The sequence below is a fragment of the Sphingomonas benefaciens genome, assembly GCF_052907485.1.
Genome location: NZ_JBREIC010000005.1, coordinates 220,871 through 331,307, shown reverse-complemented (window position 1 = coordinate 331,307; position 110,437 = coordinate 220,871). Strand labels below are relative to the sequence as shown.

Genomic DNA, 110,437 nt, shown 5'->3' with positions numbered 1-110,437 from the left:
GGCGGCAGCCGGCCGTCTCGACCAGGGCGCCCAGGGCCGCGAGTCGCGTGCGCTCGCCGGCCTGCCGCTCCGGCTCGACCTCGCCGATCCGCTGGCGGGCGCGGGCGAAATCCTCCGCCCCCCAGAATAGATGGGCGACCGCCGGATCGCCGTCGCGCCCCGCCCGGCCGGTCTCCTGATAATAAGCCTCGATCGACTTGGGCAGGCCGGCATGCGCGACGAAGCGGACGTCGGGCTTGTCGATGCCCATGCCGAAGGCGACCGTGGCACAGATCACCATGTCTTCCGACGCGACGAAATCGGCCTGGTTCCTGGCGCGGACGTGCGGTTCTAGACCGGCGTGATAGGCCCGCGTCGGGCGGCCGGTGCGGGCCAGCGCCTCCGCCAGCTTCTCGGTCGCGGCGCGGGTCTGGGCGTAGACGATGCCGGGGCCGGGCGTCGCCGTGATCAGATCGGCGATCTGCTTGTTGGTGTTCGCCTTGGGGGTGATATTGTAGCGGATGTTGGGCCGGTCGAAGCCGCTGACGATCAGCCCGTCGCGCGGGATGCCGAGCTGCTGCAGGATGTCGGCGCGGGTATGCGCGTCGGCGGTCGCGGTCAGCGCCAGCCGCGGCACGTCGGGGAAGGCATCCATCAGCGGTTCGAGCAGGCGGTAATCGGGGCGGAAGTCGTGGCCCCATTCGCTGACGCAATGCGCCTCGTCGATCGCGAAGAGGCTGAGCTTCGCCTGGCCCAGCAGCTCGCGGAAATGACCGGACGATGCGCGTTCCGGCGCCACATAGAGCAGGTCGAGCTCGCCGGCGCGGAAGCGGGCGATGGTGTCGGCGCGATTGTCGTCGGCGCTGGTCAGCGTCCCGGCGCGGATGCCGACCGCCTGCGCGCTGCGCAACTGGTCGTGCATCAGCGCGATCAACGGGCTGACCACGACGCAGGTGCCCTCCAGCATCACCGCCGGCAATTGATAGCAGAGCGACTTGCCCGCGCCGGTCGGCATCACGCCCAGCGTCCGCTCGCCGGCCAGCACGCGGCTGACCACGGCGTCCTGCACCCCTCGGAAAGCGGGGAAACCGAAGACGCGTTGCAGGGTGGGGAGGGGATCCATCGCGCGCGATATAGAGACGGGGTCGAGCAGGCGGAAGCGCCCCGTCCGGCGTGTCGGATCGAAGCGCGAGACGAAAAAGGCGGCCCGGTGCCAGCACACCGGACCGCCAGGTGACGCCTAGGGAGCTATCCAGGCGTGTCTCGGATACGGATCAGAGCGCGTTGCCGGTCGCGCCGTTACCGGCGGCGGGAGCGCCGTCGACCGGCGTCAGGGCATTGTCGGCCGGCGCGTCGAGATTGCCGGCGCCGATCGCGTCATAGCTGTTGTCCGCCACGCCCTCGTCGTTGAGGGTCAGCGTCTCGTCGGCAGCGGCGCTGTTGTTGGCGACGTCCTGCTTGTGACAGGCCGACAGGCCAAGTGCGGCAGCGGCGACGAGCGGCAGGGCGATACGGAATTTCATTTAGGCTTCTCCATGGTGAAAAGGTGCCCCGCGCACGGTCGCGCCGAGCAGGGTGAAAAAGGCGCGGCTGGCGGGCGAGCGCGCGACATCCCATTCCGGGTGCCATTGCACGCCGAGCACCGCGCCGCCGCAGGGTGACGCGGATACCGCCTCGACCAGCCCGTCGTCGGCGCCCGTCGCCTCGACCGACAGGCCGCCGCCGAGCCGGTCGATCCCCTGCTGGTGCACCGAATTGACGCGCAGCCGGGTCGCCCCCGTCGCATCGGCAAGACAGCCCGCCGTGGCCAGATCGACGTCATGGCCGTGGCCGAACAATGCGGCGTAATCGCCGTCCCACGATCCGGCATGATGCCGCGCCGTCGGCGCCAGCGAGCCGCCGAACAGCACGTTGATCTCCTGCAGGCCGCGGCAGATGCCGAACACGGGTTTGCCGGCCTCGATCATCCGGTCCGCGAGGGTCAGTGCCACCGCGTCGCGGCCGGGGTCGCTGCGCGCATCGTCGGCCAGCGCCGGTCCGCCATAATGCGACGGCGCGACATGCGAGCGCGATCCGGTCAGCAGCAGCCCGTCGAGGATCGCGGCGAGCGCATCGGCATCGACCGCCTCGGGCAGCGCCGGCACCAGCAGCACGTTGGCGTCCGCCAGATCGGCGAGCGGCCGGACGAAGCGACTCGCCACCGTCTGCACCGGGCGGCCGGCATCTTCGTTGCAGCACAGGATGCCGATCAAGGGCTTGGCGCGTCGGCCCATCACGCCCCCGCCAGTTCGTCGCGCAGCGCATGGGCGGCGCCCGCGGGCAGGACATGGGCCTCCGGCTGGGTCACCACCGCGCCGGCGGGGACGTCGGACAAGAGCCAGACGTTGCCGCCGATCGTCGCGCCGGTGCCGATCGTGACCCGACCGAGGATCGTCGCACCGGCATAGATGACGACATCGTCGCCGACGATCGGATGGCGGGCGAAGCGGGTGCGCGGCCCGTCGCTCGCCAGGCCGAGCGGAGTGCGCGCGCCCAGCGTGACATGCTGGTAGAGCCGCACCCGGTCGCCGATGATCGCGGTCTCGCCGATCACCACACCGGTGCCATGGTCGATGAAGAAGCGTTCGCCGATCGTCGCGCCGGGGTGGATGTCGATGCCGGTGCGCGCATTGGCGAGCTCGGAGATCAGCCGCGCGACAATTGGCGCGCCGAGATCATGCAGCGGATGCGCCAGCCGGTGGTGCAGGCTGGCGATCGCACCGGGATAGCAGAGCAGGATTTCGTCGGTGCTGCGCGCCGCAGGGTCGCCGACGAAGGCGGCGGCGATGTCGCTGTCGACCAGACGGCGGATATCGCCGAGCTGCGCTGCGAACAGGCGCACGATCGTCGCAGGCTGGTCCGGATCGAAGCGCGCCTGCGACTCCGCCTGCCAATAGGCGAGTTCGTGCGCGATCTCCCGCTCCAGTTCGGCGAAGGCGGCGGTGATCCGTGCCGCGACGAAGCGATCCTCCTCCGCCGGGCTGCCGCGCAGCTGGCCAAGACGGCGCGGATAGAGTGCTTCCGACAGCAAGGTGACGACGCGCTCGATGGCGCCGAGCGAGGGGAAGGCGGCCTGGCCGCGGGCCTCCGGCTGGGTCGCCCGCCATGCCTGGCGTTGTGCCGCCAACGCGGCCACCGCGTCGCTGATTGACGCGCCGGCCAGCGAAGCACGGGAAGGCAAAGGAAGCGGGTTCGCCATGCCGCGGGAGGTTATCCCATCGGAATAGTGGGAATAGGAAGAAAAGCTTTATCGAGGTGAAGTCCGACTCGATGGCGGGACGGTCAGGCGGCGGTCGGCGGCGCGTCGTGCGGGGTGGCGGGGTCCTCGCCGATCACCACCGCCAGACTGCCCAGGATGATCAGCACGCCGCCGCCGGCGAGTGCGGCGGTGAGCCGGTCGCCGAACAGCGCGACGCCCAGGATCGCGCCCATCAACGGCTCGATGTTGATGAACACGCCGGCGCTGGCGCTGCCGACCCGCGACGATCCGAACTGCCAGGCGGCGGTGGCGAAGGTGGTGGCGAGCAGGCCTTGGCCGACGATGCCTGCCCAGGCGGCGGCGCTCAGGTCGAACCGGGGCACGCCGTGCATGACCAGCGACACCGGCAGCACGGTCAGCGCGGCGACGACGACGGTGACCGACGGCATCGCCATCGGATGGCGCGTGCTCGGCGCCGCCTTCAACGCGTAGAACCAGCCGAGGAACAGGATCAGCGAGCCGAGCGACAGCAATACGCCGAGCAGCGAGCCCGCCCCGCCGGGATCGCCGGCGATCAGCGCCGCGCCCGCGGTGGCGGCGGCCACGCCCGCCCAGCTCAGGCCGCTGGTCCGCTCGCCGAGCAGACGCGCGGACACGGCGATCAGCGCCGGCATCGCGCCGACTAGCAGCGCGGCGAGCGTGACGCTGACCCGGGCCAGCCCCTCGAACTGGACCAGGAAGGCAAGGCCGTAGAGCGACCCGGCGAGCAGCACCGCGGGCGAGGCGAACAGCGCGCGCGCCTCACGCCCGAGCACGAAGGGCAGGGCCGCGACCGCGGCGACGGCGAAGCGGAGCAATACCATATGCGCCGGCGTCGTCTCGCGCAGCGCCAATTTGCCGAGCGGAAAGCCGAGGCTCCAGCACAGGCCGGCGAGGATCAGCGCGGCGAAGGCGGTGCGGCGGCTCATGCGGTCGATCCGAGGAAGGCGCGCATCGCCGCTTCCGCCGGGCGGTGATCGAGGTCGTGCCGCGCCAGCCAGGCATCGTCATAATAGGTGCAGGCGTAACGGTCGCCGCCGTCGCACAGCAAGGTGACGATGCTGCCCTCTTCGCCGCGGTCGCGCATCGCATCGGCAAGCTGCGCACAGGCGATCAGGTTGGTGCCGGTCGATCCGCCGACGCTGCGGCCGAGCGCGGCGCTCAATGCGCGCATCGCGCCGACGCTGTCGGCATCGGCGACCGCGATCATCCGGTCGATGACGTGGCGGACGAAGCTCGGCTCGACGCGCGGTCGGCCGATCCCCTCGATGCAGCTGCCCTCGCCATCGGCGAGTGTCGTCACCGCCGGATCGGCGAAATGGCGGTGGAAGACCGATCCCGCCGGGTCGGCGACGCACAGCCGGGTCGCATGCCGCTGGTAGCGGAGGAAGCGGCCGATCGTCGCCGAGGTGCCGCCGGTGCCCGCGCCGCAGACGATCCACGACGGGACGGAATGTTCCTCCTCGCGCATCTGCGCGAAGATGCTTTCGGCGATATTGTTGTTGCCGCGCCAGTCGGTGGCGCGCTCGGCATAGGTGAACTGGTCCATGTAATGGCCGCCGGTGTCGGCGGCGAGCCGATGCGCGGCGGCATAGACGTCGCGGGGATCGTCGACCGCGTGGATCTCGCCGCCCTGGAAGCGGATCGCCGCCAGCTTGGGCGGCGCAGTCGCCGCCGGCACCACGGCGATGAAGCGCAGGCCGAGCATCCGCGCGAAATAGGCTTCCGACACGGCGGTCGATCCCGACGACGATTCGATCACCACCGTGTCCGGCCCGATCCAGGCGTTGCACAGGGCGTAGAGGAACAGCGACCGGGCTAGCCGATGTTTCAGGCTGCCGGTCGGGTGGCTGCTCTCGTCCTTCAGATAGAGCGTGATGCCCAGATGCCGGGGCAGCTCGACGCGGATCAGATGGGTATCCGCCGAGCGGTTGTAGTCAGCCTCGATCCGCCGCACCGCCTCGTTGAGCCAGCCGCGATCCGCCCGCTGCATCGATGTCGTCATGTCCTGCCCTTCCCGCCGCGCCCTGTAGCGAGTCCCGGCGGCCATCGACAGCATGCGCGCCGATTTTTGCTGCCCGGCGGCGCGGCAGGCGAACGATAAGCGACCCGATCTTTACCGGCATCCAGCATTTCTTGTGTCGTTTCCCGGTCGCCCCACCCTAGATGATCGTGATGACAGACGCAGTTCGCAGCCGCCTGCCCTCGTTCGGGATCCAGGTGTTCGCCGGCATGGCCATCGGCCTCGCGCTCGGCTTCGTCGCGCGTCAGACCGGCGCGCCCGGGCTGGCCGAGGGGCTGCGCATCGTCGGCGACCTCTTCGTCCAGCTGCTCAAGGCCCTCGTGGTGCCTTTGGTCTTCACCGCCATCGTCGCATCGATCGCCGCGCTGCGCGATCTCAACAATGCCGCGCGGCTGGTGGCGGGGACGTTCCTGTGGTTCGGGATCAGCGCGCTGATCGCGGTCAGCATCGGCCTGACGCTCGGCACCGTGCTGCAGCCCGGCGCGCACGCCGGGGTCAGCGCGGCGGCGGCGGTGCGGCCGGACACGGCGGGGTCGTGGCTCGACTTCCTGCGCGGGCTGGTGCCGGTCAACATCTTCGCGCTGGAGGCATCGACGACGGTCGCCGAGGGCGGCGCCACGACCAGATTGTCGTTCAACGTCCTGCAGCTGATCGTCGCCGCGGTCGCGATCGGCGTCGCCGCGGTGCGCGTCGGCGAGCCGGGGGCGCCGTTCCTCGCCTTCAACGCTTCGGCCCTGGCGATCTTCCGGCGCATCCTGCGCTGGGTGGTGCGGCTGACGCCGATCGGCACCGGCGCGCTGCTCGGCAGCGCGGTGGTGCGCTATGGCTGGCAGTCGCTGTCGGCGCTCGGCACCTTCGCGGTCGCCGTCTACATCGGTCTCGCGCTCGTCCTGTTCGTCGTCTACCCGCTGCTGATGCTGGCCAACGGCATCAGCCCGCGGCGCTTCTTCGCCGCCGCCTGGCCGGCGATCCAATTGGGCTTCGTCTCGCGCTCCTCCATCGCGACCCTGCCGGTCACCGAAGAGGTGGTCGAGCAGCGGCTGGGCGTGCCGCGCAGCTACGCCGCCTTCGCCGTCCCCTTCGCCGCGACGACCAAGATGGACGGCTGCGCCGCCATCTACCCGGCGATCGCGGCACTGTTCGTCGCGCAATATTACGGCATTCCGCTGCACGGCGTGGACTATCTGCTGATCGTGCTGGTGTCGGTGCTCGGCTCGGCGGCGACCGCGGGGCTGACCGGCGCGCTGGTCATGCTGACGCTGACCCTGTCGACACTCGGCCTGCCGCTGGAGGGCGCGGGGCTGTTGCTGGCGATCGACCCGATCCTCGACATGGGGCGGACCGCGGTCAACGTCGCCGGGCAGGCGCTGATCCCGACGATCGTCGCCAAGCGGCAGGGCCTGCTCGGCGAGGAGCGCCACGGCGAGGTGGCGCTGGCCTGAAGTCCGGCCCCGCTAGGCCGCAGGCGATCAGGCGGTCGCCAGCGGCGCGAAGCGGGCGACCTGCCGGCCGATCAGGCTCAGCTGCTCGACCACCGCCGGGTCGCTCGCGCCGCCCTCTTCGTCGAATTTGGTGACCTGCGTGTTGATCGCCGCGGCGAAGGGCGTCGGCCAGCCGCGCAAGGCATGGACGATCGAGCGCAGCGCCGCGATCGTCGATCCCGTCGCCTGCCAGCCGTAGGCGGTGGCGATCAGCCCGACCGGCATGTCGGCGAGATACGGCCGCGCGTCCCGCGAGGTTTCCTCGAGCAGGTCGAGCGCATTCTTGACCACGCCGCTGATCGACCCGTGGTAGCCGGGACTGGCGATGATCACCGCGGAGGCGCGCCGCACCGCATCGACGAACGCCATCTCGTCCGGCGTGCGCGCCGTCGCGCGCGGATCGTAGAGCGGCAGGCGGACGAGATCGGCGCCGCCGAACAGCTGCGTTGCGAAGCCCTCGCGCGCGGCCGCGTCGAGCGCGATGCGGAGCGCGCGCTCGGTGGACGAGACGCTGCCGACCGTGCCGCCGATGCCGACGACGAGCGGGGAAGTAGAGGCCATGGGCCGAGCAGATAGCGTGGCCGCCGCCGCGGCGCCAGCGTCCCGCTCTGGCCTTCGCGCCGCCGTCACGGTAAATGCGCCACGGTTAACGGCGCGAACCCTTGCCTTCAGCCGCTTTAGGATAGTAATACACCTCATGGCTGACCGCTGGGACGAGCCGATGCGTCAAGACCCCGTCGACCCTCCGCGCCGCAGCGCGATCGGCCAGCGTTACGCGCTGGACGACCTGCCGCCGTCATCCCCGCCGCCGCCGCCGCCGCGCGATACCGACGGCTGGGATCGGCATTTCGGCGAACCCTTCGTCGATCCCATCGAGCCGCCGGTCCGCCGCAACCGCGGCATCGGCCGCTGGGTGGTGCGCGGGCTTGCGGCGTTCATCGTCCTGTTCGTCGTCGCGGTGGGCTGGCTGGCGCTGACCGCGCCTTTGTCCAAGTCGCTGCAGCCGCCGACGCCGCCGTCGATCACCCTGACCGCGGACGACGACACGCCGATCGCGCGGCGCGGCGCGATCATCGGCGCGCCGGTTGATGCGGCCAAGCTGCCCAAGCACGTCACCCAGGCGTTCCTGGCGATCGAGGATCGCCGCTTCTACAGCCATTGGGGCATCGATCCGCGCGGCATCCTGCGCGCCTTCGTCCACAATGTCGGTTCGGGCGGGGTGCGCGAGGGCGGCAGCACGATCACTCAGCAGCTGGCGAAGAACGCCTTTCTCGATTCCGATCGCACCGCGACGCGCAAGATCCGCGAGGTCATGATCTCCTTCTGGCTGGAGGCATGGCTGACCAAGGACCAGATCCTGTCGCGCTATCTGTCGAACGTCTATTTCGGCGACAACGTCTACGGCCTGACCGCGGCGTCGAAACATTATTTCGGCCGCAAGCCGGAGGACATGAACATCGGCCAGGCGGCGATGCTCGCCGGCCTGGTCAAGGCGCCGTCGCGGCTGGCGCCGACGAGCAACCTGGCTGGGGCGAGGAAGCGCGAGATGGTGGTGGTCGCGGCCATGGCCGACGCCGGCTTCCTGACCAAGGCCGAGGCCGCGGCGGTGCAGCCGCAGCGCGTGCTGTCCAGCCGCCCGGAGCAATTGCCCAGCGGCACCTATTTTGCCGATTGGGTGCTGCCCGAGGCTCGCGATCGCGCTGGCGCGGTGAAGAGCGAGGCGACGGTCAAGACGACGCTCGACCTGCGGCTGCAGAAGACCGCAGAGCGCGTCATCCGCCAGGCGGGTCTGCGCCAGGCGCAGGCGGCGATCGTCGCCATGCGCCCCGACGGCCGCGTCGTCGCGATGGTCGGTGGCAAGGATTACGGCAAGAGCCCGTTCAACCGTGCCACCCAGGCGCGGCGCCAGCCCGGATCGACGTTCAAGCTGTTCGTCTACCTCGCCGCGATGCGCGCCGGCATGACGCCCGATTCGATGGCCGACGATTCGCCGGTCGAGATCGCCGGCTGGAAGCCGAAGAACGACGATGGCCGCTATCTCGGTCAGATCCCGCTACGTCGGGCCTTCGCCCGCTCGTCCAACGTCGTCGCCGCACGGCTGACGCAGGAAGTCGGCGTGCGCAACGTCATCAAGGCGGCGCGCGACCTCGGCATCTCCACCCCGATCGCCAACGAGGCGACGATCGGCCTCGGCACCTCCGAAGTGTCGCTGCTCGAACTCACCGCCGCTTATGCCGCCATCTCGCAGGGCCGCTATCCAGTCGAGCCACGCGGGCTGGAGGAGCCGGCGAACAAGGGCTGGTACCAGTCGCTGACCGGCGGCGCGAAGAAGCTCGACGACGACACCCGCGCCAAGATGCTCGACCTGCTGTCCTCGTCGCTGCGCGGCACCGGGCGCGAGGCGGCGCTGACCGTTCCGGCCTATGGCAAGACCGGCACCAGCCAGAGCAACCGCGACGCCTGGTTCATCGGCTTCGCCGGCGATCTGGTGGTCGGCGTCTGGGTCGGCAACGACGACAGCTCGCCCAACCCCGGTTTGCACGGCGGCGGCATTCCGGCGCAGATCTGGCGCAACTTCATGGTCGCCGCGCTCGGCATCGCCCCGGTCGAGAAGCCGGTGATCGTCGAGGAGAATGCGATGGATCCGGAAGTGCTCGACAATAGCGAGGATCCGGTCGGCGATCTGATCGGCGGCGCGCTCGACCGGACACTGCCCGAGGTCCAGGGCGCGCTGCGCGGCGCGGGCATCGACCTCAATACCGATCGCGACGGCAGCATCTCGATCACCCCGCGCCGCGACCGCGACGGCCCGCCGCCACCGCGCGATCCGCGTCGCGGCGAGGACGGTCCGCCGGAGGATGACGGGGGCTAAGCTATCCTCCCCGCCAGCGGGGAGGATAAAGGGGGAGAGATATGAACAGGGACCTGAAGCTCACCACCGCCCTGGCCGCCGCCTTGCTGGCGGGCGGCTGCGACCGCCAGCCCAAGGACAATGGCTGGACCACGGCGCAGGACACCGCAATCTGCACCGATGCGCAGGGCAACCGCGTCGCCGACGCCCGTTGCCGCCGGACGGCGTATGCGCATGGTGGCGCGGGCAACGCCTTCGCCTGGTACTTCCTCGGCCGCAATGCGCGCCTGCCCTATCTCGGCGAGCGGGCCAGCGGCGGTTCGTTCGCACGCAGCCCGTCGGCGCGCTACGCCTTCGCACCCGCGAGCAGCGCTGTGACGCGCAGCGCCGCGATCAGCCGCGGCGGCTTCGGCAGCGCCGGCCGCTTCTTCGGCGGCGGCCGGTCGTGATCCGCCTCGCCCAGCCGCCGCGTGCCGACTGGCAGCGGATCGTCGAGGGGCAGGGGCTGATCTGGCACACCGCCGATGGTCGCCCCTATTGGGACGAGAGCGTCCATTACCGCTTCACGGCGGCGCAGATCGACACGATCGAGGCGGCGACCGCCGAACTCTACCGCCTGTTCCTCGCCGCCGGCGACGCGATCCTCGCCGATCCCGCATTGCTTGCCCGGTTCGACATTCCGGCCGCCTTCCACCAGCCGATCCGCGACGCCTGGGCCGCCGAGCCGCCGGCGCTCAATATCGGCCGCTTCGACCTCGGCTATGACGGCGCGGGGCCGCCCAAATTGTTCGAGTTCAACTGCGACACGCCGACCTCGCTGCTCGAGGCGGCGGTGGTCCAGTGGGACTGGAAACAGGCGGTCTTCCCCGCGCTCGGCCAATATAACGGCCTGCATGAGGCTTTGGTCGCCAAATGGCGCGACCTGGCGGACTATCTGCCGCCGCGCGTCCACTTCGCCCATGCCGACGAGGATAGCGGCGAGGACGCGCTGACCGTCGCCTATCTGCGCGACACGGCGGCGGCGGCAGGGATCGAGACGGTGCCGCTGCTCGTCGACGACATCGGCTGGGACCATGACGCGCATCGTTTTGTCGATGCCGACGACGCGCCGATCGCGGCGCTGTACAAGCTCTATCCCTGGGAATGGCTGACGCGCGAGGCCTTCGCGCCGCAACTCGCCGACAGCCTGGCCACCGGCAGCACGCTGTGGATCGAGCCGGTGTGGAAGATGATCTGGTCGAACAAGGCGATCCTGCCGATTCTCTGGCAGCTCAATCCCGGCCATCCCAATCTGCTGCCGGCGAGCTTCGACATTCCCGACGGCGATGCCGTCGCCAAGCCGCTGCTCGCGCGCGAGGGCGCCAATGTCTCGATCCGCCGCGGCGGTCGCGTCGTCGCCGAGGCAGCGGGCGCTTATGCCGACCAGAGCTATGTCTATCAGGCGCTCTACCCGCTGCCCGAACCGGCGCCGGGCTGTTTCCCGGTGATCGGCAGCTGGATCGTCGATGGCGCGCCCGCCGGCCTCGGCATCCGCGAGGATGGCCTGATCACCGGCAACACCGCACGATTCGTGCCGCATGTGATCGAGGGCTGAGCCGCCCGGCGGTCGTCCGGCCGACAGGCTGGATGACCGCCGATGCCGGTCTTGTTGGCTGGCTCAGGTCATTGCCACAGCCGGTCGCGCGATCACACGGCCTGCCGGCATGCCCGCGCCTGCGACGGGATGCAGCACGACCCGGATCGCCGGGGCGGCGAGCGAGCGGGCGCGGAAGCGGTCGAGCGGCAGATAGGTTACTGGCATGTCGCGCCTCCGGCGTCGTGGAACGGGTTGAGCCCGTGCTGGGCGAGGAATTGGTAAAGGCCGGTCATCAGCGCCTGCGCCGCAGGCACCGAGGCGGCGACGCGGCCGACCACGACACGCTCCAGCTGCGGCTCGGCCTTGCTGTGGTCGCAATGCACCGTCTCCAGCGTGATCGTGACGATGCCGTTGATCACCGACAGGCCGGAGACGCCGTTGGCGACGATCTCCGGGGAAAACGGATTGTCGATCAGCGGCACGGCCGGCTGGGGCACGGGCTGCGGGGTCGGATGTGGGAACAACTTCACGGCTGCACCGCCCGTCCGTTGCCGGTCACCGCGACCGGCTGCGTCGGTCGCCCGTCGTCATGCCGGGTCGGCGTTGCGCGATAGGGCAGTCCGCCCATGATCCAACCGAACATCTTGATCTCCATCACCATTTTCACGCACCGGCGCTGCGCGACCGGCGATGAGTGTTGTGGAAAAGACACATCGCAAGAAAATTGCGAAAGATGTCCGGGCGGTGACGCGCATTTTCTCGGTTGGATGCGACGCGTCGCCGCCGCATGGACGCGGGCATGCGCTTCTTTTCCGACAATGCCGCCGCCGTTCATCCGCTGGTGATGACCGCCATCGCCCAGGCCAACACGCTCGACACCGCCTATGACGGCGATGCCCGGTCGCAGGCGCTCGACGCGCGCGTCTCCGATCTGTTCGGCACCGAGGTCGCGGCGCTGTGGGTGCCGACCGGCACCGCCGCCAATTGCCTGGCGCTGGCTGCCCTCTGCCCGCCGCACGGCGGCGTCGTCTGCCACCGCGACGCGCATATCCAGAATGACGAGGGCGGCGCGCCGGAATTCTACACCCATGGCGCCAAGCTGTTCCTCGCCGACGGCGACGGCGCCAAGCTGACGCCGGAGACGATCGCGGCGGTGATCGACGCGATCCCCGACGACGTCCACCGGGTGCAGCCGCATGCCATCTCGATCACCAACGCCACCGAATATGGCCGGGTCTACACGCCGGCCGAGGTCGCCGCGATCGGCGATCTCGCTAAGGCGCGCGGGCTGGGCCTGCACATGGATGGCGCGCGCTTCGCCAATGCGGTGGCGACGCTCGGCTGCTCGCCGGCCGAGGTGACCTGGCGCGCCGGCGTCGACGCCCTGTCGTTCGGCTTCGTCAAGAACGGGGCGATGAGCGCGGAACTGCTCGTCTTCTTCCGCCCCGATCTGGCCGCCGTCACGAAATACCGCCGCAAGCGCGCCGGCCTGCTCTTCTCCAAGGGCCGCTATCTCGCCGCGCAGGTGCTGGCGATGCTGGAGGACGATCTGTGGCTGGCCAATGGCCGCGCCGCCAATGCGCGCGCCGCGGCGCTGGCGGGCGCGGCGGGGTCGCGGCTGGTCCATCCAGTCGAGGCGAACGAAGTGTTCCTGCGCGCCACGCCCGACGAGGCGGCGGCACTGCGCGCGCAGGGCTTCGACTTCTACGATTGGGCGGCGGGTGAGATCCGCTTGGTCACCGCCTGGGACAGCGACGAGAGCCAGGTCGCGGCGCTCGCCGCCGCGATCGGCGCGCTGTGAGGTTCGGGTCATGAGCGGGGCCGCGCCGCCGCAATCGACCCGCGCGGCGATCCTGATCCCGTTCGCGATCGTCACTTTGATCTGGGGTTCGACCTGGCTGGTGATCCGCGACCAATTGGGCGTGGTGCCGCCGAACTGGTCGGTGACCTACCGCTTCATCGTCGCCGGCACCGCCATGGCGATCGTCGCCGCGGTGAAGCGGGAAAGCTTCCGGCTCGACGCCCGTGGCTGGCTGTTCGTGCTGGGCGTCGGCATCTGCCAGTTCTGCCTCAACTTCAACTTCGTCTACCGGGCGGAACGGCACATCACCTCCGGTCTGGTCGCCGTCGCCTTCGCGCTGCTGCTCGTGCCCAATGCGGTGTTCGCGCGTCTTTTCCTCGGCCAGCGGATGGGACGGCAGCTGGTCGTCGGCTCATTGATCGCGATGGCCGGGATCGCCCTGCTCTTCCTGCACGAGGCGCGCAGCGGCGCCGGCAGTCTCGCCGATACGCTCGCCGGCCTCGGCCTGACCGGTTGCGCGATCCTCGCGGCGTCGAGCGCCAACGTGCTGCAGGCGACGCCAACCGCGCGGCGCTATCCGATGCTCAGCACGCTGGCGCTGGCGATGCTGGCCGGCGCGGCGATCGACGGCACGCTCGCCTTTGCGCTCACCGGGCCGCCGGTGGTAGAATGGCGGATCAGCTATTGGGCGGGCATCGCCTATCTCGGCCTGTTCGGCTCGACCCTGTCCTTCCCGCTCTACTATCGCGTGCTGCGCGTCATCGGCCCGGCCAAGGCGGCCTATTCCAGCGTCATCGTTCCGGTGATCGCGATGCTGCTGTCGACGCTGTTCGAAGGCTATCGCTGGTCGCCGCTCGCCGCGGCCGGCGCGGTGCTGACCGGCATCGGGCTGGTCGTGGCGCTGAGGGCGCGCAGGCCGAACCGGTAATCGGGGTAGCGCGGCGCCCAGCCGAGCAGGCGCTTCGCCTTGCCGTTGGCGACCCGGCGGTTCTCCGCATAGAAGCCGCGCGCCATCGGCGACAGGCTGGCGAGATCGACCAGCGGCGGCGCAGGCAGGCCGAGCAAGGCCGCGGCATAGTCGACAACGTCGTCCTGCGCGCACGGATAATCGTCGGCGAGATTGTACGCCCCCGCCGGCGCGGTACGGGCGGCGAGCACGCCGGCGACGATGTCGTCGACATGGACCCGGCTGAACACCTGATCGGGCAAGCCGACGCGATGCGCGCGCCCCTCCCGGACCCGCTCGAGCGGCGATCGGCCGGGGCCGTAGATGCCGGGCAGCCGGAACACGCGCGCCCCTCGGGCCAGCCACGCCGCATCCGCCGCGGCGCGCGCCGATCGCCGCCCGCCGCCGGTCGGGGCGCTCTCGTCGACCCACGCGCCTCGCGTGTCGCCATAGACGCCGGTCGACGACAGATAGCCGAGCCATGTATGCCCGTGCTCCTGCGCACGCAGGAGCCCAGGGTTATCAGCCGTACCGCTGGTGGCTCTGGGTTCCTGCCTGCGCAGGAACACCTGGTGGTCGCCGTAGCGCACCAGCACCGGGTCCGTCTCGCCCTCCGGCGGCACGGACGACAGCACATGGCTCGCCTTTGCCAGCGCCGCGCGCACCGCCGCTTCATTGTCGAAGCGCAGCGTCCCGTCACGCCCGTCGCGGGTCGTGCCGACCACCGTCCCCGGCCACGCAGCCGCGATGCGGCTGGCGGTATAACCGAGGCCGAAGATCAGCAGCATCGCGTCACTTGGTCATCACGCCCTTGTAGGTGGTGCCGAAATAGTCGCCCTTGTTCCACATCGGCCGCACCGGCCCGTCGGCGATCTGACGCGCGATCGCATAATTGGTCGCGACGAAGCGGACGCCCTGGTCCCACAGGATCGGCTGGGTCAAGTCGTCGCCCGGCCGGTGGTATCGGTGCGACAGGAAATCCTCGAACTTGGCGCGCCCCTCGCCCTTCATCCCCGGCCACAGGAAGACGCTGGGAATGCCCTGCTTGACGAAGTTGAAGTGATCGGAGCGGACGAAGAAGCCCTGTTCTGGCATCGGGTCGGGCGACAGATCGACGCCCTGCGCATTGACCGCGGTCTTGACGATCGGCCCCAGCGTCGAACGGTCGGCGCCAAAGACGATCATGTCCTCGAACTTGTAGAGCAGCACCGGCATGTCGAGGTTGACGTCGGCGACGATCGTCTTGAGCGGCACGGTCGGGTGGTTGGCGAAATAGTCGGATCCGACCAGGCCCTTTTCCTCGCCGGTCACTGCCAGGAACATGACGGTGCGCTTCGGCGGCTGGCCGCTCGCGGTAAACTTTTTCGCTTCCTCGATCAGGCTGGCGATGCCGATCGCATTGTCGAGCGCGCCGTTGTTGATCCGGTCCGCGTTCGCCGGCTGGCCGGGCCGTTCCGGGCTGACGCCGATATGGTCGAGGTGCGCCGACAGGATCACCACCTCCTTGCCCAGCACCGGGTCGGTGCCGGGGATGACGCCGATCACGTTGCTGCTCTTGCCCGGGGTGAAGGCGGTCTTGGTGGTGACGGTCAGCGTGCCGGCCAGCGCGACCGGCTTGTAGGCAGGATTGTCGCCCTGCGCCTGGGCGGCGATCGTCGTCCACGGCGTCCGCGCGCCGGCGAACAGCTTGGCCGCCGCCGCCTGGCTCAGCGTGCCGAGATAGGGGGTGGAGGCGGCCGGGCTGGTGCCGGTGCCGTCGGGCTTGGCCCAGGTCATGCGCGGCGCGTCATAATATTGCGCCAGCGCGGAAAACGGCCGCGCCCGCGGGCCGGCGCGCGGCGTGTCGATCGTCACCACGCCGACCGCGCCATGCTGCGCGGCGATCCACGCCTTGGTCGCTGGGCTGCTGAAATAGGCGCGCTCTTCGCCGCCGAAGGAATCGGGCGCGCCGGCGAAGATCGCGACGATCTTGCCGCGCACGTCGACCCCCGCATAATCGTCGATCTTGTACTGCGGCGCAACGATGCCGCGGCCGACGAAGACCACGGGTGCGGAGACGCTGGTCTCCGCCGCGGCGGGGTTGGCGCTGGGCACGAAATCCTCCCCGAAGACGAGCGTCTGCGGCTGCGCGCCCTTACCGGTCCAGACCATGTCGCCCTTCGACGCGGCCTTGTACGTCGTCAGCGGCACGGTCTGCAGATAGCCGCCGGCGTCGCCTGCCGGGCGCAGGCCCGCGGCATAGAATTGCGCGGCGACATATTGCGCCGCGATGTCGAATTCCGGACTGCCGGCCTCGCGGCCCCGCATCGCGTCGGAGGCGAGGAACAGGACATGCGCCTTCATCGCCGCCTGATCGGGGGGCAGCGGTGCGTTGATCGCGGCGACGTCGAGCGGCGTGTAGGACGAGGCCGGCAGCGTTGCGGCAGGCGGGGCGGCAGGCGCCGTCCCCGTCTGGGCGAGCGCGGAGGTCGAGAGCGCGAGCAGCGCCAGCGCGCCAATCTTCGAGATCATGTCGGCAGGTCCCCTGTACCCCTGGCGGGCTTATGTGTGGCAGCGGGGTAGCACAGCGCGGGCCGGGTGCAAGGTCACCATTCCCCTCCCGCTTGCGGGAGGGGAATGACGGCCACCCTTCCTTCGATGCAGGAGCAAGGAACATGGAACTCCTGGGCGCGCCGGGTATAGGTAGCGGATGCTCGACGTCCAGAACGCCCCCGCCCAGCCCGCCGTCATCCAGCGCGGCGATTATCGCCCGCCCGCCTGGCTGGTGCCGGACACGCACCTCGACTTCGATCTCGATCCCGCCGCCACCCGCGTCACCGCCTGCCTGTCGGTGACCCGCAACGGTGCGCACGACCAGCCGCTGCGCCTCGACGGCGCCGGGCAGCAACCCGAGTCGGTCATCGTCGATGGACGCCAGGTCAACGACTGGCGGATCGAAGGCGAACAGCTGGTCATCCCGCTCGCCGGCGAGCGTCACGTCGTCGAGACGGTCGTCACCATCGCGCCGGAGCGCAACACCCAGCTGATGGGTCTTTACGCGAGTGGCGGCAACCTCTGCACACAATGCGAGGCGGAGGGATTCCGCCGCATCACCTATTTCCCCGACCGGCCCGACGTGCTCAGCCGCTACACCGTGCGGATGACCGCCGACGCCACGCGCTTCCCGGTGCTGCTCGCCAATGGCGATCCGGTCGCGCAGGGCGAGGCGGGGGATGGCCGCCACTGGGCGGAATGGAACGATCCCTTCCCCAAGCCCTCCTATCTATTCGCGCTCGTCGCCGGCGACCTGGCGGTCAACCGCGGCAGCTTCACGACCATGTCGGGTCGCGAGGTGCAGCTCGGCATCTGGGTGCGCGAGGCGGACATCGCCAAGACCGACCATGCGCTCCACGCGCTGAAACTTTCGATGGCGTGGGACGAGCGTGTCTACGGCCGCGAATACGACCTCGACGTGTTCAACATCGTCGCGGTCGACGATTTCAACTTCGGCGCGATGGAGAACAAGGGGCTGAACATCTTCAACAGCCGCTACATCCTCGCCGATCCCGACACCGCGACCGACTATGATTACGACGCGATCGCGGCGGTCGTGGCGCATGAATATTTCCACAATTGGTCGGGCAACCGGATCACCTGCCGCGACTGGTTCCAGCTGTCGCTGAAGGAAGGCTTCACCGTCTATCGCGACCAGGGCTTCTCGGCGGACCAGGGCTCCGCCGCGGTCAAGCGGATCGAGGACGTGCGCGGCCTGCGCGCGGCGCAGTTTCCGGAGGATGCCGGCCCGCTCGCCCACCCGGTCCGGCCGGAAAGCTACCTCGAGATCAGCAACTTCTACACCGCGACCATCTACAACAAGGGCGCCGAGCTGATCCGGATGATGGCGACGATCCTCGGCCCGGCGAAGTTCCGTGCCGCGACCGACCTCTATTTCCGCCAGTTCGACGGCACCGCCGCGACCTGCGAGGATTTCGTCGCCTGCATGGAGCAGGCGGGCGGCGTCGACCTGACCCAGTTCCGCCTCTGGTACAGCCAGGCCGGGACGCCGCGCGTCTCCGCCAGCCTGGCGCATACGGCGGGCGAGGGGCGCGCGACGCTGCGCCTCGCCCAGCACGTGCCGGCGACGCCCGGCCAGCCGAGCAAGGCACCGATGGTGCTACCGCTCAAGGTCAAACTGTTCGGCGGCGAAAGCGGCCGGCCGCTCGGCGACGAGCGGCTGGTGATGCTGACCGATGCCGCCGACACCATCGTCTTCGACGGCATCGGCGAACGGCCGGTGCTGTCGATCAACCGCGGCTTCTCCGCGCCGGTGATCGTCGAAAGCGACCGCAGCGCCGCCGAACTCGCCTTCCTGTCGGCGCATGACGACGATCCCTTCGCCCGCTACGAGGCGATGCAGCAATTGATGCTCGACACGCTCGTCGCCGGCGCCATCGATGGCGCGCGCGCGGATCACGAGGCCGTGATCACCGCGGTCGCCAACACGCTGGACAATGGCGATCTCGATCCCGCCTTCGTCGCGGAGGCGGTGCTGCTGCCGTCGGAAAGCTTCATCGGCGATCAATTGGCGGTGGTCGATCCCGACGCGATCTTCCGCGCGCGCGAGGCGCTGCGTCGCGATCTCGGCCGTCGTCTCGCCGATCAGTGGCGGCGCGCCTATGCCGAGGCGCCGCAGGGCCCCTATGTCTATTCGCCCGGCGCCAAGGGCGGCCGCCGGCTGCGCAACGTCGCGCTCGGCTATATCGCCGCCAGCGGCGCGGCCGACGCCGCCGGCCTCGCCTTCCGCCAGTTCGAGGCGGCGGACAATATGACCGACCGCCAGGGCGCGCTGACCACGCTGGCGAACGGCCATTCCGACGAGCGCGAGGCGGCGCTCGACATCTTCTACAATCGCTATGCCGGCAATGCGCTGGTCATCGACAAATGGTTCCAGACCCAGGCGCTATCGTCGCGTGACGACACGGCCGCGCTGGTTGCGCAGCTGGCACGGCATCCCGACTTCACGCTCGCCAACCCCAATCGCGCCCGCGCGCTGGTCGGCGCGTTCGGGGTCAACCAGCGCGCGTTCAACGCCGCCGACGGATCGGGCTATCGCTTCCTCGCCGACCAACTGATCGCGCTCGACAAGCTCAACCCGCAGACCGCGGCAAAGCTGCTGCCGCCGCTCGGCCGCTGGCGCCGCTTCGACGCGGGCCGGTCGGAAAAGATGCGCCAGGAACTGGAACGGATCGTCGCCACGCCGGGCCTGTCGAAGGATCTGTTCGAACAGGCCTCGAAGAGCCTGGGCTGATCGCCGTCCGCAAACTCTCCCTTGGTCGGGAGGGCTTGCGGACCGTTCCGCCTAGCGCGCGGCGCGTTGCTGGAACGGCTGCTTCGCCCCGTCCACCGCGAACAGCCGCAGCGGCGAATCCTTGGGCAGCGGCAGCGGCGTCAGCCAGTCCGGTACCCAGCCATGCGCCATCCGGTCGTAGAAGCCGCCCGGATTGCGTGCCCGATAGTTGGTCGATTCCGCCATGTTCGGGCAGAGCAGCAGCAGCGTCGCGCCGTGTCGGCGGATGATCGCATGCGCCTGCTGCTCCGATCCGCCGAACGCATGCTGCACGTCGAGGATCGCATCGCCGTTGCGATGATAGGGGCCGGCGATCGCATCGTGATGCGTCAGCGTGATCAGCCGCGGACCCAGGTCGACGAAGGTGAACACGGTCTGCGCCGGATAAAGGTTGAGCGGCCGCAGCACGGTGTAGCGGATGCAATTGCCGGTCGAGCGGTTGACCCGCTTGGTATAGGCATTGGGCACGTCGACCGGCAGATATTTGATGATCAGCCCGGCGAACAGGCCGGAGACGATCAAGAAGCCCGCCGCCGTGCCGCCGATCCGCACCAGCGGGTTGCGATGGCCGAGCAGCCAGGGCAGCACGACGAAGCCGAGCGCGGTCGCGCCGGGCACCGCGAGCAGCTGCGCCGCAGGCCCGGCGCGCACCTGCCACAGCAGCATCAGCGTCGCGAAGGTGACGAACAGCGCCACCGCCGCCCAGCCGATCAGCGCCGGGCTGCGCCGCGCGCGCCAGGTGCCGAGGATGACGCCGACGACGCCGACCACCGGCAGGGCCGCGATCGGAAAGCCCAGGCGGAACGGGTGCTTGTAGATCGGCTTGGCCTCGCGGACATTGTCCAGCCAGTTCTTCTGCAGCTCGGGCGACACGCCCTCCGGCCGGCCCAGGCATTGCGGGAAGAAATGCACGAAGCCTGCGACGATCACGCCGCCCGCGACCACCGCCATCGTCAGCCGCGCCGCCCGGCTCGCCGGCGACACCCGCGCCATCACGAACAGGAGCGCGCCCGCCGCGACCATCACCGACAGCCAGACCGGCGTCAGCGCGTCGCAGCGCATCGCGGCATTGGCATAGGAGGCGAAGGCGGCATAGCCGATCGCGCTGCCGCCGCCGAGGCTCAGCGCATAGGCGGTGAGCCGGTCCGCCTCGGCCGCGTCCCACACCCAGCGCAGCGCCAGGATGGCGCCGGCCATCGCGCAATAGGGCAGCATCTCCAGGCCGATCGCCAGGCTGACCGCGCTCGCCAGCCCGACCATGATGCCGCCGCGCAGCGGACGCGGATCGCACAGGCCGGCGACGGTCAGGCTCAGCATCGCGAGCTGCCAGCCGTGATGGTCGATCCGCTCGGGCAGGAACATCAGCATCGTCGCCGACGTGCCGAGCAGGAAGATGATCGCCAGCGGCCAGGCGAGCGGATGGACCAGCCGCCGCACCGTCGCCGCGACGCCGAGCATCGCGATCGACAGCGGCAGCAGCGGCGCGATGCCGCAGGCCAGCCGCTCCGCCCAGGCGTTGCTGGTGAACAGGCGGAAGAACAGGATCAGCCCGGCGATCGGCAGGTCGACGATGCGGCTCCAATGGATGTCGAAGCCCTGCGGCGGGTTGAGCCGATAGTTGCGCAGGTCGTACCAGCCCTGGCCGTTCAGCCAGGCGCGCACCTGCATCAGCCGCATGTTGTCGTCGGTGTCGCCCAGCGACAGCCAGCGCACCATGTTCCAGTCGTGGCCGACATACCAGGCGGACACCGCGAGCCACGCCACCAGGGTGAGCGCGGTCCAGTAGCGGTCCAGCTCGGCTTGAAGCCGGCCGCGCGGAGGAGTGGTCAAGCGAGACGCCCTTCGAATAACAATTGCCGTTCCCGGTCCCCGTCCTTTAGGGCGGAGACGATGACGAGGGAAGCTCCCGCCCTGCTCCACATCCTCCAGGCCGACGACATGCGCGGGCAATTGCTGCGCTTCGGCATCGCCGGGGGCGTGTCGACGCTGATCTATTCGGCGGTCTATCTGCCGCTCACCCTGTTCGTGCTGGCGCGGCAGCATGCCGTCTATGCCGTGCCGCCGGCCTTTCTGGTGGCGGTGGCCTGCGGCTATGTCCTGCACAGCCGCTGGAGCTTCAAGGGGCTGAACGACGCCCGCCGCGGCTGGCAGCAGCAGATGCAGTTCATCGCCGTCCAAGGATCGGGCATGGCGCTGAACGCGCTGGTCACCTGGATCGGCACGGCCAAATTCGGCCTGCCCGGCTGGGTGATCCTCATTCCCGCAGTGGCGCTGGCCACCATCTTCACCTTCATCCTCAATCGCTGGCTGGTGTTCGCTTAAATCATGGATCGCATCGTCTACGACCGCATGGCCGCGCATGATTCCACCCATTGGTGGTACCGCGCCCGCCGCGACATCCTCAGCGATTATCTGACCCGCTACGCCGCGCTGCCGGAGGGCGCGCGCATCCTCGAGATCGGTTGCGGCACCGGGCACAATCTACCGATGCTCGCGCAATTCGGCGCGGTCGACGCGATCGAGATCGATCCCGCCGCGCGCGCCATCGCCAGCGAGCGGCTGGGCAAGCCGGTCGGCGATGCGCCGCTGCCCGCGCTGCCGGGCGTCGCGCGGGCGTCTTACGATCTGGTCGCGGTGCTCGACGTCGTCGAGCATATCGAGGATGACGTCGCCGCGCTTGCCGCGATGAAGTCGCTGCTCAAGCCCGGCGGCAAGATCCTGATCGCGGTGCCCGCCCACCAATGGATGTGGAGCGCGCATGACGTGGTGAACCACCACCACCGCCGCTATTCCAAGGCCGGGCTGGCCAAGGCGATCGGCGCCGCGGGCCTGACGCCGCGCAAGCTGACCTATTTCAACTCGCTGCTCTTCCCGCTCGCCGCCGCGGCGCGCATCGCCGGGCGGCTGACCGGGCGCGACGACAGCGACGATTCACCGCCGGCCAAGCCGCTCAACACGCTGTTCGAGACGATCTTCCGCCTCGAACGCCATGCGGTCGGCCGGGTGCCGCTGACCCCCGGCGTGTCGATCGTCACGCTGGCCGAGCCGGCCTAGGCGCCGGCGTCGAATTCCGGCGAGGGTTCGGCGGCGTTGAAGCCCAGGGTCGAATGGCCCTTCACCGGTCCGGCGATGTCGGCGACCAGATAGAGCGGGCGCTTCTTGCTCTCGATGTACAGCCGGCCGAGATATTCGCCGATCATGCCGAGCACGAACATCTGCACCGCCGACAGGACGGTGACGACCAGCATCGTCGACGTCCAGCCCTGTACCGGCGAGCCCTCGAAAAAGCCCCACAGGATGTAGATCAGCAGCAAGAGCGACGCGCCGGCGAGGATCACCGAGGCGTGGCTGGCGAAGCGTAGCGGCGCGGTCGAGAAGCCGGTGACCGCGTCGAAGGCGAGCCGCACCATCTTGCCGAGCGGATAGTTGGTCTCGCCGGCATGGCGCTCGGCGCGATCGTAGGGGAAGGGCACCTGGCGGAAGCCGACCCAGGCGACCATGCCGCGGATGAAGCGCGCCTGTTCGGGCAGCGACAGCAGCGCGTCGAGCGCGCGCCGGCTCATCAGCCGGAAATCGCCGGTATCGAGCGGGATCGGCGTGTCGGTGACGCGGTCGAGCACGCGGTAGAAGGCGGCGGCGGTCGCCTTCTTGAAGATCGTCTCGCCCTCGCGCTTGCGGCGCACCGCATAGACGACGTCGGCCTGCTGATCGGCCATCGTCCGCCGCATGTCGGCGAGCAGCTCCGGCGGGTCTTGCAGATCGGCGTCGATGATCAGGATCTGCGCACCGCTGCACAGGTCGAGTCCCGCGGTCAGCGCCAGCTGGTGGCCGTGGTTGCGCGACAGGTTGATCGCGACGAGGTGCGGATCGGCCGCCGACAGGCGCTGCATCACCGGCCAGCTGTCGTCGCGGCTACCGTCGTTGATCAGCACGATCTCGTAATCCTCGCCCACGGCGTCGCGCGCCGCCGCCGAGACGCGCGCGTGGAGCAGCTCCAGGCAGGCGGCTTCGTTGTAGCAGGGGATGACGACGGACAGGGCGGGGCGGTGCATGATGGCGCGCCTTGTAGCGGCTTGCACCGGCGGCGTCATCCGCCTGTCACGCCTGACCGGTCACGTCCCGGTGGATGCGAACGTATGTCGTCTCGCATCCGGGAACGCCATGATCGAAGTCTGGCCATCCGCGGGAGGCCGACCGGGACCCAATGCCTGCTACAGCGGCGCCGGCGTCTGCAGGGCGGGGCGGTGCGTCGCACCGACGCGCCGGCCTCGCGTCTCGTTCATCCTGGTGAAAGCTTTCGTGGCAGAGGCGGGACTGTCACGAATTTGTAAGATGAAGACGCGCCCGTGCCGACTCAATACCCAGCCGCCGATCGCCCGCTTCCGCCCGTCGCAGTATCGGGACCAGATACCGCGGCCGCAGCCGGCGTTCCGGGCCTGCTGCTCTGGCTGGCGGTGGTGGTCAGCGGCCTGGTCGTGGCGCTGCTGATTCGGGCCAGCGAGCTGACGATCGACCCGATGAGCGGCGGCAACCTTCCCTATTGGCTCTGCGGCGGGTGCGCGCTCGCGCTGCGGCTCGGCGCTGGGCGGACGGGCTGGCGCCATGGCGATGCGCTCGCCGCCGGCGCGGAATATTATGCGCTGTTCACGGCGATCGCCCTGATCGGCGCCGTCGCCAGCTATCCGATCGCGGCGCTGACGCAAGGGTTCCACGATGCGGCGCTGCAACGGATCGACGAGGCCTTGGGCTTCGACTGGCTCGCCTGGTATGGCACGGTCGCGGCGCATCCGCCGCTGCAGGTGCTGGGCCTTGCCGCCTATCGCAGCATCTATCTGACGCCGGCGATCCTGCTCGGCCACGCCGCCTGGTCGGGCGATCGCGGTGCGGCGCATCGCTTCCTCGCCGCCTTCTGGCTGACCGCGGTGGCGACGCTGGCGCTCTACGCGCTGATGCCGGCGGTGGGACCCTTCTCCTACCTCTGGCACGGGTCGATCCCGTACATGCCCGAAAGCGAGCAATGGCAGCAGGGGCTGATCCCGGCGCTGCGCGATCACAGCGTGCGGGTGATCGACCTCGCCCATCTGCGCGGCCTCGTCTCCGCGCCCAGCTTCCACACCGCGGCGGCGGTGATCTACATCCGCGCCGCCTGGCCGATCCGCAGCCTGCGCTGGCCGCTGCTCGCGCTCAACGCGGCGATGCTGCTGTCGACCCCCGTCGAGGGAACGCATTATCTGGCGGACATGCTGATCGGCGCGGCGGTGGCGGCGGCGATGCTGTGGGTGGTCGAGCGGGTGGCAGTCGCCGCCCGCGGCTAAAATTCCTGAAGCGGCGTCAGCTGACCCAGCCTGGTGCGACGCGACCGGCCACGGCCGCTACACCCGCTCCACCGCATTGACGGCGTCCGCGGCGCGCAGCGCCGCGATCAGGCGCATCAGCTGGTGGACGTCATGGACCTCGACGTCGATGACGTTGGTGTGGAACATCGTGTCGCGCGTATCCAATCGCAGCGCGATGATGTTCGCCTTGTGCGCGCCGATGATCGTCGAGACGATGCCGAGCGCGCCGGGCTCGTTCCTCACCTGCACGCTGATCCGCGCGACCGCGCCATCGGACTGGTCGCCCCAGTCGACGTCGACCCAGTCGGTCTCGTCCGCGCCGCGCTCGGCCAGTTCGGCGAGCACCGGGCAGTCGATCGCATGCACCTCGATCCCCGCGTCGGGGCGACGCAGGCCGACGATGCGGTCGCCCGGCACCGGGTGACAGCATTCCGCCAGGTCGAAGGCGACACCCGGCGTCAGCCCCTTGATCGAGATGGCGGTCGACTGCGGCGCCAGCCGCGCCGCATCGGTGCCGGCGGAACCCGGCATCAGCGCCTCCATCACCTGCACGTCGGACAGGTGGCGGCGCGCGATCGCCATCATCAGCGCCGGCTCGTCGGGCAGCTTGAGCCGCGCCACCGCATGGTCGAGCGCGTCGGGCGACAGCGCGGCGGGCAGGCGACGGACGATATCCTCGTACAAGGTGCGGCCCAATGCGATCTGCTCGGCCCGCTCGGTATGGCGCAGATGCCGGCGGATCGCCGCCAGCGCCTTGCCGGTGATCGCGAAGTTGAGCCAGCCGGGCTGCGGCACCTGCCCCTTGGAGCGCAGCACCTGCACCTGGTCGCCGTTCTCGATGACGGTCGACAGCGGCACGACGCGGCCGTTGATCTTGGCGCCGACTGCCTGGTCGCCGAGATCGGTGTGCACCGCATAGGCGAAATCGATCGGCGTCGCGCCCTTGGGCAACTGGATCAGCTCGCCCTTCGGCGTGAAGGCGAAGATGCGATCCTGGTACATCGCCATGCGGGTATGTTCGAGCAGCTCTTCGGGGCTGCCGGCGGTGTCGAGGATCTCGACCAGATCGGCGATCCAGCTGTGCTGGCTGTCGGCGCGGACCTTCTTTTCCTTGTACGCCCAGTGCGCGGCGAGGCCGAATTCGGCTTCCGCATGCATGTCCGGCGTGCGGATCTGGATCTCGATGCGGGCATTGTCGGCATGGATCACGCTGGTGTGCAGCGAGCGATAGCCGTTGCGCTTGGGCGTCGAGATATAGTCCTTGAACCGCCCCGGCACCATCGGCCAGCGGCGGTGGATGATCCCCAGCGCGCGATAGCAGTCCTCGACCGTCGGCACGATCGCGCGGAACGCCATGATGTCGCTCAGTTGCTCGAAGCTGATGTGGCGCTCGCTCATCTTGCGCCAGATCGAATAGGGGTGTTTCTCGCGCCCCGTCACCTCCGCCTCGACGCCGGCGCGGGCGAGCAGCAGCTTGAGGCCCGAACCGATCTTGGCGATCCGGTCGCCACCGCCGGCCTTCAGCTGCTCCAGCCGCTTGGTGATCGATTGATACGCCTCCGGCTCGAGCTGTTCGAAGGCGAGCGTCTGCATCTCCTTCATGAACTCGTACATGCCGACCCGCTCGGCGAGCGGCGCGTAGATGTCCATCGTCTCGCGGGCGATGCGCCGCCGCTTCTCCGGCTTGGGGATGTGGTGGAGCGTGCGCATGTTGTGCAGCCGGTCGGCGAGCTTGACCAGCAACACGCGGATGTCGTCCGACATCGCCAGCAGGAACTTGCGCAGGTTCTCTGCGGCGCGCTCATTCTCGGTCTGCGCCTCGATCTTGCTGAGCTTGGTGACGCCGTCGACCAGCCGCGCGACATTAGGACCGAAGACGCGCTCGATCTCTTCCGAAGTGGCGACCGTGTCCTCGACCGTGTCGTGCAGGATCGCGGTGGCGATCGTCTCGTCGTCGAGCCGAAGGTCGGTCAGGATGCCCGCCACCTCGATCGGATGGCTGAAATAGGGATCGCCGCTGGCGCGCTTCTGGCTGCCATGGGCGTGCATCGAGAAGACGTAGGCGCGGTTGAGCAGCGCCTCGTTGGCATCGGGGTCGTAATCGAGCACCCGGTCGACCAGTTCATATTGCCGCAGCACAGCATGTACATGGGGCGGGCCGCCACGGCTTGGCAATGGTTTGTTGCCGATCAGCGTGATCGTTTTTGCCGCTCGCGCGCGTTTGCGGTACGGCAGGGCCATGGACCACCTGCGCGAGACGCTGAAGGAATGCAGCCTGCCCGCGGCGCTGGAGGCGATGGGCGAGCGCTGGGCGTTCCTGATCCTGCGCGCCGCGTTCAACGGCCTGCACCATTTCGAGGAATTCCAGTCGGAACTGGGCATCGCGCGCAACATCCTCGCCAATCGGCTGGCACGGCTGGTCGACCATGGCATCCTGCAGCGCGCGGCGATGCCGGCGGACCGTCGCAAGATCCGCTATTCGCTGACCGAAAAGGGCTATGCCCTGCTGCCGACGATGGTCGCGCTGCGCCAATGGGGCGAACGCTGGGAGACGTGCCAGCCGGCCTTCCCGGTGCTGGTCGACGCGCGCGACCGCCGGCCGGTGGCGCCGGTGACGGTGCACGCCCACGACGGCCGCGCGCTCGGCCGCGGCGAGATGATCTGGGCGCGGCCGGAAGAGGTGGTGGACGGGGGCTGAAGGCGCTTTCCCGCGCGGGTGGCGGAGAGGTACGGTCGCCCATCCTTCGAAGCGGCCCCGTGAGCCTGACGCGTGGACCCGGCGTAAGCGGAGCCGGAGCTGCGAAGGTCCGGCGTTGGATTGCCCCGACGCCGCCCGTCACGGACCTTGGCTCGTCGGGCGACATCGGGCAGCGTCACGGGATGTCCCAGCGCCTTGCGATGACCGCCCTCCTCGTCCGTGACTATGACGAGGCCATATCGTTCTTCGTCGACAGCCTCGGCTTCGTGCTTCGCGAGGACACTGCGCTGGCCGCGGGGAAACGGTGGGTCGTCGTCGCCCCGCCGGCTGCCGCCCACGCGCTGCTGCTCGCGCGGGCCGTCGGGGACCGGCAACGGGCGGCGGTCGGCGACCAGAGCGGGGGGCGCGTCTTCCTATTCCTCGAAACGGACGATTTCGCCCGCGATCACCGCGCCTTCACCGACCGGGGCGTCCGGTTCGTCGAACCGCCCCGGCACGAACCCTATGGCATCGTCGCGGTGTTCGAGGATCTCTACGGCAACCGCTGGGACCTGATCGAGCCGGCTCGCGCGCCGGAGGGCGCCGCCCGCCCGGCGTGAGCGGGCGCGACGGCGAGGGCGTCGATCGCCGCCCAACCGTCGAAGCCATAGCGGCGCAGCCGCAGCCAGCGCTGCCCGTCCATGCCGCCGAGCGCGATCCGCGCCACCGGCAAGCCACGCGTGATCGGCACGGCGCGGCCTGGTCCCAGCGCGGCGGCGCCGGGATGCGATCGCGTCGCGAACAGCGGCGACACAAACAGCAACGTCGCGCCGGCGCGCACCGCGGCGATCGCCTGACGCCGGTCATGCGCGGGATGGGTGGCGGCGCGCCGGCCACCATGCGCGGCCGCCCCCGGCAAGCCGCCGGCCGCGCTCAGCCGCAGCCGGCGCGCCTTGGCCAGCCGCCGGACGCGCAGGAATAGCGCATGGCGCGCCCCGCGCGCCAGCTCGCGCTGGCGGAAGACGATGCCGGCGCCCGGCGGCAGCGCACGGATCGCCGCGATCACGTCGCCCACCCGCGCATCGGTCATCAGCCAGGCGGCGCGTCGGGGATCGAGATTACGGTTCAGATCGCGCACGCCGACGCTATAGCGGCGCGCATGACCGACACCAATGCACGCGCCACGATCCTGGCGGAGATCGCCGCCGCCGCCGCGATCGCGCGCCGCGACCCGCGCGACGTCACGCTGATCGCCGTCTCCAAGACGCACGACGCCGCCGCGATCGAACCCCTGCTCGCCGCCGGCCAGCGCGTCTTCGGCGAGAATCGCGTGCAGGAGGCCGCCGCCAAATGGCCGCCGGTGCGCGAACGCCATCCCGATGTCGTGCTGCACGGCATCGGCCAGCTCCAGTCCAACAAGGCGGATGAAGCGGTCGCGCTGTTCGACGCGATCCACGCCGTCGACCGGCCGTCGCTGGTCGACGCGCTCGCCCGCGCGATGGACAGGCAGGGACGCCGGCCCGACTGTTTCGTCCAGGTCAATATCGGCGACGAGCCGCAGAAGGGCGGCTGCGCGCTGCCCGAACTGCCCGATTTGCTCTCCCGCGCGCGGGCCGCCGACCTGCCGGTGGTCGGACTGATGTGCGTACCGCCCGCCGACGTCGAGGCGGCGCCCTATTTCGCCCTGCTCGCCAAGCTGGCGCGCGACCACCGCCTCGCCGGGCTCAGCATGGGCATGTCCGCCGATTTCGCCACCGCGGTGACATTGGGCGCCACCCATGTCCGCATCGGCAGCGCGCTGTTCGGCGAACGCCCCCGCATGGTGCCGGCGGCATGAGGTTCGACGGCCTCCTCTTCGACTTCGACGGCGTGCTGATCGAAAGCGAATATGCCGGCAACCGGCACCTCGCCGAACTGCTCACCGCCGCCGGCCATCCGACCACGCCGGAGGATTCGATGGCGCATTTCATGGGGCTGGCCGGTGACGATTTCCGCGACGCGATCCGCCGCTGGATCGGCGGCCCGCTGCCGGCCGACTTCGAGGCGGCGCGCGCGGCGGAAGACGCCCGCGCGATGGCGGAGGGCGTCGATGCGGTCGCGGGGGCGGTCGCCTTCGTCCGCGCGCTGCCGCGCGACCTGCCGAAAGCGGTGGTGTCGTCCAGCTACACGCGCTGGATCCGGCGGCATCTCGATCATATCGGCCTCGCCGACGTCTTCGGCGACCATGTCTACAGTGGCCGCGAACACGTCGCCCGCGGCAAGCCCGCGCCCGACCTCTATTGGTACGGCGCCCGCGCGATCGGCGTGCCGATCGAACGCTGCGCGATCCTGGAGGATTCGCCGGTCGGCGCGACTGGCGCGGTGGCGAGCGGCGGCTTCGTCATCGGCCTTGTCGCCGGCACGCATTGCGGGCCTGGCCATGCCGACCGCCTGCGCGCGATCGGGGTCGACGCGATCGCGCGCGATTTCACCGAGGTGGCGGATTGCGTCGGCCTCTGAATTCCGGCTGTCCTACACGTTCCGCCGCCGCTAGCCTTGCCGAGAGACCGCCCGCTCTTTCTCATTGTCGCGTCATCGATGCCCGCGGGGGTAGGACCGTTTCCCCGTCCAGGCGTCAATTCTGTCAAGACTCGCGGAAAACGACAGCGTCTTCTATAGCTTAGGCCCCGCCACCGCCGCCCGCGTCTTCTTCGGCAGGTCCTTGAACAGCGCGACCAGCGCCGGATTGCGCGCGTCGCGCAGCGCGTAATCGCGCGCCGACAGCCCGGCCAGATTGTCGGTCTGATCGGGATCGGCGCCCTTGGCGATCAACAGCCGCGCCATCGACAGGTCGCGGTTGTTGACCGCCAGGATCAACGGCGTCTGCCCCTGCGCATTGGCGAGGTTGATGTTCGCCTTGTAGGTCAGCAGCAGCGTGACCAGATCCTCGCGCTGCGCCATCGCCGCCAGGATCAGCGGCGTGTTGCCGCGGCTGTCGCGGATATTCGGGTCCGCCTTGTGCTGCAGCAGATATTGGAAGAACAGCGCGCCGGGATGGCTGACCAGGATATGCAGCGCGCCCTTGCCGCTGGTGGTCGAGCGGGTGTTGATGATCGTGCTGCCCGGCTGTTCGATCATGTCGGTGACCGTCTTGCCCTCTTCCTTCTCGATCGCGGACAGGAATTTGTAGCTGTCCGACTGTTGCTGCGCGGCGAGCGGCGCGGCGGTGAGCAGCAGGGCGACGGCGAGAAGCGGACGGGCGGTCATCATGGGTCCTCGGGCGTGGAAGCGGACTTGCCCGTCCGCCGGTAACAGATCATGGCTGGCACGGTCATGAACATTCTGCGTGTCCTGCCGATTGCAGCCTCGCTGCTCCTCGCCGCCTGCCAGGGAAGCGCGACCCCGGCCGAGGCGCCGCTCGCCGGCGCGAAGATCGGCGGCCCGTTCACGCTGACCGATCAGGACGGCCGCACCGTCACCGATCGCGACTTCGCCGGCAAATACCGCATCGTCTATTTCGGCTACACCTTCTGTCCCGACGTCTGCCCCACCGACATGGCCACCGTCGGCCAGGCGATGACGCTGCTCGACAAGAGCGATCCCGATCTGGCCAGGCGGATCGTGCCGATCTTCATCACCGTCGACCCCGCCCGCGACACGCCGCCGGTGCTCAAGCGCTTCGTCGGCGCCTTCTACCCGCGTATGGTCGGCCTGACCGGCAGCCCGGCGGCGACCACCGCCGTCGCCAAGGCCTTCGCCATCTATGCCGGCAAGGGCGCCGAGCAGCCGGGCGGCGGCTATCTGGTCAACCACAGCCGCCAGACCTATCTGATGGACCCACAGGGCAAGCCGCTCGCGCTGCTGCCGACCGAACAGGGCGCGCAGGCGACCGCCGACGAGATCAGACGCTGGGCATCATGAGCAAATTTTGGGAGCTGCCGATCGAGCGGCTCGACCGCGGACAATGGGAAGCTTTGTGCGACGGCTGCGGCAAATGCTGTCTGCACAAGCTCGAGGACGACGAGACGGGCGAGGTCTATCCGACCAACGTCGCCTGCCGGCTGCTCGACCGGCGCAGCGGCTTCTGCTCCGACTACAAGCATCGCCGCGCCTATGTGCCCGAATGCGTGCGGCTGACCGCCGGCAACGTGCGCGACATCGACTGGCTGCCCGCCACCTGCGCCTACCGGCTGCGCGCGGAAGGGCGGCCGCTGCCCGACTGGCATTATCTGATCTCCGGCGACCGCGAGACGGTGCATGCCGCCCGCCAGTCGGTACGAGGCTGGACGGTCAGCGAGGACGACGTCGGCGACATCGAGAATCACGTCGTCGACCGCGACTTGTGAGTGGGGCAGCGGCGGGCGCGGCGGATGACCTCGCCATCGACATCGTCCGCCATCCGACCGCGCGGCGCATCCGGCTGGTCATCGACCCGGCGAGCGGCGCGGTGCGGCTGGTGCTGCCGCGCCGCGCGGCGCTGAAGCCGGCGCTCGCCTGGGCGCAGGGCAAGGCGGACTGGATCAGGGGGCAGCGCGCGGCGCTGCCGCAGGCGGTGCCCTTCGCACCGGGCACAATGCTACCTGTCGCCGACACGCCGCTGACCATCGCCTGGACGCCGGGCAGCCGCCGCCGCGTCGAGCGTGACGGGGCGACTCTGTCGCTGTCAGGCCCGGCGGAGACGGTGCCGCGCCGGGTCGAGGCGTGGCTGCGCGCGCAGGCGCTCGCCGTCCTGTCCGCCGATACCGCGGTCTACGCGGCCCGGGCCGGCGTGACGGTCAGCAAGGTCGCAATCGGCGATCCGCGCGGCCGCTGGGGCAGCTGCGCGCAGGACGGCGCGATCCGCTACAGCTGGCGGCTGATCCTCGCCCCCGGCTGGGTCCGCCGCGCGACCGCTGCGCACGAGGTCGCCCACCGCGTCCACATGGACCATTCGCCCGCCTTCCACGCGGTAGTCGCCCGACTCTATGCCGGCGATCCCGACGGGCAGCATCCCGATGCGGCGCGCGCCTGGCTACGCGCGCACGGCGCCGCGCTTCACTGGTACGGACGCTCGTCAGGCAGCTGACGCTGCGGCGGCAGCGGCTGGCGACCGGTGGCGAGCGGCTGCCGCCCCGGCGCCGCCGGATCGCGGCCGTCGCCGCGCCGATCCTCGCGCGGCGCGTCGCGCCCGGTGACCCGGTCGATCAGGTCGTCGAGCTGCTGCTGCGGCTGGGTGCGCGCCGGCGGCGTCTGCGGCGGCTCGCTGCCGTCGCCGTCCTGCTCGTCGCCGACCTGCGCCTGCGGCTGGGCGGGCAGCGGATTGCCGTTCTCGTCGACCATCGCCGCGCCATTGTCGGGCTGGCCGAAATAGCTCTCCTCGTCCGGCTCCAGCTGCCATTCGGGCAGGGTCACCTGCGTGTCGAACTGCTCGATCGGCCGGTTCGCCACCGCCACCTTCATGAAATCGGCGAAGGCGCGCGCCGGCGCGGTGCCGCCGTGCAGGCCGGGGATCGGCTTGGCGTCGTCGCGGCCCATCCACACGCCGGTGGTCAGTCCCGACGAGAAGCCGAGGAACCAGCCGTCCTTCGTCGAGGTGGTGGTGCCCGTCTTGCCTGCCACCGGCCGGCCTATCTGCGCCTGGCGGCCGGTGCCGGTGTTGACCGCGGTCTGCAGCAGGTCGGTCATCTCCGCCGCGACATAGGGCGCGACCAGCACGTGGCTGCGATCGACCTCGTGCGTGTAGATCGTCTGGCCGTTGGCGGTGACGCGGGTGATGCCATAGGGCGCGACCGCGACGCCCTTGGCGGCGACGCTGGCGAAGGCACGGGTCATGTCGATCAGCCGCACGTCGGAGGTACCGAGCACCATCGACGGATGCGTGTTGACCGGCGTGGTGATGCCGAACCGCCGCGCCATGTCGGCGACGGTGGTGAAGCCGACCTCCTGGCCCAGCTTGGCCGCCACCGTGTTGAGCGAATAGGCAAACGCGGTGCGCAGCGTCACCTGGCCGGAGAAGTGGCGGGAATCGTTGCGCGGGCTCCAGCCGTCGATCGTCACCGGCTCGTCGACGATCGTGTCCTCGGGCTTGTGCCCGGCCTCCAGCGCGGCGAGGTAGACGAACAGCTTGAATGCCGAACCCGGCTGGCGCTGCGCCTGGGTCGCGCGGTTGTAGATCGACGAGACATAGTCCTTGCCACCGACCATCGCCTTGACCGCGCCGTCGCGATCCAGGCTGACCAGCGCGCCCTGCGCGCCGTTGGGGGCGTTGCTGCGGATCGCGGCATCGGCGGCGCGTTGCATGCCGAGGTCGAGCGTCGTCCACACTTCCAGCGGCGCCTGCGTCTCGTCGATCAGCGTGTCGAGCTGCGGCAGCGCCCAGTCGGTGAAATAGCGGACCGAATTCTGCTGCGGCTCCGGCGCCAGCTTCAGCCCCTGCGGATCGGCATTGTCCGCCTGGGTGCGGCTGATCGCGCCGCTGCGCACCATTGCATCGAGAACCACGCCGGCGCGGCCGACCGCGGCCTGCGCGTCGGCGGTCGGCGAATAGTTGGACGGCGCCTTGACCAGGCCGGCGATCACCGCCGCCTCCGACAGGCTCAGGCTGTCGGCACCATGGCCGAAGAACTTGCGGCTCGCCGCGTCGATGCCATAGGCGCCGCCGCCGTAATAGACCTTGTTGAGGTACAGTTCGAGGATCTGGTCCTTGGAGAACTTCCGCTCCAGCGCCAGCGCCAGGATCCATTCGCGGAATTTCCGGCCGAATTTCTTCTGGTTGTTCAGGAAGACGTTGCGCGCCAGCTGCTGGGTGATGGTCGATCCGCCCTGGATCCAGCGGCCGCGCTCGTAGCGGACCATCACCGATCGCGCGACGCCGATCGGGTCGACGCCGGGATGCTGGTAGAAGCGCCGGTCCTCGACCGCGACGGTCGCGTCGCGCATCACCGTCGGGATGCGATCGTAGGGCAGCCATTCGCCATAGCTCGGCCCAAGCGACACGATCACCGTGCCATCGGCGGCATGGACGCGGATCATCTGGCCGTTGGGCGAGGATTTCAGCTGGTCGAAACTCGGCAGCTGCGAGCGCGCGACATAGACGGCGACGACCAGCGCGCCGATCGCGAGCACGGCAAGGCCGACCAGGATCTGGATGGAAACGATCAGCCGGCGGCGCCAGGGCGATCGGGGGGCGGGGCGGGAGGTACGCGCACGGGCCATGAGCGCTTGGCGCGATACGCGCTAACGCTGCCCCCGGCAAGCGCTCGCCTGCTTTACCGCCGCGCGCGGAATTCCAGCGCGATCGAGTTGATGCAATAGCGCAGGCCGGTTGGCGGCGGGCCGTCGGGAAAGACATGGCCGAGGTGGCTGTCGCAGGGCGCAGCGCGTCTCGGTCCGGGTCATGCCGTGGCTCGTGTCGCTATGGTCGGTGATCCGGTCGCGCGCGATCGGCTGGGTAAAGCTCGGCCAGCCCGAACCCGAATCGTATTTGTCGGCGCTGTCGAACACGTCGAGGTGACAGGCCGCGCAATGGTACAGGCCGTCCGCCTTGTTGTCGGTCAGCGTGCCTGCGAAGGCACGTTCCGTCCCCGCCTCGCGCAGCACGTGATATTGTGCCGGCGACAGGCGCTTGCGCCATTCGGACTCGGAAAGATTGAGCTGATCCATCGCGTTACCTTCCTGGGCGGCGTGGGCGTCGTCAAGGTCGTCAGCCGACCCTGGTCACCGCCGCCATGACCTGGATCAGTCGCGGCGGCAGCAGCGCGACGAGCGGCGACGACCAGCGGCTTTCCGCGACCCGCCGCGCCGCGCCGGCGACCGCCATCGGCCGCGCCACGCGGCGGGCGAAGCGCGGCTGCCAGCGGCTGGCGCATTCGCCCGCCAGATGCGCACGGGCGGCGTCGATGCCGCTGGCGAGCGCGATGCCCATGCCCTCCCCGGCCAGCGACGGGATCACCGCCGCCTGGTCGCCGAGCCGGTACAGGCCGGGGGTGCCGTCGCGCTGTCGCCAGCCATAGGGGACGTTGGCGATCGCATCGATCGTTGCCGTCGCGTCGAGCCCGGCGAGTCGCGCTCCCAGTGCTGGGTGCTCGCGCGCCAACGTCTCGAGCAGCGCCAGCGGCGTGCCCGCCGCGTGCAGCCGCGACCGATGCACCGCCAGGCAGATGTTGGCACTGCCATCCTCCTGCGCGACGATGCCGGCATAGCCGCGGTCGAACAGGTGCAGCTCGATCTGCCCGGCCAGCGCCGCGGCGACGTCGCGCGGCGGGTGCAGCCGCAGGCGCAGGCCGAGCGTCGGATCGTCGCCGCGCGCGGCGGCGGGGCGGGCGTGGCCGCGCAAATCGTGCTTGCCGGTGGCGAGGAACAGCGTGTCGGCGGCGATCGTCGCGCCGTCCGCCAGCGTCGCGATGCCCGCGTCGAGACTGCGCACCGCCACGCCGCTGAGGCAGGTGACGCCGACCCGTGCGGCCGCGGCCCGCAGCTCCGTGTCGAGCCGGCGGCGCGACAGGCCCATCGCCGGCGCGGGCAGGCGCGCCCGATGCACCCGGCGGCCGGCGAACAGCGCCACGCCGTCGACGCGGTGGCCGCCCAGGCTGGCGGGATCGACGCCCAGTTCGGCGATGCGCGCCACCGTCCGCCAGCTGACGAAGCCGCCGCACAGCGCGTCGCCGGCCGGCTGGCGCTCGACCAGCAACGGCGCGACGCCGCCGCGTGCCAGCGTGATCGCGGCAGCGCAACCGGCCGGCCCGCCGCCGATGATCAGCGCCGCCGTTCGACGCATAACCGGAACGGAAAGGCACGGAAGACGCGGGCGTCGCGCACGCCGGCCGCGGCGAGCAGCGGCGGCCATTCGGAAGGGCGATAGGCGCGCGCGATCGACAGCCGGCCGTCGTGGCGGACGATCGGATGCCAGCCGGCGACGCGGGCGAGCAGCGGATAGCCGGCATAAGCGAAGCCGTGGCGATGCAGGTCGTTGACGAACCAGCCGCGTGCCGCTTCCGCTTCCATGAAGCGCAAGAAGGCAACGAGTTGCGCGTGCGTCATGTGATGCGCGACCAGGCTGCTGATCACCACGTCCCAGCCCTGTCCGGCAAGATCGGCATAGTCGCCGGTGACGTAGTGGATCGCATCGGCGGGATCGGTGTGCGCGCGGGCCGCCGCCTCGCTGCGCGGGTTGAGGTCGACGCCGGCCAGCATCATCGCGACGCCCCGCCGCCGGGCCCAGCGGGCGATCGCGCGCAGCATGTCGCCGTCGCCGAAGCCGACGTCGAGCAAGCGGAGCGTCGCGCCGTCCGCTACCGCCGCGATCCGGTCGAGGAAGGCGAGCGTCGGCCGCCGCGCCAGCGTCACGGTATTGACCCGCGCCAGGTCGGCGACGACCGCGGCATAGACGTCGGCGGGCAGGTCGTCCGCGTCCATCAACTCCTCGGCCGTGCTGCGCACCGCCAGCGTCACGCCACCCGCTCCAGCGCCAGCCCCTCCGCCGCCAGCCCCGGTCCGAAGGCGAGCGCCACGCCGGCGTGGGGACCCGGCGGCGCGGCGAGCATCCGCGCCAGCACGAACATCAGCGTCGCCGACGACATATTGCCCTTGTCGTGCAGCACCGCCCGCGACGCGGCGAGCGCCGCCGGCGGCAGGCCCAGCGCCTGTTCGACCGCGTCGAGGATCGATCGGCCGCCGGCGTGCACCGCCCAGAACAGATCGTCCGGCACGGCATCGCCGACGATGCTGGCGATCAGCTCCGGATCGGCAAGCGCGCCAGCGATCCGCGCCGGCACCGCGCCGTCGAGATGCATGACGAAGCCCTGGTCGGTGACCGTCCAGCGGATCAGCGCGGCGCTGTCCGGCACCGTCGCGGCGAACGGCTGGCCGAGCGCAATGCCGCCCGGCTCTCCCGTCACCAGCGCGGCCGCGGCACCGTCGCCGAACTGCAGCATGGCGAGCAGGGCGCCGACATCGTCGGTGTCCTGCAGGTGCAGCGTCGACAGCTCCACCGTCACCACCAGCACGCGCGCCTTGGGCTCCGACCGGACGATATGCCGCGCGGTGCGCAGTGCGACCACCGCGGCATAGCAGCCCATGAAGCCGATCAGCGTCCGTTCGACCTGGCGCGACAGCCCCAGCGCGTGGGCGATGATCTGGTCGACGCCCGGCGCGACGAAGCCGGTGCAGCTCGCCACCACCAGATGGGTGATGCCATTTGTGTCGGCCTGCCCGGCGAGATCGGCGATCGCGGCGAGCGCCAGTCGCGGCGCTTCCTCGGCATAGATGGCCATCCGCGACGCGGTGCCCGACATGGCGCCGGCGTAGAAGCCGCCCGCCGCGGTCGGATCGGGGAGCACCGACCAGCGGTGCGCAATGCCCGATCGCGCCGCCATCCGGTCGAACAAGGCGCGCGGCCGCGTGTTCAGTCGCGCGTCCGCCCAATCGAGAAAGGCCTGATGAACGTCATGCGGGGGTACGGCGACACCCACGGCGTGGAGATAGGCGGTCACGCAGCTCCTTCCTGGCCCGCAGGCGATTGATGGGGATGAAACGCGCCGGCGGGAACCTCGGGCCCGTCATTCTCGTTCGCCAAGCCAGTATGAAATAAAAGTTAGTTTATCTGTCCGAATTTGTCCAAATGTCGGAATGAACTTGTTTTTTTCCGGTTCCGAATGATACCGGAACCATGGCTGGCAGACGCTGACGGGAGAGCGTACAAGGTGGCGGAAGAAACGGTTGCGGGGCTGGTCAAGGACCTGACCACCCAATTGTCCGCAATAGCGGTGGACTTCGGTTCGCGGGCGGATCGCCTGATGAGCCAGACCACGCTCACCGCCCAGCATGGCCAGCGTCCACCGGGCGACATCGCCCGCCAGTTGCTCTCGCAGCGAGCCGCGCGGTTCGAGCATCTTCCCGCCGATCTGTTCCACGAACCCGCCTGGGACATGCTGCTGGCGCTCTTCGTCGCGCATGAGGAGCGACGGACGATGAACGTCAAGACGCTGGTCAGCACCGCCGCCGCCCCGGTCACCACCTCGCAGCGCTGGATCGACCATCTCCACAAGCTCAAGCTGATCGATCGCGTCATCGATCCGATCGACCGCCGCCGGATGGAAATCTCGCTCAGCGATTCGGGCCATAGCGCCGTATTGGCCTATCTGCGCCGGCTCGGCGCGGCGTAATCCTGCGATAACAGATCGAAACGGCGGATAATTTTATTACGTCCGCAAAAGGGGAAGGGCGGGTGTATCATACCCGTTTTGCGATCTGTCTGGCACGGTTCCTCTCCCTGACGTCCCCACCAGTGTGCATCTGCGGCTGACCAGATCCACCCGCTTTGATCCCGATTGAAAACATCGGATTGCATTCTGGTTCAGTAAATCTTGTTTAAGCACGAACCCTGATTTTCTCCCCCGTGCATAACACACGGGGTTGGGGTCGGTGACGATCGCAAGTATAGGGGACAATGTCGGGCGGGCGTTTGGCAGCGGTGCGGCAGCAATGCTTGCGCTCGCCATGGTGTCGTCGACGATGATCGTGGCGGAAGCCGGTGCGGACACGCGTGCCGGGACGCAGATCAGCAACGTCGCCACTGTCGAGGTGACCGGCAAGGAAGGGCGCTGGACGATCGCGTCCAACCCGGTCGTGTTACGCGTCGGCGAACGGCTCGACGTCGCGCTCGTCCGCGCCGACGACACGGCGGTCGCCATCGGTGCCGGCGGCGCCACCGTCCCCGTGCTGCTGACCAACCGCGGCAACGGCGACGAGGCGTTCGACCTTTCCGCCGCACTGTCCGATACCACCGCCACCGTGCGCGGCGTCGCCATCGACACCGATGGTGATGGACGCCTCGGTCCGGCCGATACGTTGCTCGTTCAGGGGCATACGCCGCTGCTCGCGCCCGGCGCGACGCTGCGCCTGCTGGTGCTGATCGACGCCGCCGCCGATCCGGTCACGGCGGTCGCGCTGACGGTGAACGCCCGCGCCGCCACCGGCAGCGGGCCGCAGGGTACGACGATCACCGGCGCCGGCGACGGCGGCGGCGATGCAATGACCGGCGCGACCGGCGCCGCCGCCAGCCTGGTCGTGCCGATCGGCGACGCGCAGGGCCTGCCGACGCTGATCAAGTCGCAGGCGGTGCGCGCCGCCGACGGATCGACCCGCGCGGTCGCCGGCGCCGTCATCACCTACACGCTGGAAGCGCGCTTCACCCGGCCGGTGCGGGGCGCGCGCCTGCTCGATCCAATCCCCGCCGGCACGCTCTACCGCGCGGGCAGCCTGACCCTCGACGACACGCCGGTCAGCGATGCCAGCGGCCTCGACGCCGGCGGCCGCATCGCCGTCGCGCTCGGCGACATCGCCGGCCCGGCGCTCCGCACCCTCCGTTTCCAGGTGACCATCCAATGAGGAGATTGTCCGTGTCCTTCCCACGTATCGCCGCTGCCTTCGCGCTGACCGGCGCGGTCGCCGCCGCGGCGCCGGCGCTGGCCGCCGGGCCGCTGACCATCGCCACGCGGATGATGGTCGAGAAGCGCATCGCCGCCGCCGACGGCACCACCCGCATCCAGATGGTGCCGGCGGTCAAGGCGGTGCCCGGTGCGCGCATCACCGTCGTCCTCGCCTATCGCAACACCGGCGCGCAGCCGATCGGCAACGTCGTGCTGGCCAATCCGGTGCCGCGCAACATCGCCTATCGCAATCCCGCGCCGGGCTCCGCCGCGCCCGAGCTGTCGGTCGACGGCAGCACCTACGGGCCGCTTTCCGCCCTCACCGTGGCCGGCCCGCAGGGTCCGCGGCCCGCCACGCTCGACGATGTCACCCACGTCCGGTGGCGCCTCTCCAGCCCCATTGCGGCCGGGCAGGGAGGTGAACTCGCGTTCCAGGCCGTCCTCAAGTGACATTGCAACAGGGGGTTATCATCATGAATCGCTATCGCCTGACGCGATACTGGCTGGCCGGGACGGCCGCCGTCGCGTCGATCGGCACCGCCCAGGCGCAGACCGGCACCACCGCGGGCACGCAGATCACCAACACCGCCAGCGCCACCTATACGGTCAACGGCACCGCCGGCACCGCGACGTCGAACACCGCGACCTTCGTCGTCGACCGCAAGGTCAATCTGACCGTGATCACCGCGCAGAGTGCCAATACCCAGGTCAATCTGGGCCAGACCGGCGCGGTGACGACATTTCAGGTCACCAACAACACCAATGCGACGCAGGATTTCCTGCTATCGGCCAACCAATTGATCCCAACCGGGATTTTGACCGGGACCGACAATTTCGATCTGTCCAACCTGAAGATCTACGTCGATTCCAACGGCAATGGCACCTACGATCCCGGCGTCGACACCGCGACGTACATCGACGAACTGGCGCCCGATGCGCGCGCGACGGTGTTCATCGTCGGCGACATCCCGACCTCGCCGCTCGCTTCGATGGCGATGGTCGGCCTCGATGCCACCGTCGCTGCCGGTGGTACGGCCGGCACCGCCGGTGCGGCGCTGATCCCGACGCCGCTCAACACGGTCAACCAGGACAGCGAGATCGACATCGTCTTCGCCGATGACGACAATGACGGCACTCTGGGCTACGATACCGCCCGCAACGGCCAGGGCTGGGCCTATGCCGCCTATGAAGTCGGTGTGCATTCGGTCGCACTGACCGTCACCAAGACCGCCAGCGTCATCTCCGATGGCGTCAGCACGCTCAATCCCAAGGCGCTGCCCGGCGCGATCGTGCAATATTGCCTGACCGTCAGCAACGCCACCGCGGGAACCCCGGCGAGCGGCGTCAACCTGACCGACGTCATCCCCGCCAACACCACCTACGTCCCCGGCTCGATCAACGTCGGCAACGTCGGCGCCGCCGGCGCCTGCCTGATCAACGGCTATCCGCAGAATGACGACGGGTCGCAGGCGGCGGGCCCGTACATGGGCTCGTTCAACACCAGCACCAAGACGGTGACGGCGACCATCCCGACGCTGGCCGGCGGCGCGTCGCTGGCGGCGAGCTTCCGCGTCAAGATCAACTAACCGCCCACCTCGCACAGAAAGGAACCGGACCCGGCGCGGCCGTCCCCGCGCCGGGCACCACCCGACCTATGCCTATCGTCCGGCTGCTCCTCCGTCTCGCGGTCCTCCTGTGTCTCGGCCTCGGCACCCTGCCGGCGGCCGCGCAGACGCATGTCGAGAACACCGCGACACTGACGTTCGAGACGGGCGGCGCGACGCAGGCGATCCGGTCCAATACGGTGGCGCTCGACACACAGCGCACCAAGCGACCCACCAGCATCAGTTTCCGCCTGCTGCCCAACGGCTTCACCCCGACCGGTGCGCGCTGTGACGGCAGCACCTTCGTGCCGGCGCCGATCGATCCGGCGACGCTGGCGAGCAGCCCGCGGCTCGCCGCGATCGACATCTACCGGCCGATGATCATCGTCATCGACGCCGATGGCGAGAACCACGATTCGACCAAGCGCGAAACCGTGTCGCTCGACGTATCGATCGGCGGCAACGCGGCCAAGCTGCCGCTGCTCGAGACGGACGCCGACACCGGCGTCTTCGCCGGCGCGGTGCCGGCGATCGACGCGATGGCGGACGCTGGCCTCGCCGCCTGCGCGCCGCCGATCAAGCCGGGCGATCACGTCCGCCTTGCCTTTCCGGAAACGGACAGCAGCTATCCGTCGGTCTACGACCTGCTGATCGATCCTGCCGGCTACGTCTTTGATTCGCGCAGCGGCGCGGTGGTCGACGGTGCCACGGTGACGCTGCTCGACGCCAATGGCCGGCCGGCGACCGTCTATGGCGACGACGGCGTCAGCGCCTATCCCTCGACCGTCGTCACCGGCCGCGCGGTCACCGATGCCAGCGGCCGCATCTATCAGGCGATTTCCGGTCGCTATCGCTTCCCCTTTGCCGCCGCGGGCTATTACACGCTGCGCGTCGATCCGCCCGGCGATTACAAGGCACCGTCGGTGGTCGCGCCGGCGGCGCTGGCGCCGCTGGTCACGCCGGAGGGGACGCGCTTCATCATCTCCGCCGCCAGCTACGGCGGCCAGTTCGCGCTGGCGACCGCCGATCCGGTCTATGTCGACATTCCGCTCGACCGGCCGGGCAACGGCACGCTGCTGCTCGCCAAGACCGCCTCGGTACGCGACGCCTCGCCGGGTGATTTCATCCAATACCGGCTGCAGCTGACCAATCGCGATACGGTCGCGGCCAAGGGGCTGACGCTGTCCGACTATCTGCCGGTCGGGCTGCGCTATGAACGCGGCTCGGTGCGCGGCGCCGCGGAGCCGCAGGTGTCGGGCGACGGGCGCAACCTGTCCTTCGTGCTGCCGGCGCTGCCCGCCGGGCAGATGCTCGACATCCGCTACGTGGTCAGCGTCGCCCCCGGCGCGCCGGTCGGCGAGGCGCTCAATCGTGCCCAGGCGAGCGGCAGCGTCGGTGTCACCAGCAACCAGGCGGCGGCCTCGGTGCGGCTGCGGCCGCTGCTGTTCACCGACGCGATGACCGTGATCGGCCGCGTGTCGGAAGGCGCGTGCGGCGATCCCGCGGCCAAGCGCAAGGGCATCGCCGGCATCCGCCTGCTGCTCGAGGACGGTACCTTCGTCGTCACCGACCGCGACGGCCTCTACCATTTCGAGGGCGTGCGGCCCGGCCGCCATGTCGTCCAGCTCGACACCAACAGCATCCCGGCCAGCTATGCACCGATCGCGTGCGATGTCGACACGCGCCAGGCGCGCAGCCCCATTTCGCGCTTCGTCGAAGGCGATGGCGGCCTGCTCAAGCGCGTCGACTTCCAGCTGCGCCCGACCGGCAAGGCGGCGGCCGCCGCCGATGCGTTGCCGATCGTCGCCGCCAGCGATGCGGAAGCGGCGGGCAACCGCGACTGGCTGAATGGCCAGACGCCGGGCGTCGACTGGCTGTTCCCGCAGGTCGGCCACAATCCGCGCGCGCCGGCGCTGCGCGTCGCGATCAAGCATCTGCCCGGCCAGCGGATCGCGCTGACCGTCAACGGCCGCCAGACCGATCCGCTCGCCTTCGACGGCACCGATGCCGGCGCCGGCGTCGCGGTGTCCAAATGGACCGGGCTCCCCTTGGTCGAGGGTGACAACCGCCTCGTCGCGCGCGTGCTCGGCGCCGATGGCGCGCTGGTGACGACGCTCGATCGCGTCGTCCATTATGCCGGTGCGCCGGTCCGTGCGGTATTCGATGCCGGCAAGAGCCGTCTCGTCGCCGATGGCCTGACCCGCCCGCTGCTCGCCATCCGCGTCACCGACAAGGACGGTCAGCCGGTGCGGGCGGGTACTCTGATACCTTTCCACGTCGATCAGCCCTATCAGGCGGCGGTCGAGGCGGCGCTGCAACAGGGTCGCCAGCTTGCCGGCCGCGAGGCGGCGGCGACGGTCGCGCCGGTCGTCGGCGACGGCGGCTATGCGTTCCTCGCGCTCCAGCCGACCACTCAGGCCGGCGCCGTCCACGCCACCGTGTCTCTGCGTGAAGATCGTCAACTTCGCAGCATTGACGTCCGCGCCTGGCTGGCGGCGGCGCAGAAGGACTGGACCGTCGTCGGCTTCGGCGCGGGCACGGTCGGCTATGACGTGCTGCGCCGCCACGGCAGCACCTTGCCGCGCGGGCAGCGCGACGGGCTGGTCACCGATGGCCAGCTCGCCCTTTATGCCAAGGGCCGGATCAAGGGGCAGTGGCTGCTGACCCTCGCCTATGACAGCGACCGCGTCTACGACCCCGACCGCGGCCTGCTCGGGACGATCGACCCGGACCGCTATTACACCGTCTATGGCGACGGCAGCGCGCAGGGCTATGACGCCGCGACCCGCCGCAAGCTCTACCTCCGCCTCGAACGGCGGGAATTCTACGCCTTGTTCGGCGATTTCGAGACCGGCTTCACCGACACCCAGCTGACCCGCTACAGCCGTACCCTTTCGGGCGCCAAGCTCGGCTATCAGGGCCGCCGCATCGCCGGCCAGGCCTTCGCGGCCAAGACCGACACGCTCTACGCGCGCGACGAGATCCAGGGCAACGGCCTGTCCGGCCCCTACCGGCTGCACGCCCGCGGCATCGTCCCCAACAGCGACAAGCTGCGCATCGAGGTGCGCGACCGCTTCCGCTCGGAGCTGATCGTCTCGGTCACCCAGCTGACCCGCCATATCGATTACGACATCGACATCGATCTCGGCACCGTTCGTTTCCGCCAGCCGGTGCTCAGCCGCGACGCCAGCCAGAATCCGATCTTCATCGTCGCCGATTACGAGGTCGAGGGCGGCAAGGCGGGCCGCCTCGCCGCCGGTGCCCGCGTCGCTGCCAAGGTCGGCCGGGTCGAGATCGGCGCCAGCGGGTTGCGCGACGAGACGATCGGCAACGCCACCATCGCCGGCGCCGACATCCGCGCCCGCCTCGGCGCGACCGAGCTGCGCGGCGAGATCGCGACCGGCGGCAAGACCGGCTTGTCGGGCGGCCTCGCCTATCTCGCCGAGGCGGAGCATCACGGCGGCGGCCTCGACCTGCTCGGCTACGTCCGCCAGCAGGATGGCGGCTTCGGCGTCGGCCAGCAGAACCTCGTCGAGGCGGGCACGCGCAAGGTTGGCGTCGACGGCCATGTCGCCTTCGGCAAGCGGCTGTCGGTGACCGGCACCGCCTGGCATCAGGACATGCTGGCGAGCGCAGCGACCCGCACCGCGGGCGAGGTCCGCCTCGACTATCGCCGCGCCACCGGCACAATCTTCGTCGGCGGCCAGTTCGCCGCCGACCGGGGCATCGACGGCAAGGACCGCGATTCGCGCCTGCTGACGCTCGGTGGCACGCAGGTGCTGTTCGACGGTGCCCTGACCCTCGCCGGCCAGACGCAATTCGCGCCAGGCGGCCAGAAGTCGTCGGTCGACTTCCCCGTCCGCCATCAGCTGACCGCGGCGTGGAAGGTGAAGCCGGGCATCCGCCTGCTCACCGGCTATGAGATCGCCGACGGCGCCGCCTTCACCGCCCATACCGCCCAACTCGGCTTCGACGTTGCGCCCTGGACCGGCGCCAAGCTGATGAGCACGCTCAACCAGCAGGCGATCGGCGAGAATGGCGGCCGCACCTATGCGCAATATGGGCTCAGCCAGTCGCTGCCGCTCGGCAAGCAGTGGACGGTCGACGCGACGCTCGACGCCTCCAACACGGTGCGCGGCAGCATTCCCAAGGGCGCGGTGATCAACGCCTTCCAGCCGGTCGCCTCCGGCGGCCTAGTCGGCCAGGCCGGGCAGGCGACGCAGATGCAGGGCGACTTCACCGCCGCCACGCTCGGCGCGACTTATCGCGCGGCGCGCTGGTCGTGGACCGGCCGGGTCGAATATCGCGCCTCGGCGGAGGAGGATCGGATCGGCCTCACCACCAGCCTGTTGCGCACGCTCGGCGAGGGCAAGACGCTGGCGTCCAGCCTGAAGGCCTATACCGCCACCGATCGGACGGGCGCAGTCGCCGCCTATGCCTCTGCCGATCTCGCGCTCGCTTGGCGTCCGCTCGACAGTCGCTGGTCCTTGCTCGAGCGGTTCGAGCTGCGCCACGAGCGCGCCGACGCGGGCTTCACCGACGCCAACGTGCTGGGCGTGCCGGCCAACGGTGCCAGTGCGCAGATCACCTTCCGCGCGATCAACAATCTCGCGATCAACTATCGCAGCGGCCCGGAGGGGCTCGGCCACGGCTTCGAAGGCACCGTCTACCATGGCGCGAAATACGTCCGCGGCCGTTTTGCCGACGACGTCTACGACGGCTTCATCGACGTTGTCGGGTTCGACCTCCGTCAGGACATCGGCACCCGTTTCGACATCGGCGTCGCCGGATCGGTGCAGCATGCCTGGAACCGTGGTGCCTGGTCGTGGAGCGGCGGGCCGACCGCAGGCGTCTCACCCGCGCCCAATCTGTGGCTCAGCGCCGGCTATAATCTGTCCGGCTATCGCGACCGGGATTTTTCCGATGACCGCTACACCCGCCAGGGCCCGTATCTGACCCTGCGGCTCAAGTTCGACCAATCGTCGCTGCGTGGTGCGACGCGTGCCCTCCTTGGACGGTGATACCGATGATGCCTGCTCCGCAAGTTGCCTTAAGGACGCTGCCCGCGCTGGAAACGCTGCCACCGCTCGAGACGCTGGCGCTGCGTTTCGCGCAGATGCCGCGCGAGGATGCCGAGGCGTTGATCGACGGCTATGCCGCCGCCGCCGTCGGCCGCTGGCAACTCGCCGATGCGACCTATTGGCAGCGCGTCAAATTTCGCTCGCGGTTGCTGCGCGCCGCGGCCGGGCCGTTTCCCTGTTCTCCCCTGCCACGCATCGGAAAGGCATGACGATGCAACCAACGCTGCTGCCACCCCAATTCGCGGCGCTGCCGTTCGCGCCCTCACTCGACGATCGCCGTCAGGATCGGCGCCACGCCACCGTGCTGCTCGTCGGGCGGGTGCGCGGCGACAGCGGGGAATCCGCCTGTCTGGTTCACGACATTTCGGCCAGCGGGCTGATGGCGCGGTTCACCACGCCGCCCGTCGTCGACGACGTGCTGCTCATCGAGGTCCGCGGCCTGCCCGAAGTGCGGGCGACAGTACGCTGGGTCAACGGCTTCAAGGCCGGCTGCGCGTTCGACGCGCCCCAGGATCTGACCCGCGTCTTCTGCCTGCGGGACGAGAGCGGGCTGGTGATGCGCACCCCGCGCTTCGCCATGCGCGCGGCGAGCAGCGTGCGCATCGGCGAGCGGCGATTCGCCGTCGACATTCTCGACATCTCGCCGGGCGGCGTGAAGCTGGCGGCCGAGGAGACGGTGCAGGTCGGGCAGGCGGGCAGCATCCTGCTGCCGGCAATCAAGGCGCTATGCTTCGGCGTGGTGTGCTGGACGCGCGGCGACCGCTTCGGCTTCCGCTTTTCGACGCCGTTGCCGCTGACCAGCCTGTCGCAGGTGCTCGACGGCAGCTGATCGGGCCCCAGCGGGGCTGTCCTTATCCAGCTGGACATGATGGTGCGGTCGAGAAGACTCGAACTTCCACGGCCTTTCGGCCACAACGACCTCAACGTTGCGCGTCTACCAATTCCGCCACGACCGCACGTGATGAGAACACCGGATCGACCGGCGTCTTGGCAGGCGCAGGCCCCTAGCAAAGGGTTTTGGTCCGCGCAACGTCCGTTTTCACGGCACCGTCATCAAAAGTTCAGCGGCCGTCCTCGCCGGCAAAGCTGAGCTCGAGCCGCTTCGAATTGGACGGCACGTCGAGCTTCGCCGAGTTGAAGTCGATCGACGCGCCCGGGTTGAGCGTGCGCTGCTGCGGCGTGATCGTCCAGCTGTAGACGATCCGCCCCTGGGCATCGCGCAATTCGGCGCGGATATCGGGAACGCGCTGGCGCTCGCCCGACGGATTGGTGACCTGGCCGCTGACCGCGAACAGTTCGGACCCGTTCTCCAGCTCGCGCCGCTCGATCGGATTGTCCTTCAGCCGCAACGGCGATTCGCTCGCCACCGGCAGGCCGGCGCGTGCCAACAAGCCCGGTGCGCCGACCCAGAGGATCGCGGCCGCGGCGGCGAGCATCAGCAGCCCGGCGACGACGGCGAGCAGCGTGCGCCGCCGTGACGGGTTGCGGCGCGGCTGGAACGGCGGACGATGCGCGAAGGCGTCGAAGCTGGGGGCCGCATACACCGGTTCGGGGGTGGCGAGCGGCGGCGTCGGCACGAACGCGGGTACCGTCTCCGCCAGCGGCGGCGTGTCGGCCTCCACGGGGGCTGCGGGCGCGACCACGGGCGGCTCCGGCACGGCCGCGGGCGGTTCCTGGAACCAGCTGTGCCGGCAATTGGCGCACCGCACGGTGCGTCCGTCCGCCCCGATCGCGCTGTCGGGCACCAAATAGCGGGTGCGGCATTCGGGACATTCGAGGATCATGCGGGGACGCTTCACGGGATCGCGCGGCCCACCCGACCGCACGTTCGGCGATGCTAAGCACGCGTCGCCCGCTCGTGGCAAGCTTGAAGCCGCACGCGGGGCATGCGAAGGCGGAACGGGGCAGGGCATCGCCTGCCCGTTCACACGGGAAGCGGTCGCGGCCACGCACATGGCGAACATCGTGCAGTTCGAGAATGTTGGGCTGCGCTACGGCACGGGCGGAGAGACGCTGTCCGACCTCAGCTTCGCGCTCGGCAGCGGCGCCTTCTACTTCCTCACCGGGGCGAGCGGCGCCGGCAAGACCTCGCTGCTCAAGCTGCTCTACCTGTCGCAGCGGCCGAGCCGCGGCATCATCCGCCTGTTCGGCGAGGATGCGGTGACAATGCCGCGCAGCCGGTTGCCGGGCTTCCGCCGCCGCATCGGCGTCGTCTTTCAGGACTTCCGCCTGGTCCCGCATCTATCGGCCTGGGACAATATCGCGCTGCCGTTGCGCGTCGCCGGAGTCGCCGAGCACGATCTGGAACAGCCGGTGCGCGAGATGCTGGCCTGGGTCGGCCTTGCCGAGCGCGCGCGTGCCAAGCCCGCGACACTGTCGGGCGGCGAGCAGCAGCGCGTCGCGATCGCCCGCGCGGTGATCGGCCGGCCGGAGATCCTGGTCGCCGACGAGCCGACCGGCAACGTCGATCCCGAGATGGCGGACCGGCTGCTGCTGCTGTTCGATTCGCTCAACAAGCTGGGCACGACGGTGGTTGTGGCGACGCACGATTTCCATCTGCTCAGCCGCGTGCCCGGCGCGACGATGATGCGGCTCGACAAGGGCCGGCTGCTCGACCCGACCGGGGCGCTGCGCCACCCGCCGCCCCCGCGGGGCAGCGCGTGACGGCGCGGTCCGGCGCGGCGCGGCGCGTCCTCGACGAGGCGGGAACGCAACGCGGCATGACCTGGGTGATGGCGATCATGCTGTTCCTGACGCTGCTCGCCGCCGCAGCCGGACTGGGCACGCGGCGATCGGCCAATACGCTCGAGCGACAGATCGCCGGCCGCCTGACGGTCCAGGTCGTCGAGGGCGCCCCGGCGGTCCGCGACCGGCTGGCGGGGGCGATCGTCGCGGCGCTGCGGGCCACCCCCGGCGTGCGCCGCGTGCAGCTGGTCGACCGCGCCGCGCTGACCCGCCTGCTCGCGCCCTGGCTGGGCGAGGCAAGCAGCGATGCCGACCTGCCGATCCCGGCGATGATCGACGTCGATCTCGCCCCCGGCGGCAATGCCGATACGGTCGCGGGCATCGCCCGGCGGATCAGCGCATCGAGCCGCGTCGACCGGCACGCAAGCTGGATGTCGCCGGTCAGCGGCCTGCTCACCACGCTGACCTGGCTGGCGCTCGGTCTGGTCGTGCTGATGCTGTCGGCGATGGCCGCGGTCGTCGTGCTCGCCGCGCGCGCCGGGCTGGAGACGCATCGCGCGACGATCGAGGTGATGCATATGCTCGGCTCCACCGACGTGCAGGTCGCGCGGCTGTTCCAGCGGCGGATCGCGCGGGACGCCGCCTTGGGCGCCGCGGCGGGCGGGATCGCCGCGCTGGCGGTGCTCGCCTTGATCGCGGCGCGGATCGCAGCGCTCGGCTCCGAATTGCTCGGCGCGGCGACGCTGGCGACCGGCGATTGGATCGCCCTGGTGCTGCTGCCGCTCGGCTTCGTCATCCTGGCGACGCTTGCCGCCCGGATCGCGGTGCTGACGACGCTGAGGCGAACGCTGTGATCGTCCGCACGCTTGGCCTGATCGCGCTCGGCTGGTGCCTGGGCTTTGCCGCCTTCATGCTGCTGCTGCCGCGGCCGCTGGTGGGCAATACCACCGATGCGATCGTCGTGCCGACCGGCGGCGCCGGGCGGATCGATCGCGGCATCGCGCTGCTGCAGGCGCATCAGGCGCGGCGCATGCTGGTCACCGGCGTCGCGCCCGGCGTCCGCCCGATCGACCTGGCGCGCGAATACAAGACGCCCGCGGCGCTGTTCGATTGCTGCATCGACCTTGGCGCCGACGCGGTCGACACCCGTTCCAATGCCGAGGAGACCGCCGCCTGGGTGCGCGCCCACGGCTATCGCACCGTGCGCCTCGTCTCGTCCGACTGGCATGTGCCGCGGGCGCGGATGGAACTGGCGGCGGTGCTCGGCCCCAAGGTGCTGATCCTCGGCGATGGCGTGCCGAGCAGCCCGCGCCTCGGCACCTTGGTCAACGAATACAACAAGCTGATCCTGCGGCGGATCGCACTGTGGCTGGGGGTGGGCTTGTGATCGCGTGGCTGCGGACCTGGACGTTCGCGATCCTATTCTACGGCCTGTCGGTGCCGATCGTGCTGCTCACGCCGCTGTCGGCGCTGTTCGGGCGTCGGGCGATGATCGCCCATGCGCATGGCTGGGCCCGGCTGCACCGGTTGCTCACCCGCTACGTGCTCGGCATCCAAGTCCGCGTCGAAGGCGAGCCGGCGTCCGGACCGGTCTTCTATGCGGCGAAGCATCAGGCGATGTTCGAGACGCTGGAGCTGCAGCTGATCCTCGGCGGTCCGGCGATGGTGCTGAAGCGCGAGCTGACCCGGATTCCCTTCTGGGGCTGGGCGGCGCTGCGCTACGGTGCGATCGTCGCCGATCGTGAGGCGTCGGCGGCGGCGCTACGCAGCATGATGCGCGACGCCAGGGCGTTGACCGCGGAAGGGCGGTCGATCCTGATCTATCCCGAAGGCACGCGGGTCGAGCCGGGCGAGCAGCCGCCGCTGCAATCCGGCTTTGCAGGCCTGTACCGCACGCTCGGTCTGCCGGTGGTGCCGATCGCGCTCGACGCCGGGCGGCTGTGGCCGAAGTCCGGACCCAAGCGGCCGGGCGTGGTGACGATCCGCATCGGCGCGCCGATTCCGCCGGGTCTGCCGCGCCCGCAGGTCGAGGCGGCGGTCCATGCGGCGATCAACGCGCTGGACGGGTGAACCAGGCCTTTCGCAAGTGGCGGAACGCGCGGCGAAACATGGCGAGTCTTGACAGATTTGACGCCTGAACGCGAAATCCCGCCTCCCTGGGCAATCGATCGACAATGAGAAAGACCCGAACGCCGGCACGCTATCGGCGGCGGGTCGTGTAGGACAGCGTCAATCGTGCGCGCGGCCGAAATCCGGTGCGGGGTCGTCCTGGCTCTGGTCGATGATCGCGCGCCGGACCGGCGCTGGCCGATCAGAAGCGATAGGACAGGTTGAGCAGATACGTCCGCCCGACTTCGATATAGCCGCCCGTCCGATCATGCCCCAGCAACCCCGTGCCGGTGCCGTAGGTCGCCCAGTAGCTGTGGCTGTTCAGCACGTTCTGCACCGCGACGCCCGCGGTCAGGCCGCCGCCGACGTCGTAGCTCATGGTAACGTTCATGTTCGAGGCGGGCTGCAGATAGGCGTCCGGGCTGGGGTAGCGGACCGCGATCAGCTTGTCGCCGCTATAGGCATAATCGACCGCCGCCGACACCGGGCCGCGGTTGTAGAACAGCTCCGAGTCGAACATTACCTGCGGCGCGCCCGGCATGCGCAGCTTCACCCAGTGGGTGGCGTCGACCTTGATCGTCGACTGCGCCTTCTGCACCGTCACCGTGCCCTGCACGCCCAGGCCGCGTAAAGCGCCGGGCAGGAACGACGGGCTGTAGCGCCCGAACAGTTCGGCGCCATAGACGTCGCCCTTGCCGTCGGTGGAGGTGGCGTTGATCGCGACGCCGTCCGCGCCCGCCGGCACCGCCTCGCCCACGGTGTAGCTGGTGATCGAGGTCGAGAACATGACGTTCGACAGCCGCTTGTAATAGAGCGCGACGGAGAACAGGTCGGTGCCCGCGCCCTTGCGTTCGAACGAGGCGTCGACGTTCCAGGCGGTCGTCGCCTTCAGATCGGGGTTGGATACGGACACAGAGGTCAGCGTCCTGACCGGGGGGTTACCCTGCACGTCATAGGTGCGTCGCGTCGGCCCCAGCAGCATGCCGAACGCCGGTCGCGCATAGCTTCGCCGTGCGGACAGGCGGTATACGGTCGCCGCGTCGGGCCGATAGGCGGCGATGACGCTGGGCAGCCATTCGTCATAGGCCTTGGTGCTGGTGGTGAAACCGCTCGCCGTCGTGCCCGCGACGACATCGTCGGCCCAATAGGTGGCGCCGAACCGGTTATGCTCGAAACGCAGCCCGGGCAGGATCGACAGCGCGCCGAAGCCGAACTTCGCGAGGAGATAGGCGCTGGCGCGTTGCTCGGTGCCGCGCAGCAGGTTCCTCTGCACCAGGGTCGGGTCGGCGGACGCTAGTTGGCTGAGCGACAGATTGCGTCCCTGCGCCTCGATGAAGTCGATCGCGGGGACGAAGATCGGCACCTGCGCGCCATTGCGCATGAAGCCGTTCACCGTCTTGCCGGGGACCGAGGCGAGGTTCGGGATGCTGCTGCCCGAATAATCATATTCGAGCGATTCATCGATGCTGTTCGAATCGCGCTTGGCGGATTCGTATTTCGCCCCCGCCTGAAGGGCGGTGAGCCCGCGGTCGGCGAGATGATAGGTCGCGTCGACCGCGCCTTCGCCCTTGCTCTCCGTGACATGTTCGAACTGGACGATCGAATAGGTCGCCAGATAATTGGACAGGTTGGTCAGCGCGGCGCGCGCGCCGTCGTCCAGCACGACCTGGGGGTTGATCGGATCGGCCAGACTGGTGACCAGCCGGAAGCGGGCGACGTTGCTGCCGCTCGCCGCGCCGATATAGGCCGGGGTCTGATATTTGTCCTGGAGACGAAACGGATATTCGGTCTTGCCGCGCGAATAGGCGCCGTGGACGTCCACCGTCAGCGCGCCCAACCGCGCCTCGCCGCCCAGTTGCGATACGATCAGGCGCTGGTTGCTGTGCTCGGTGCGAAAATAGTTGCTCGCGCCGGTGCCGTAGATGGCCGCATAGCCATTGGCATCGTACATGCCCGACTTGGGGTTCGGATTGACCTGCCCCGACGACAGGCTGACCTGGCGGACGGCGACCTGATCCATCCAGCTCTTCAGGCGATATTCGCCATATGTGGACCGCGAATAGAGGTCGAGTGCGTCGCTCTTCCAGTCGATGTTGAGCGTGCCACCGAACCGCTCGATGCGGTTCTGGAACACGTTCCATTCCACGCCGCGCGCGAACAGATTGTCCAGATGATCACGGGCGTTGCCGGTAATGGTGTTGTTATAGTTGATGTAATCCTTATGCGGCGCGACCGATTCGCTGTAGACGTTCTTTTTGCCGTAATAGGCCGAGGCATAGATGCCGATCGCGCCGAGGCGCTGCGCGGTCTCTAGCTGCATCGCGCCGCCCCAGCGGTCCTGATCGCGCGCGGCGGCGCGGCCGGCGAGCTGACCCTGCGCGCGGATCTGCAGATGATGGTCGGGCAGGTTCAGCGCCGAGGCGGTGCGGAAATCGATCACGCCGGCGATCGCGTCGCCGTCCTGCGCCGCGGTCGGTGCCTTGTCGACCCGCACTTCCGCCAGCGAAAAGGGCGACAGCAGGTTCATCGAGATCGCGCGGGTGCCGGCATCGGTCTGCGCCAGGCGCACGCCGTCGAAGGCATAAGCGTTATAGGCGCTGTCGAGGCCGCGGATCGTCACATATTGCGATTCGCCCGTCGCCGCCGCGTTATAGGCCTGGTTCACCGAGGCGCTGAGCCCGGGCAGGCGGGTCAGCAGGTCGGCGAGATTCTGCTGCGGCTGCGCGCGCAATTCCTCGCCCGAGATGATCGACACGAGCGAGGCGTTGTTGACCTGCTCGGTCTGTGCCTTTTCGATCGCGACGCGCTTGCCGGTCACGACGATCGTGTCCGCGTCGCGATCCTGGTCGTCGCGCTGCGCGACGCTGTCGCGATCGCTTTGGCCTGGAAGCGCCGCTAGGGCCGTTCCGTGCGTGAACATGGCAAGCGTGCCGGCACCGACGAACAGCGCGAAACGCGCCGTACGATACGTCATGATGTTTAATCCCCCAATCTAGTCCAGACCATGGTCCGGGGCGTGGCGGAGGGGCCGCTAGGGGAGCGACGCTGCAATCGTGTGTAACGCCGATAGCAGATTTGATACGCTTGCGTTACGATCTTGCTGCGACGCAGCATTTCAGCCGTGGGTTCAGGACGATAACGGTGGCCCGATCCGGACGTCTTTTGTCGCGGGAAACCGGGGGGCAGCGACCAGCGCCGATCGACGTCAATCGTGCGCCCGGCCGAAGTCGGGGGCGGGATCGTCCTGGCCCTGGTCGATGATCGCGCGGCGGATCGCGCGGGTGCGGGTGAACAGGTCGAACAGGGCGTCGCCATCGCCCCAACGGATCGCGCGCTGCAGCATCGTCACGTCCTCGGTCAGGCGCTGCAGGATCTCCAGCACCGCCTCGCGATTGTTGAGGAAGACGTCGCGCCACATCGTCGGGTCGGAGGCGGCGATGCGGGTGAAGTCGCGGAAGCCGCCGGCGGAATAGGCGATCACCTCGCTCTGGGTGACCTGTTCGAGGTCGGAAGCGGTGCCGACGATCGCATAGGCGATCAGATGCGGCACATGGCTGGTCACGGCCAGCACGCGATCGTGATGCTCGGCCGTCATCAGTTCGACCCTGGCGCCGAGCGTCTCCCAGAAGGCGCGGACGCGCGCAGTGGCGACGTCCGGAGTGGTCTCGTCGGGGGTCAGGATGCACCAGCGGCCGCGGAACAGGCTGGCGAAACCCGATTCGGGGCCGCTGTGCTCGGTGCCGGCGACGGGATGGCCGGGAACGATCGTCGCCTGCGGCAAGGCGGCGCGCATCGCGGCGGCGACGCTGGCCTTGGCACCCCCGACATCGGTGACGATCGCGTCGGCGGGCAGATCGTCGGCGATCGCCGCCGCCGCCGCACCGATCGCGCCGACCGGGACGCACAGCACGACGAGGTCGGCGTCGATCACCGCGGTGCCGGCAGTGTCGGCGATGTCGTCGGCCAAGTCGATCCGCACCGCCGTGTCGCGCACCGCCGGATCGGCGTCATAGCCGGTGATCCGCACCGTCGGGCTATAGGCGCGCAGGCCCCGCGCGATCGACGATCCGATCAGCCCCAGCCCGATGATCGTGACCCGCGCGAAGGGCAGCATCAGCCCGCTGCGCCGGCCGCGTCGCGCAGCACGGCGACGACCGCACGCATCTCGTCCTCCGCGCCGATCGTGATGCGCAGCGCGTTGGGCAGCCCCTGGCCAGGCAGCCAGCGCGTCGCATAGCCTGCCGCCATCAGCGCCTGATAGGCCGCCTCGCCGGTCAGCGCGCCGGAGAAGGTGACGAGGACGAAGTTCGCCTTCGACGGCACCGCGCGCAGCCCGGGAATGGCGTCGACCTGCTGCGCGAACCAGGCGCGCCATGTCCGATTGTGCTCGCGGCTGCGCGCGACGAAGTCATGATCGGCAAGCGCGGCGACGGCGGCGCGCTGCGCGCCGATGCCGAAGGCGAAGGGCGCACGGATGCGGTGCATCGCGTCGATGATCGCCGGCGCGGCATAGCCCCAGCCGATCCGTTCGGAGGCGAGGCCGAAGATCTTCGAGAAGGTGCGGGTGACCAGCACGTTTTGCGTCGTGCGGGCGAGCTCCAGCCCGCCATCGTCGTCCTCGGGATCGAGATATTCGGTATAGGCCTGGTCGAGGACGAGCAGGATGTCGGGACGCAGCCCCGCGTGCAGCCGCGCGATCTCCGCCTTGGCGGTGTAGGTGCCGGTCGGATTGTTGGGATTGGCGACGAAGACGATCCGCGTCCTGTCGGTCACCGCCGCCAGGATCGCGTCGACGTCGCTGGCATAGTCGCGATCGGCCACCACCACCGGCGTCGCGCCGACGCGTCGGGTGGCGATCTCGTAGACCGCGAAGCCGTAGCGGACGTGGATGATCTCGTCGCCTTGGCCTGCGAAGGCGCCGGCGGCGAGGTGGAGCACCTCGTCGGAACCGGTGCCGTAGATGATCCGCTCCGCCTCGATACCGTAATGGTCGGCGAGCGCGCCGCGCAGCGCGACCGCGGCGGCATCGGGATAGCGTTCCAGCTCGGTGGCGGCGCTGCGATACGCCTCGCGCGCCGCCTCCGGCGTGCCGAGCGGATTCTCGTTCGACGACAGTTTGACGACGCGGCGTCCGTCGTCCGCGGTGGCGCGGCCGGGAACATAGGGGGCGATGCCCAGGATCCAGGGCTTGGGAGCAGGAGCGGTCATGCGCGCGGCTGTAAGCGCGAATGGCGGGCAAGCCAATGGCGGGCGGCGGGGATGGTGTATCCGCCGCGCCGGCCTTGCGCACGGCGCGCTCGCGCCGTAGCGGGGCGGCCTATGTCCGACGATCCGCGCTTCGGCCTGTCGCGCCAGGTGACGCTGCCGGGGCCGCTCCGGCTCGACGGCGGCGTGCTGCTGTCGCCGGTCGACATCGCCTATGAAACCTACGGCACGCTCGACGCGGACGGCGGCAATGCGATCCTCGTCTGCCATGCGCTGACCGGCGACCAGCACGTCGCCTCCGCCCATCCGCGCACCGGCAAGCCAGGCTGGTGGACGCGGCTGATCGGCGCGGGCAAGCCGATCGATCCGGCACGCGACTTCGTCATCTGCGCCAACGTGCTGGGCAGCTGCATGGGATCGTCCGGCCCGGCGACGATCAACCCCGCGACCGGCAGGCCGTGGGGAATGAGTTTCCCGGTGATCACGATCCGCGACATGGTGCGGGCGCAGGCGCTGCTGCTCGACCATCTCGGCGTCGCGCGGCTGAAGGCGGTGGTCGGCGGGTCGATGGGCGGCATGCAGGCGCTGAGCTGGGCGGCGACCTTCCCGGATCGCGTCGCCGCGGCGGTGGTGATCGCCGCGACCGCGCGCCATTCGGCGCAGAACATCGCCTTTCACGAGGTCGGGCGGCAGGCGATCATGGCCGATCCGAAGTGGAACGGCGGCGATTACTACACCGGCGAGCCGCCCGCCGCCGGCCTGGCGGTGGCGCGGATGGCGGCGCACATCACCTATCTGTCCGAGGCCGGGCTGACCGAGAAGTTCGGCCGGCGGCTGCAGGCGCGGGAGGCGAAGAGCTTCGGCTTCGACGCCGATTTCCAGGTGGAAAGCTATCTGCGCCACCAGGGGCTGAGCTTCGTCGACCGGTTCGACGCCAACAGCTATCTCTACATCACCCGCGCGCTCGACTATTTCGATCTGGCGGAGGAACATGGCGGCCTCCTCGCCAACGCCTTCCGCGGCGCTGCGACGCGCTTCTGCGTGATCAGCTTCGACACCGACTGGCTCTACCCGACCGCCGAATCGCGCAACATCGTCCAGGCGCTCAACGCCGCGGGCGCGCCGGTCAGCTTCGTCGAGCTGTCGAGCCCCTATGGCCACGACGCCTTCCTGCTCGAGGCGCCGGCGATGAACCGCGTGGTCGACGGCTTCCTGGGGGGCGGACGGTGATCGCGCTGCGTCCCGATCTGGCGGTGATCGCCGACCATGTCGCACCGGGCAGTCGCGTGCTCGACGTCGGCTGCGGCGACGGCGCATTGATGGCGGCGCTGCGCGACGCGCAGGGCTGCGACGCGCGCGGACTGGAGATCGATCCCGGCAACGTCGCCGCGGCGGTGGCGCGCGGCCTGTCGGTGATCCAGGGCGACGCCGACGTCGATCTCGCCGGCTATCCCGACGCCAGCTTCGACTATGCGATCCTCAGCCAGACGCTGCAGACCGCGCGCGCGCCCGACGTGGTGCTCGACCAGTTGCTGCGCATCGGCCGCCGCGCCTTCGTCAGCTTCCCCAATTTCGCGCAATGGCGGGTGCGGCTGTCGCTGTTGTGGGGCGGGCGGATGCCGGTGACGCCTCAGCTGCCCGAGCAATGGTATGACACGCCCAACATCCACCATCTGACCGTCGACGATTTCCGCGCCTTCCTGCGGGATCGCCGGATCACGGTGGAGGGCGCCTGGTTCCTGTCGGGCGACCGCCAGCGCAGTTCGGCGGCGGCGAATCTGCTGGCGCAGCACGCGGTCTTCCTGTTGCGGCGATAGGCGGCAGCCGTCTTTCTGGCGGCCGATGCGACGAACCGCGGAACATCCGGGGCTAACCTGTGTTTGGCACAGCCAAGACCGGATCGAGATATGACCAAAACCGCCCTGATCGTAGAAGATGAGATCTTTGTCGCGCTCGACCTCGAGCGGATCCTGATCGATGCCGGTTATCGGGTGGCGGCGATCGCGGCGGACAGCGAGAGCGCGATCGAGGCGGCGGCGCAATGCGAGTTCGCCTTCGTCGACGTCAATCTGCGCGACGGCCCTACCGGCCCGCAGATCGCGCGCCGGATCGCGCAGGACTATGGCGTCAAGGTCGTGTTCGTCACCGCCAATCCGACGCAGATCAATTGCGATGGCGATTGCGCGCTCGGGTACATCCGCAAGCCGTTCAGCGAGTCGGCGATCCTCGCCGCGGCCGCGCTGGCGTCGGACGGCAGCGGCGCGGCGGCGAACGACGATCTGGTGATGCTGCGGTCGGTCAGCAACTGACGTCGCGAGTGTGAGGGCGGCGAGAGCGCCCTGGCTAGGCCTGAGGCGATGGTCCTGGATATGCGACGCCCCAATGGGCCGATGTCATCCTGGCGCCCTCCCTACGATCGTCGCGGGGCGGGGTCGCTACCGCCGGCTGAAGGCCGCCACCGGTACCGTTACGGTGACCGCGATGCCGGCCCGGTCCCAGGCGCGCTGTACCGTTCCGCCGAGCTGCCGCACCGCGGACAGTTCGATCAGCTGGCTGCCGAAGCCGTCGGCATGCTGCGGCGCCTCGACCTCGGGACCGCCGCGTTCCGCCCAAGACAGGGTCATCACCTCGCCGTCATGGCGCAGCCGCAGATCGACGTCGCCGTCGGGCCGCGACAGCGCGCCATATTTGCTCGCGTTGGTCGCCAGCTCGTGGAACAGCAGCGCCAGCGGTGTCGCCGAGCGATCGTCGATGCGGATGTCGTCGCCGACGATGTGGATCGCCTCGCGCTCGCCGCGGCGATAGGGCGCGAACAATTCGGTCAGCAGCCCCTTCAGGCTGTCCTGCTGCAACGCCGGCCGCGATTGCGAACTGTGCGGACGCACGAAATCGTGCGCGCGGCCGAGCGCGGTGATGCGCTGGCGCAGATCGGCGGCGATGCCGGCGAATTCCGGCCGGCCACGCGCGGCGAATGAGATCAGGCCGGAGATCACCGCGAAGATGTTCTTGATCCGGTGCGACAGTTCCTGGCTGATCACCTCGCGCTCTTCCAGCGCCAGCTTCTGCTCGTGAATGTCGGTGCAGGTGCCGAACCAGCGGGTGATCGCACCGGCGGCATCGCGGATCGGCAGCGCGCGGCCGAGCACCCAGCGATAGGTGCCGTCGAAATGGCGCAGGCGATATTCGATCTGATAGGGATCGCCCGTCGCCAGACTGTGACGCCACACCGTCCAGGCGCGATCCTGATCGTCGGGGTGGAACATGTCGTTCCAGCCCTCGCCGTCGGTCGATCCGGCGGGCGCGCCGGTGAATTCATACCAGCGCGCGTTGTAATAATCGTGGAAACCGTCGGGCAGCGTCGACCAGACCATCTGCGGCATCGCGTCGGCCAGCGTGCGAAACCGATCCTCGCTGTCGGACAGCCGCCGCGCCGATTCGTCGGCCTCGTCGCGGCGCTGGATCGCGTCGCGGTTGTCGCGCAGCCGCGCCATGACATTGGCGGCGAGCACCTCCAGCCCCTGCAGCTGCAGCGGCGTCAGCCCGTCGCGCGGCCGGTCGTCGAGGATGCACAAGGCGCCCAACGGCACGTTGCCGTCGCCGATCAGCGGTACGCCGGCATAGAAACGGACATGCGGCTGCTGCGTGACGAGCGGATTGTCCGCGAAGCGCGAATCGGCCGTCGCGTCCGGCACGATCATCGGCCCCTCGCGGCGGATCGTGTGATCGCAGAACGAGATGGCGCGGCTCGTCCCCTCCATCGCCAGCCCGGTACGGGCAAGGAACAGCTGCTCGCGATCCTCGATCAGCGTCACCAGCGCGATCGGCGCCTCGCACAGCGCGGCGGCGAAGTCGGTGATCTGCTTGAGTGCCGCCGAATTGCGCAGGGCGCGCGGCTGATAGCTGGCGAGCGCGGCCAGCCGCGCCCGCTCGTCGATCCGCCAGCCGGACGCGTTCGGTTGTACGTCCGATGCCACGATCAGAACGGCACGTCGTCGTCGAGATCGTCCGCGAAGCCACCCGACTGGCCGCCGCCGAAGCCGCCGCCACCACGATTGCCGCCGCCCGACTGGCCGCCGCCATAGCCGCCGCCGCGGTTGCCGCCGCCGCCATAGCCGCCCGAGGAGCCGCCGCCGAAATCGTCGCCGCCACCGAAGTCGTCGCCGCCGCTACGGCCGCCGCCACCGCCGCCCTGGCCGCCGCCGGGACCGTCGAGCATGGTCAGCACGGAATTGAATCCCTGCAGCACGATCTCGGTGGAATATTTGTCGTTGCCCTGCTGATCCTGCCATTTGCGGGTCTGCAGCTGGCCCTCGATATACACCTTCGACCCCTTGCGCAGGAAGCGTTCGGCGACGTTGGCCAGGCCCTCGTTGAAGATCGCGACCGAATGCCACTCGGTCTTTTCCTTGCGCTCGCCGGTGTTGCGGTCCTTCCAGCTTTCCGACGTGGCGATGCGCAGGTTCACCACCTTGCCGCCGTTCTGGAACGACCGCGATTCGGGGTCGCGCCCCAGATTGCCGACGAGAATGACCTTGTTGACGCTGCCCGCCATAATTGCCTCTGCTAGAGACCGGCGAGAACCGCCAGCCAGTACGTGATTCCGGCCGCCAGATAGGCCGCCGCGAACAGGTAGCTAACCATGAACAACGGCCACTTCCACCCGTTTGTTTCGCGCCGCGTCACCGCGATGGTGGATATGCATTGCGGCGCGAAAACGAACCACATCAGGAAGGCGAGCGCCGTCGGCAGACTCCAGCGGCCACGGATCTGGTCGGTGATCCGTTCGGTGCCGCCGCCGGCCTTGTCGTCGATGGCATAGACGGTGCCGATCGCCGACACCGCGACCTCGCGCGCCGCCATCGCCGGCAACAGCGCCAGCGCGATGTCGCGGTTGAAGCCGATCGGCTTGACGACATATTCGATGCCATGGCCGATCCGGCCGCCGATCGAATAATCGACCGGGCTGATGCCGCTGCCTTCCGGCGGCTTGGGGAAGCTGAGCAGCAGCCACAGCACCATGGTCGTGGCGGCGATGATCGTGCCGGCGCGCTTCAGGAAGATCAGCGCGCGCTGCCACAGGCCGAGCAGGATGTCGCCCGCGCGCGGCACCTGATATTTCGGCATCTCCATCATGAAGCCCGACGAGGCGCCCTTGGTCACCGTCCGACGCAGCACCAGCGCGGCGGCATAGGCGCCGATGATGCCGATCAGCAGCAGGCCGAACATGACGAGCCCCTGCAGCCGGACGAACGGCAGCACCGGCGTGTTGGGGATCATCGCGCCGATGATCAGCGTGTAGACCGGCCAGCGCGCGCTGCACGTCATCAGCGGCGCGATCAGGATCGTGGTCAGCCGGTCCTTCTCGTCCTCGATCACGCGGGTCGCCATGATCCCCGGCACCGCGCAGGCGAAGCTGGACAGCAAGGGAATGAAGGCGCGCCCCGACAGGCCGACCGTCGCCATCAACCGGTCCATCAGGAAGGCGGCGCGGACCATATAGCCCGACGATTCGAGCACCAGGATGAAGAGGAACAGGATCAGGATCTGCGGCAGGAAGACGACCACTGCGCCGACGCCGGCGACCAGGCCATCGGCGAGCAGCGAGCGGATGAAGCCGTCGGGCAATTGCGTGTCGATCAGCCGCTGCAGCGCCGCGAAGCCCGCGTCGATCATGTCGGCAGGCACGGTTGCCCACGAAAAGACCGCCTGGAACATGACGAACAGGATGGTGGCGAGCAGCAGCGGCCCGGCGACCGGATGCAGCGCCACCGTGTCGAGCAGGTGCATCCAGCGTCGCCCGCTGGTTTCGGCGACGGTCGCGGCGCCGGCGATCTTCCGCGCGCGGCGTTGCAGCGTGACGATATCGTCCTGGATGCTGCCGTCGGACGGGCGCAGCGGCGTCGCGCCGCGCGTCGCCACCACCGTCGCCAGTGCAGCGCGCAGCGCGTCGAGGCCGCGGCGCCGCACCGCGACGGTCGGGATCACCGGCACGCCCAATTCGCGCTCCAGCACGGCGGGATCGAGCGTCAGCCCGTCGCGCTCCGCCAGGTCGATCATGTTGAGCGCGACGACGACCGGCAGGCCGAGCGCGATCAGTTGCAGCGTGAAGCGTAGATGGTTGTCGAGATTGGCGGCGTCGACGACGACGACCATCGCGTCGGGCAGCCGTTCCAGCCCGCCCTTGCCGGTGACGACGTCGCGGGTCACGCGTTCGTCCGGGCTGGACGGTTCCAGACTGTAGGCGCCGGGCAGGTCGATCAGCTCGACGGGACGGCCGTCGTCGAGCACCAGCCGGCCCGAATGGCGCTCGACGGTGACGCCGGGGTAATTGCCGACCTTCTGCCGTGCGCCGGTCAGGGCGTTGAACAGCGCGCTCTTGCCGGCATTGGGATTGCCGACCAGCGCGATCAGCGGCGGATGTTCCATGGACGCGGGCCGGCTTATTCGGCCGGCATCGGCACCGAAACCTGGATCGCCGACGCGACCGCGCGGCGCAGCGCCACCGTCATCCGGCCGATGCGGCAGGCGATCGGGCCACCACCCAGCCGGGCGCGGTGCAGCACCTCGACCCCGACGCCTTCGTCGAAGCCGAGCTCGCGCAATCGCCGGGCTTCGGGGGCGGACAGGCGGGTCCAATCGATCGCATCGACCGTGGCGGCGTGATGGCGCGGCAGCGTCTCGAGGTTCAGAGTCGGAAACACACTCCCTTTATAGCGGGAGTGCGACTGATTATCAATTACCGTCTGTCGCAGGGCCGCGCGCTTTTATCCGTCCCGCACGCGGGAGGGGAATTAGACCACCGGATAGCGCAGCCGGCCGATGAAGCGCGACAGGCTGGGGCGGTGCTCGGAGCGGCGGATCATGCTCGCCTTGGCCTTCTCGAATCGCATGATCCCCTCGATCCGGCGGCCGAGGAAGGCGCGCGTGTCGGCGAAGCCCTCGCTGTCGTCGTCGAGGAAGACGGTGACGGTGGCGCCGTAGACGCCGAGCAGGATCGCCCGTTTGGTATAGTGATTGTAGTCGGTGGCGGTGTCGCCGGCGAGCCGCCACATCGCATCGACGCTGCGCCAGCCGAGCCTCGCGGCATGGCCGAGATTCTGCGGCAGCGCGAGGATGGCGAGCGCACGGCGCAGCGCCTCGCGGTCCTGCGCCATCGCGGTCAGCCGCGCGGTGACCAATTCGCTGATCCGGGCGCGGATCGGCAGCGTCCTAAGCGTATCCGGCGGCAGCGCGGCGGCCATCGCCGCGTCGATCGAGGCGAACCAGGCGTCGATCATGCCGACCGCGCCGTCCTGGAAGGCGAGGCGCGCGATGTCGCGGTCGACGCCGGCGGCATCCGCCGCCATGTCGCGCGCCGCATCGCCCCAGCCGTCGAAGGCGGCGTTGGCGGCGATGCCCGGCGCCAGCGCGAGGCGGATCTCGTCGAGAGTGGGATCGTCGGTCATGCCCGTTCTTCCTGCGTCTTTGCGCCGCGCGGCGCAACCTCGCCGCGGCGGACCAGCACCAGCGCCGCCGCGACCAACGCGACACCGACCCAGTCGGCTCCGTGCAGCCGCTCGCCATAGGCGATCCAGCCGACCGAACCGGCGACGATCGGCTGGATCAGCAGCGCGATGCCGACCACCAGCGGCGACAATTGGCCGAGCGCGTAGATCATGCAGCCCTGGCCGATCACCTGGCTGACCAGCGCCAGCGCGAGCAGCGGGGTCCAGTGGTGCGGCACCACCGATTCGCCCAACGCCAGCGCGTAGACCAGCAGCGGCAGCACGCTGGCCGTGCTCGACAGCGCCAGCGCCGGCAGCGGCGCCATCCGCGTGCGGACCCGTGCCATGACGACGAAATAGAGCGTGTAGAACAGCCCGGCGAGGATGCAGAGCAGGTCGCCGGCCAGATTGCGCGGGTCGAGCTGGTAGGAGCGGCCGAGCAGCAGGGTCGCGCCCGCTGCGGCGAGCGCCAGCGCAAAGGCCTGGCCCCGCGTCGGCCAGGCGCGCGCGGCGAGGAAGCCGTAGAGCGGGTAGATCAGGATCGCGCAATTGCCGAACAGGGTGGCATTGGCCATCGTCGTGCGGACGATGCCGAGGTGCCAGCTGCCGAGGTCGAGCGCGAAGGCGACGCCGCTCAGCCCCAGCATCCACCACAAGCCACGCGGCAGTCTTCCCGGCCGCGCGCCGCCGGCCAGCGCCAGGCCGGCGAGGAACGGCACCGCCAGCGTGATCCGCCAGAAGGCGGCGGCAACCGGCCCGACATCGGCGAGGCGGACGAACCACGGCCCGAACGCCAGCGCGACGTTGGCGAAGACCAGTGCCGCGAAGGCGAGCCCCGACCCCCGCGGCGATGCCCCCGTCTCGGCGGGCGCGGCGGAGCCAGCCGCGGTTGCGGCGGAAACAGTTTTTCTTTGCGACCTATCCTGGTGCATGTCTCCCCTTAGCCGCCTATCTGTGGCGCGTCAGGCAACAAACGGAGCAGCCGATGCCCAATTCCTCGCACCCGAGCCTCTTCGATCCGATCCAACTGGGTGACATCGCCGCCGCCAATCGCGTGGTGATGGCGCCGCTGACGCGCGGCCGCGCCACCGACGATCATGTGCCGACCGAGATCATGATAGACTATTACCGCCAGCGCGCGGGCGCCGGGCTGATCATCACCGAGGGTACGGGCGTCAGCCGGCTCGGCCTCGGCTGGCCGAACGCGCCGGGGCTGTGGACCGAGGCGCAGGTCGAGGCGTGGAAGCCGGTGACCGAGGCGGTGCACCAGGCCGGCGGCAAGATCGTCGCGCAGATCTGGCACATGGGCCGGCTGGCGCGGCCGGACGTCACCGGCCAACAGCCGCTGTCGTCGTCGGCGACGCGCGCGCCCTATCACAAGCCCGAAAATCCCTATGCCGAGGCGAAGGCGGCGACGCTCGACGACATCCGGCAGGCGCAGGACGAATATGCCGAGGCGGCGCGCGCCGCGATCCGCGCGGGCTTCGACGGCGTGCAGCTGCACGGCGCCAATGGCTATCTGATCGACCAGTTCCTGCGCGACGGCACCAACCATCGCGACGACGATTACGGCGGCAGCCCGGAAAACCGCATCCGCTTCATGCGCGAATCGGTGGCGCGGGTGGTCGACGCGATCGGCGCGGGCCGCACCGGCATCCGCCTGTCGCCGAACGGCGAGACGCAGGGCGCCGACGACAGCGATCCCGCCAGCGTCTTCGTTCCCGCCGCCAAGGCGCTGAACGATCTCGGCATCGCCTTCCTCGAACTGCGCGAACAGAGCCCGGACGGTACCTTCGGCAAGAGCGACGTGCCCAAGCTCAGCCCGCAGATCCGCCAGGTGTTCGCCGGCCCGCTGATCCTCAACCAGGATTATGAGGCGGACAGCGCGCAGGCCGATCTCGATTCGGGCGTCGCCGATGCGATCGCCTTCGGCCGCAAGTTCATCGCCAACCCCGATCTGGTCGAACGGCTGCGCCGCGGCGCACCGCTCAACCAGGACGATCCCAAGACGTGGTACACCAAGGGGCCGGAGGGCTATACCGACTATCCCGCGCTCGAGACCGAGGCGGCTTAGGACCCAAATTCCTCCCCGCCAGCGGGGAGGGGCCGCGCCTCGCAGAGGCGTGGTGGTGGGGGCTTTCCGCATACGCGGCGCTGCGTGGACAGCCCCCTCCGTCAGCGCCGGCACTGCCACCTTCCCGCGAGCGGGGAGGATTTAGGCCGCGCCCGTTTCCCGCGCGTCGAGCCATTGCGTCACCGCGCGCCGAAACGGCGCGCGGATGTTGCCCTGGAACAGCGGCACCAGCACCAGCAGGATCGCCGGCCAGAACACCGCCGCCACGATCAGCGCGGTGAGCGCCAGCACGATGCCGCCGATCGCAAGCCCCGCGATCCGCGCACTCAGCGGGTCGAGCCGCACCGTCCGCGGCCCCTTGTCATCGTAGAGACGATGCGTCGTCAGGTCGCTGGTGCCGCCGAAGCTGACCTTGCGCAGCCAGACGCCGTCTTTCTCGGCGGGCGCCGGACGAGCCTTCGTGACGGGGCGTCCCGGCCGCGCGCCCGACGACGGCACCGGCGGCGGTGCCGCGCCGATCCGTACCCCCGATTGCGTGTCGATCACCTCCAGCCGCCGCCCGCGCTCGACGACCTTCCAGCGGCTGGGCGGGATCCGTGTCATCGCCCGCCGCCGCCGCTCAGCCGAGCCGGTGCTTGAGCGCGAGCATCGCCAGCGCCGCCTCGGCCGCGCCGCCGCCCTTGTCGAGCTGCGCGGGATCGGCGCGGCGGATCGCCTGCTCCTCGTTTTCCGTGGTCAGGATGCCGTTGCCGATCGGCAGGCCGTCCATGGTCAGCGCCATGACGCCGCGCGCGCTCTCGTTGGAGACGATCTCGAAATGATAGGTCTCGCCGCGGATCACCACGCCGAGCGCGACATAGCCGTCATACTGGCCCGTCTCCGCCGCCATCGCAATCGCGCCGGGCACTTCCAGCGCGCCGGGCACGGTGACGGTGGCGTGGCTGTGCCCCGCCGCCTCGATCGCGCGCCGCGCGCCGGCAAGCAGCATGTCGTTCAGATGATCGTAGAAGCGCGCTTCGACGAGGAGGATATGGGCCATCGTAAATCCTTGGGTCAGTCGATCCGCCGCTCGCCGACGATCGACAGGCCATAGCCGTCGAGGCCGACCAGCGTGTGGTGCGTGTTGGTCAGCAATTCCATTTCCTCGACGCCCAATTCGGTCAGGATCATCGCGCCGACGCCATAGTCGCGCAACTCCTCCATGTCCTCGGCGGGCAGCGTTCCGGCCCTCGCCTGCAGCGCGACCGTGAACTGGTCGGCGCGCGGCCGGTTGATGACGACGACGACGCCCGCGCCCTCCTCGCCGATGATCTCCATGGAGCGGCGCAGCAGCTCGGCACGGCCGCCGCCCTCGCCGAAGATGTCGGCGAACGGCGACAGGGCGTGCATCCGCACCAGCGTCGGCTTGCCGGGATCGATCTTGCCCTTGACCAGCGCGATCTGTTCGGAGCCGGTCGCCCGGTTCCAGAAGGTCATCGCGGTCCATTCGCCGCCCCATTCGCTGACGAAGTGCGCCTCGGCCCGCTTCTCGACGAGATGGTCGTGGCGGCGGCGATAGGCGATCAGGTCGCGGATCGTGCCGATCTTCAGCGCATGACGCTGCGCGAAGCCGACGAGATCGTCGAGGCGCGCCATCGTCCCGTCGTCGTTCATGATCTCGCAGATCACGCCGCTGGGATTGAGGCCGGCGAGCCGCGACACGTCGACCGCCGCCTCGGTATGGCCGGTGCGCACCAGCACGCCGCCGTCGCGCGCCACAAGCGGGAAGACGTGGCCCGGCGTGACGATCTCGTCGCGGCCCTTGGACGAATCGATCGCCACCGCGATGGTGCGGGCGCGGTCGGCGGCGGAGATGCCGGTGGTGACGCCGTCGCGCGCCTCGATCGAGGTGGTGAAGGCGGTTTCGTAGCGCGTGCCGTTGTTGCGGCTCATCAGCGACAGGCCGAGCTCCTCGACCCGCCGCTTGGTCAGCGCCAGGCAGATCAGGCCGCGGCCGTGCGTCGCCATGAAGTTGATCTTCTCCGGCGTCGCCATCTGCGCCGGGATGACCAGATCGCCCTCATTCTCGCGATCCTCGTCGTCGACCAGGATGAACATCCGGCCGTTGCGCGCCTCGTCGATGATCTCTTCGGGGCTGGAGAGGAAGGCGTGCCGCAACTGCGACAGCTTAGCGGGACTGGCCACGGTAGGATTCCATCCGTTGGAGATAGCGGGCGAGGACGTCGATCTCGATGTTGACGCGCTGTTCCGGCGCCAGCGCGCCGAGCGTCGTCACCGCCTGGGTATGCGGGATCAGATTGACCGAAAACTGCGTCACATCGCCTCGGTCCTCGACCCGGTTGACGGTCAGCGAGACGCCGTCGACGGTGATCGACCCCTTGGTCGCGACGAACGGGGCGAGGTCGGCAGGCAAAGCGAAGTCGACGCGGTACGAATCGCCGTCGGGGCGGACGTCGACCACGGTGGCGACGCCGTCGACATGACCGGTGACGATATGGCCGCCCAGCTCGTCGCCCAATTTCATCGCGCGTTCGAGGTTGAGCGGCTGGCCGATGCGCCACTGGTCGGCGGTGCGGGCGATCGTCTCGCCCGAGACGTCGACGGCGAACCAATGCGCGCCGCCCGCGCCGGGGCCCTTGTCGACCACGGTCAGGCAGACGCCCGAACAGGCGATCGAGGCGCCGAGATCGATGGTCGCGCTATCGTAGGCGGTGGCGATGCGGACGCGGGTGTCGCCGCGGGTATCGACCGACTCGATGGTGCCGACGTCGCTGACTATGCCGGTGAACATGGTTCGCGCTCGTAGACCTCGAGCCGGTCGCTGCCAAGCGCGCGCGCATCGTCCAGCCGCCAGCGGCCGTGCGCGGCCGCGAGATCGGTCAGGCCGATGTCGCCGACCGACGGCAGGCCGGCCCCGATGACGATCGGCGCGCGGTAGAGCAGCAACCGGTCGGCCAGATCGGCGGCCAGGAACGCCGCCGCCGCCCCGGCGCCACCCTCGACGAAGAGATGGTCGACGGGGAGGTCGGCGATGGCGGCGGGTGAGGGGATCACCCGCCAGTCCCCTTCTTCGTCATCCCGGCGCAGGCCGTGACCCATGGACGGCGGTGCGCTCCCGCCTCCAGCGCCGCCGTGTCCATGGGTCCCGGCGTCCGCCGGGATGACGGTCGAGGACAAAACGACCCGCATCGGGCTGCGCGCCTCCAGCCCCGCCAGCCGCACGTCGAGCGCCGGCCGATCAACCTCCCACGTCCCCCGGCCGACCAGGATCGCGCCATGCCGGCTGCGCTCCAGATGGGCATGGGCGCGCGCGTCCGGCCCGGTGATCCAGCGGCTGGTCCCGTCGGCCAGCGCGATGCGGCCGTCGAGCGAGGTGGCGAGCTTCAGCGTCACGAACGGCCGGCCGAGCCGCCGCCGGGTCAGGAAGCCGGCCATGCTCCGCACCGCCTCCTCGGCGCGCACGCCGGTGGCGACCGCGATGCCCGCCTCTGCGAGGCGTGCGAAGCCGCTGCCGTCGGTGCGCGGATCGGGGTCGCGCAGCGCCGCGACGACCCGCGCGACGCCGGCGGCGACCAGCAAGTCGGCGCACGCCGGACCGCGCGTGCTGGCATGGGCGCACGGCTCCAGCGTGACATAGGCGGTGGCGCCGCGCGCCGCCGCGCCCGCTTCGGCCAGCGCCATCGCCTCGGCATGCGGCCGCCCGCCCGGCTGCGTCCAGCCGCGCCCGACCACCCGGCCATGGCGGACGATCACGCAGCCGACATTGGGATTGGGCGTCGTCCGCCCCTGCGTCCGGGTGGCGAGCGTCAGCGCCGCCTCCATCCACCGCCCATCGTCGGCAGCGACGGTCGTGCCGCCGGTCACAGCCCCCATTTGTTCATTTTGTCGTCAACCGCCTTGAACTGCGCCCGCATCTTGTCGACCCGGGCGTTATAGGCGTCGATCTCCTTGTCCTTCTTCACCTTGTCGATCGCCTGCTGGGCGCGGATCTGCGCATCGGTGCGATCGGCGCGCCATTGCTGGACGTAGATGATCTCCGGCGGCTTGGGCGGGATGTCATAGTCGTTGCGCGCGAAGGCGTAGACGAAGAAGCCCGTGATCGCGATCGCCGCGGCCAGGAAGCCGAGTTCGTAGCGCTCGCGGCCGGCGAGGAACATGCGCAGGTCCTTATAGGCCCGCACCGGCGAGAAACGGCTGAAGAAGGACATGGGGGGAAGATAGGAGCGCTGGCGAGCGGCGACCAGCCCTGGTGATCCGCTGGACGAACGGTGGCGGCCGACAACGCAGGGAGCAGGATCGACCGGCATCCATCTTGTCCGCATCGCGGTCCGGCGACGTTCGACTCGTTCCTCATGCCGGTTGCCCGGCTCGCGTCGCGTGATCTTCGCGAGCCCATCATCTCGCGGCCGTATCCCGTGAGCATCGGCGGTCGCAGCAATGTCCGCAAGCGGCGAACCGTATGATGTTGGGGAAAGCGGACATTGACCGGCGCCGATTCGTGCGACAGCATCAAGCGGTGAAAACCATCGTTGCTGTTGCCGCCGTGCTGCTCTCGGTGTCGTCAGCCGCCGACGCGGTTCGTGCGCGAGTAACGCCTCGGGAATTCGCGACCGCGATCAATAAGGCGAACGCCCAACTCGTACCGTACCGAACTTCGGCGGTTCGAGCGAGTGACATACGAGCGGTCCGCTGCATTGCGCCGGACGAGGAGCCGACTGAGCTTCAATGTGAGTGACCACACCATAGCAAGCGCCTATGGATCAAACGAACGACTTGGCTCATGATCGACATAACCGCTGGCGAGTTATGGATGCCTGATGTCTGCCTTTGGGCATTGTAACATTGCAGCCTAGTTACGCAGTGGCGCCCGAACCGTCAGAAGCGCCGTGAAATTAGGGTCCTCCACTACAATGTCTTCGTCGGCTAAGTGGTAGATGCCGGGCTGCGCGGGCTCGATTGCATCGAGGGCGGGCGCAATCGTAGCCTCCTCGCCGTTGTCCTGGCATATTACGATGCCGGAGTTGCGATCAGCTGCAACAACCGTTCCGTGGAACTGCTGGCGCCGAATTAGGCGGTTGTCGTGATCGACAAATGTGAGGCCGACCAGAAGCGTACAGCCGATCAGATCAGCCGCGAACTCCGCGTCCCAGGCGCCCTCGCCGTCCAAGCTCTCGAACTCTGCCATTCTCAAACGATGCCGCACCGGCCGAATGCCCGCAATTGGGCATAAGCGGAACGTCCGCTTTTGAGAGGTGAACGGACGGACGCCTGACGCGAACTAGCGTATCACGGCTGTCCTACCATAATCTGTCCGGTGCGGTCGGCCCGGAAGGCAGGCTTGCCCCGCCGAATAATATCGCAAGCCGCGGCGTCATTAATTTCTAACTCACCGAAACCAATTGCTCGCAGCGTTTCCGGCTTCTGGAAATAAAAGCGGTGATCTGGCGCCGCCAATGCCACTTCCGCTGAAAGCCCCCTCAAGCTGTAGTCGGGCTGCAACTCCCGCTCGATCTCAATAGCATGTGTCAACGTTGCGGGCGTGATGCATCCTGTCTTCGTGATCCCGGACTGGCCCTCCACGACTGTGATCATGATGAAGGATGGAGATGTACTGTTATTCTCGAACGCCGCCCGAAATTGCTTATCCTCCTGCACATAAGGCTTGGAAGTTGCGGCCATACACAAAATCATAGTCGCCGACAGTAGACCGGTAGCGCGGTATATCTTCCACATAGGCGACCTGAAACAGAGTGCGACGATGTCCGCTATCGTATGGCGGCACTGAACAGCTCACGTCCGTTTGTGGGCGCGAGCGGAACGTCCGCTTTCGGCGCTATATTGGCAAAGCGTTTCAAATTCGTGCTGGCTGGCGGCAAAGTGCTCGCGTCCTTTATCAGCGGTGAGCCTGACGAGATGGACGCCGTGCCTCCTGGCGACATCAACAAGCGCGTCTACGCCGCTATGCGCCTCGACTCACGTGCTGCTGCGCTGGCTCATCGTCGCGTCACCCGCTGCTACCTGCTACATTCAGCTCGTAAAATCCTGCGACCGCATCGCCCGACCCCTATGGTCGGGGCATTGTAGAACGCGACGTGGTAAAAGGCGTCGGGGATGGTCGCGATTGGCCGGGAGCGGCCCGGCCGCTCCCGGCGCCGGTCACATGATCACTCGTCCTCCAGCACGAAGCGGAGCGTCATCGTCCGCCACGCCTCGACGGGGACGCCGCCGCGCGTGCCCGGCTTGAACCGCCAGCGGCTCAGCGCCTGGGCCTGGACGGCGCGCCAGAAGGCGTCGCTGGTCGCCTCGACCTGCTCGATCCGCAAGACCCGCCCGTCGATGCCGATCAGCGCACGGACGGTGACCCGGCCCTCGCGATTGGCGCGACGCTCGGCGGCGGGATAGGGCGGCTGCAACGCATCGGCGTAGCGCGGGTCGACGGTCGGCGCGATCAGCGGCAGCGGCGGCGCGCTGGTCGGCGCGGACGTCGGCTCGGTGCCGATCCGCGGGCTGACCGGCGGCGCGATCGGCGGCAGGTCGATGGTGGTGAGCGGCGCCGTGGTCGGCACCTTCACGATCGGCGTCGGCGCGGCGATCGTCTCGTCGGGCACCTTGGCCACCACGTCATGCGGCTTGGGCTGCACCTCGGGCGGCGGCGGAGGCTGATCAGGGGGCACCGTATAGGTTTCGATCGGGCCGTCCTTCGGTGGATTGGGCAGCACGTGCGGCGCCGCGAAGATCAACGCGGCGACCAGTGCGCCGTTGATCGCGATGGCGGCGGTCAGCCCGGTCGGGCTGAAGCGGGTCGGCTTGGCGTAGCGGTCGGCGTACATGAACCCTCTCCCGTTATGATGGCGTGACATATCTCCTCTGATTCGTGTGATGTTACATCATGCATCGCGCGGGTCAAGTTGCGTCCGTCCGTGCGCGAACTTTGTGAACTTTGCCTCAGCCGGCGGCGCGGCGCAGCCGCTCGACCGCGCGCGTCCGGCCGATCAGCGGCAGCAGCGCCGCCATGTCGGGCCCCTGGTCGCGGCCGGTCAGCGCCTGGCGCAGCGGCAGGAACAGCACCTTGCCCTTGCGCCCGGTCGCCTGCTTCAGCCGGTCGGTGAGTGCGTGCCAGGGATCGCCCGCCCAGTCGATCGCCTCGGCGGCCTCCGCGGCGGCGGCCAGATAGGCGCGGGTGTCGGCATCGGCGCCGGGGGCCTCCACCGGCCCCTCGATCACCTGCCACCAGTCGCCGGCGTCGGCGACGCGGGTGAGGTTGGGGCGCACCGCCTCCCATTCCGCCGCGCCCATGCCTTCGGGCAGCCGCCCGGCGACCGCCGCATGCGGCAGCTGATGGACGATACGGGCATTGACCTGCGCCAGCTCCGCCTCGTCGAAGCGCGCCGGCGCCCGGCCGAAGCGGGTGAAGTCGAGCGCGGCGATCAGGGGGGCCGGGTCGACCAGCGGCTCGACCGGGTCGCTGGTGCCGATCCGGGCGAGCAGCGCGATCACCGCCTGCGGCTCGATCCCCTCCGCGCGGAAATGGTCGACGCCGAGCGAGCCGAGCCGCTTCGACAATTTGCCCTCGCTGCCGGTCAGCAGCGCCTCGTGCGCGAAGGCGGGCGGGGCGACGCTCATCGCCGCGAACATCTGCAGCTGCAGCGCGGTGTTGGAGACATGGTCCTCACCGCGCACGACATGGGTGATGCCGAGATCGGCGTCGTCGATCGCCGACGGCAGCATGTACAGCCACGATCCGTCCGCGCGGCGGATGACCGGGTCGCTCATCGTCCGGGGGTCGAACTGCTGCGGACCGCGGATCAGATCGTCCCAGACGATCGGCGCGTCATGGTCGAGCTTGAACCGCCAGTGCGGCCGCACCCCGTCCGCCTCCAGCTGCGCCCGCTCCGCTTCGCTGAGCTGTAGCGCGGCGCGGTCGTAGACCGGTGGCAGGCCGCGACCGAGCAGGATCTTGCGCTTGAGATCGAGCTCCTGCGCCGTCTCATAGGCCGGGTAGATGCGCCCGGCGGCGAGCAGGGCGTCGAAGCGCGCCTGATAGAGCGCGAAGCGCTGCGACTGGCGCACCTCGACATCCGCATCGAGGCCGAGCCAGGCGAGGTCGGCGCGGATCGCGTCGACGTAGCGCTCCTCCGATCGCTCGGCATCGGTATCGTCGATGCGCAGCACGAACCGGCCGCCGTCGCGCTGCGCCAGCATCCAGCTGTGCAGGGCGGTGCGGATGTTGCCGACGTGCAGGCGGCCGGTCGGCGAGGGAGCGAAACGGGTCACGGTCATGTCCGCGGCGGTAGCCAGCCGGGGCGGCATGAACAAGCGCGCTTCCGATTCGGACAAGACCGCCCTAAGGGACCGTGCCATCCGACGGGGTGGAGCACGTGCGCATGAAACTGATGACCGGCAATTCGAACCTTCCGCTGGCGCAGGCGATCGCGGGCTATCTCGAACTGCCGCTGACCGAGGCGCTGGTGCGGCGCTTCGCCGACGAGGAGATCTTCGTCGAGATCCAGGAGAATGTCCGCGGCGAGGACGTGTTCGTGATCCAGTCGACTGGCTTTCCCGCCAACGACAATCTGATGGAATTGCTGATCATCATCGACGCGTTGAAGCGCGCGTCAGCGAAGCGGATCACCGCGGTGATCCCGTACATGGGTTATGCGCGCCAGGATCGGAAGCCGGGACCGCGCACGCCGATCTCGGCCAAGCTGGTGGCCAATCTGATCACCGTTGCGGGCGCCGACCGCGTGCTGTCGGTCGATCTGCACGCCGGGCAGATCCAGGGTTTCTTCGACATCCCGACCGACAATCTCTACGCCGCGCCGGTGATGAGCGCGGACATCCATGCGCGCTTCAAGGGCAAGAATTTGATGGTCGTCTCGCCCGACGTCGGCGGCGTGGTGCGCGCCCGCCAGCTCGCCAAGCGGCTCGACAATGCGCCGCTGGCGATCGTCGACAAGCGTCGCGAGCGCGCCGGCGAGTCGGAGGTGATGAACATCATCGGCGACGTCGAGGGCCGCTTTTGCATCCTGATCGACGACATCGTCGATTCGGCGGGGACGCTGTGCAACGCGGCGGCGGCGCTGCGCGAGGCGGGGGCGGAGGATGTCGTCGCCTATGTCACGCACGGCGTGCTGTCGGGCGGCGCGGTGGCGCGCGTTGAAGGATCCGCGCTGCGCGAGCTGGTCATCACCGACTCGATCGGCAATCACGAATCGATCGGTAGGGCGGGGAAGATCCGACATCTGCCGATCGCGCCGCTGCTCGGCGAGGCGATCAAGCGGATCGCCGACGAGACGAGCGTCAGCAGCCTGTTCGACTGATGCCGGGTGCAGGCGCGGTCACGTCCGTGCCTTGCGCGACCCCACTGACGACGGTTTTGCCGGCGTTTTGATGCGGCGACGATTGCTGGGAACAGCGACGACCGCGAAGCCCCCGTCGTGACGCCGGACCGGTTCGGCATTGCCGAGCCGCCGGCCGCCCGCGCGTCTGCGGCTAGGCCGCACCAGCACGGGCGTGGCCGCGCTTAGCGCTGCGACAAGGCGATGATATGCTCGAACACCGCGGGGTGAAGTGGCTTGGCGAAGGCGCAGCCATAATGGAATTTGTCGCGCCACGCGACCACCGCCTCGAGCCCGGCGAGTCCCGGCAGCGTCAGCCACACGACCGTGCCAGGCCACAAGGTGAAGCTCGTCTCGGCGCGGAATCCCGATTCCGACAGGTCGGTCACGTCGATCTCGAACCGAGTCTGCCCCCGATCGCGCAGATGGGCGCGCATCCGCACCGCCTTGCGCAGGGCACGACGGTGATCGCCGCCATCCACCGATTCGATCGGTTCGTTGAAGATCGGCTGTTCCATGGCACGCGTGGTGCCACGCAATGGTTACTTTTCTGCCAATGTGTCGGCCAGCGTCGCCTCGGCTGCGGGGGACTGAACCGGCGCGCGGACACCGCGGCGCGACCGGCGCTTGAGTTCCGCCTTCAGATCTTCCGGCCGCGGCGCGATCAGGAAGCCGAAGCTCACGGTACCCTGCTTCGTTTCCACGACATGGTGCAGCCGATGCGCCTGGATGATCCGCTTCATATAACTCGACTTGGGTAGATAGCGCGTCGGAAGCCGCTTGTGCACGATGATGTCGTGGAAGCCGAAATAGATCGCGCCATAGGCGGCGATGCCCGCGCCGATCCAGGCGAAGCCGGGCCACCAGCCGAGTTGCACGCCGCCGAGCAGCAGCACGAACGACGGCACCGCAAAGATTGCGGCATAGAGGTCGTTCAGCTCCCAATTGCCGGTGCGCGCGCGATGGTGGCTTTCATGCAGGAACCAGCCCGGCCCATGCATGATCCAGCGGTGCGCGGCATAGGCGAAGCCTTCCATGCCGATCACCGTTGCCACGAAGAGAAGGATGCCGATCGGCCAGGACATTGCAATTCCGTCTACTGCGATGCACTTGCATTAAGTGCGATGTGCCCGGTAAATCCGGGGTGGATTCGCGGGGCCGCCTGTGCGAAGGGCTTGCCGCAACTCTCCATATAGTCATGCAAGGCGAGGCAGGCCATGAACATTCACGAATATCAAGCCAAGGAACTGCTGGCGAAGTTCGGCGTGCCCGTTCCGGCCGGTTTCGCCGCGATGAGCGTCGAGGAAGCGGTGGAAGCCTCGAAGAAGCTGCCCGGGCCGCTCTATGTCGTCAAGGCGCAGATCCACGCCGGCGGCCGCGGCAAGGGCAAGTTCAAGGAACTGCCTGCCGAAGCCAAGGGCGGCGTCCGCCTCGCCAAGACCGAGGACGAGGTCCGCCATGCCGCGACCGAGATGCTCGGCAACACGCTGGTCACCATCCAGACGGGTGAAGCCGGCAAGCAGGTCAACCGCCTGTACGTGACCGACGGCGTCGACATCGCCAAGGAATTCTACCTCGCGCTGCTGGTCGACCGCGCCACCGGCCGCGTTGCCTTCGTCGTCTCGACCGAGGGCGGCATGGACATCGAGGAGGTCGCGCACTCGACGCCGGAGAAGATCCACACCTTCGCGGTCGATCCCGCGACCGGCTTCCAGCCGCACCACGGCCGCGCCGTTGCCAAGGCACTCGGTCTGACCGGCGATCTCGCCAAGCAGGCGCAGAGCCTGGCGTCCAAGGTCTATGTCGCGTTCCTCGGCACCGATGCCGCGCAGATCGAGATCAACCCGCTCGCCGTTACCGACGACAACAAGCTGATGGTGCTCGACGCCAAGGTCGGCTTCGATTCGAACGCGATGTTCCGCCACAAGGACCTCGCCGAGCTGCGCGACGAGACGGAGGAGGATCCGGCCGAGATCGAGGCGTCGAAGTACGACCTCGCCTACATCAAGCTCGACGGCGACATCGGCTGCATGGTCAACGGCGCCGGCCTTGCCATGGCGACGATGGACATCATCAAGCTGAACGGCATGTTCCCGGCCAACTTCCTCGACGTCGGCGGCGGCGCCAATAAGGAGAAGGTGACCGCGGCGTTCAAGATCATCCTCAAGGATCCCAACGTAAAGGGCATCCTGGTCAACATCTTCGGCGGCATCATGCGCTGCGACATCATCGCCGACGGCATCGTCGCGGCGGCGAAGGAAGTAAACCTGCAGGTGCCGCTGGTCGTCCGGCTGGAAGGCACCAACGTCGAGAAGGGCAAGGAAATCCTCGCCAATTCCGGCCTGGCGATCGTGCCCGCCAACGACCTGGGCGATGCGGCGAAGAAGATCGTCGCGGAGGTCCAGAAGGCGGCGTGATGCTCGCGGCATCCTGATCGACCAAATTGCACGGGCTCGGACACCATGTCCGGGCCCGATGCGTTTGGGGGGCAAGGATGCCGTAACGTCAGGCGGGCTTTTCCGTACTGAACTTGCGAAAACGGCGGAAAACCGCCATATCCGCCATCGATACGGAGCCTTCGAACGGCTCCGGCGGCCAAGACTGGAAGGACGCAAATGAAGGTGCTGGTGCCGGTCAAGCGCGTGCTTGACTATAACGTGAAGCCCCGGGTGAAGGCGGACGGGACGGGGGTCGACCTCGCCAACGTCAAGATGAGCATGAACCCGTTCGACGAGATCGCGGTCGAGGAAGCCATCCGCCTCAAGGACAAGGGCGTGACCGAGATCGTCGTCGTGTCGATCGGCGAGCCCAAGGCGCAGGAGACGATCCGCACCGCGCTGGCGATGGGCGCCGACCGCGGCATCCTGGTCACGTCGGAAGAGAAGGTCGAGCCGCTCGGCGTCGCCAAGATCCTCGCCAAGATCGTCGAGGAGGAACAGCCGAACCTGGTGATCCTCGGCAAGCAGGCGATCGACGACGACAACAACCAGACCGGGCAGATGCTTGCCGGCCTGCTCGGCTGGGGCCAGGGCACCTTCGCCTCGAAGGTCGAGCTGGCTGCCGACAGCGTCACCGTGACCCGCGAGGTCGACGGCGGTCTCGAGACGGACACGTTCACGCTGCCCGCGATCGTCACCACCGACCTGCGCCTCAACGAGCCGCGCTACGCCTCGCTGCCTAACATCATGAAGGCCAAGTCGAAGCCGCTCGCGCAGAAGACGGCGGCCGATTACGGCGTCGACGTCACCCCGCGGATCAAGACGCTGAAGGTGGTCGAGCCGGCCAAGCGCAGCGCCGGCATCAAGGTCGCCGACGTCGACGAACTGGTCATGAAGCTGCACGCGATGGGGATTGCCAAGTGAAGACGCTCGTCTGGGTCGAACACGACGGCACGGCCGTCAAGGACGCCACGCTCGCCGCGGTCACCGCCGCGTCGAAACTGGGCGAGGTGCATCTGCTCGTCGCCGGCCAGGGTGTCGACGGCGTCGCACAGGCAGCGGCGAAGATTGCCGGCGTCGGCAAGGTCCATGTCGCCGACGATGCCGCTTATGCGCATGCGCTGGCCGAGAATGTCGCGCCGCTGGTGGTCCAGCTGATGGCCGACCACGACGCCTTCGTCGCGCCGTCCACCACCACCGGCAAGAATGTCGCGCCGCGCGTCGCCGCGCTGCTTGACGTGATGCAGATCAGCGACATCCTGTCGGTCGAGAGCGAGGACACCTTCACCCGTCCGATCTACGCCGGCAATGCGATCGCAACGGTGCAGACGTCGGACGCCAAGAAGGTGATCACCGTGCGCGGCACGGCCTTCGATAAGGCCGCGGCCGAGGGCGGTTCGGCGGCGATCGAGCCGATCGCCGCGACCGGCGACACGGGCGTGTCGCGCTTCGTCAATGCCGAGATCGCGCAGAGTGCACGGCCGGAGCTGACCAGCGCCAAGATTATCGTCTCCGGCGGCCGCGCGCTGCAGAATGGCGAGAACTTCCATGCGCTGATCGAGCCGCTCGCCGACAAATTGGGCGCCGGCGTCGGCGCCAGCCGCGCGGCGGTCGATGCGGGCTTCGTGCCCAACGACTATCAGGTCGGCCAGACCGGCAAGATCGTCGCGCCGGAAGTCTATATCGCGGTCGGTATCTCGGGCGCGATCCAGCACCTGGCCGGCATGAAGGATTCGAAGACGATCATCGCGATCAACAAGGACGAGGACGCGCCGATCTTCCAGGTCGCGGACATCGGCCTGGTCGGCGACCTGTTCAAGGTCGTGCCCGAGCTGACCGAAAAGCTCTGACGGCGGCAGGCGGGGTCCCCCGCCGCCGGCGGCAACCCGGTCAGCGGCGCCAAGGTGTGGACTGACGACATGCGACGCGGGGGTGATCCCCGCGTCGTTTTGTTTGGCGACGACCCTCTAGCCGTGCGCACGGGCTGCCGCCGCGACGGCCTTGCCGGCGGATGTTTTCCGTCGCTGGGAGGTGCGCCAAGCCGCCCCGACTTCATCCCTCACGACCACTGATCGTCATCGTCGCGACGCCGGACGGGGTCGCCGCAACCTACGCCTTGCGGTTGTTAGCTGGCAGGCTTATTAGTCGACCAGCTAACTAGTCGCTGATCCCGTGGACACCATCTTCGAAGCCCTGGCGCATCCGACGCGCCGCCGCATCCTGGAGCTGCTGAAAGGCGGCGGGATGAGTGCGGGCGCGATCGCGGAGCGGTTCGACGTGTCCAAGCCGACCATGTCGGGTCATTTCGCCAAGCTGCGCGCGGCCGGGCTGATCCAGGCCGAAACGCGCGGCACCAGCACGATCTACACGCTCAACCTGTCCGCGCTGGAAGAGGTGATGATGGCGTTCATGGCGCGGATGGGGGTGGGCGGCACGGTCCGCGAGGAAGGGGAGTGACGCACATGTCCTATCGCAATCTCAAGATCGCATCGGTCGTGGTGGTGTCCGGCATGGCGGTGTTCGCTGCCCTGGCGCTGCAGCGGCTGCCGACGGGGACGGAACTGCCGACCCATTGGGACGCCGCCGGCAACGTCAACGGTACGATGCCCGCGGGCATGGCGCTGTTCTTCGGCGTCGGCGTCACCGCGCTCGTCAGCCTCGTCCTCGCGGTGGTCCCAGCACTCGAGCCGTTGCAGGACAAGCTGGCCGCCAGCGCGCCCGTCTATCGCGCCGCCTGGGCCGGAACGCTCGCGCTGATGGTCGCGGTGGAGGCGAAGATCGGCGGCCCGGCGTTCGGCTGGCAATTGCCCGCGCTGCTGCCACTGGCCGGCGCGGGGCTGCTGCTGATCGTCCTCGGCAACGTCCTGCCCAAATCGCGGCCGAGCTTCTTCGTCGGCATCCGCACGCCGTGGACGCTGACCGACACCGACAATTGGGTGGCGACGCATCGGTTCGGCGGGCGGACGATGATGCTAGGCGGGGTGCTGCTGGTCGCGGCCGCGGTGCTGCCGATCGGTGCCGACACGCGGATGGCGCTGGTCTTCGCCGCGATCGCGGTCAGCGTGCTGCCGCCGCTCGCCTATTCCTATCTGTTCTGGCGCCGCCACGGCGTCCGCCCCTGACCCGCCCGATCGAGGAGATGACCCCATGTTAGTGTTCGCCGCGGCGCTCGCTGCAGCCGTGACCTCTACCGACATCAGTGCCAAGGGGCCGCAGGGCCCGCTGAAGGGCACGCTCGTCGATGCCGGCAAGGGCAGGCCGGTGGTGCTGATCCTGCCGGGATCGGGGCCGACCGACCGCGACGGCAACAACCCGATGGGAATCAAGGCGGCGCCCTACCGTCTGCTCGCCGAGAGTCTGGCCGCCGCGGGCATATCGAGCGTGCGGATCGACAAGCGCGGCCTGTTCGCCAGCGCCGGCGCGGTGCCGGATGGCAATGCGGTGACGCTGGCGGATTACGTCACCGACACCGGGGCCTGGGTCGCCGCGACGCGCGCTCGTACCGGCGCACCGTGCGTGTGGCTGCTCGGCCATAGTGAGGGCGGGCTGGTCGCGCTCGCCGCCGCATCCACGCCTACCGCCGGCGTCTGCGGACTGGTGCTGGTCGCCGCGCCTGGCCGGCCGCTCGGTGCGGTGATGCGCGAACAGCTCCACGCCAATCCAGGCAACGCGCCGCTGCTCCCCGCCGCCGATGCCGCGATCGACGCGCTCAGTGCCGGCAAGCATGTCGATGTCACCACTTTGCCCGCGCCACTGCAACCGTTGTTTCGCGCGAACGTGCAGGGCTTCCTGATCAGCCTGTTCGCGGCGGATCCGGTGAGGATGGCGGCAGCAATCCGGCTGCCGATGCTCATCGTGCAGGGGGAGCGGGACATCCAGGTCGGCCGTGCCGATGCGACCGCGCTCAAGGCGGCGGCACCGGGCGCGACATTGGCGATGCTGCCGAACGTCAACCATGTGCTGAAGCTGGTCGAGAGCGACAGCCGCGGGGCCAATCTGGCAACCTATGCCGACCCCAATGTGCCACTCGCTCCCGCCGTGGTGTCGACGGTGGTAGGGTTCATATCGGAAAAGCGACGCTGACCGCGTTGCCGGCGCGATCCTTCGTCGCGACCGTGAGCCAGCCGACCCGCCGTGTCAGTCGCCGCGGATATCGGCGGCGGCGTCATTGACGATATAGTGCGCGGTGTTCGGGTGAAACAGCGCGTCGGCCGGCCGGCGTGTGTCGAGTGCGGTGACGCGCCAGATCGGGCGGCGAGCGGTGTCGAGCATGACGAGCGGATAGGCATGAGCGCCCGACCAGCAAATGAAGCTGGTTCGCCCCGACTGATCGAGCGCGATCCACCGGCAGGGTGCGATCGTGGTGATCGCGGCAGGTGCGGTGACGAGCGCACGCAGCCGGTAGGTGCCCGCGGGACGGCGCAGTCCATAGGCGAGATCGTCCCAATCGGTGAAGCGTCCGACGCGATACAAACTGTCGCGGTCGACAAGGGTACGGATATGCCGTCGCGTGTCGATCACCGCCATGCGAAAGGCTGGATCGCGCGCACTCGCCCGCGTGGCGACGGTGATCAGCCGTCCGTCGGTATCACGGCGCAGCCGCGTGGCGCCGTCGCGCCAGAGTTCGGCATCATGGACCCCGTCCGGACCGCGGTAGCGGATGCGGGCGTGGAAGGCGCGGCGCGCGGTGGCGGTCGGGAATGCCTGTTCGAACCGCAAGGAGGGAGCGGGGGCAGCCGATGCAGCCGCCCCCGCCACGATCAGGCCGATATTATTGGCGAACGGCACGGGCATAGTCAAAATAGCGATAGGTCTTGCCGTCGACGGTCACGTCCTTGACCGCAAGCTGGATGGAGTAGCTGCCACCGGTGCGGCTGGTGTCCTTGGTCGCGCCGCTGGGATCGGTGGGCAGTTCGAAGGCGAGGCCGGTCACGGCATTCGCCGGAGTGATCACGCGCGGATTGACCGACAGGCTGGCGGTGCTGCGCGGATTGACCAGCGCCTCGTTGAGGATACGCCCGTCCGCCTGCGGCATCGACAGGCCGAGCAGCCAGGCGACGGTGGGCGCGACGTCGACGTTCCCCGACGGTCCGTTGACCACCTTATTCTTCTGGAAGCTCGGGCCATAGCCGATCAGCGTATTGTGCACGTCGGTGATGCCGAAGCTGCCGTGCATGCCGCGCTGCCCCTGCGCGCTCTCGAACTCGATGCCGTTCTTGCCCTGCACCGTGGTGTTCTCGTCCCAAGCAAAGGAGACGACGATGTCGGGCTGGCCGTTGTTGCGGCGCGTCGCATTCTCGAGGAATGCATCCTTCATCGCCAGCGTGCCCGGGATCGTGCCGTAGCGGCTGTCGACGAAGATCGCGCCATATTCCTCGCGCCGCTGCAGGATGGTGACGATCTGCTGGATCAGCGCGGGATCATGGCTGGGGACGTAGAGATAGTCGGACCCGCCGTTGGCGGCGACCACCACCGCATTGGCGGGCAGCGAACCGGGAGCAGGCACCTTGAAGCTGGCGACCGGATTGGCGAGGGTCGCACTGACCGCCTGATATTTGGTGTTGGCGGCGCCGCACAGCGTGCCGCTGGTGTCGAAGCGCAGCGGTACGGTCGGCGTGCCGGTCGCGGACAGGCCGTACATCGCGCTGGTCGTGCAGCCGCTGCCGTCATAGGCCTTGAGGCCGCGATAGGTCAGCAGATCGGCGGTGCGCACGTCGCCGGAGAAGGAGAAGCCGGTGCCGCTTTGCCCGCCCAGGCTCGCCGCGCTGCCGCCCGCCGCGGCGTTGATGGCGCGCAGCGGGTAGAGGCTGGTCGGGCCCGACACCGTCGAATGGCCATGGTCGGAGACGATCACGATGTTGGTCGTCGAATCGAGTCCCTGCGCCTTCAGCGCCGCCATCAGTTCGCCCAGCCGCGCATCCTGCGAGCGCAGGCCGGCGCGTACGTTCGCGGTACCGGGCCCATAGCCATGCTCGACATTGTCCGGCGTGCGGAACCAGATCAGCGACAGCATCGGGTTCTTTTTGGGCAGGATATAGTTGGTGAACACCGACATCATGTATTTGTTGGCGGCATCCTCCGGCGCGCCGCTCGTATCGGAGGAGTCGCGCGCCGCGACGGTCAGCGCACCATTGGGATCGTAGGCGGTGGTGTTGAACGTCGCATAGCCGGCGCGCGCGGTCGGGTTGCCGTTGGTCGCGGCCAGCGTCACGTCCGAATAGGTCTTGGTGGTGTTGAGCGGCAGCGCGATGTTGGCGGCCTGCAATTCGGTCGCCAGGCTGCGCGGGCGCACCGTATTCTCGTCGACGAAATAGCTCGCCTGACCCAGGTCCTGGATATAGGCCGCGCCCGATTTGCCGATCGTCGCGGTGGTGATGCCCGCCGCCTGGGCGGTGGCGAACAGGCTTTTCACCAGCAACAGCTGGTTACCATAATAGCTGTTGAGCGTGTCGAGGATCGCATAATCCTCGGTGAACACCGGATCGACATAGTCCGCCGCCGTGCCGCCGGCACCGTTACCCGCGGGGATCGTGTTGCCGCTACCCTGCGGCGGGGTCCAGAAGGTGTTGCCGTAAAAGCCCGTCGTCGCCGGGAAGGAGCCGGTCGCGAAGGCCGCGCCGTTCATCATCGTGAACGTCGGATAGGTCGAATGATTGTCGGCAAACTGCACCCCGGCCTGTTGCAGCGCATACAGGTTCGGCGTGTCGGTGGCGCTGACATCGTCGGGGCGCAGGCCGTCCCAGACGAACACGATCGTCCGCGTCGCGGCGATCGGCGTGGGCGTCGCCGTTGGCGTCGGCGTCGGCGCGACGTTCAGGCTGCCGCTACCGCCGTCGTTGCACGCCGCCAGCGTCGCCGTCGCGGCGAGCACCACGGCTGCCATCACCCCTTTGGTCCGAATCATGCGTTTGCCCCGTGATCCTGTTCAACGTGGCTGGTCCGCTAACCGGCGTCGGTGACGGTGATGTGAAAGCCCCGCGACCAAATTACTGTAATTGCTATGAAAAATACGTGATGCTGGTGTGACCGTTGCGCGTCATGCGGCGAAATCGTGCGCGGATCGTTGCGCCGGGATGACGGACGTGATCGACAATACCGCCGCCGGGCGGTTCGAACTGACGGTCGATGGCGGCACCGCCATCGCCGCCTATCAGCGCGAGGGCGATCGCATCGTCTTCACCCATACCGAAGTGCCGCCCGAGCTGGAGGGACAGGGAATCGGCAGCCGCCTCGTCGCCGGCGCGCTGGCACAGGTGCGGCGCCAGGGGCTCAAGGTCGTACCGGCCTGCGCCTTCGTCGCCGCCTATCTGCGCCGCCACCCAGACGCCGCCGACCTCGCCTGATTATTCCGCGGCGATCGGCTCGCGCCGTTCCTGCGCCTGGCGAGCCCACATTTCCGCATAGAGACCGCCGCGGTGAAGCAACTCGGCGTGCGTGCCGCTTTCCCGTACCCGGCCGCCGTCGAGCACGACGATCCGGTCGGCATGGACGATCGTCGAGAGACGGTGGGCGATGACGATCGTCGTGCGGCCCCGTTCGATCGCCTCCAGCGTGGCGAGGATCTCGTCCTCGGTCCGGCTGTCGAGTGCGCTGGTCGCCTCGTCGAGGATCAGGATCGGCGGGTTCTTGAGCAGGGTGCGCGCGATCGCGACGCGCTGTTTCTCGCCACCCGACAGCTTCAGCCCGCGTTCGCCGACCCGCGTGGCATAGCCGTCAGGCTGGCGCGCGATGAAGTCGGCGATCGCCGCCCCGCGCGCTGCCGCGGCGATCTCCGCCTCGCCGGCGCTCTCGCGACCGTAGGCGATGTTATAGCCGATCGTTTCGTTGAACAGCACCGTGTCCTGCGGCACGATGCCGATCGCGGCGCGCAGGCTCGCCTGCGTCACCTCGCGGATGTCCTGGCCGTCGATCGTGATCCGCCCCTCGCCGACATCGTAGAATCGGTAGAGCAGACGGGCGAGCGTCGACTTGCCCGCGCCCGACGGTCCGACCACCGCGACGGTCGCGCCGGCCGGCACGTCAAGGTCGAGGCCGTTGAGGATCGTACGGTCGGCGTCATAGCCGAAGCGGACGCCCTCGAAGCGCACGCGCCCAGCGCCGACCTGCAGCGGCGTCGCATCCGGCGCATCGGTCACCTCCGCCGGCGTGTCGATCAGGTCGAACATCGCCGCCATGTCGATCACCCCCTGGCGGATGGTGCGATAGACCATGCCGAGCAGGTCGAGCGGCCGGAACAGCTGGCTGAGCAGCGTCGAGACGAGGACGAGGTCGCCCGACGAGGCCTGCCCTCGCGACCAACGCCACGCGACGAACGCCATGCCCGCGCCCATCATCAGATTGGTGATCAGCGCCTGGCCGATGTTGAGCCAGGCCAGGCTGTTCTCCGACTTGGTCGCGGCCTGGGCATAGGCCGCGATGCCGGCGTCGTAGCGGCGCGCCTCGCGCTCCTCGGCACCGAAATATTTCACCGTCTCGAAGTTGAGCAGCGAATCAACCGCATGCGCCACCGCGCCGGTGTCGAGGTCGTTCATCCGCGTGCGCAGTGCATTGCGCCAGTCGGTGACCTTGCGCGTGAAGACGATATAGGCGGCGACCATCGCCACCGTCGCGACGACCAGCGGCCAGCCGAAGCTCTTCCAGAAGATGCCGAGCACCAGCGCCAGCTCGAGGATCGTCGGCGCGATGTTGAACAGGATGAAATAGAGCATCGTGTCGATGCTCTTGGTGCCGCGCTCGACCACCTTGGTCACCGCGCCGGTGCGCCGCTCGAGGTGGAAGCGCAGCGACAGGCCGTGCAGATGCCGGAAGACGGTGGCGGCGAGCCGCCGCGTCGCATCCTGGCCGACGCGCTCGAACACCGCATTGCGCAGATTGTCGAACAGCGTCGTGCCGAAGCGCGCCGCGGCATAGCCGAACACCAGCAGGATCACGAGCGTGACCGCGCCGCGATCCGCGCCAGTCGAGACGCGGTCGATCGCATATTTCAGCGAATAGGAGACGGCGAAAACCTGGACGAACTTGCTGACCACGACGAGCAGCATCGCAGCCACGATCCGCGCCTTCAGCCCCGGCTCGCCGGCGGGCCAGAGATAGGGGAGGAAACGGCGCAGGGTCGGGATCAGCGGCTGATCGGCGCGGGTCTGGACGGTCGGATCGGGAGGCATCGCAACGGCATGTAGGAAGGCCGCCGCCGCGGCGAAAGCCAAGGTGGGAACACAACGGGGCCTTGGCGGGTTTTTCCCTGCGAGTGGAGACGCTTATGGAACCGCTATTCTACGTCATGGCGATCATGGGCTGCGGCGACGGCAACGTCCAGTGCAGCGAGGCTCGGGTCGTCCCGGTCCAATATCAGTCCATGGCGGAATGCCGCGCGGCCTTGCCGGCGCAGCTGGCGAAGAACACCGACATCGACTTTCCGATGATCGGCGCGCAATGCCGCACGTCTGGAGCCCAGGTCGCCAAGGCCGATAGCAAGGCGAAACGCTCGTAAGTCGCTGCTGACGCGCGCTGGCGCTACTGTGGACGCCGCCACAGCGGCGGTCGAGACGTCTCGACCAGCCGCATTCGCCGCCCCGCCTCGACCCGCGACCGCGCGATAAAGGCGATCTTCTCGCCGGTCGATGTGGATACGCGCGTGTCCCAGGCCGCCGCCCCGCGCGCGGCGACCTTGCGACCGATCGCGCCGTAGATATGCGCCGCCGCCAGCACCGCCCAGGCCGACCGCCGCGACAGCTGGCGCGTGCCGATCCGGGCGCTCGCCTCGAACGCCGCCGCCGCGTCGGTCATCCGCCGCGCCATCGCGACCAGCGCCGGGCGATGTTCGGGCGCCATATAGTCGGTTGCGGGGACCCCCCCCGCCTCCAGCCAGTCGGCGGGCAGGTAGCAGCGCCCGGCCGCGGCATCCTCGCCCAGATCGCGGGCGATATTGGCGAGTTGGAAGGCGAGGCCCAGGTCGCAGGCCCGGTCCAGCGTCGCCGCGTCGTCGGGCGACACGCCCATGATCACCGCCATCATGCAGCCGACGACGCCGGCGACATGATAGCAATAGCGATAGAGGTCGTCCTCGCTCTGCGGCCGCCAGCCGTCGCCGTCGAGCCGGAAGCCGGCGATCAGATCGTGCGCGAAGCGCGCCGGCAACAGCGTCTCGCGCGCGACGATGCGCAGCGCGTCGAAGGCGGGCAGGCCGATCGTCGCGCCGGCCAATGCCGCATCGGTCAGCGCCGCCATCGCCGCGATCCGCGCCGGCGCATCGTCGACGATTGTCATGCCATGGCCATGGTCCTGGCCGTCGGCGATGTCGTCGCAGGCCCGGCACCAGGCGTAGAGCAGCCATGCCCGCTCGCGGGTCGGTCGATCGAACAACAGGCTGGCGGCGGCGAAGCTCTTCGATCCCCGCGCGATCGATTCCCGCGCCGTGGCGACGATCGCGTCGCGGGAGGGCGCCGGGCCGAAGGAGCCGGGCGGGCTCACAGGTCGGCGGCGTTCATCCGCACGATCGGCTGGGTCGGCACATGCTGGCCCATCGCGTCGATCAAGGTCTCCAGCGTATCGGCGACGATCAGCAGGTCGCGATGCTGCGGACGCAGGAAGCCGACCTCCGCCATCTTGCCCCAGAAGGCGATCAGATGGTCGTAATAGCCGGCTGTGTTGAGCAGCCCGACCGGCTTGGCGTGATAGCCGAGCTGCGCCCAGCTCAGCGCTTCCCACAATTCGTCCATCGTGCCGGTGCCGCCGGGGATGGTGACGAAGCCGTCGGACAGATCGGTGAACGCCTGCTTGCGGCTGTGCATGCCGTCGACGACGTGCAGTTCGGTGAGGCCGCGGTGCGCGACCTCGGCATCGACCAGCGCCTGCGGGATGATGCCGATCACCTCGCCGCCCGCGGCCAGCGCGCCATCGGCGACCGCGCCCATCAGGCCGAGCCGGCCACCGCCATAGACGACGCCGATGCCCCGGCCGGCCAGCGTCGCGCCGATGGCGCGGGCGGTGTCGACGTAGAGCGGGTCGGCGGGCGTGGCGGACCCGCAATAGATGGCAAGGCGCTTCATGCCTCCGCCGCTAGGCGATGGGCGGGCAGGGGGCAAGCATCCTGCGCGGCGAGCCCGCTTGGATGAGGACGAGTGCCGCTCCAGACCGGTCGCCCTCGTCATCCCGGCCCCCTCAATCATGCGTCTGCACGTCCCAGGTCGCATGTTCGATGCCGTGATGCGCCGCGAGATGCGCGACGATCGCGTCGAGGTCGGCATCCACCGCGCCGGTGCTGACCAGGGTCGCGACGATGTCGACGTGATCGGCGGTCCGCTCGACGAGGTCGGTATCCGCCACCGGATAGCGCATCAGTTCGAGGTGATCGACCAGCAGGTCGCGTACCGCCGGCGCGCGCTCGGGATCGGTGGTGACGGTGACCGAATAGGTCGCCTCCAGCCCGCCCCCGGCCAGCGGGATGCGGTTGATCGCATTGACCACCGGGCGCAGCAGGGTGTTGCCCGCGATCACGAACACGGTCAGCGTCGCCGCCTCCGCGACCATGTCGGTGCCCGCCGCCGCGCCGACCGCGGCGGAACACCAGAGCGTCGCGGCGGTGTTGAGGCCGCGGACGTTCATCCCCTCCTTCATGATCACGCCGGCGCCGAGGAAGCCGATGCCGGACACGACATAGGCGATGACGCGGATCGCCTCGCCGTTGCCCGCCAGCCGTTGCGCCAGATCGACGAAGGCGGCGGCGCCGAGCGCGACCAGCGCGTTGGTGCGCAGCCCCGCGGTCCGCTGGCGATACTGCCGCTCCGCCCCGATCAGCGCGCCGAGCAGTAGCGCGGCGGCATAGCTGACCAGCGTGTCGAGATAGGCATGAAGGTCGAAGGTGTGGATGAAATGCATCGTGGCCGCCCCGGCAGTACCGCCGCGGCCCTGTAGCGGCCCGGTGTCAGCCGGTCACCCCTCCAGCATCAGCGCCGCGGTCGCCTTGGCGCTGCCGACCACGCCGGGGATGCCGGCGCCCGGATGCGTGCCGGCGCCGACGAAATAGAGGTTGGGAATGGCATCGTCGCGATTGTGGACGCGGAAATAGGCGCTCTGCGTCAGGATCGGCTCCAGGCTGAAGGCGGACCCCATGTGCGCGTTGAGGTCAGCCGCGAAATCCTTCGGCGCATAGCTGAACTTGGTGACGATCCGTTCGTGGATGTCGGGGATCAGCCGGCGGCCGACCTCGTCGAGGATGCGCTTTTCCAGGATCGGCCCCACCTCGTCCCAGTCGACCGGGAACTTGCCCATGTGCGGCACCGGCGCCAGCGCGTAGAAGGTGGAATGCCCCTCCGGCGCCAGGCCCGGATCGGTGACGGTCGGATGGTGCAGATAAAGCGAGAAATCCTCGCTGAGCACGCCATGGTCGTAGATGTCGGCGAGCAGCCCCTGATAGCGCGGGCCGAACAGGATCATGTGGTGCGGAATGCCCGGCCACGTCCCCTTGATGCCGAAATGGACGACGAACAGCGACGGCGAATAGCGCTTGCGCTCCAGTCGCGCGCGCGTGCGTTGCGCGCTGCGCGATCCCGACAGCAGGTCGCGGTAGCTGTGCATGATGTCGCTGTTGCATGCCACCGCATCCGCTTCGCCGCGCCAGCCGCTGGCGCAGACGACGCCGGTGGCGCGGTCGCCCAGCGTCTCGATCTGCGTCACCGCATCGCCCAGCCGCAACGTGCCGCCGATCCGCTGGAAATGGGCGACCATGCCGGCGACCAGCCGGTTGGTGCCGCCGCGCGCGAACCAGACGCCGCCGTCGCGTTCCAGCTTGTGGATCAGCGCATAGATCGCGCTGGTCGTCATCGGATTGCCGCCGACCAGCAAGGTGTGGAAGCTCAGCGCTTGGCGCAGCTTCTCGTTGGCGACGAACTTCGACACGATCGAATAGACCGACCGCCACGCCTGATATTTGGCGAGCGCCGGCGCTGCCTTCACCATCGACGCAAAGTCGAGGAAGGCGACATGGCCCAGCTTCTCATAGCCTTCGTGGAAGACGCCAGCGGCATAATCGAGGAAATGCGCATAGCCGCTGACGTCGGCCGGATTGAGGCGGGCGATTTCCTGCTTCAAGGCGACGTCGTCGTTGGAATAATCGAAATTGGTGCCGTCCGGCCAGTTGAGCCGGTAGAAGGGGGTCACCGCTTCGAGCGTGACGTCGTCGGCGATGTTGCGGCCGGTCAGCGCCCACAATTCTTCCAGGCAGGCAGGATCGGTGATCACCGTCGGCCCGGCGTCGAAGGTGAAGCCGTCCCTTTCCCAATAATAGGCGCGGCCGCCCGGCTTGTCGCGCGACTCGACGATCGTCGTCTCGACGCCGGCGGATTGCAGCCGGATGGCGAGGGCCAGGCCGCCGAAGCCGGCGCCGACGACGATGGCGCGCCGTGGCTTGGCCATCAGCGTCGCCCCGCCAGCGCGCGGATCGCGCGGCCGATCGGCACCGGCGGTTTCCCGGTGAGCACGCGCGCCTTGTCCATCATCGTCGATTGTCCTGCATAGAATCGGCCGATCAGCCGTGCATCGAGCCGGTAGAAGCGTTCGAGCACGCGATAGCGTTCCTGCGGATCGGCGGCCTTGAACAGCATCGCGTCGAGCATGCGGTAAAAGCCGCGCGAACGCCAGCAGGTGCGCGCATGGCCATGCGTCAGCGCGTGCAGCGCCGCTCCCGACAGGTCGCGCGACCCGGCGATCAGCATCGCGGTGCGCACCGCATCGGGCAGCGAATAGCCGGTCGTCGGGTGGAACAGCCCGGCGCGCATCCCGGCCTTGGCGACGCCGGCCCCGCCCGATCGCCAATAGGCGTCGAAATCGCCGCCGATCGCGACCGGCAGCACGCCGGTCTCTTCATGCGCGCCACCGGCGGAACCATGCCAGCCGTGCGCGCCGGCATAGGCCCGCACCCGCTCGCGCAGCACGGGCACGTCGAGATCCGGCGTGTCGCTGTAATAGGTGTCCTCGACGAACATCGTCGTCGGCGAAAAGGGTAGGCAATAGACGAAGCGGTAGCCGTCGAGCTGCGCGACGCTGGCGTCCATCACCACCGGTCGCGTCACCCCGTGCGGCACGCCGAGCTGCAGCTCGCGGCCGAGGAACTTCTGCCAGCCGAGTTCGAGCAGCGACAGATCGGCCGGGCCACGCGCATCGATCACGCCGCCGGCGGCGACGCGATCGCCGTCGCCCAGCACCACGGCGGTCGCCGAACAGGCGAGCACGCGCTGCCCGGTCATCTGCGCCCGCGCCGGTAATCGCGCGCGGACTACCGCGTCCAGCCGTTCGCTGGTGATTGAATAATAGGTCGCATCGAGCGTGCGGCGCAGCGCCGGAAAGGCGACGTCATAGCCCTGCCAGCCATGAACGACGAGCGGCGCGAGCAGCCAGCGATCGCTGTCCGCGACGTCGCTGCCGAAGAACGACCAGACGTGATTGCCGCCAAAGCTCGCGCCTGCCTCGATCAGCCGGACGTCGAGCGTCGGGTGCCGCTCGGTCAGCGCCAGCGCGATCAGCGATCCCGCCAGCCCGCCGCCGACGATCGCCACGTCGCAAGGGATCGTCTTACCCATCGCCCGAGCGCCTAGCGGACGGAGGTGAGGGGTGGAAGGGGGCGTTGTGCGATCCGGATCGGGAGCCTACCGCGTCAGCCACATCGTCATGCCGGACTTGTTCCGGCATCCACCGTTCCGCAAACGCAGACGTCACATGCCCTGCGGTACCGTGGATGCCGGAACAAGTCCGGGATGACGGAAAGCGCGGACGGGCGTAATCGCCGCGGGGGCGGGAGGACGATCAGTCCTCCCCCTGGTCGTCCGTCACAGCGCGGCCCTTGAATCCTTGCGCGACGACGAACCATTCCACCGATCCCTTGCGGCTCGACGGCGGCTTGGCGTGCTTCACCGTGGTGAAGGCGCGCTTCATCGCCGCGACCAGCTGCGAATCCGCGCCGCCGGCGAACACCTTCGACACGAAGGTGCCGCCCGGCACCAGCACGTCGCAGGCGAAGGCGAAGGCGGTCTCGACCAGCGCCATCGTCCGCAGTGCGTCGGTCTGCGGGTGGCCGACGGTATTCGCCGCCATGTCCGACAGGACGAGATCGGGTGCGCCGCCCAGCGCCTCCATCAGCCGGTCCGGAGCAGCATCGTCCATGAAGTCCATCTGGAAGATGGTGACGCCGTCGATCGGATCGACCGGCAGCAGGTCGATGCCGACCACCTGGGCCTTGGGCAGCCGGCGCTTGATCACCTGGCTCCATCCGCCCGGCGCGATGCCCAGGTCGACGACACGCTTGCTGTTGCGGATGATGCCGAACTTCTCGTCCAGCTCGATCAGCTTGTAGGCGGCGCGGCTGCGATAGCCTTCCGCCTTCGCGCGTTTGACGTACGGATCGTTGAGCTGGCGTTCGAGCCAGCGGGTCGATTGCGCGGTCCGCCCGCGCGCGGTCTTGACGCGGGTACGCAGCCCGCCGCCGTCTCTGCTCAAGATGTGATTCCGTTCACGGTCTGGGGCTTCCCATCAGGCGCCTGAGGATGCCCTCGCGGATGCCGCGATCGGCGATGCCCAGCCGCTCGGCCGGCCACAGGTCGAGGATCGTCTCGAGGATCGCGCAGCCGGCGACGACCAGGTCGGCACGCTCGCTGCCGATACAGGCGAGCTTGGCGCGCTCCGGCACCGCCATCCGCGACAGATCGGCGCTGATCCGCCGCATCGCCTGCGCCGGCACGATCAGTCCGTCGACCTGGGCACGGTCGTAATGGCTGAGGCCGAGGTGGACGCTGCCCAAGGTCGTCACCGTGCCGCTGGTGCCGAGCAGCCGCGGCCGCGGCGTGCCCTGCGGCAGTCGCGCGGCAAAGCCGGCGAAACTGTCCGCGACGATGCGCCGCATCCGCCCGTAAGCGGCGAGCCGCTCCGCCTCGCTGTCGCCGATCCCGCCGACGCTCTCGGTCAGCGAGACGACGCCCCAGGGCGCCGAATGCCAGTCGAGCACGCGCGGCATCTGGCCGCGCGGCGTGTCGATCAGCACCAGCTCGGTCGAGCCGCCGCCGATGTCGAAGACCAGGGCGGGATCGTCGCCTGGCTCGATCAGCGCATGGCAGCCGAGCACCGCGAGCCGCGCCTCCTCCTCCGCCGAGATGATGTCGAGGTGAATGCCGGTTTCCTGATAGGCGCGGGCGATGAAGTCCGGGCCGTTGGCGGCGCGGCGACAGGCTTCGGTGGCGACCGATCGCGCCAGCGTGACGTTGCGGCGCTTCAGCTTGTCCGAACAGACGCGCAGTGCCGCGATCGTCCGCTCGATCGCCGCGTCCGACAGCCGGCCGGTGGCGGCGAGCCCCTCGCCCAGCCGGACGATGCGCGAGAAGGCGTCGACGACGGCGAAACCGTCACCCTGCGGCCGCGCGATCAGCAGCCGGCAGTTGTTGGTGCCGAGGTCGAGCGCGGCAAAGGCCTGCGCGTCGGACCAGCGGCCGCGCTGCGGCCGGCTCGGCGCCGTTCGGGCAGGCGCGGCGGCCTGCCGGTACGGCATTCGGGCGGATCGATCCCCCATTGCCGTGTCACTCTTTCATTTCTGTTCTGCCGGCTCAGGCACTTGGCCCGATCGGTGCTTGCCCCCTAGGTAGCGTGCCTTGGCCGCCGCGACAAGCCGAGCGCGGCGGCGGTGCGGCTCGGCTTGACAGCCCCGCCCGCCCCGCCTATCTGCGCGCCCTCGTTGCCCGATCCTCTAATGGTAAGAGAGCGGACTCTGACTCCGTCAATCAAGGTTCGAATCCTTGTCGGGCATCCAATCTTTCGCTGCCGATTCGTGGCTAACCGCGCCGGCTAGCGCGGCTCACGCCTCCCCGAACAATTCGCGCTGCGCCTTCTCCAGTTCCTCCGCATAGCGGCGGCGGACGTGCGCTTCGGTCAGGATGCCGAGCACCTGCGCCTGCCCGTCGATCACCGCCAATTCGTCACGTTGCGCCGCATCGAATCGCGCCATCACCGCGACGATGTCGGTCTCCGGCGGCAGCGCCTCGTCCCGCGCCTCGGCCAGCGTCGCCACCGCCGCGTCGGCGGCGACCATGTCGCCATGCGCGGCGACGGTCGGGACGATGCCGGCATAGCGATCCGCCTGATCGACGAGCACGACGCGGCTGGTCGATCCGAGCGGGAAGCGGCGACGGAATTCGGCGACGGTCATGTCGGCGGCGACCAGATTGGGCGCCCGCCGCATCATCCGCCCGGCGGTCAGCGCCTTGACCCAGCCGACGTCGCGCGCCGATCGGATCGTCTCGCCGCGCAGATGCAGCCGCCAGGTCGAGAAGGAATAGCCGAACAGCTGGCGCACGATGGTCGAGGACACCAGGCTGGCGGCGAGCACCGCGCCGGTCAGGCTGAAATTGCCCGTCGCCTCCAGCACCAGCATGGTCATGGTGAACGGCGCGCCGACCACCGCGACGGCAAAGGCCGCCATGCCGACCATCGCCGCATTGCCGACGTTGAGGATCGATTCGCCCGCCACCCAGGCGAGCGCGCCGGCATAGAGATGGCCGACCAACGTGCCGAGGAACAGCGAGGCGAAGAACAGGCCGCCGCGAAAGCCGAAGCCGAGCGAGACGATCGAGGCGAGCGCCTTCAGCAGCAGCATCGCGGCGAGGAAGGCGAGCGGCAGCGCGATCGTCATGTCGAGGTGCAGCGCGCTATGCCCTGCCGACAGCACCTGCGGCGACAGGGCGGCGAGGCCGGCGAGGCCGACGCCGCCGAGGACCGGCCGCCCCCAGCCGGGCAGCAGCGCCCGCGACCGCATCTCGACCTGGGCGACGGCATGCATCAGCACGATGCCGAGCAGCGCGCAGGTCACGCCGAGCCCGCCGTAGAGCAGATAGCCGAAGGTATGGATCGCCGGGCCGGTCTCGACATGGACGATATAGGGGATGGCGCCGAGCCGCTGCGCGGTCTGCGCACCGGCCAGCGCCGCGGCGACCACCGGCGCAACGGCGGCCGGCGTATAGGCGCCGATCACCACCTCGAAGGCGTAGAAGGCGCCGGCGATCGGCGCCCCGAACGCCGCGGCGATCGCGCCGCCCGCGCCGGCGCCGACCAGGGTGCGGATGTCGATCCGGCGCAGGTTGAGCGCGCGCGCCGCCGCCGAGGCGATCAGGCCGCCGAGCTGCGCATAGGCCGCCTCCAGCCCGACCGACGCGCCGAAGCCGTTCGACACGATCGTCTGGCCCGACACGATCAGGCTGTCGCTCGCGCTCATCCGGCCGCCGTGCAGCGCATTGGCCTCGACCGCGTCGACCAGCGAGCGCCGCCGCGCGCCGACCAGCCGGTTGAACAGCACCAGCGCGACGCCGCCGACCGGCAGCACCAGCAATTGCGCCCAGCCGAGCGGCGGCGCGCCCGACAGGCGCAGATGGTCGGGCAGGTCGTAGAGCAGATGCTGCAGCGTCCGCGCCAGCGCGCCCTGCACGACGGTCAGCACGCCGGCGCCCATGCCGATCGCGACGGCGACCAGCACGAACAACAGCTCGATCGAGCGCACCCGCCCGCCCAGCCGACGCAGCAGCGCCGAGCCACCGCGCACCAGACGCGGTCGGGGCGAGGAGAGGGTGGGGCGGGTCATCCGCCCTCTCTGCGCCGCCCGGTCGGCGCTGTCACCCTGTGGCCGGCGATGGCTGTCGTGCGAGCCGGTGGGAGACCTGCGATCGACGGACGCCCAGGGCCCGTTAGGATCACTTGGATCGGGACGCTGATGCCCGAGCTGGCGGGCGCCTATCCGACCGGCTCTGCCCCGGCTCCTCCAGACAAAGTTGCATTAAGGTCGAGAATTTTGGCGATTTGCTGCAACATTTAACTGAGATGAGGGTGCTCAATCTGGCCAACTATCGGCATAAACAGAGTAATTTTAAATAGAAATTGGTCTTATTAATGTGCGACATTTACGAAATGTAATGACAGAAAAGTGATTCCACATGAGGTTGGGGTCGTTGTTGTCGATCGCTGTGCTCGCGTGTGCCTTAGCATGGTGGCTTGTTAGAACAGGCGCGCCGCAAGTGCGGCGCCCGATGCAGGATCGGCCGATCGCGGTGATCAGCGGGCCGACGTATGGCTACAATGCCGCACCGAAACGGAGTTCGCAGTCTTCTCCGCTTGGTCTTGCCGCAGCAGGCAGTGCTGCAATCACCGACGCGCCTCTCACGCTGGCGGCCATGATGCCGCATGATTTCGTCAGACTGCTGACCGTCGACGATGCGGCTTTCTATGGGGCAGTGGCTAATCCGTCGCTCCAGCGAAAAATGGAGCAATTTCTCTCCAGTCCGCTGGCGAGCATCCCGTTCCTCGAGAAAGGCGAACGGCCCGACATCACGTGTCAAGGTAATATCTGCCAGATCACGGGCCGCTTTGCCGACAATACGTCAATCTACAATAGAAATATCTCAATGACTGGTATTCGATCAGTCTTGAGTAGCGATAGTTTGCAATCCGTCAACATGACCCCATCCGGAAAGTACTATTGGTCCGATGATAGAGGATCCTATTTTCGGGCTTTTATAAGGCAAAGCGAGGGTAGAAGATGATTGTATTATCGCTTGTGGCAATCTTCAGCGGCGAAACAAGCAAATTGGGGGCGGAGAGAATGGGCAAGGCGGAGCAGGCTATTTTTGCGAAGCTCTATCAAGGCGAGGTCGGTAAAGAATTCCGATCTCCGCCCGATCCCCGCAAATTGTATCTGTCCTGGCGCGGACAGCCAGGTCCTGTTGAAAAGGCGCCCACCCGGCGTTTGCAATCGCTGATTGCCGAACTTCCATTCGTTGGCCCGGTTGAGAGGCGAACGGTCTGCAAAAAGGATATTTGCGAGATCATGGTCGCCGCACCGCGGACTAGCATCCCGAACGTCGGCAAAGATCCGGTCGGTCGCTTCTACGAAGAGGCAGCCAATCGCATCCGGGGGTTTGCGCAGACGAGAGGCATGGAGAACGCGATCCTCTTCGGCGCTGATCGGGATAGAGATAATATTGGTATACTAGGATTCGCTTTCGCCAAAGGGAAGGACCTGGAATGAAGAAGCATCTAAACGCTTTCAAGCTCTTTTGACTCGGCGTATCGATGGCTATGGCGCCAAGCGACCTGTCTGCTGCCGCGTATAAAGACTGTTTCGTCTGCTCCTCCAGCCAAACGTGCGGTATTACGATGCATGGCTCAGCGGGTTGCTGGGATGGGCATGGTGACGACCATTTTTGTGAGACCTCAGGTGACGGATGCAAGAGAGGTCCCACGGCGAGTCTCGTCGGCCGGCGCGACGTTACTTACAGTCTCTCGTTCTCATGCGGGGCAAAGCCGTCCACTATGGCCTGACCATTGGCGGGGGCGACTTCGATGATATCCCGTGCTGACGGATAGAATATCCGCTGACTTTTAGGATCGATTGCCAACCCAATGCAGACATGCGACCCCGGCTCTCTAGCCGTCATAGCAGAGCTGGGGCCGCTATGCTGCGGGCGATGAAGCAAACACTGTGACTGTACAACCATCCCTCTGAAACGCCTGGTTGCCAGCTCCCCCCCCCCTCACTCCGTCGGCCGGCCGTCCTTGGTCCAGTGCGGCGTGAAGCGGCTGTCGGCGAGCCAGCGGATCGGCTTCAACAGCGACTGGATGGCGCGCTCCATGAACGGCGCGTCGACGCGGTCGGGCGTGTCCTGCGGCGTATGATAGGTCGCCACCTCGCCATAGCCCGACACGGTGTGCGCGACGACGCCGCGCAGCGCGAGCGCGTAATTGTCGGAACGGCGGAAATAGTGCTGCTCGGGATAGGGATCGGCGTCGATCAGCGCGCCGTGCGCGCGGAGCGCCGCGCCCAGGTCGGACCGTTCGTAGCCGGTCATCTGCAGCCGGTCCGCCGCCAGCTTCGGCACCCGCGCGCCGAGCATCTCGAATTCGATATTGGCGGCGATCCGATCGAGCGGCACCGGCGGATGGTCGCCGAACCAGCGTGCGCCGAAGCCGCCCGCCTCCTCCGATCCATAAGCGACGAACAGGATGCCGCGTCGCGGCGCCTTGCCCGCCGCCAGCACGCGCGCGATCTCGAGCAGCGCGACCGTGCCCGATGCATCATCGTTGGCGCCCGGCCATATGGTGCCGTCGGCACCGACGCCGAGATGGTCGAGGTGCGCGGTCAACAGCAGCACGCCCGCCGTCGGATCGCGGCCGGGCAGATAGGCGACCGCATTGGTCGTCTCCGTCCGCGCCAGCGTGAACGGGATCGACACGATCGCCGTGGCCCCGTCGCGCTGCAGCCGCTGCATCGTCGCCGCGCCGACCGCGACGGTGGCGCCGCGGCCGGTGGGCGCGCCGTCGGCGAAGTCCATCGGCAGGCGCGGCCGTCCGCCGCCCGCCTCATAGCCGCGGCGGCTGCCTTCGCCGGCGGCGATCACCGTGACGCTGGCGCCGCTCTCCGCCCGGGCCTTGCGCAGGGCGGCGCCACCGGTGGCGGCGTCGGGCACGACCAGCACGTCGACCTTGCTGCCCGCCGGCATGCGGCCGAGGACGCCGACCTTGCCGCCCCAGACGCCGCCGCTGCCCGACAGCAGGGTGGCGTCGCCGGCCGGCGTGCCGTCGATCAGCAGCTCCGCCGGCCCCGCCTGGACCTGGCGGAGCAGCGGCACGCGCTGCAGATAGCCGGTCATGCCCGGCGCGGTCTTCAGTCCATAGCCCTGCAGCTGCGCGGCGACATAGGCGGCGGCGACCGCCTCGTCATGCGTCGCGCTGCCGCGCCCGCGCAGGTCGGGGCCGGCGAGGAAGTCGAGGTGGGCGCGGACGCGAACCGGATCGACGGTGTCGCGCGCACCGGCGGCGGTCCCCGCCGTGGCCAGCAGCACCGCCAAGAGTATCGCGCGCGTCGTCATGGTCATCCTCCCCGTGTCCGCCGCTTACTAGGCCGGGCCGTTCGGTCTGTCACCGGCCGCTCAGTCGGTCAGAATGGGCAGCATAGCTGACCGTAATCCGCTGGCCTGCGCCTCCAGCCGCAGCGCGCCGCCGCCGGGCCCGGCCTCGACCAGCGCCATCGCCAGGCCGTTGAAGGTCGACCGCTGCTCCGCCTCGTCGGCCTCCAGGCTGCGCGGGTCGCCGTTGCCGACCCCCAGGATCCGACCCGGCCCCGTAAGCGCGAACTTTATCAACTTTGCCGCGGTCGGCACCTCGCGCCCCTTGCCGTCGACGATCGCGGCACGGACCACCGCCACCTTGCCCGGCCGCAGCCGCCGGCGGTCGCTCGACAGCCGGATCGCGGCGGGGGCGCCGGTCGTCTCGCGCACCGCGACTAGCCGTTTGCCGTTGGCATGGCGGCTGCGCGCCTCGATCCGGCCGGGGGCATAGGGCACCGACCAGGCGAGGTGGCGGCCGCGCTCGACCGTCTTCGTGCCGAGGCTGCGGCCGTTGAGCAACAGCTCCACCGCCTCGCCGTTGCTGTGAACCCAGACGTCGACCGGCTGGCCCTCGCGCCCCGCCCAGTCCCAGTGCGGGAACAGGTGCAGCACCGGCTCCGCTCCCCACCAGGCCTTGTAATAATAGTAATTGTCCTTGGGGAAGCCGCAGCTGTCCATCTGGCCGAAGTTGGACGCGTTGCTCGGCCAGCTCTCATAGGGCGTCGGCTCGCCCTTATAGTCGAAGCCCGTCCAAACGAAGCCGCCCGACAGCCACGGCCGTGCGTCGTACAGCGTCCACCAGCGCTCAGCGGTGCTCGCCCAGCGCGGGAAGTCGGTGTCATAGGCGGGGACGAGCTGCGCCTTATCGTCGCGGGCGTAGACGCCGCGGGTCATCACCGTGCTCGCCGTCTCGGTGCCGATCGTCGGCACGTCGGGATGCGCGGCGTGGAACGGGTCGATGCCGTCGAGATAATAGTTGAAGCCCATCACGTCGAGCACGGGGCTCGCGCCCTCGCCGAAATGGCCGTTGAACGCCTCGGTGATCGGGCGGGTGCCGTCGAGTTCGTAGATGCGCCGCTTCATCGTCCGCGCGATCGCCGCGCCGGTCGCGGTGGCGCGGTGCACCTCCTCGTTGCCGATGCTCCACAGGAAGACGCAGGCGCGGTTGCGGTCGCGGCGGATCATCCGTTCGAGCTGCCCTATGGCTTCCGGATTGCTCGACATCTGCCGCGTCTCGTCGAGCACGAGGATGCCGAGTTCGTCGCAGGCGTCGAGCACCGCGGGCGGGGCCGGGTGGTGCGTCGAGCGATAGGCGTTGGAGCCCATCGCTTTCAGTTGCTCGATCCGCCAGCGGTGCAGGCTATCGGGCACGGCGAAACCGACGCCGGCATGGTCCTGATGGTTGCAGGTGCCCTTGATCTTGACCGGCTTGCCGTTGACGAAGAAGCCGGCCTTGGCGTCGAAGCGGAAGGTGCGGACGCCGAAGCGGGTGACGTCCGCGTCGACCGCCATGCCGTCGCGGATCACCGCGCTCTCGAGCCGGTGGATATGCGGCGTCTTCGGCGACCAGAGCTGCGGATCGGCGACGGTCGCGACCTGTTCGACGGTGCGTCCGCCCCAGGCGGGCAATGCCACCTGTTGCTCGACCACCTCGGCGAGCCGCCGTCCGTCGGGTCCGATCACCGCGGAGTGCAGCGTGACCGTGGTGGCGGGCCCGTCGTTGACCAGTTCCGTGGCGATGCGGATGGTCGCGCGGCCCGCGCCGACCTCCGGCCGCACCGCGACGCCCCATTGCCGGATGTGCGTCGGCGCGCTCGAAACCAGCCGAACGTGGCGGTACAGGCCGGCCCCTTCGTACGACCATGCCTCGCCCAAGCTGACGTCGCAGCGCACGACGAGGATATTGTCGCCGCCCGGCACGGCGAAGTCGGTGATGTCGACGCTGAACGGCGCATAGCCGCTTTCGCTGCGGCCGACGAAGAAGCCGTTGAGGATCACCATCACGTCGCGCGTCGCGCCGTCGAACTCGAGACGGAGGCGGCGGCCGGCCTCGGTCGCCGGAATGTCGAGCCGGCGGCGGTACCAGCCGACGCTGTTTGCCGGAAAGCGGCGGCCGACCGGCTTGAACCCCTGGTAGCTGCCGGTCTTGTCCGCCTCGCTGCCTGGCGGGCCGAAGCGTTCGTAGGGCAGGGCATTGGCCCAATCGTGCGGCAAGCGCACCGTCGCCCAGCCGCTGTCGTCGAACTTCGGCGTGGCGACGGGCGTGCCGGCGTCGCCTGACTTGGCATAAGTGTCGTGGCTCGCGCCGAAGCCGAAATCCTGGGCCGGGTCGGCGGCATGGCCGAGATGGAAGCGCCAGCCGTCGTCGATGGGCGTGATGCGGCGCGGCGACGGCATCGGCGGGACGGTGCCGGCGATGGCTCGAGCCAAGGGCAGCGCGGCGGCAGCGGCCCCGGCTCCGGCGAGCAACGTGCGGCGTTCTACGATGATCGTCATTCGGTCCTCCCGGCAGAACAACACCCTAACGCACCCGTCACCGCAGACAATATACGATTTGCCGTACGGAACGTCGTTCGGCGCGGCCGGTTATGGCGCGATGACCCAGCTCGACCCCCGCACCACCGCCCTGATCCTCATCGACCTGCAGCGCGGCATCGTGCCCGGCGACAAGGGGCCGCGCACCGGCGACGAGGTGGTCCAGACCGCCACGGACCTGGCCCAGCGCTTCCGCGCCGCCAGTGCGCCGGTCGTCGTCGTCCACGTCGGCTTCACGGCTGACGAGGCACCAAGCCTCAACGTCGACCAGCCGCGCCTGCCCAGGGAGGGGACGCCCGCCGGCTTCGCCGACCTGCTGCCGGGCATTCGCGAGCTGGGCGATGTCGTCGTGCTCAAGCATCATTGGGGCGCCTTCACCGGCACCGACCTCGACCTGCAGCTGCGGCGGCGCGGCGTCAAGACGGTGGTGATCGCCGGCATCGCGACCAATTTCGGCGTCGAATCGACCGCGCGGTCGGCATGGGAATTGTCCTACGACGTCGTCATCGCCGAGGACGCCTGCACCTCGCGATCGGCGGAATTGCACGACTTCGCCGTCCGCCACATCCTGCCGCAGATCGCGCGGGTGGTGCAGAGCGACGCGATCGCCCTCTAGCGGATCAGCGCGCCTCGGCGATCAGCTTGGCCGCGGCCGCGCTGCTCCAATCATTGCCACCGTTCCAGCGCCACACTTCCTTGCCCGCCGAATCGAACAGGATCGTCGTCGGCAGATTGGTGCCATAGGCCAGCGACAGCGCCATCTTCGCGTCGACATAGGGAGCGAGGGCCGCCGCACCGTGATCCTTCAGGAAGGCCGGGACCTTGTCGGTCGCCTGCATGTCCTGGCTGATCGCGACGACGCGCACCGTGCCGGCCTGCGCCAGCTTGCCGAGCGTCGGCAGTTCGGCGACGCATGGTCCGCACCAGGTCGCCCACAGATTGACCAGAACCGGCTTGCCGCGGAAGGCGGCGAGGCTGGTCGACTTGCCGTCGGGGCCGGCGAACGTCGCGGCGGGGGCCGGCGCGCCGGCATGACTGCGATCGACGCCGGTACGCGCGGCCGCCGTCGTCGCGGCGGGCGCCGCCTCGTCAGGCGACGGCGCGGCGGCATTGTCGGCAGTTGCGGCGTTCGCTTGTGCGTTTCCCGCGCTTTGCCTATCGCAGCCCGCAGCGGCGAGCGCGAGGAGGCCAGCCATCGCGACCCGTACAGACGAAGACGGTGACATGAGCACTTCCAATTCCCCTACGTCGAGCATGTGGGGCGGGCGGTTCGCCGAAGGCCCGGCCGCGGTGATGCGCGAGATTAACGCCTCGATTCCATTCGACAAGCGGATGTGGCGGCAGGACATCGCCGGGTCCAAGGCGCATATCGCGATGCTCGCGCAGCAGGGCATCGTCGCCGCCGACGATGCCGCGGCGATCGACGCCGGGCTTGACCGGGTCGCGGCGCGTTACGCCGAACAGGGCGTCGCCGAGGATCTCGCCCTTGAAGACATCCATATGCAGACCGAGGCGCGGCTGGCCGAGGCGATCGGCCCGGTCGCCGGCCGGCTGCACACCGCGCGCAGCCGCAATGACCAGGTCGCGACCGACTTCCGCTTGTGGGTGCGCGACGCGATCGACCAGACGCTGACCGCGCTTGCCGCCTTCCAGCGGGCGCTGCTGGCCCGCGCCGAACAGCATGCCGGCGACGTCATGCCCGGTTTCACCCACCTGCAATCGGCCCAGCCGGTGACGCTCGGCCACCATCTGATGGCCTATGTCGAGATGGCGACCCGCGACGTGTCGCGCTTCCGCGACGCGCGCGCGCGGATGAACCAATGCCCGCTGGGCAGCGCTGCGCTCGCCGGCACCGGCTTTCCCGTCGACCGGCACGCCACCGCCGCCGCGCTCGGCTTCGACGCGCCGACGCGCAACAGCCTGGACGCGGTCAGCGACCGCGACTTCGCGCTCGATTATCTGACCGCCGCCGTCCAATGCTCGCTACACTTGTCGCGCCTGGCCGAGGAATTCGTGCTGTGGGCGTCGCAGCCGTTCGGCTTCGTCGCGCTGTCCGACCAATGGTCGACCGGCAGCTCGATCATGCCGCAGAAGCGCAACCCCGACGCCGCCGAGCTGGTACGCGGCCATGCCGGGCGCATCATGGGCTGCATGACCGGCCTGATGGTGACGATGAAGGGCCTGCCGCTCGCCTATTCCAAGGATATGCAGGACGACAAGCCCCCGGTCTTCGAATGTCACGACCTGCTCGGCCTGTCGCTCGCCGCGATGACGGGGATGGTCGAGAGTGCGACCTTCCGCACCGATCGGATGCGCGCGCTGGCGGAGAGCGGCTTCGCCACCGCCACTGACTTTGCCGACTGGCTGGTGCGCGAGGCGGGCCTGCCGTTCCGCGAGGCGCACCACGTCACCGGCCGCGCCGTGAAGCGGGCCGAGGAACTGGGCGTGCGGCTCGACCAATTGCCGTTCGCCGAGTTCCAGGCGATCGATCCGCGCGTCAACGAGGGATTGTACGACGTGCTGTCGGTCGACGCCTCGGTCGCCAGCCGCACCAGCTTCGGCGGCACCGCCCCCGCCAATGTGCGCGCCGCGATCGCCGCCGCGCGGGAGACTCTGGCATGATCCGCCGCCTTCGCCTCGTCCTGGCCGCCTGTGTCGCGCTCGCCGGCTGCGGCACCGTCTCCGATCTCGAGCCGCCGAAGGGCCGGCCGCTGCCCGTCGCGCCGCGCGGGGCGGAAGCGACCCCCACGCCCAAACAATTGCTCACCCCGACGACGCAGCAGCGTCCGGAGCGCAGCGATGAATTGCTGCGCCAGTCGGACGAGCGCCGTTCCGACGAATTCGACCTGCCCCCCAACTGATCCAAGCGGCTGTTCCATGGACCATTTCGCCTATCGTGACGGCATTCTTCACTGCGAGGACGTGCCGCTGACCCGCATCGCCGACGAGGTGGGAACGCCCGTCTACGTCTATTCGACCGCGACCTTCCGCCGCCACGCGCAAGTGTTCCGCGACGGATTGAAGCACGTTGGCCCGATCCACCTCGCCTATGCGATCAAGGCCAATCCCAATGTTGCGGTGCTGCGCGTGCTCGCCGACGAGGGCTATGGCGCCGACGTCGTCTCGGGCGGCGAGATGGCGCGTGCCCTGGCGGCGGGCATCCCGGCCCGCGACATCGTCTTCTCCGGCGTCGGCAAGACGCGCGCCGAGCTGAGCAAGGGGTTGGACGAGGGCATCGGCCAGTTCAATCTGGAATTGGAGGAGGAAGGCGTCGTCCTCGCGCAGCTGGCGGCGGCGCGGGGGCTTCGGGCACCGGCGACGCTGCGCGTCAATCCGGACGTCGATGCCGGCACCCACGCCAAGATCTCGACCGGACGGCGCGAGAACAAGTTCGGTGTGCCGATCGACCAGGCGCCCGCGATGTTCGCGCGGCTGGCGGCGCTCGACGGCCTCGATCTGCGCGGCGTCGCCTGCCACATCGGCAGCCAGCTGTCCGACCTGTCGCGGCTGGAGGAAGCCTATGCGCGGATCGGCGCGCTGGTCGCCGAGTTGCGGGCGGCAGGCCATGTGATCAGCCGCGTCGATCTCGGCGGCGGCCTGGGCGTGCCCTACAAGGAAGGCGATATACTGCCGAGCCCGGCCGATTATGGCGCGATGGTCGCGCGCGCGACCGCGGACTGGAACGTCGAACTGATGTTCGAGCCGGGCCGTGTCATCGCCGGCAATGCCGGGGTGCTGCTGACCGAGGTGATCTGGGTCAAGCCGGGGGTGGAGAATCCCTATGTCATCGTCGATGCGGCGATGAACGATCTGGCGCGGCCGGCGCTCTACGACGCCTGGCACGATTTCGCCGCGGTGCAGCCGTCGGGCGAGCGGATGACCGCCAATATCGCTGGGCCGGTATGCGAAACGGGCGACACCTTCGCCCTCGCGCGTGACATCGACGCGGTGAAGAGCGGCGATCTCGCGGTGTTTCGCACCGCCGGCGCCTATGGCGCGACGATGGCGTCGACCTACAACAGCCGTGCCTTGGTGCCGGAGGTGCTGGTCGAGGGCGATCGCTATGCCGTCGTCGCGGACCGTATCGCGGCGGAGACGATCCTGGCGGCGGAGCGGGTGCCGGACTGGCTGCGCCCGCAGGCGGCGGGATGAGCCTGCACAGCCTGCCGCTGTTCGTCCGGCTGGCGGGCCGCCCGGTGATGCTGATCGGTTCGGGCGAGGCGGCGGACGCCAAGCGTCGTCTGCTCGAACGCGCGGGCGCGGTGATCGTCGGCGAGGATGCGTCCGCCGTGTTGGCGATCGTCGCGCTCGATGTCCCGGAAGAAACGGTGGCGCGGCTCAAGGCGAGGGGGCTGTTGGTCAATGCGGTCGACCGACCCGATCTGTGCGACTTCACGCTGCCGGCGATCGTCGACCGCGATCCGGTGATCGTCGCGGTCGGCACCGGCGGCGTGTCGGCAGGGCTTGCCGCGGCGCTGCGCCAGCGGTTGGAGGCGTTGCTCCCCGCCCGGCTCGGCCGGCTGGCGGAGGAGTTGTTCGCCTCGCGCGGCGATCTGCGCCAGCGCTGGCCGGACGGCGGGGAGCGCCGGCGGATGCTTGCCGCCGGTATGGTGGCCGGCGCACCGCTCGATCCGCTGGGCGAAGCGCGCGACGGCGCGGTCGGCCGTTACATCGCCGCTGCCGGTGGCCCCGCCGGATCACGCGTCGTAACGATCCGCCTGCGCTCCGACGATCCCGACGACCTGACTCTGCGCGAGGCGCGGGCGCTCGCCTCGGCGGACCGGGTGGCCCACGACGCGGACGTGCCGGCGGCGATCCTCGACCGGGCGCGTGCCGACGCGGAGCGGATCGCCGCGCCCGCCGTTGCAGGGGGGCAGGTCGCGTCACCTATCGATACAGGTGCGGGACTGACCGTGATCGTGGAGAGACAATGAGCGGCTTCGGCTATCGCATTATCGGCGGCACGGCGCAGGAAGTCCCGGTCAAGGAGGCGCTGGCGCCCGATGCCGACTTGGTCTGGGTGCATCTGTCGACCACCGCGGAACATGCGCAACTCTGGCTGCGCGAGCGGGCGGAACTGCCCGAATATGTCGTCGACGCCCTGACCGCGCAGGAGACGCGGCCGCGTTGCGAAGCGTTCGACCATGGCGCCTTCCTCAACCTGCGCGGCCGGTCAAGCGAAGAACTCGACACATCGGACCTGCTCGCCTCGGTGCGCATCTGGGCGGTCAAGGGCCGCGTCTTCTCGGTGACGCGCAAGCCGCTGGTCGCCGTCGCCGCGGTGCGCAAGGAGGTCGAGGCGGGGCGGATCGTCGATCCCGGCGATCTCATCGCCGCCTTCGCCACGGCGATCACCGCCGATCTCGATCCCGACGTCGCCGATCTCGGCGACCGGCTCGATTCCTGCGAGGCGGATCTCGACGCAGCCAGGATTTTCGAGTTGCGCCGGACCGTCACGCAGGTGCGCGTCGCCGCGATCGGCTACCGCCGCTTCCTGGCGCCGCAGCGGACCGCTTTGGAGACGCTGGCCAATCTGCCCGGCGAATGGCTGCACGAGGACGACCGGCGGCATTTGTCGTCCGCAGCCGATCGCGCCGCGCGCATGGCGGAAGAGCTGGAGGCAATCCGCGAACGGGCGGCGCTGACCCATGAGGCGCTGACCGACCTGCGCGCCGAACAGCTCGACCAGCGCTCGCTGATCATCTCGATCGTCGCGATGGTCTTTCTGCCGCTGACCTTCATCACCGGCCTGTACGGGATGAACGTCGACAATCTGCCCTATCAGCACGAACCCTGGGCGTTCGATGCAATCACGGGCGTCTGCGCGCTGATCGCGGCCGGCGTGACGATCTACTTCGTCCAGCGTCACTGGTTCCAGCGCTAGGGCCGCCGGGCGGCCACGGCAGGCGATCCGTCAGACGGCGCGCGCCTGACGCCAGGCATCGGCGATCTCGCCCAGGCTGGCGGCTGCGGCGCGAAACGGCGAAGGGTCGCTGCCGATCGACGCGTCGACTACGGTCTTGCGGATGCCGCCGTAGAAGCGCGACAGCGTCACCGACACATCGCCGCCTTTCTCGTAATCAAGGCCGGCTTCCAGCGCGAACAGGATCGCGGTGGCGCGCGTCACCCGCTCGCTCTTCACTGTCAGCCGGTTGTTCTCCAGCGCCCAGGCGGCAGCGCGCAGCGCGGCGATCAGTTCCTCGTACAGCAATTGCACGAGCCCCGGACCCTGCGCCTCCGCGGCGCGGCCGACGACGTCGATCTGGCGATAGGTCGCATAAGGATTGCCGGCGAGGGCGGTCGCGTAAGCCATTAGTTGTTGCTGCCGTTCCAGGCCTTGATTTGGTTCTCGAGAAAGGTCTGTGTCGACTTGTAGGCCGACACCTTGGCGTTCATGCTGGCGAATTGCTGCGTCATGCGGGTCGTCATCGCGTCGGACTGCTGCGACAGTTTGTCCTGCTGGGCGCTCAGGTCGCTTTGCGCCTTGGTATAGGCGGCGGATGACGCGCCGAGCCCGGTGGTGCTGCTCGCGGCCGCCAGGCTGATCGACGAGAAGGTGGATTGCAGGCCGATACCGTTGACCGTGGTCGGCGCGAACATCGCCTCCACCGCGTCCGGGTAATTGGCGAGCGCCCGGTTGAGTGTCGCGCTGTCGACGCTCAGCGTGCCGTCGCGATTGGTGCCGATACCGATTTGCGCCAGCGTCTTGGGCGCATTGGCGTCGGCGGTCGAGACCAGCGTCTTGGTGGTCAGCGACTGCAGCGACCGCAGCAACGACTTGGCGGCGGAGTCGGTCTTCAACGGCCCGTTGGCCGCATCGAGATCGTCCTTCAGCGTGCCATAGACCTGGTTGTAGGTATCGACGAAGTCCGACACCGCCTGGCTGATCGCGCTGGTCGGCCGCGTCGTGCTCATCGCGCTGGTGCCGGTGCCGGTCAGCTGCAGCTTCACGCCGGAGACGAGGTCGGTGACGGTATTGGTGGCGCGCTGCACGGTCACGCCGTCGATCGTCAGCGATGCATTGGCAGCGGTGCCGGTCAGCGCGGTCGGTGCGCCGATGCCGACGTTGAATTGGGCGAGCGGACTGCTGCTGCTGTCGGCGTTCAACGTGAATGCCTGGGCCGCACCGGTCGCCCCCTTCAGCGACAGATAGGCCTTGCCGTCGACATCGGTCACGACGCTGGCGGTGACGCCGGCATTCGCGCCATTGATCGCGCTGGCGATGCCGTCAAGGCTGCCGTTGGTGATCGTGATCTGCGTCGGAGTGGCAGTGCCGGCGGTAAAGCCGGTCATCGTCGTGCCGTCACTGCCATAGGTCGCCGTGCCCAGCGTCAAGGTCAGCGTACCCGACCCGATCGTTGCGCTCCGGTCGGCGATCGCGGTGGTGGTGCGGGCGCCCTGCGCCGACGCCAGTGCATTGACCGTGATGCTCGACGGCATCGTCCCGACCTGCTGCCCGGCGATGGCGGTGGCCGTCAGCGCATTGGCATTGCTGCTGAGCGGCTGGGTCTGCAGCGAGCCGCCGGTGGTCAGCGTGGACAAGGCCGTCGAGAAGTTGGTGATCGTGCTCTTCAGCGTCGACACCGCAGAGATCTGCGCGGTCAGCACGGCATTCTTGGCGGTCAGCGCGGCATTCTGCGCGGCGAACTGCGCCTGGACCAGGCTGGTGACGAGCGAGGAGGTATCGATCCCCGAGCCGGTGTTGAGCGAGGTCAGCAGCGACTGGGTCGCGCTGCCGATGATGCTCGCCGTGCTGGTCTTCGCGGCATTGGCGGAGGTGGTCGTCGAGGTCGTGGACGTGGAGCTCGTCGTGCTGGTCGTGGTGGTCATCGTCGAACTCCGCTTCGTCCTGCTAAACGACCGTCGGCGCCTGGAATTTAGGAGATTTTCACGCCGTTCTCGTCGAACCGCGCGCCTTCCGGCACATCGACCGGCGGCTGGATGGCGCCCGCCTGCGCATTGAGGTTGAAGACGAAGGCGAGCACGGTGGCGATCGCGACATACAGGTCGTCGCGCACCTCCTGTCCTTCCTTGCTGGTGTAATAGACGGCGCGGGCAAGCATCGGATATTCGAGCACCGGCACGCGCGCCTCGGCGGCGACCTCGCGGATCGCCAATGCGGTGATCCCGCGGCCCCGCGCGACGACGACCGGCACCTGATCCTGGCCGCGATCATAGCGCAGCGCGACCGAGAAATGCGTCGGATTGGTCAGCACGACATGCGCCTCGCTGACCGCCTGGCGGACATTGCGCGTTGCCATCTGACGCTGCATCGCGCGCATGTGCCCCTTGGCCTCCGGATTGCCCTCGCTCTCCT

At 69.0% G+C, this 110,437-nt stretch carries 109 protein-coding genes, 2 tRNA genes and 1 pseudogene (2 of these 112 cut by a window edge); 51 read left to right on the top strand and 61 right to left on the bottom strand.

What is annotated here, in order from left to right:
• From recQ to ACU5AX_RS16780, 6 genes are all read right to left on the bottom strand, one after another.
• On the bottom strand, positions 1-1,102 hold the 5' portion of the coding sequence (recQ, locus tag ACU5AX_RS16805; protein WP_446691895.1) for a DNA helicase RecQ. Its footprint begins 665 nt before the window's first position; 1,102 of the gene's 1,767 nt are visible here — the first part of the coding sequence; its start codon is at positions 1,100-1,102; its stop codon lies off the left edge, out of view.
• A 151-nt stretch (positions 1,103-1,253) separates the two neighbouring features.
• Positions 1,254-1,502, bottom strand: coding sequence for a hypothetical protein (locus ACU5AX_RS16800; protein ID WP_446691894.1), 249 nt, complete (start codon positions 1,500-1,502; stop codon positions 1,254-1,256).
• On the bottom strand, positions 1,503-2,252 hold the full coding sequence (locus ACU5AX_RS16795) for a gamma-glutamyl-gamma-aminobutyrate hydrolase family protein (RefSeq protein ID WP_446691926.1): 750 nt from the start codon (positions 2,250-2,252) through the stop codon (positions 1,503-1,505).
• Positions 2,252-3,217 carry a serine O-acetyltransferase EpsC gene (epsC, locus tag ACU5AX_RS16790; RefSeq protein WP_446691893.1) on the bottom strand — a complete coding sequence of 322 codons (966 nt, stop codon included), beginning with the start codon at positions 3,215-3,217 and terminating at the stop codon, positions 2,252-2,254. The genes ACU5AX_RS16795 and epsC overlap by 1 nt, the downstream gene beginning before the upstream one ends.
• Before the next feature lie 83 nt (positions 3,218-3,300).
• Positions 3,301-4,185: a DMT family transporter gene (locus tag ACU5AX_RS16785; protein WP_446691892.1), complete on the bottom strand. Its 885-nt coding sequence runs from the start codon at positions 4,183-4,185 to the stop codon at positions 3,301-3,303.
• Positions 4,182-5,261 carry a PLP-dependent cysteine synthase family protein gene (locus ACU5AX_RS16780; RefSeq protein ID WP_446691891.1) on the bottom strand — a complete coding sequence of 360 codons (1,080 nt, stop codon included), beginning with the start codon at positions 5,259-5,261 and terminating at the stop codon, positions 4,182-4,184. Before ACU5AX_RS16780 ends, ACU5AX_RS16785 begins: the two co-directional genes overlap by 4 nt.
• A 170-nt stretch (positions 5,262-5,431) precedes the next feature.
• On the opposite strand from ACU5AX_RS16780, the gene ACU5AX_RS16775 reads away from it, so the two are divergent.
• Positions 5,432-6,721: a dicarboxylate/amino acid:cation symporter gene (locus ACU5AX_RS16775; protein ID WP_446691890.1), complete on the top strand. Its 1,290-nt coding sequence runs from the start codon at positions 5,432-5,434 to the stop codon at positions 6,719-6,721.
• Between the two features lie 27 nt (positions 6,722-6,748).
• Here the strand turns inward: ACU5AX_RS16775 and ACU5AX_RS16770 are convergent, their stop codons facing one another.
• A complete protein-coding gene (locus ACU5AX_RS16770; protein ID WP_446691889.1) occupies positions 6,749-7,321 on the bottom strand; it encodes an NADPH-dependent FMN reductase in 573 nt (190 codons plus the stop codon).
• A 136-nt stretch (positions 7,322-7,457) separates the two neighbouring features.
• Between ACU5AX_RS16770 and ACU5AX_RS16765 the strand changes: the two genes are divergently transcribed.
• Genes ACU5AX_RS16765 through ACU5AX_RS16755 form a run of 3 tightly spaced genes read left to right on the top strand, consistent with a single transcriptional unit; the run spans position 7,458 to position 11,205 of the window.
• On the top strand, positions 7,458-9,632 hold the full coding sequence (locus tag ACU5AX_RS16765) for a transglycosylase domain-containing protein (protein WP_446691888.1): 2,175 nt from the start codon (positions 7,458-7,460) through the stop codon (positions 9,630-9,632).
• A gap of 41 nt (positions 9,633-9,673) precedes the next feature.
• A complete protein-coding gene (locus ACU5AX_RS16760; RefSeq protein ID WP_446691887.1) occupies positions 9,674-10,060 on the top strand; it encodes a hypothetical protein in 387 nt (128 codons plus the stop codon).
• Complete coding sequence (locus tag ACU5AX_RS16755; protein WP_446691886.1) at positions 10,057-11,205, top strand: glutathionylspermidine synthase family protein; 1,149 nt, start codon at positions 10,057-10,059, stop codon at positions 11,203-11,205. The genes ACU5AX_RS16760 and ACU5AX_RS16755 overlap by 4 nt, the downstream gene beginning before the upstream one ends.
• Before the next feature lie 63 nt (positions 11,206-11,268).
• Here ACU5AX_RS16755 and ACU5AX_RS16750 read toward each other — a convergent pair whose 3' ends face one another.
• Positions 11,269-11,412, bottom strand: a complete 144-nt coding sequence (locus tag ACU5AX_RS16750) for a hypothetical protein (protein ID WP_198354032.1) — start codon at positions 11,410-11,412, stop codon at positions 11,269-11,271.
• Positions 11,403-11,684, bottom strand: a complete 282-nt coding sequence (locus ACU5AX_RS16745) for a hypothetical protein (RefSeq protein WP_332837976.1) — start codon at positions 11,682-11,684, stop codon at positions 11,403-11,405. The genes ACU5AX_RS16750 and ACU5AX_RS16745 overlap by 10 nt, the downstream gene beginning before the upstream one ends.
• Positions 11,685-11,986: 302 nt before the next feature.
• On the opposite strand from ACU5AX_RS16745, the gene ACU5AX_RS16740 reads away from it, so the two are divergent.
• On the top strand, positions 11,987-12,988 hold the full coding sequence (locus ACU5AX_RS16740; RefSeq protein ID WP_446691885.1) for a threonine aldolase family protein: 1,002 nt from the start codon (positions 11,987-11,989) through the stop codon (positions 12,986-12,988).
• A gap of 10 nt (positions 12,989-12,998) precedes the next feature.
• A complete protein-coding gene (locus tag ACU5AX_RS16735; RefSeq protein WP_446691884.1) occupies positions 12,999-13,916 on the top strand; it encodes a DMT family transporter in 918 nt (305 codons plus the stop codon).
• Here ACU5AX_RS16735 and ACU5AX_RS16730 read toward each other — a convergent pair.
• Complete coding sequence (locus tag ACU5AX_RS16730; RefSeq protein ID WP_446691883.1) at positions 13,826-14,722, bottom strand: Rossmann-fold NAD(P)-binding domain-containing protein; 897 nt, start codon at positions 14,720-14,722, stop codon at positions 13,826-13,828. The genes ACU5AX_RS16735 and ACU5AX_RS16730 overlap by 91 nt on opposite strands.
• Positions 14,723-14,726: 4 nt before the next feature.
• Positions 14,727-16,445, bottom strand: a complete 1,719-nt coding sequence (locus tag ACU5AX_RS16725; protein WP_446691882.1) for a M28 family metallopeptidase — start codon at positions 16,443-16,445, stop codon at positions 14,727-14,729.
• Between the two features lie 178 nt (positions 16,446-16,623).
• Here ACU5AX_RS16725 and pepN point away from each other — a divergent pair, with 178 nt between their 5' ends.
• Positions 16,624-19,221: an aminopeptidase N gene (gene pepN / locus ACU5AX_RS16720; protein ID WP_446691881.1), complete on the top strand. Its 2,598-nt coding sequence runs from the start codon at positions 16,624-16,626 to the stop codon at positions 19,219-19,221.
• Between the two features lie 51 nt (positions 19,222-19,272).
• Here pepN and ACU5AX_RS16715 read toward each other — a convergent pair whose 3' ends face one another.
• On the bottom strand, positions 19,273-21,090 hold the full coding sequence (locus ACU5AX_RS16715; protein WP_446691880.1) for an AcrB/AcrD/AcrF family protein: 1,818 nt from the start codon (positions 21,088-21,090) through the stop codon (positions 19,273-19,275).
• Between the two features lie 60 nt (positions 21,091-21,150).
• Here ACU5AX_RS16715 and ACU5AX_RS16710 point away from each other — a divergent pair, with 60 nt between their 5' ends.
• Both ACU5AX_RS16710 and ACU5AX_RS16705 read left to right on the top strand, forming a co-directional pair.
• A complete protein-coding gene (locus ACU5AX_RS16710; RefSeq protein ID WP_198354039.1) occupies positions 21,151-21,582 on the top strand; it encodes a GtrA family protein in 432 nt (143 codons plus the stop codon).
• A 3-nt stretch (positions 21,583-21,585) separates the two neighbouring features.
• Positions 21,586-22,314 carry a class I SAM-dependent methyltransferase gene (locus tag ACU5AX_RS16705; RefSeq protein ID WP_446691879.1) on the top strand — a complete coding sequence of 243 codons (729 nt, stop codon included), beginning with the start codon at positions 21,586-21,588 and terminating at the stop codon, positions 22,312-22,314.
• Here the strand turns inward: ACU5AX_RS16705 and ACU5AX_RS16700 are convergent.
• Entirely contained in the window at positions 22,311-23,312 is a 1,002-nt protein-coding gene (locus tag ACU5AX_RS16700) for a glycosyltransferase family 2 protein (RefSeq protein ID WP_446691878.1), read from the bottom strand. The genes ACU5AX_RS16705 and ACU5AX_RS16700 overlap by 4 nt on opposite strands.
• Before the next feature lie 294 nt (positions 23,313-23,606).
• Between ACU5AX_RS16700 and ACU5AX_RS16695 the strand changes: the two genes are divergently transcribed.
• Positions 23,607-24,575 (top strand): phosphatase PAP2 family protein, encoded by a 969-nt coding sequence (locus tag ACU5AX_RS16695; protein ID WP_446691877.1) that lies wholly within the window; start codon positions 23,607-23,609, stop codon positions 24,573-24,575.
• 57 nt (positions 24,576-24,632) lie between these two features.
• On the opposite strand, the gene ACU5AX_RS16690 is transcribed toward ACU5AX_RS16695, so the two are convergent.
• Entirely contained in the window at positions 24,633-26,735 is a 2,103-nt protein-coding gene (locus ACU5AX_RS16690; RefSeq protein WP_198354044.1) for a RelA/SpoT family protein, read from the bottom strand.
• Between the two features lie 100 nt (positions 26,736-26,835).
• On the opposite strand from ACU5AX_RS16690, the gene ACU5AX_RS16685 reads away from it, so the two are divergent.
• Positions 26,836-27,294: a winged helix-turn-helix transcriptional regulator gene (locus ACU5AX_RS16685; protein WP_446691876.1), complete on the top strand. Its 459-nt coding sequence runs from the start codon at positions 26,836-26,838 to the stop codon at positions 27,292-27,294.
• Positions 27,295-27,494: 200 nt separating this feature from the next.
• Positions 27,495-27,893, top strand: coding sequence for a VOC family protein (locus tag ACU5AX_RS16680; RefSeq protein ID WP_446691875.1), 399 nt, complete (start codon positions 27,495-27,497; stop codon positions 27,891-27,893).
• Here the strand turns inward: ACU5AX_RS16680 and ACU5AX_RS16675 are convergent.
• Positions 27,827-28,411: a thiamine phosphate synthase gene (locus ACU5AX_RS16675; protein ID WP_446691874.1), complete on the bottom strand. Its 585-nt coding sequence runs from the start codon at positions 28,409-28,411 to the stop codon at positions 27,827-27,829. The two genes, ACU5AX_RS16680 and ACU5AX_RS16675, sit on opposite strands and share 67 nt — an antisense overlap.
• Before the next feature lie 21 nt (positions 28,412-28,432).
• Here ACU5AX_RS16675 and ACU5AX_RS16670 point away from each other — a divergent pair, with 21 nt between their 5' ends.
• Positions 28,433-29,110, top strand: a complete 678-nt coding sequence (locus ACU5AX_RS16670; RefSeq protein WP_446691873.1) for a YggS family pyridoxal phosphate-dependent enzyme — start codon at positions 28,433-28,435, stop codon at positions 29,108-29,110.
• Positions 29,107-29,772, top strand: coding sequence for an HAD family hydrolase (locus ACU5AX_RS16665; RefSeq protein ID WP_446691872.1), 666 nt, complete (start codon positions 29,107-29,109; stop codon positions 29,770-29,772). The genes ACU5AX_RS16670 and ACU5AX_RS16665 overlap by 4 nt, the downstream gene beginning before the upstream one ends.
• A 153-nt stretch (positions 29,773-29,925) precedes the next feature.
• Here the strand turns inward: ACU5AX_RS16665 and ACU5AX_RS16660 are convergent, their stop codons facing one another.
• Positions 29,926-30,519, bottom strand: a complete 594-nt coding sequence (locus tag ACU5AX_RS16660) for an ankyrin repeat domain-containing protein (RefSeq protein ID WP_446691871.1) — start codon at positions 30,517-30,519, stop codon at positions 29,926-29,928.
• 66 nt (positions 30,520-30,585) lie between these two features.
• Here ACU5AX_RS16660 and ACU5AX_RS16655 point away from each other — a divergent pair, with 66 nt between their 5' ends.
• From ACU5AX_RS16655 to ACU5AX_RS16645, 3 genes are read left to right on the top strand one after another with little or no spacing between them, the layout of a single operon-like run.
• Complete coding sequence (locus ACU5AX_RS16655; protein WP_446691870.1) at positions 30,586-31,173, top strand: SCO family protein; 588 nt, start codon at positions 30,586-30,588, stop codon at positions 31,171-31,173.
• Complete coding sequence (locus tag ACU5AX_RS16650) at positions 31,170-31,598, top strand: YcgN family cysteine cluster protein (RefSeq protein WP_446691869.1); 429 nt, start codon at positions 31,170-31,172, stop codon at positions 31,596-31,598. Before ACU5AX_RS16655 ends, ACU5AX_RS16650 begins: the two co-directional genes overlap by 4 nt.
• Positions 31,595-32,317, top strand: a complete 723-nt coding sequence (locus ACU5AX_RS16645) for a M48 family metallopeptidase (protein ID WP_446691868.1) — start codon at positions 31,595-31,597, stop codon at positions 32,315-32,317. Before ACU5AX_RS16650 ends, ACU5AX_RS16645 begins: the two co-directional genes overlap by 4 nt.
• On the opposite strand, the gene ACU5AX_RS16640 is transcribed toward ACU5AX_RS16645, so the two are convergent.
• The 5 genes and pseudogenes from ACU5AX_RS16640 to ACU5AX_RS16620 form a co-directional block, all read right to left on the bottom strand.
• Complete coding sequence (locus ACU5AX_RS16640) at positions 32,287-34,446, bottom strand: transglycosylase domain-containing protein (RefSeq protein WP_446691867.1); 2,160 nt, start codon at positions 34,444-34,446, stop codon at positions 32,287-32,289. The genes ACU5AX_RS16645 and ACU5AX_RS16640 overlap by 31 nt on opposite strands.
• 53 nt (positions 34,447-34,499) lie before the next feature.
• Positions 34,500-34,893 (bottom strand): annotated as a pseudogene (gene msrB / locus ACU5AX_RS16635) (peptide-methionine (R)-S-oxide reductase MsrB).
• Between the two features lie 40 nt (positions 34,894-34,933).
• Entirely contained in the window at positions 34,934-36,007 is a 1,074-nt protein-coding gene (locus ACU5AX_RS16630) for an NAD(P)/FAD-dependent oxidoreductase (RefSeq protein ID WP_446691866.1), read from the bottom strand.
• Positions 35,986-36,681 (bottom strand): methyltransferase domain-containing protein, encoded by a 696-nt coding sequence (locus ACU5AX_RS16625; protein WP_446691865.1) that lies wholly within the window; start codon positions 36,679-36,681, stop codon positions 35,986-35,988. Before ACU5AX_RS16625 ends, ACU5AX_RS16630 begins: the two co-directional genes overlap by 22 nt.
• Entirely contained in the window at positions 36,678-37,721 is a 1,044-nt protein-coding gene (locus ACU5AX_RS16620; RefSeq protein ID WP_446691864.1) for a type III polyketide synthase, read from the bottom strand. The genes ACU5AX_RS16625 and ACU5AX_RS16620 overlap by 4 nt, the downstream gene beginning before the upstream one ends.
• Before the next feature lie 210 nt (positions 37,722-37,931).
• Here ACU5AX_RS16620 and ACU5AX_RS16615 point away from each other — a divergent pair, with 210 nt between their 5' ends.
• From ACU5AX_RS16615 to ACU5AX_RS16585, 7 genes are all read left to right on the top strand, one after another.
• A complete protein-coding gene (locus tag ACU5AX_RS16615) occupies positions 37,932-38,393 on the top strand; it encodes a hypothetical protein (protein WP_446691863.1) in 462 nt (153 codons plus the stop codon).
• Positions 38,394-38,712: 319 nt separating this feature from the next.
• Complete coding sequence (locus ACU5AX_RS16610) at positions 38,713-39,618, top strand: hypothetical protein (RefSeq protein WP_446691862.1); 906 nt, start codon at positions 38,713-38,715, stop codon at positions 39,616-39,618.
• An 11-nt stretch (positions 39,619-39,629) separates the two neighbouring features.
• Positions 39,630-40,109 (top strand): hypothetical protein, encoded by a 480-nt coding sequence (locus ACU5AX_RS16605; protein ID WP_446691861.1) that lies wholly within the window; start codon positions 39,630-39,632, stop codon positions 40,107-40,109.
• Between the two features lie 23 nt (positions 40,110-40,132).
• Positions 40,133-41,245, top strand: coding sequence for a hypothetical protein (locus tag ACU5AX_RS16600; protein ID WP_446691860.1), 1,113 nt, complete (start codon positions 40,133-40,135; stop codon positions 41,243-41,245).
• A 68-nt stretch (positions 41,246-41,313) separates the two neighbouring features.
• A complete protein-coding gene (locus ACU5AX_RS16595; protein ID WP_446691859.1) occupies positions 41,314-46,284 on the top strand; it encodes a hypothetical protein in 4,971 nt (1,656 codons plus the stop codon).
• Between the two features lie 5 nt (positions 46,285-46,289).
• Positions 46,290-46,553 carry a hypothetical protein gene (locus tag ACU5AX_RS16590; protein WP_198354061.1) on the top strand — a complete coding sequence of 88 codons (264 nt, stop codon included), beginning with the start codon at positions 46,290-46,292 and terminating at the stop codon, positions 46,551-46,553.
• Positions 46,550-47,173, top strand: coding sequence for a PilZ domain-containing protein (locus ACU5AX_RS16585; RefSeq protein ID WP_446691858.1), 624 nt, complete (start codon positions 46,550-46,552; stop codon positions 47,171-47,173). The genes ACU5AX_RS16590 and ACU5AX_RS16585 overlap by 4 nt, the downstream gene beginning before the upstream one ends.
• Before the next feature lie 40 nt (positions 47,174-47,213).
• Here ACU5AX_RS16585 and ACU5AX_RS16580 read toward each other — a convergent pair.
• Positions 47,214-47,300 (bottom strand) — tRNA-Leu (locus ACU5AX_RS16580).
• A gap of 105 nt (positions 47,301-47,405) precedes the next feature.
• A complete protein-coding gene (locus ACU5AX_RS16575) occupies positions 47,406-48,128 on the bottom strand; it encodes an MJ0042-type zinc finger domain-containing protein (protein ID WP_446691857.1) in 723 nt (240 codons plus the stop codon).
• 169 nt (positions 48,129-48,297) lie between these two features.
• On the opposite strand from ACU5AX_RS16575, the gene ftsE reads away from it, so the two are divergent.
• Genes ftsE through ACU5AX_RS16555 form a run of 4 tightly spaced genes read left to right on the top strand, consistent with a single transcriptional unit; the run spans position 48,298 to position 51,099 of the window.
• Positions 48,298-49,008 carry a cell division ATP-binding protein FtsE gene (gene ftsE / locus ACU5AX_RS16570; RefSeq protein WP_198354064.1) on the top strand — a complete coding sequence of 237 codons (711 nt, stop codon included), beginning with the start codon at positions 48,298-48,300 and terminating at the stop codon, positions 49,006-49,008.
• Entirely contained in the window at positions 49,005-49,883 is an 879-nt protein-coding gene (locus ACU5AX_RS16565) for a cell division protein FtsX (protein WP_446691856.1), read from the top strand. Before ftsE ends, ACU5AX_RS16565 begins: the two co-directional genes overlap by 4 nt.
• A complete protein-coding gene (locus ACU5AX_RS16560; protein WP_446691855.1) occupies positions 49,880-50,416 on the top strand; it encodes a YdcF family protein in 537 nt (178 codons plus the stop codon). Before ACU5AX_RS16565 ends, ACU5AX_RS16560 begins: the two co-directional genes overlap by 4 nt.
• On the top strand, positions 50,416-51,099 hold the full coding sequence (locus ACU5AX_RS16555) for a lysophospholipid acyltransferase family protein (protein WP_446691925.1): 684 nt from the start codon (positions 50,416-50,418) through the stop codon (positions 51,097-51,099). The genes ACU5AX_RS16560 and ACU5AX_RS16555 overlap by 1 nt, the downstream gene beginning before the upstream one ends.
• A 241-nt stretch (positions 51,100-51,340) precedes the next feature.
• Here ACU5AX_RS16555 and ACU5AX_RS16550 read toward each other — a convergent pair whose 3' ends face one another.
• The 3 genes from ACU5AX_RS16550 to hisC all read right to left on the bottom strand — a co-directional run bounded on the left by ACU5AX_RS16550 (position 51,341) and on the right by hisC (position 56,346).
• A complete protein-coding gene (locus ACU5AX_RS16550) occupies positions 51,341-54,112 on the bottom strand; it encodes a TonB-dependent receptor (RefSeq protein WP_446691854.1) in 2,772 nt (923 codons plus the stop codon).
• 231 nt (positions 54,113-54,343) lie between these two features.
• Positions 54,344-55,252, bottom strand: a complete 909-nt coding sequence (locus tag ACU5AX_RS16545; RefSeq protein ID WP_446691853.1) for a prephenate/arogenate dehydrogenase family protein — start codon at positions 55,250-55,252, stop codon at positions 54,344-54,346.
• The gene (gene hisC, locus ACU5AX_RS16540) at positions 55,252-56,346 is read right to left on the bottom strand and encodes a histidinol-phosphate transaminase (RefSeq protein WP_446691852.1); all 1,095 of its coding nucleotides are present in this window, start codon (positions 56,344-56,346) and stop codon (positions 55,252-55,254) included. The genes ACU5AX_RS16545 and hisC overlap by 1 nt, the downstream gene beginning before the upstream one ends.
• Positions 56,347-56,457: 111 nt before the next feature.
• Between hisC and metX the strand changes: the two genes are divergently transcribed.
• From metX to ACU5AX_RS16525, 3 genes are all read left to right on the top strand, one after another.
• On the top strand, positions 56,458-57,573 hold the full coding sequence (gene metX / locus ACU5AX_RS16535; protein ID WP_446691851.1) for a homoserine O-acetyltransferase MetX: 1,116 nt from the start codon (positions 56,458-56,460) through the stop codon (positions 57,571-57,573).
• Positions 57,573-58,160 (top strand): methionine biosynthesis protein MetW, encoded by a 588-nt coding sequence (gene metW / locus ACU5AX_RS16530; RefSeq protein WP_446691924.1) that lies wholly within the window; start codon positions 57,573-57,575, stop codon positions 58,158-58,160. The genes metX and metW overlap by 1 nt, the downstream gene beginning before the upstream one ends.
• A 90-nt stretch (positions 58,161-58,250) precedes the next feature.
• Positions 58,251-58,652 (top strand): response regulator, encoded by a 402-nt coding sequence (locus ACU5AX_RS16525; RefSeq protein WP_198354071.1) that lies wholly within the window; start codon positions 58,251-58,253, stop codon positions 58,650-58,652.
• A gap of 126 nt (positions 58,653-58,778) precedes the next feature.
• Here the strand turns inward: ACU5AX_RS16525 and ACU5AX_RS16520 are convergent, their stop codons facing one another.
• From ACU5AX_RS16520 to ACU5AX_RS16495, 6 genes are all read right to left on the bottom strand, one after another.
• Positions 58,779-60,317, bottom strand: a complete 1,539-nt coding sequence (locus ACU5AX_RS16520) for a sensor histidine kinase (RefSeq protein WP_446691850.1) — start codon at positions 60,315-60,317, stop codon at positions 58,779-58,781.
• 2 nt (positions 60,318-60,319) lie between these two features.
• The gene (gene ssb / locus ACU5AX_RS16515) at positions 60,320-60,895 is read right to left on the bottom strand and encodes a single-stranded DNA-binding protein (RefSeq protein WP_198354073.1); all 576 of its coding nucleotides are present in this window, start codon (positions 60,893-60,895) and stop codon (positions 60,320-60,322) included.
• An 11-nt stretch (positions 60,896-60,906) separates the two neighbouring features.
• Complete coding sequence (gene feoB, locus ACU5AX_RS16510; RefSeq protein ID WP_446691849.1) at positions 60,907-62,769, bottom strand: ferrous iron transporter B; 1,863 nt, start codon at positions 62,767-62,769, stop codon at positions 60,907-60,909.
• A 14-nt stretch (positions 62,770-62,783) separates the two neighbouring features.
• Entirely contained in the window at positions 62,784-63,044 is a 261-nt protein-coding gene (locus ACU5AX_RS16505) for a FeoA family protein (protein ID WP_198354075.1), read from the bottom strand.
• A gap of 90 nt (positions 63,045-63,134) precedes the next feature.
• Positions 63,135-63,788 (bottom strand): COQ9 family protein, encoded by a 654-nt coding sequence (locus ACU5AX_RS16500; protein ID WP_446691848.1) that lies wholly within the window; start codon positions 63,786-63,788, stop codon positions 63,135-63,137.
• Positions 63,785-64,759 (bottom strand): DMT family transporter, encoded by a 975-nt coding sequence (locus ACU5AX_RS16495; RefSeq protein WP_446691847.1) that lies wholly within the window; start codon positions 64,757-64,759, stop codon positions 63,785-63,787. The genes ACU5AX_RS16500 and ACU5AX_RS16495 overlap by 4 nt, the downstream gene beginning before the upstream one ends.
• A 53-nt stretch (positions 64,760-64,812) precedes the next feature.
• Between ACU5AX_RS16495 and ACU5AX_RS16490 the strand changes: the two genes are divergently transcribed.
• On the top strand, positions 64,813-65,901 hold the full coding sequence (locus ACU5AX_RS16490; protein WP_446691846.1) for an alkene reductase: 1,089 nt from the start codon (positions 64,813-64,815) through the stop codon (positions 65,899-65,901).
• Between the two features lie 141 nt (positions 65,902-66,042).
• Here ACU5AX_RS16490 and ACU5AX_RS16485 read toward each other — a convergent pair whose 3' ends face one another.
• The 8 genes from ACU5AX_RS16485 to ACU5AX_RS16450 form a co-directional block, all read right to left on the bottom strand.
• Positions 66,043-66,504 carry a hypothetical protein gene (locus tag ACU5AX_RS16485; RefSeq protein ID WP_446691845.1) on the bottom strand — a complete coding sequence of 154 codons (462 nt, stop codon included), beginning with the start codon at positions 66,502-66,504 and terminating at the stop codon, positions 66,043-66,045.
• A 16-nt stretch (positions 66,505-66,520) separates the two neighbouring features.
• The gene (gene ribH, locus ACU5AX_RS16480; RefSeq protein WP_446691844.1) at positions 66,521-66,940 is read right to left on the bottom strand and encodes a 6,7-dimethyl-8-ribityllumazine synthase; all 420 of its coding nucleotides are present in this window, start codon (positions 66,938-66,940) and stop codon (positions 66,521-66,523) included.
• A 14-nt stretch (positions 66,941-66,954) separates the two neighbouring features.
• Positions 66,955-68,085: a 3,4-dihydroxy-2-butanone-4-phosphate synthase gene (gene ribB / locus ACU5AX_RS16475; protein ID WP_446691843.1), complete on the bottom strand. Its 1,131-nt coding sequence runs from the start codon at positions 68,083-68,085 to the stop codon at positions 66,955-66,957.
• A complete protein-coding gene (locus tag ACU5AX_RS16470) occupies positions 68,069-68,692 on the bottom strand; it encodes a riboflavin synthase (protein WP_446691842.1) in 624 nt (207 codons plus the stop codon). The genes ribB and ACU5AX_RS16470 overlap by 17 nt, the downstream gene beginning before the upstream one ends.
• The gene (ribD, locus tag ACU5AX_RS16465; protein WP_446691841.1) at positions 68,677-69,774 is read right to left on the bottom strand and encodes a bifunctional diaminohydroxyphosphoribosylaminopyrimidine deaminase/5-amino-6-(5-phosphoribosylamino)uracil reductase RibD; all 1,098 of its coding nucleotides are present in this window, start codon (positions 69,772-69,774) and stop codon (positions 68,677-68,679) included. The genes ACU5AX_RS16470 and ribD overlap by 16 nt, the downstream gene beginning before the upstream one ends.
• Positions 69,762-70,109 (bottom strand): hypothetical protein, encoded by a 348-nt coding sequence (locus ACU5AX_RS16460; protein ID WP_198354083.1) that lies wholly within the window; start codon positions 70,107-70,109, stop codon positions 69,762-69,764. Before ACU5AX_RS16460 ends, ribD begins: the two co-directional genes overlap by 13 nt.
• A gap of 641 nt (positions 70,110-70,750) precedes the next feature.
• Complete coding sequence (locus tag ACU5AX_RS16455; protein WP_446691840.1) at positions 70,751-71,086, bottom strand: hypothetical protein; 336 nt, start codon at positions 71,084-71,086, stop codon at positions 70,751-70,753.
• 101 nt (positions 71,087-71,187) lie between these two features.
• Positions 71,188-71,580 (bottom strand): hypothetical protein, encoded by a 393-nt coding sequence (locus ACU5AX_RS16450; protein WP_446691839.1) that lies wholly within the window; start codon positions 71,578-71,580, stop codon positions 71,188-71,190.
• 93 nt (positions 71,581-71,673) lie between these two features.
• Here ACU5AX_RS16450 and ACU5AX_RS16445 point away from each other — a divergent pair, with 93 nt between their 5' ends.
• On the top strand, positions 71,674-71,985 hold the full coding sequence (locus ACU5AX_RS16445) for a hypothetical protein (protein WP_446691838.1): 312 nt from the start codon (positions 71,674-71,676) through the stop codon (positions 71,983-71,985).
• An 80-nt stretch (positions 71,986-72,065) separates the two neighbouring features.
• Here ACU5AX_RS16445 and ACU5AX_RS16440 read toward each other — a convergent pair whose 3' ends face one another.
• Together ACU5AX_RS16440 and ACU5AX_RS16435 are read right to left on the bottom strand one after the other, a co-directional pair.
• Entirely contained in the window at positions 72,066-72,731 is a 666-nt protein-coding gene (locus tag ACU5AX_RS16440; RefSeq protein ID WP_446691837.1) for an energy transducer TonB, read from the bottom strand.
• A gap of 115 nt (positions 72,732-72,846) precedes the next feature.
• A complete protein-coding gene (locus ACU5AX_RS16435; RefSeq protein ID WP_446691836.1) occupies positions 72,847-74,181 on the bottom strand; it encodes a glutamate--tRNA ligase in 1,335 nt (444 codons plus the stop codon).
• Positions 74,182-74,285: 104 nt separating this feature from the next.
• Between ACU5AX_RS16435 and ACU5AX_RS16430 the strand changes: the two genes are divergently transcribed.
• Positions 74,286-75,221 (top strand): ribose-phosphate pyrophosphokinase, encoded by a 936-nt coding sequence (locus ACU5AX_RS16430; protein WP_198354089.1) that lies wholly within the window; start codon positions 74,286-74,288, stop codon positions 75,219-75,221.
• 203 nt (positions 75,222-75,424) lie between these two features.
• Here the strand turns inward: ACU5AX_RS16430 and ACU5AX_RS16425 are convergent, their stop codons facing one another.
• A complete protein-coding gene (locus ACU5AX_RS16425; RefSeq protein ID WP_446691835.1) occupies positions 75,425-75,757 on the bottom strand; it encodes a PilZ domain-containing protein in 333 nt (110 codons plus the stop codon).
• 24 nt (positions 75,758-75,781) lie between these two features.
• Entirely contained in the window at positions 75,782-76,324 is a 543-nt protein-coding gene (locus tag ACU5AX_RS16420; protein WP_198354091.1) for a sterol desaturase family protein, read from the bottom strand.
• A gap of 132 nt (positions 76,325-76,456) precedes the next feature.
• Here ACU5AX_RS16420 and sucC point away from each other — a divergent pair, with 132 nt between their 5' ends.
• The 6 genes from sucC to ACU5AX_RS16390 all read left to right on the top strand — a co-directional run bounded on the left by sucC (position 76,457) and on the right by ACU5AX_RS16390 (position 81,760).
• A complete protein-coding gene (gene sucC / locus ACU5AX_RS16415; protein ID WP_446691834.1) occupies positions 76,457-77,656 on the top strand; it encodes an ADP-forming succinate--CoA ligase subunit beta in 1,200 nt (399 codons plus the stop codon).
• A gap of 198 nt (positions 77,657-77,854) precedes the next feature.
• Positions 77,855-78,601, top strand: coding sequence for an electron transfer flavoprotein subunit beta/FixA family protein (locus ACU5AX_RS16410; RefSeq protein WP_446691833.1), 747 nt, complete (start codon positions 77,855-77,857; stop codon positions 78,599-78,601).
• Positions 78,598-79,527, top strand: a complete 930-nt coding sequence (locus tag ACU5AX_RS16405; protein ID WP_446691832.1) for an electron transfer flavoprotein subunit alpha/FixB family protein — start codon at positions 78,598-78,600, stop codon at positions 79,525-79,527. Before ACU5AX_RS16410 ends, ACU5AX_RS16405 begins: the two co-directional genes overlap by 4 nt.
• 322 nt (positions 79,528-79,849) lie before the next feature.
• Complete coding sequence (locus ACU5AX_RS16400; RefSeq protein ID WP_198354094.1) at positions 79,850-80,134, top strand: metalloregulator ArsR/SmtB family transcription factor; 285 nt, start codon at positions 79,850-79,852, stop codon at positions 80,132-80,134.
• 5 nt (positions 80,135-80,139) lie between these two features.
• Positions 80,140-80,799, top strand: coding sequence for an SdpI family protein (locus ACU5AX_RS16395; RefSeq protein WP_446691831.1), 660 nt, complete (start codon positions 80,140-80,142; stop codon positions 80,797-80,799).
• A 25-nt stretch (positions 80,800-80,824) separates the two neighbouring features.
• Positions 80,825-81,760, top strand: a complete 936-nt coding sequence (locus ACU5AX_RS16390) for an alpha/beta hydrolase (RefSeq protein ID WP_446691830.1) — start codon at positions 80,825-80,827, stop codon at positions 81,758-81,760.
• A gap of 54 nt (positions 81,761-81,814) precedes the next feature.
• On the opposite strand, the gene ACU5AX_RS16385 is transcribed toward ACU5AX_RS16390, so the two are convergent.
• Both ACU5AX_RS16385 and ACU5AX_RS16380 read right to left on the bottom strand, forming a co-directional pair.
• Positions 81,815-82,471 (bottom strand): hypothetical protein, encoded by a 657-nt coding sequence (locus ACU5AX_RS16385; RefSeq protein WP_446691829.1) that lies wholly within the window; start codon positions 82,469-82,471, stop codon positions 81,815-81,817.
• Positions 82,449-84,581 carry an alkaline phosphatase family protein gene (locus ACU5AX_RS16380; protein ID WP_446691828.1) on the bottom strand — a complete coding sequence of 711 codons (2,133 nt, stop codon included), beginning with the start codon at positions 84,579-84,581 and terminating at the stop codon, positions 82,449-82,451. The genes ACU5AX_RS16385 and ACU5AX_RS16380 overlap by 23 nt, the downstream gene beginning before the upstream one ends.
• 169 nt (positions 84,582-84,750) lie before the next feature.
• On the opposite strand from ACU5AX_RS16380, the gene ACU5AX_RS16375 reads away from it, so the two are divergent.
• Positions 84,751-85,020: a GNAT family N-acetyltransferase gene (locus ACU5AX_RS16375; RefSeq protein WP_446691827.1), complete on the top strand. Its 270-nt coding sequence runs from the start codon at positions 84,751-84,753 to the stop codon at positions 85,018-85,020.
• Here ACU5AX_RS16375 and ACU5AX_RS16370 read toward each other — a convergent pair whose 3' ends face one another.
• Positions 85,021-86,841 (bottom strand): ABCB family ABC transporter ATP-binding protein/permease, encoded by a 1,821-nt coding sequence (locus ACU5AX_RS16370; RefSeq protein ID WP_446691826.1) that lies wholly within the window; start codon positions 86,839-86,841, stop codon positions 85,021-85,023.
• Positions 86,842-86,936: 95 nt separating this feature from the next.
• Between ACU5AX_RS16370 and ACU5AX_RS16365 the strand changes: the two genes are divergently transcribed.
• Positions 86,937-87,167 carry a hypothetical protein gene (locus ACU5AX_RS16365; protein WP_446691825.1) on the top strand — a complete coding sequence of 77 codons (231 nt, stop codon included), beginning with the start codon at positions 86,937-86,939 and terminating at the stop codon, positions 87,165-87,167.
• 23 nt (positions 87,168-87,190) lie between these two features.
• Here ACU5AX_RS16365 and ACU5AX_RS16360 read toward each other — a convergent pair whose 3' ends face one another.
• The 7 genes from ACU5AX_RS16360 to ACU5AX_RS16330 form a co-directional block, all read right to left on the bottom strand.
• Entirely contained in the window at positions 87,191-88,147 is a 957-nt protein-coding gene (locus ACU5AX_RS16360; protein ID WP_446691824.1) for a phytoene/squalene synthase family protein, read from the bottom strand.
• Positions 88,144-88,725, bottom strand: a complete 582-nt coding sequence (locus ACU5AX_RS16355) for an LOG family protein (protein WP_198354102.1) — start codon at positions 88,723-88,725, stop codon at positions 88,144-88,146. The genes ACU5AX_RS16360 and ACU5AX_RS16355 overlap by 4 nt, the downstream gene beginning before the upstream one ends.
• Positions 88,726-88,837: 112 nt before the next feature.
• Entirely contained in the window at positions 88,838-89,554 is a 717-nt protein-coding gene (locus ACU5AX_RS16350; RefSeq protein WP_446691823.1) for an MgtC/SapB family protein, read from the bottom strand.
• A 54-nt stretch (positions 89,555-89,608) separates the two neighbouring features.
• Positions 89,609-91,090, bottom strand: coding sequence for a phytoene desaturase (locus ACU5AX_RS16345; protein WP_446691822.1), 1,482 nt, complete (start codon positions 91,088-91,090; stop codon positions 89,609-89,611).
• Positions 91,090-92,253: a lycopene beta-cyclase CrtY gene (crtY, locus tag ACU5AX_RS16340; RefSeq protein ID WP_446691821.1), complete on the bottom strand. Its 1,164-nt coding sequence runs from the start codon at positions 92,251-92,253 to the stop codon at positions 91,090-91,092. Before crtY ends, ACU5AX_RS16345 begins: the two co-directional genes overlap by 1 nt.
• Positions 92,254-92,476: 223 nt before the next feature.
• Entirely contained in the window at positions 92,477-93,166 is a 690-nt protein-coding gene (locus tag ACU5AX_RS16335) for an RlmE family RNA methyltransferase (protein WP_198354105.1), read from the bottom strand.
• Positions 93,167-93,179: 13 nt separating this feature from the next.
• Positions 93,180-94,208 (bottom strand): Ppx/GppA phosphatase family protein, encoded by a 1,029-nt coding sequence (locus ACU5AX_RS16330; RefSeq protein ID WP_446691820.1) that lies wholly within the window; start codon positions 94,206-94,208, stop codon positions 93,180-93,182.
• 184 nt (positions 94,209-94,392) lie between these two features.
• Between ACU5AX_RS16330 and ACU5AX_RS16325 the strand changes: the two genes are divergently transcribed.
• Positions 94,393-94,466: transfer RNA gene (locus tag ACU5AX_RS16325), tRNA-Gln, on the top strand.
• Positions 94,467-94,511: 45 nt separating this feature from the next.
• Here ACU5AX_RS16325 and ACU5AX_RS16320 read toward each other — a convergent pair.
• Positions 94,512-96,287: a chloride channel protein gene (locus tag ACU5AX_RS16320; protein WP_446691819.1), complete on the bottom strand. Its 1,776-nt coding sequence runs from the start codon at positions 96,285-96,287 to the stop codon at positions 94,512-94,514.
• A gap of 430 nt (positions 96,288-96,717) precedes the next feature.
• Here ACU5AX_RS16320 and ACU5AX_RS16315 point away from each other — a divergent pair, with 430 nt between their 5' ends.
• On the top strand, positions 96,718-97,242 hold the full coding sequence (locus tag ACU5AX_RS16315; RefSeq protein ID WP_446691818.1) for a hypothetical protein: 525 nt from the start codon (positions 96,718-96,720) through the stop codon (positions 97,240-97,242).
• On the top strand, positions 97,239-97,727 hold the full coding sequence (locus tag ACU5AX_RS16310) for a hypothetical protein (protein ID WP_446691817.1): 489 nt from the start codon (positions 97,239-97,241) through the stop codon (positions 97,725-97,727). The genes ACU5AX_RS16315 and ACU5AX_RS16310 overlap by 4 nt, the downstream gene beginning before the upstream one ends.
• A gap of 505 nt (positions 97,728-98,232) precedes the next feature.
• Here the strand turns inward: ACU5AX_RS16310 and ACU5AX_RS16305 are convergent.
• Together ACU5AX_RS16305 and galA are read right to left on the bottom strand one after the other, a co-directional pair.
• Positions 98,233-99,567, bottom strand: coding sequence for a M28 family metallopeptidase (locus ACU5AX_RS16305; protein ID WP_446691816.1), 1,335 nt, complete (start codon positions 99,565-99,567; stop codon positions 98,233-98,235).
• 60 nt (positions 99,568-99,627) lie between these two features.
• Entirely contained in the window at positions 99,628-102,081 is a 2,454-nt protein-coding gene (gene galA / locus ACU5AX_RS16300; RefSeq protein WP_446691815.1) for a beta-galactosidase GalA, read from the bottom strand.
• A 100-nt stretch (positions 102,082-102,181) separates the two neighbouring features.
• On the opposite strand from galA, the gene ACU5AX_RS16295 reads away from it, so the two are divergent.
• Positions 102,182-102,736: a hydrolase gene (locus tag ACU5AX_RS16295; RefSeq protein WP_446691814.1), complete on the top strand. Its 555-nt coding sequence runs from the start codon at positions 102,182-102,184 to the stop codon at positions 102,734-102,736.
• Between the two features lie 4 nt (positions 102,737-102,740).
• Here ACU5AX_RS16295 and ACU5AX_RS16290 read toward each other — a convergent pair whose 3' ends face one another.
• Positions 102,741-103,316, bottom strand: a complete 576-nt coding sequence (locus tag ACU5AX_RS16290) for a TlpA family protein disulfide reductase (protein WP_446691813.1) — start codon at positions 103,314-103,316, stop codon at positions 102,741-102,743.
• 58 nt (positions 103,317-103,374) lie between these two features.
• Between ACU5AX_RS16290 and argH the strand changes: the two genes are divergently transcribed.
• Genes argH through ACU5AX_RS16265 form a run of 5 tightly spaced genes read left to right on the top strand, consistent with a single transcriptional unit; the run spans position 103,375 to position 108,004 of the window.
• Positions 103,375-104,742, top strand: coding sequence for an argininosuccinate lyase (gene argH, locus ACU5AX_RS16285; RefSeq protein WP_446691923.1), 1,368 nt, complete (start codon positions 103,375-103,377; stop codon positions 104,740-104,742).
• Positions 104,739-104,981 (top strand): hypothetical protein, encoded by a 243-nt coding sequence (locus ACU5AX_RS16280; protein WP_198354117.1) that lies wholly within the window; start codon positions 104,739-104,741, stop codon positions 104,979-104,981. Before argH ends, ACU5AX_RS16280 begins: the two co-directional genes overlap by 4 nt.
• Before the next feature lie 16 nt (positions 104,982-104,997).
• A complete protein-coding gene (gene lysA, locus ACU5AX_RS16275) occupies positions 104,998-106,272 on the top strand; it encodes a diaminopimelate decarboxylase (RefSeq protein WP_446691812.1) in 1,275 nt (424 codons plus the stop codon).
• Complete coding sequence (locus ACU5AX_RS16270) at positions 106,269-107,054, top strand: precorrin-2 dehydrogenase/sirohydrochlorin ferrochelatase family protein (protein ID WP_446691811.1); 786 nt, start codon at positions 106,269-106,271, stop codon at positions 107,052-107,054. Before lysA ends, ACU5AX_RS16270 begins: the two co-directional genes overlap by 4 nt.
• A complete protein-coding gene (locus ACU5AX_RS16265) occupies positions 107,051-108,004 on the top strand; it encodes a zinc transporter ZntB (RefSeq protein ID WP_446691810.1) in 954 nt (317 codons plus the stop codon). Before ACU5AX_RS16270 ends, ACU5AX_RS16265 begins: the two co-directional genes overlap by 4 nt.
• A 30-nt stretch (positions 108,005-108,034) precedes the next feature.
• Here ACU5AX_RS16265 and fliS read toward each other — a convergent pair whose 3' ends face one another.
• The 3 genes in view from fliS to flhB are tightly spaced (at most 47 nt apart) and all read right to left on the bottom strand, a layout consistent with a single transcriptional unit that may run on beyond the window.
• On the bottom strand, positions 108,035-108,433 hold the full coding sequence (fliS, locus tag ACU5AX_RS16260) for a flagellar export chaperone FliS (RefSeq protein ID WP_198354121.1): 399 nt from the start codon (positions 108,431-108,433) through the stop codon (positions 108,035-108,037).
• Positions 108,433-109,950, bottom strand: a complete 1,518-nt coding sequence (gene fliD / locus ACU5AX_RS16255) for a flagellar filament capping protein FliD (protein ID WP_446691809.1) — start codon at positions 109,948-109,950, stop codon at positions 108,433-108,435. Before fliD ends, fliS begins: the two co-directional genes overlap by 1 nt.
• Positions 109,951-109,997: 47 nt before the next feature.
• Positions 109,998-110,437, bottom strand: the 3' end of a protein-coding gene (gene flhB, locus ACU5AX_RS16250) for a flagellar type III secretion system protein FlhB (protein WP_446691808.1). It continues 688 nt past the right edge of the window; only the last 440 of its 1,128 coding nucleotides appear in the window; its start codon lies beyond the right edge, outside the window — the gene reads right to left on this strand; its stop codon occupies positions 109,998-110,000.

Coding starts and splice junctions, on each gene's coding strand:
- ACU5AX_RS16800 (WP_446691894.1), bottom strand. CDS start 1,502: ATGAAATTCCGTATCGCCCTGCCGCTCGTCGCCGCTGCCGCACTTGGC.
- ACU5AX_RS16795 (WP_446691926.1), bottom strand. CDS start 2,252: ATGGGCCGACGCGCCAAGCCCTTGATCGGCATCCTGTGCTGCAACGAA.
- epsC (WP_446691893.1), bottom strand. CDS start 3,217: ATGGCGAACCCGCTTCCTTTGCCTTCCCGTGCTTCGCTGGCCGGCGCG.
- ACU5AX_RS16785 (WP_446691892.1), bottom strand. CDS start 4,185: ATGAGCCGCCGCACCGCCTTCGCCGCGCTGATCCTCGCCGGCCTGTGC.
- ACU5AX_RS16780 (WP_446691891.1), bottom strand. CDS start 5,261: ATGACGACATCGATGCAGCGGGCGGATCGCGGCTGGCTCAACGAGGCG.
- ACU5AX_RS16775 (WP_446691890.1), top strand. CDS start 5,432: ATGACAGACGCAGTTCGCAGCCGCCTGCCCTCGTTCGGGATCCAGGTG.
- ACU5AX_RS16770 (WP_446691889.1), bottom strand. CDS start 7,321: ATGGCCTCTACTTCCCCGCTCGTCGTCGGCATCGGCGGCACGGTCGGC.
- ACU5AX_RS16765 (WP_446691888.1), top strand. CDS start 7,458: ATGGCTGACCGCTGGGACGAGCCGATGCGTCAAGACCCCGTCGACCCT.
- ACU5AX_RS16760 (WP_446691887.1), top strand. CDS start 9,674: ATGAACAGGGACCTGAAGCTCACCACCGCCCTGGCCGCCGCCTTGCTG.
- ACU5AX_RS16750 (WP_198354032.1), bottom strand. CDS start 11,412: ATGCCAGTAACCTATCTGCCGCTCGACCGCTTCCGCGCCCGCTCGCTC.
- ACU5AX_RS16740 (WP_446691885.1), top strand. CDS start 11,987: ATGCGCTTCTTTTCCGACAATGCCGCCGCCGTTCATCCGCTGGTGATG.
- ACU5AX_RS16735 (WP_446691884.1), top strand. CDS start 12,999: ATGAGCGGGGCCGCGCCGCCGCAATCGACCCGCGCGGCGATCCTGATC.
- ACU5AX_RS16730 (WP_446691883.1), bottom strand. CDS start 14,722: ATGCTGCTGATCTTCGGCCTCGGTTATACCGCCAGCCGCATCGCGGCT.
- ACU5AX_RS16725 (WP_446691882.1), bottom strand. CDS start 16,445: ATGATCTCGAAGATTGGCGCGCTGGCGCTGCTCGCGCTCTCGACCTCC.
- pepN (WP_446691881.1), top strand. CDS start 16,624: ATGCTCGACGTCCAGAACGCCCCCGCCCAGCCCGCCGTCATCCAGCGC.
- ACU5AX_RS16710 (WP_198354039.1), top strand. CDS start 21,151: ATGACGAGGGAAGCTCCCGCCCTGCTCCACATCCTCCAGGCCGACGAC.
- ACU5AX_RS16705 (WP_446691879.1), top strand. CDS start 21,586: ATGGATCGCATCGTCTACGACCGCATGGCCGCGCATGATTCCACCCAT.
- ACU5AX_RS16700 (WP_446691878.1), bottom strand. CDS start 23,312: ATGCACCGCCCCGCCCTGTCCGTCGTCATCCCCTGCTACAACGAAGCC.
- ACU5AX_RS16685 (WP_446691876.1), top strand. CDS start 26,836: ATGGACCACCTGCGCGAGACGCTGAAGGAATGCAGCCTGCCCGCGGCG.
- ACU5AX_RS16680 (WP_446691875.1), top strand. CDS start 27,495: ATGACCGCCCTCCTCGTCCGTGACTATGACGAGGCCATATCGTTCTTC.
- ACU5AX_RS16670 (WP_446691873.1), top strand. CDS start 28,433: ATGACCGACACCAATGCACGCGCCACGATCCTGGCGGAGATCGCCGCC.
- ACU5AX_RS16665 (WP_446691872.1), top strand. CDS start 29,107: ATGAGGTTCGACGGCCTCCTCTTCGACTTCGACGGCGTGCTGATCGAA.
- ACU5AX_RS16660 (WP_446691871.1), bottom strand. CDS start 30,519: ATGACCGCCCGTCCGCTTCTCGCCGTCGCCCTGCTGCTCACCGCCGCG.
- ACU5AX_RS16655 (WP_446691870.1), top strand. CDS start 30,586: ATGAACATTCTGCGTGTCCTGCCGATTGCAGCCTCGCTGCTCCTCGCC.
- ACU5AX_RS16650 (WP_446691869.1), top strand. CDS start 31,170: ATGAGCAAATTTTGGGAGCTGCCGATCGAGCGGCTCGACCGCGGACAA.
- ACU5AX_RS16640 (WP_446691867.1), bottom strand. CDS start 34,446: ATGGCCCGTGCGCGTACCTCCCGCCCCGCCCCCCGATCGCCCTGGCGC.
- ACU5AX_RS16630 (WP_446691866.1), bottom strand. CDS start 36,007: ATGCGTCGAACGGCGGCGCTGATCATCGGCGGCGGGCCGGCCGGTTGC.
- ACU5AX_RS16610 (WP_446691862.1), top strand. CDS start 38,713: ATGCTTGCGCTCGCCATGGTGTCGTCGACGATGATCGTGGCGGAAGCC.
- ACU5AX_RS16600 (WP_446691860.1), top strand. CDS start 40,133: ATGAATCGCTATCGCCTGACGCGATACTGGCTGGCCGGGACGGCCGCC.
- ACU5AX_RS16595 (WP_446691859.1), top strand. CDS start 41,314: ATGCCTATCGTCCGGCTGCTCCTCCGTCTCGCGGTCCTCCTGTGTCTC.
- ACU5AX_RS16590 (WP_198354061.1), top strand. CDS start 46,290: ATGATGCCTGCTCCGCAAGTTGCCTTAAGGACGCTGCCCGCGCTGGAA.
- ACU5AX_RS16585 (WP_446691858.1), top strand. CDS start 46,550: ATGACGATGCAACCAACGCTGCTGCCACCCCAATTCGCGGCGCTGCCG.
- ACU5AX_RS16575 (WP_446691857.1), bottom strand. CDS start 48,128: ATGATCCTCGAATGTCCCGAATGCCGCACCCGCTATTTGGTGCCCGAC.
- ftsE (WP_198354064.1), top strand. CDS start 48,298: ATGGCGAACATCGTGCAGTTCGAGAATGTTGGGCTGCGCTACGGCACG.
- ACU5AX_RS16550 (WP_446691854.1), bottom strand. CDS start 54,112: ATGACGTATCGTACGGCGCGTTTCGCGCTGTTCGTCGGTGCCGGCACG.
- ACU5AX_RS16545 (WP_446691853.1), bottom strand. CDS start 55,252: ATGCTGCCCTTCGCGCGGGTCACGATCATCGGGCTGGGGCTGATCGGA.
- hisC (WP_446691852.1), bottom strand. CDS start 56,346: ATGACCGCTCCTGCTCCCAAGCCCTGGATCCTGGGCATCGCCCCCTAT.
- metX (WP_446691851.1), top strand. CDS start 56,458: ATGTCCGACGATCCGCGCTTCGGCCTGTCGCGCCAGGTGACGCTGCCG.
- ACU5AX_RS16525 (WP_198354071.1), top strand. CDS start 58,251: ATGACCAAAACCGCCCTGATCGTAGAAGATGAGATCTTTGTCGCGCTC.
- ssb (WP_198354073.1), bottom strand. CDS start 60,895: ATGGCGGGCAGCGTCAACAAGGTCATTCTCGTCGGCAATCTGGGGCGC.
- feoB (WP_446691849.1), bottom strand. CDS start 62,769: ATGGAACATCCGCCGCTGATCGCGCTGGTCGGCAATCCCAATGCCGGC.
- ACU5AX_RS16500 (WP_446691848.1), bottom strand. CDS start 63,788: ATGACCGACGATCCCACTCTCGACGAGATCCGCCTCGCGCTGGCGCCG.
- ACU5AX_RS16495 (WP_446691847.1), bottom strand. CDS start 64,759: ATGCACCAGGATAGGTCGCAAAGAAAAACTGTTTCCGCCGCAACCGCG.
- ACU5AX_RS16490 (WP_446691846.1), top strand. CDS start 64,813: ATGCCCAATTCCTCGCACCCGAGCCTCTTCGATCCGATCCAACTGGGT.
- ACU5AX_RS16485 (WP_446691845.1), bottom strand. CDS start 66,504: ATGACACGGATCCCGCCCAGCCGCTGGAAGGTCGTCGAGCGCGGGCGG.
- ribH (WP_446691844.1), bottom strand. CDS start 66,940: ATGGCCCATATCCTCCTCGTCGAAGCGCGCTTCTACGATCATCTGAAC.
- ACU5AX_RS16470 (WP_446691842.1), bottom strand. CDS start 68,692: ATGTTCACCGGCATAGTCAGCGACGTCGGCACCATCGAGTCGGTCGAT.
- ribD (WP_446691841.1), bottom strand. CDS start 69,774: ATGGGGGCTGTGACCGGCGGCACGACCGTCGCTGCCGACGATGGGCGG.
- ACU5AX_RS16460 (WP_198354083.1), bottom strand. CDS start 70,109: ATGTCCTTCTTCAGCCGTTTCTCGCCGGTGCGGGCCTATAAGGACCTG.
- ACU5AX_RS16455 (WP_446691840.1), bottom strand. CDS start 71,086: ATGGCAGAGTTCGAGAGCTTGGACGGCGAGGGCGCCTGGGACGCGGAG.
- ACU5AX_RS16450 (WP_446691839.1), bottom strand. CDS start 71,580: ATGGCCGCAACTTCCAAGCCTTATGTGCAGGAGGATAAGCAATTTCGG.
- ACU5AX_RS16445 (WP_446691838.1), top strand. CDS start 71,674: ATGGCGGCACTGAACAGCTCACGTCCGTTTGTGGGCGCGAGCGGAACG.
- ACU5AX_RS16440 (WP_446691837.1), bottom strand. CDS start 72,731: ATGTACGCCGACCGCTACGCCAAGCCGACCCGCTTCAGCCCGACCGGG.
- ACU5AX_RS16435 (WP_446691836.1), bottom strand. CDS start 74,181: ATGACCGTGACCCGTTTCGCTCCCTCGCCGACCGGCCGCCTGCACGTC.
- ACU5AX_RS16430 (WP_198354089.1), top strand. CDS start 74,286: ATGAAACTGATGACCGGCAATTCGAACCTTCCGCTGGCGCAGGCGATC.
- ACU5AX_RS16425 (WP_446691835.1), bottom strand. CDS start 75,757: ATGGAACAGCCGATCTTCAACGAACCGATCGAATCGGTGGATGGCGGC.
- ACU5AX_RS16420 (WP_198354091.1), bottom strand. CDS start 76,324: ATGTCCTGGCCGATCGGCATCCTTCTCTTCGTGGCAACGGTGATCGGC.
- sucC (WP_446691834.1), top strand. CDS start 76,457: ATGAACATTCACGAATATCAAGCCAAGGAACTGCTGGCGAAGTTCGGC.
- ACU5AX_RS16410 (WP_446691833.1), top strand. CDS start 77,855: ATGAAGGTGCTGGTGCCGGTCAAGCGCGTGCTTGACTATAACGTGAAG.
- ACU5AX_RS16395 (WP_446691831.1), top strand. CDS start 80,140: ATGTCCTATCGCAATCTCAAGATCGCATCGGTCGTGGTGGTGTCCGGC.
- ACU5AX_RS16390 (WP_446691830.1), top strand. CDS start 80,825: ATGTTAGTGTTCGCCGCGGCGCTCGCTGCAGCCGTGACCTCTACCGAC.
- ACU5AX_RS16385 (WP_446691829.1), bottom strand. CDS start 82,471: ATGCCCGTGCCGTTCGCCAATAATATCGGCCTGATCGTGGCGGGGGCG.
- ACU5AX_RS16380 (WP_446691828.1), bottom strand. CDS start 84,581: ATGATTCGGACCAAAGGGGTGATGGCAGCCGTGGTGCTCGCCGCGACG.
- ACU5AX_RS16375 (WP_446691827.1), top strand. CDS start 84,751: ATGACGGACGTGATCGACAATACCGCCGCCGGGCGGTTCGAACTGACG.
- ACU5AX_RS16370 (WP_446691826.1), bottom strand. CDS start 86,841: ATGCCTCCCGATCCGACCGTCCAGACCCGCGCCGATCAGCCGCTGATC.
- ACU5AX_RS16365 (WP_446691825.1), top strand. CDS start 86,937: ATGGAACCGCTATTCTACGTCATGGCGATCATGGGCTGCGGCGACGGC.
- ACU5AX_RS16355 (WP_198354102.1), bottom strand. CDS start 88,725: ATGAAGCGCCTTGCCATCTATTGCGGGTCCGCCACGCCCGCCGACCCG.
- ACU5AX_RS16350 (WP_446691823.1), bottom strand. CDS start 89,554: ATGCATTTCATCCACACCTTCGACCTTCATGCCTATCTCGACACGCTG.
- ACU5AX_RS16345 (WP_446691822.1), bottom strand. CDS start 91,090: ATGGCCAAGCCACGGCGCGCCATCGTCGTCGGCGCCGGCTTCGGCGGC.
- crtY (WP_446691821.1), bottom strand. CDS start 92,253: ATGGGTAAGACGATCCCTTGCGACGTGGCGATCGTCGGCGGCGGGCTG.
- ACU5AX_RS16330 (WP_446691820.1), bottom strand. CDS start 94,208: ATGCCGTACCGGCAGGCCGCCGCGCCTGCCCGAACGGCGCCGAGCCGG.
- ACU5AX_RS16320 (WP_446691819.1), bottom strand. CDS start 96,287: ATGACCCGCCCCACCCTCTCCTCGCCCCGACCGCGTCTGGTGCGCGGT.
- ACU5AX_RS16310 (WP_446691817.1), top strand. CDS start 97,239: ATGATTGTATTATCGCTTGTGGCAATCTTCAGCGGCGAAACAAGCAAA.
- ACU5AX_RS16305 (WP_446691816.1), bottom strand. CDS start 99,567: ATGACGACGCGCGCGATACTCTTGGCGGTGCTGCTGGCCACGGCGGGG.
- galA (WP_446691815.1), bottom strand. CDS start 102,081: ATGACGATCATCGTAGAACGCCGCACGTTGCTCGCCGGAGCCGGGGCC.
- ACU5AX_RS16295 (WP_446691814.1), top strand. CDS start 102,182: ATGACCCAGCTCGACCCCCGCACCACCGCCCTGATCCTCATCGACCTG.
- ACU5AX_RS16290 (WP_446691813.1), bottom strand. CDS start 103,316: ATGGCTGGCCTCCTCGCGCTCGCCGCTGCGGGCTGCGATAGGCAAAGC.
- argH (WP_446691923.1), top strand. CDS start 103,375: ATGTGGGGCGGGCGGTTCGCCGAAGGCCCGGCCGCGGTGATGCGCGAG.
- ACU5AX_RS16280 (WP_198354117.1), top strand. CDS start 104,739: ATGATCCGCCGCCTTCGCCTCGTCCTGGCCGCCTGTGTCGCGCTCGCC.
- lysA (WP_446691812.1), top strand. CDS start 104,998: ATGGACCATTTCGCCTATCGTGACGGCATTCTTCACTGCGAGGACGTG.
- ACU5AX_RS16270 (WP_446691811.1), top strand. CDS start 106,269: ATGAGCCTGCACAGCCTGCCGCTGTTCGTCCGGCTGGCGGGCCGCCCG.
- ACU5AX_RS16265 (WP_446691810.1), top strand. CDS start 107,051: ATGAGCGGCTTCGGCTATCGCATTATCGGCGGCACGGCGCAGGAAGTC.
- fliS (WP_198354121.1), bottom strand. CDS start 108,433: ATGGCTTACGCGACCGCCCTCGCCGGCAATCCTTATGCGACCTATCGC.
- fliD (WP_446691809.1), bottom strand. CDS start 109,950: ATGACCACCACGACCAGCACGACGAGCTCCACGTCCACGACCTCGACG.